Below are 113,800 nucleotides of genomic sequence, written 5' to 3' on the forward strand. Positions count from 1 at the left end.
GAGCTTCGGCATCAACTACGCGTTCTCCCAGCGCAGCCTCAGGCTCTGGATGGTCGACAGCGGTTACCACGTCACGCAGTTCTGCCTGTACGGATTGATCCTCGGCGCGCTCTGAACGGGTCGTCGCGGGCCGGCGGGCAGATGTCCCAGGCCGCCAGCGGCGCGCGCGCCCCGGATGTGGCGGTTGTCACATTCCTCGAAGGGCAATGCATCGGCTTGAGCCTTGTGGCGCATCCGGCCATCGGCGGCTCGCGTAACGTGGAGATGCACCCCATCCGCAAGCGTCGAACGTACGCAACCGTTTGGTAAGCAAGAACTTTTAAGGCTCAAGCATCGCGATGCTCCGCCGTTAATTGCGTTACATCTGCCGTTACAGGGGACGGCCCTTCATGCGCATTGGAATTGTTGTCGACTCGGCATGTGACCTGCCGGTCGACTATCTGCAACAACACAACGTCACGATCCTGCCGATCACGGTGCGGATCGGCGAAGCCGTGCTCGCCGACCAGCGAAACGAGGAAGCAACGCTCGAGTTTCTGAAGGCCCACGTCGCCGAACACGGCCACGAGGCCGAGACGATGCCGTTCACGGTGCAGCAGATCCAGGACCTGTTTCTGCAGCGCCTGGTCATCGACTACGACTACGTGTTCTGCATGACGATTGCGCGTACGCGCAGTCCGATCTACGACAACGCGACGCAGGCGAGCTTCGCGATCCTCAACGACTACAAGCCGGTGCGTACCGCGGCCGGCATCACGACGCCGTTCGCACTGCGCGTGATCGATACCCAGAGCCTGTTCTCGGGCCAGGCGATCACCGCGGTCGAGGCCGTGCGGATGCGGGCGGCCGGCGAAGGCCCGCCGAAGATCCGCGCACGGCTCGAGCAGGTCGCGCTGAACACGCGCGCCTACATGGTGCCGCGCGACCTGTACTACATCCGTGCGCGCGCCCGGAAGAAGGGCGACCGCAGCGTCAGCCTGTTCAGCGCCGCGCTCGGCAGTGCACTCGACATCAAGCCGGTGCTGCATTGCCACCGCGGTGAAACCGCGCCGGTCGCGAAGATCAAGGGCTTCGACCCGGCGGTGCAGAAGCTGCTTCGCTTCACCGCAAATCGCGTGCGTGCGGGCCAGCTCATGACCCCGGCCGTGGCGCTGAGCTACGGCGGCGAACTCAACGAAATGCGTGCGCTGCCCGGGTATGGCGATCTCGTCGATACCTGCCGCGCGAGCAACGTCGAGCTGTTCGAGACGGTGATGAGCCTGACCGGCATGGTCAACGTCGGCAAGGGCGCGCTCGCGGTCGGTTTCGCCTCCGAAGCCGGCGGTTTCGACGACTGATGGATCGCCGGCACGGCACGTGGCCGTGACCGGTTGACGCAATCGGGCGATCGATGCGCCCGATCACGCGGAACACGACGTTCGGCCTAGACGCGGGATGGATCGCTCGCGCTAGGCTGCGGGTCCGTTTGCCCGCGTGACCGAATCCGATGCCGACCCGCACCCTGCTCGCCCTTGCGCTCGCCAGCGCGCTCACCGTCCACCTTGGCGCCGCGTCCGCGCAGCAGCCGGCCCCGCAGCCCGCGCCCCAGCCGGTCCCGCAGGACAAGGCCGAGGCCGACCGCGATCCCGTCCAGCTCGAACAGGACGCGCTCGACCCGGTTGCGAACGATCCCGCCAAGGCGCCGCTGCAGACCGCGAAAGGCCAGCGCAAGCCCGGCGACGCCGAGGCCGAGGCGAAGTGGGACGTCAACGCCGCGCACGGCCCGACCAAGACCGTGCGTTTCGAAACCAGCGAAGGCACGTGGATGGATGTCGACGTCTCGCCCGACGGGCGCGAGGTCGCGTTCTCGTTGCTCGGTGACCTCTACCGCATGCCGATCGGCGGCGGCCGCGCGACGCGCGTGACGTCGGGCCCGGCCTGGGACGTGCAGCCGCGCTTCTCGCCGGACGGCAAGGAGCTCGCGTTCACCTCCGACCGCGGTGGCGGCAACAACCTCTGGCGCGTGCCAGTGCAGGGCCTCAACGCCGACGGCAGCAACGCCACCCAGGTCACCAAGGAAGACTTCCGCCTGCTCAACAACCCGGCGTGGACGCCGGACGGGCAGTTCCTGATCGGCCGCAAGCACTTCACCGGCGAGCGCTCGCTCGGCGCGGGCGAGCTGTGGTTGTACCACGTCGCCGGCGGCGCGGGCCTGCAGCTGACCAAGCAGAAGAACGACCAGCAGGACCTGGGCGAACCGGCGGTCTCGCCGGACGGCCGTTACGTGTATTTCTCTGAGGACGTCAGCGAAGGCCCGACGTTCCAGTACAACAAGAACCCGCACGGGCTGATCTACGCGATCAAGCGCCTCGACCGTCAGACCGGCAAGACCGAGACGATCATCGCCACGCCCGGTGGCGCGGTGCGCCCGCAGCCGTCGCCGGACGGCAAGTCGCTCGCGTTCGTGAAGCGCGTGCGCGACAAGTCGGTGCTGCACGTGATGGATCTGGCCAGCGGCAACGTGCGCCCGGTCTGGGACGGCCTCAGCCACGACCAGCAGGAGGCGTGGGCGATCTTCGGCCCGTACGCGAACTTCGACTGGACGCCGGATTCGAAGTCGGTCGTGGTCTGGGCGCAGGGCAAGCTCTGGCGCGTCGACATGGCCAAGGGCACGCCGAGCGAGATCCCGTTCACCGCATCGGTCGAGCAGACCGTGACCGCGCCGCTGCGCTTCGAGCAGAAGCTCGATGAAGGCACGTTCGCGCCGAAGATGATCCGCGACGTTGCCACCAGCAGCGACGGCAAGACGCTGGTCTTCCACGCGGTCGGCCAGCTGTGGCGCAAGGCGTTGCCGAATGGCACGCCGCAGCGCCTGACCGGCAACGACAACGTCTACGAATACCAGCCCAGCTTCAGTCCCGACGGGCGCAAGCTGCTGTACACGACCTGGTCCGATGCCGGCATGGGCGCGATCTACGTGCGCGATGCGTCGGGCGGCGGCACCGGCAAGCGCCTCACGCAGGAAAAGGGCTTCTATTACGGGCCGAAGTTTTCGCCCGACGGGCGCCGCATCGTCTACGCCAAGACCGGCGGTGGTGGCCTGACCGGATCGCTGTGGTCGAAGGACCGCGGCATCTACGTAATGGGCGCCGACGGCGGAACGCCGGTGCGCGTGGCCGACGAAGGCGAGTCGCCGCAGTTCAATGCCGACGGAACGCGCGTGTATTACCTCACCGGTGGCGGCCTGAAGAAGAAGCTGATGTCGGTCGGCCTGCATGGCGAACAGCCGCGCGAAGTGTTCGACCTCAAGTACGTCGACACTGTGACGCTGTCGCCGGACGGCAAGTGGGTCGCGTTCACCGAGCTGTTCAATGCCTACGTAGCGCCGCTGGTCGAAACCGGCAAGGCGGTCGAACTCGGCAAGGACAGCAAGGCGCTGCCGGTCAAGCAGGTCAGCGGCGATGTCGGCAGCTACCTGCACTGGGCGGCCGATTCGAAGTCGCTGCACTGGATGGTCGGCGACCGTTACCACTCGCGTGATCTGAACCAGAGCTTCGCGTTCCTGCCGGGTGCGCCGAGCGAGCTGCCCAAGCCCACGCACGAGGGCGGCATCTCGGTCGGCCTGACGATCGCAGTCGATGCGCCGAAGGAGCTTGTTGCCTTCACGAACGCACGTATCGTGACGATGCGCGATGCGGAAAACACGCAGGAAGTGATCGAGAGCGGCACGATCGTCGTGCGTGGCGACACGATCGAAGCGGTCGGCGCGAACGTACAGGTGCCGAACGGTGCACGCGTGATCGACGCGAAGGGCAAGACGATCCTGCCGGGCTACGTCGATGCGCATGCGCACGCGGCTCACTTCGGCCAGGGCGTGGTGCCGCAGCAGAACTGGGCGTACTACTCCAACCTCGCATTCGGCATCACCACGATGCACGACCCGTCGGCGTCGACCGAGTTCGTGTTCTCGGAAAGCGAGCTGCAGAAGGCCGGCAAGATGGTCGGCCCGCGCGTGCTGTCGACCGGCACGATCCTCTACGGCGCCGATGGCGACTTCAAGGCCGTGGTCAATTCGCTCGAAGATGCACGCAGCCACCTGCGCCGCATGAAGGCGCACGGCGCGTTCTCGGTCAAGAGCTACAACCAGCCGCGCCGCGACCAGCGCCAGCAGATCGACCAGGCCGCGCGTGAGCTAGGCATGCTCGTGGTGGAGGAGGGCGGTTCGACCTTCCACCACAACATGACGATGATCCTCGACGGCGCGACCGGCATCGAGCACAACATCCCGATCGCGCCGCTGTACGGCGACGTCATCAACCTGTGGTCGCAGACCGACGTGCGCAACACGCCGACGCTCGTGGTGAGCTACGGCGGGCTGTCGGGCGAGTACTGGTGGTATGCGCGCGACAACGTGTGGGAAGACAAGAAGCTCAACCGCTTCTTCCCGCGCGAGACGCTCGAAGCGCGTGCGATCCGCCGCGAGACCGCGCCGGAGTGGGATTACCACCACATCGAAGTCGCCAAGGCGGCCAAGAAGCTGCGCGATGCGGGCGTCAAGATCCAGGTCGGTGGCCACGGCCAGGTGCAGGGCCTCGCGCCGCACTGGGAGACCTGGATGCTCACGCAGGGTGGCTTCAGCAACTTCGAAGCGCTGCGTGCGGCGACGTTCGACGGCGCGGATTACCTGGGGCTATCCAAGCAGATCGGTTCGCTCGAGCCCGGCAAGCAGGCCGACCTCGTCGTGCTCAACGCCAACCCGCTCGATAACATCCAAGCCACGGTCGACACGCGCTACGTGATGGTCGACGGACGCTTGTTCGACGTCGAGGCGGACATGGCCGAAATCGGCCACCGCGGCGAGAAGGCGCCGAACTTCTACTGGCAGCGCCACCGCGACGGCCAGACGTTCGGTCTCGAATACGGCCCGACCGCGGTCTGCCACTGCCCGAAGGGGCACGGCGCGCACACGCATCTGGACTGATGCGGTATCCGGGCGCCGGCCAAGCCGGTGCCCGGGCTTCGGCGCGCGCTGCATGCATGTGCAGCGCGCATCCCGGCTGCCCAATGAACCCCCGCGCCGCCGACCCCGAACTATCCTGCGCCCCGCAGGGCACTGAAGCGTTCGTCGAGCCGATCGCCGGCTTCAGTACGACGGCTGTGGCTGCAAAGCGGGCAGTGATTCAGCCATCAGGCGCAGCAGCAGCCGCACGTCCGCCGGCTTGACGAGGTGATGGTCGAACCCGGCCGCCTGCGAGTGTTCGCGGTCGCTCGACTGCCCGTAACCGGTGAGTGCAACGATCAGCACCGGCCGCCCGGCTGCCGCCTCGCGCAGGCGCATCGCAAGCTCATAGCCGGTGATGTCGGGCAGGCCGATATCGAGCACGAACACGTCGATGTCGGGCGTGTCCGCGGCAAGCGCCAGCGCGTGGGTGCCGGTCGCCGCGACCGAAACACGATGGCCCTCGATGCGCAGTACCTCGGCCAGCACGGTCGCGGCGTCCGCATTGTCGTCCACCAGCAGCACCCGGCGTCCCGGACAGGCATCGGCGGCATCGCCCTTGTCCGGCGCGACCGGTTGCGTCCCGGCCGATGCCAGCGGCAGCACCACGGTGAACGTGCTGCCAAAGCCCGGGCCCTCACTCCAGGCGCGCACTTCGCCGCCGTGCAACCGCACGATGCGCTCGACCAGCGCCAGGCCGATGCCGAGCCCGCCCTGCGAGCGGTCAAGCGTGCGCTCGCCTTGGGTAAACAGGTCGAACACGCTCGGCAGCAGCGACGGCTCGATGCCGATGCCATTGTCGCTGACGGTGATGCGTACCCGGCCGTCGTCGGCCTCGGCGCGCAGGTCGATGCGGCCGCCGGCGGGCGTGTATTTGGCCGCGTTGTTGAGCAGGTTCGCGACCACCTGCACCAGTCGCGTGCGGTCGCCCGCAACCACCAGCGGCATCGGTACGGTCCAGGTGCCGAGTGCATGGCCGCGTGATTCGACCAGCGGCCGGACCTGTTCGACCGCGGCGGCGAGCACCGATTTGAGTTCGACCGGTTGCAGATCCAGCTCGACGATCCCGCGGCTGACGCGCGACACATCGAGCAGGTCGTCGACCAGCTCGGTCATGTGACCGACCTGTCGGGTGATGATTTCGCTCGCGGCCAGCGTGCGTTCGGGATTGCCGGCCGACATGCGCAGCAGTTGCGCGGCGGTACTGATCGGCGCCAGCGGATTACGCAGCTCGTGTGCCAGCATCGCGAGGAATTCATCCTTGCGGCGGTGTTCCAGACGCAGCACTTCCTCGGCCTGGCGCTGGGCGGTGACGTCCGTGTTCGTGCCGAACCACTGCAGCACCCGCCCTTCGGCGTCGCGGATCGGCGCGGCGCGGGAGAGGAACCACCGGTAGCTGCCGTCGCGTCCGCGGATCGGGAACGTGTCTTCCCAGACCTCGCCACGGGCGAAGCTTTGCAGGTAGCTCTCGCTGACGCGAGCGACATGGTCGGGGTGCACGACGCGCGAACCATCGGCCTGCATCTGCTCGAAGGTCGCGCCGGTGTAGTCGTACCAGCGATCGTTGAACCAGACCATCCGGCCGTCTGCATCGGCGATCCAGGCCAGCTGCGGGATGTGGTCGGCCACGGCGCGGAAGCGCTGCTCACTTTCGCGCAGTGCGTCCTGCGCCAGCATCTGTTCGTGGATGTCGGTGCAGGTGCCCATCCAGCGCATGATCCCGCCGTGCTCGTCGCGCACCGGCAGTGCGCGGCCGAGCACCCAACGGTATTCGCCGGAGTGATGCCGCAGGCGGTAGCGGAATTCGTAGGCTTCGCCACTGGCGAGGCAGTGCTGCCACGCCGTCCATGCGCGCTCCCGATCCTGCGGATGCAGCACCCCGTTCCAGGCATCGCCGTCGGTGGCACCCTCGGGGAGGCCGGTGAACGCGTACCACTGGTGGTTGTAATAGTCGTGGTGCCCGTCCGGCAGCGTCGACCACACCATCTGCGGCATCGCATCGGTGATCGTGCGAAAGCGCGCTTCGCTCTCGCGCAGCTGCGCCTGCGTCCGCACCTGGTCGGTGATGTCCATTTCCGCTACGACACCGCCGATCAGCGTGCCGTCTGACGCCAGCACAGGCCGGGACTGCAGCTGCGCCAGCCGGCGTTGGCCGGGCCGGTCGAACGGCTCGAATTCGATCATCGTGTCGGCGACCTGCTCGCCTTGCAGCAGGCGCGCCATCGGCCACTCGTGGGTCTGGATACGCTGCCCGTGGCGCTCGGAGCCGTCCGCCCACCAGGCCTTCCATTGGCCGTACTCGTCGACGCTGTCGGCGCTAGGCACGTCGCCCCAGTTGCGCCGGACCGCGGCATTGGTCAGCACCACCGCACCTTCCACATCGGCGAACAGGATGCCGACCGGCGCGGCATCGAGCACGGCGTCGAGCCGACGCGCATGCGTCTCGGCCATCGAGGCCAGCTCCACTGCGCGCTGCTCGGCGCGCCGGTGCTCGGTGACGTCCGAGCCTTGCACGAAGATTCCGCTGACCTTGCCGTCGGGCTCGATGATCGGCTGCAGCACGAAGTCGGCGCATCGCTCCTCGCGCGCGCCGTCGCCGCGCTGCAGGCGCACGGCCATACGCTGCCCGATGAACGCTTCGCCGCTTTCGTACACGCGATCGAGCAGTTCGAGATAGCCCTGGCTGGCCAGTTCGGGAATCGCCTGGGCCACCGGATGGCCCACGAGTTCGCGGGCGCCCAGCAGGTCGGCAAGCGCACGGTTGGCGAGCTCGAACACATGCAGCGGCCCGCGGGTCACGCCCATGAAGCCCGGCGCCTGCTCGAACAGGCGCTGCAGGCGCTGGGCTTCGTCGCGCCGGTGGCGCGCGGCGAGCACCTTGTCGGTGGTCTCGACCAGCGAGCAGCAGAACCCCTCAACCTCACGCTTAGCGTTGCGGATCGGCGTGTACGAAAAACTGAACCACGCCAGTTCCTCCGCGTCATGGCGCCGGATGGTGAACGGGTGGTCCTCGAAATACAGCGGCTGCCCGGCCATGACCTGTTTGACGAGCGGGTCGACGACCGACCACACCTCGGCCCAGACCTCGGCGAACGGCTCTCCCAGCGCGCTCGGATGCTTCCTGCCCAGCACCGGCAGGTAGGCATCGTTGTAGAGAAACCGCAGCTCCGGGCCCCAGCAGATGAACTTCGGCGTCGGGTCATCCAATGCCAGCTCCATCACCGTCCGCAGCGGCTGCGGCCAATCGGCTGGATCACCCAGTGGGCAATCCGACCAGTCGTGGCGGCAGATGAGCGCGCCCACCTGACTATCGGCAGTGAAGGGCAGGTCGCGGACCGGATCAGGCGTCATGGATGGCAATGCAAAAAGTAGGTGGCGCGCTTACGGGCACTGCCTTCCATGCAGCTGCAAACGGGCGTAGGCGTGGGGTGCTCCGGAGCCGGCGATGGCCGCGGTCGGTCCGTGCGAATCGACCTACGGTACAGCAACACTCGTCAACGTGATGAAGACCGTGTGCACGCCCGGCAGTGCAAGAGCTGCAGAGCCCCGCGTCGAGGATCCAGCGGAAATTGGCCGATGCAGGGACGTTAGCGGGCGCCGTCGAGTGCAGGAATCGATGTGCTTGCACGCGCGCGCAAGCGATGGCGGCCGCACGGCGCAGCGATAAGGGATTGGCGCGAAGCGCTGTCGGTCTTCTCGGGGGCGTCCGCTTGCACAACGCAAGCAGCCGGGCCCGAAGGCGCGGGCTTATCGTGCGCGGCCGGTGCCGTAGCAAGCGGCTGATGCTCGCCTCGGTTTTGCGACTCCGCAGCTGGAGAACATCCACCAACGATCGACACGCGCTACGTGGTCGGCGGGTGCGCTTTCGATGTCGACCGCACATGGCCGAGTTCGGTAACCGTGACGAGAAGGCACCGAACTTCTACTGACAGCGCCACCGTGACGGCCAGACGTTCGGCCTCGAATACGGCCCGACCGCGGTTTGCCACTGCCCGAAGGCGCACGGCGCGCACACGCGTCTGGACTGATGCGCGTTGACCGAGCCACGCACGGCGCCGGTTCGTGGCGGAGCGCGTGGCCGCATTCACGACGGCCCCATGAGCGCCTGCTTAGGCTGAACGGGAATCCTGGCTCCGAGGGACCCCATGGCCACCCGTTACTACATCACCCTGCCCGATGGCAGCCGCGCACGCGGCAGCGACCCTGCGTTCTCGTTTACGTCCGTCGGCGCCGATGGCTTTGCCGAACAACTGCAGGCGGCGCTGCGCGAGGATGCGCTGTTCGAGCGCTGGCGCGCGACGCAGGAGGACCCGGACGAGGTCGATCCGTCGCTCGGCGCAACCGATCCCGGTGCAACCGTGACCGGCGCACAGGACGATCTGCATATCGACCTCGTGGTGACGACGACGATCCCGGGCAACGTGCTCAAGCACCGTCTGCGCCTGCTCGCGGGCAGCGGCTGGTCGTTGCACGACGTCACCAGCGTCTGAGGCGCTTCACGCGTCCTCGAGGCCGCCGGGCTGCTGGCAACGCTTAGGGCAGCCGATGGCATCGGGGTGCATCGCCTGCCGCCGCGACATGCTGTGTGCGCAAGTCGCGGCGGTCGCGCTGCCGCCGATCGAATTGACGGTCCGCGGTGCCGCGACGCGACCTGCGACGCGGCGATCGCCGATAAGTGCACGGTCGCGTATGCGTCGGCGCACGTGCCGATAGAGCGCGCGATCCAAGCACGGGATTAAAGACGGCCAAACGTGTCGCCAAATCTGGCGGCTCCGACGGCGTGTGCCCTCAGCCCTGATCGATCGCCTGTCAGACCTAGGACGCGCCCGCCTCAGTCCTCGGCCGGCAGTTGCCGACACAGATCGCCGTACAGGCTCACGATGCGCCGCGCGAGATGATCCATGTCGGATGTGTTCATGCGCGCCAGAGCTTGCCGCACCGTATCGCCGCCATACCCGAGGTCGGCGATCAGCTCGTCGAGCCGCGCCGAGAGCGAAGCGGGCACGTCCGAGCGGTCGACCGCTGCGAGGTGCAGGTGCGCGTGCTCGAGCCGCGGCGCGAGCCCGGCATCACCGCATAGCGCGAACGCGGCGCTGCGGACGTGATCGACTGCATGGCTGTGGGTCATGGGGCCTCCTGCGCGTGGGCATTCTAGAGGCGTAACGGCGACCGCGCTTGCGGGGCAGTGTCCAAAGCCCCGCAATCGGCGGGCGGCAGTCGCGAGCGCACTGCAGGAGACGATTCAGCTCAACGCCTGCGCGTGGTGCGCGATGTGCTCGCCGATGAAGCTCGAGATGAAGTAGTAGCTGTGGTCGTAGCCCGGCTGCAGGCGCAGTGTCAGCGGATACCCGGCCGCGTCGCAGGCGTCGCGCAGGCGCTGCGGCTGCAGCTGCGGCTCGAGGAACTCGTCCGCGTCGCCCTGATCGACGAGCAGCGGCAGCCGCTCGGCCGCATTCGCGACCAGCTCGCATGCATCCCACGCACGCCACGCGTCGCGGTCCTCACCGAGGTAGGCGGTGAATGCCTTCTCACCCCACGGCACACGGGACGGCGCGACGATCGGCGAGAACGCCGACACGCTGCGGTAGCGACCGGGGTTGCGCAATGCGAGCACGAGCGCGCCATGTCCACCCATCGAATGGCCGCTAATCGAGCGCGCCTGCGTCGCCGGAAATTGCGCTTCAATGAGGCCCGTCAGCTCATGCACGACGTAATCGTGCATGCGGTAGTGCGAATCCCACGGCGCCTGTGTCGCGTTGACGTAGAAGCCGGCACCGATGCCGAGGTCATAGCCTTCAACGTCAGGCACACCAACGCCGCGCGGGCTGGTGTCCGGCGCAACCACGATCACCCCGTGCTCGGCGGCGTAGCGCTGTGCACCGGCCTTGGTGATGAAGTTCTGCTCGCTGCAGGTCAGGCCCGACAGCCAGTACAGCACCGGGCACGCGCCTTCGCGCACCTGCGGCGGCAGGTAGATGCCGAACTTTGTCGTGCAGCCGAGCGTGCCGGACTCGTGCTGCCAGACTTCCTGCATGCCGCCGAAGCAGGCGTGGGACTCGGTGCGCTGCATGATCGCCTCATCGCGTGTGGGCTCGGCGCGCCGTTGCACGCCGCGAACATGTGGGTCGCTCCGTGATCAGAAGCGGATCACGGTGCGGATCGACTTGCCCTCGTGCATCAGATCGAACGCTTCGTTGATCTGCTCCAGCGGCAGCTCGTGGGTGATGTACGGATCGAGGTCGATCTCGCCGCGCATTGCCTGCTCGACCATGCCCGGCAGCTGGCTGCGGCCCTTGACGCCGCCGAACGCGCTGCCGCGCCACACGCGCCCGGTGACGAGCTGGAACGGCCGCGTGCGGATTTCCTGGCCCGCGCCGGCGACGCCGATGATGATGCTCTCGCCCCAACCCTTGTGGCAGCACTCGAGCGCCGACCGCATGACCTCGACGTTGCCGATGCATTCGAAGCTGTAATCAACGCCGCCGTCGGTCATCTCGACGATGACCTCCTGGATTGGCCGCTCGTGATCCTTCGGATTGATGCAGTCGGTCGCGCCCATCGACTTTGCGAGTTCGAACTTCGCCGGATTGATGTCCACGCCGATGATCCGCGACGCACCGGCCTGCACGGCGCCCTGGATCACCGCCAGGCCGATGCCGCCGAGGCCGAACACCGCGACCGTATCGCCCTTCTGCACCTTCGCCGTGTTGTGGACCGCGCCGATGCCGGTGGTTACGCCGCAGCCGAGCAGGCAGACCTTCTCCGGCGGCGCGTCGGGGTTGATCTTCGCGAGCGAGATCTCCGGCAGCACGGTGTATTCGCTGAACGTGCTGGTGCCCATGTAGTGGTACAGCGGCTCGCCGTTGTACGAAAAACGCGAGGTGCCATCCGGCATTACGCCGCGGCCCTGTGTCGCGCGCACCGCCTGGCAGAGGTTGGTCTTGCCCGACGTGCAGAACTTGCACTTGCCGCATTCGGCCGTGTACAGCGGAATCACGTGGTCACCGGGCTGCAGCGTGGTCACGCCTTCGCCGACCTCGACCACGACGCCCGCGCCTTCATGGCCGAGCACGGCGGGGAACAGGCCTTCGGGGTCCTCGCCGCTGAGCGTGAATGCATCTGTGTGGCAGACGCCGGTCGCAATGATGCGCACCAGCACTTCGCCGGCTTTCGGCGGGGCGACATCGATCTCGACAACCTGCAGCGGTTGTCCGGGGGCGAAGGCGACGGCGGCGCGGGATTTCATGGCAGCTCCTGGAAACGGATGAGGCAGCGCCGCGGGCGCTGGCAGGGGATCACTTGAGGTAGGACCGCACGAGCGCGGTCATTTCCGAGATGCGCTCGTTGCGTTCGGCCGCAGTGCGCGCGGGCTGGCCGAACTGCTCGCGCAGGTGCGACTCCAGCACCTCCGACATCAGCCCGTTCGCGGCGCCGCGCAGTGCGGCGATCTGTTGCAGCACCGGTGCGCAATTGGCGCCGGCCTCGAGCGCCCGCTCAAGCGCTTCGACCTGGCCGCGCATGCGGCGCACGCGCGCCAGCACGCGCTTTTTCTCTTCGGGCGAGTGCGGCATGGCGGCCTGGGCGGAATCGATACTGGGGTATGGTATCGGCCGGCGACCCCAGTGCAACCGCGACGGTTGGCGACGCCGCAGCGTGCGGCCAGGCTCAACCGGTGTTCTGGATGCCCGCTGCGATGCCGTTCACCGTCGCCACGAGTGCATGCAGCCGCTCGTCTTCGGGCGACCCGTCCGCGCGCCAGCGCGCGAGCAGGTCGACCTGTAGCAGGCTGATCGGATCGATGTACGGGTTGCGCAGCCGGATCGACTGACGCAGGCGACGATCACCGTCCAGCAATTCACCCGCGCGCTTGATGCGAAGCACCGCATCGTGCGTGCGTTCGAACTCGGCCGAGATGCGCGGGTGGAATCGCGCATGCAGATCACCATCGGCCGAGCCCTGCGCGAGCTGCGAATAGCGCGCGAAGATGCCCGGGTCGGATTTTGCGAGCACCATCTCCACGTCGTCGACGAGCGTCCCGAAGAACGGCCAGTCGCGCGCCATCTCGACCAACGCCTCATCGCCGTGCCGATCAAGCGCTGCCTGCAACGCGCTGCCGACGCCGTACCACGCGGTCAGCCCGGAGCGGTTCTGGCTCCAGGCGAACACCCACGGGATTGCGCGCAGCGATTGCACGCCGGGCGCGCCGGCACCGCTCGGCCGCTTGCTCGGCCGCGAGCTGATGCGCAGGCGCTCGATCACGTCGATCGGCGTGGCAAGGCGGAAATACGCGGGGAATGCCGGGTCTTCGTGCACCAGCGCGCGGTAGTGCGCTCGCGATTGCACCGCGAGCTCGGCGGCGACCTCGCGCCAGGCGTCCTCGCGCGGCTCGGGCGGGCGCGGGCGCAGGCTCGCGCGCAGCACCGCACCGGTCGTCTGCTCGAGCGTACGCAGCGCGAGCGTGCGGATGCCGTACTTGCGGTGGATCACCTCGCCCTGTTCGGTCAGGCGCAGCTCGCCATCGACCGAGCCGCGCGGCGCGGCCAGCACCGCGCGCTCGGTCTTGCCGCCGCCGCGGCTGATCGAACCGCCGCGGCCGTGGAAGAACGTGATGCGCACGCCGTGCTCGTGCGCAAGCCGGGTCAGTTCGACCTGCGCGCGCTGCAGCGCCCAGCGCGAGGCGAGCAGGCCACCGTCCTTCGCGCTGTCGGAATAGCCGAGCATGACGATCTGGCGGTTGCCACGCGACGCGAGGTGGCTGCGGTAGGCAGGATCGTCGAGCAGTGCCTGCACCGTCGCCGGCGCGGCCGCGAGATCATCGATCGTCTCGAACAGCGGTGCCACGTCGAGCGGGACCTGGTCGTGCTCGAGGCAGCCGGCGACGCGCGCCAGTGCGAGCACGGCCAATGCATCGGCCGCGCTGCGGCTCATACTGACGATGTAGGGCCCGAACGCACGTGCGCCGTAGCGGCCGCGCGCCTCGTCGATCGTGCGGAACACCGCAAGCGTCGCCGCCGCCGGCTCCGCGGCCCCGGTGGGCGCGGCAATCGGGTCGGCAAGCAGGCGATGCAGCTGGCCTGCGCGTTCTTCGGCGCTGCGACGTGCCCAGTCGGCATCGTCCAGCAACACTGCCAGCGCCGCATCGTGCACCGCCGAATCCTGGCGGATGTCGAGCGTGGCGAGATGGAAGCCGAAGCAGCGCGCGCGGCGCAGCAGGCGTCGCACCGCGAACGCGCCGCCGTGTTCGCCGCCGTTCGTGCGCAGGCTGCGTTCGATCAAGTCGAGATCGGCAATGAAGTCATCCGCATCCGCGTAGCCGTGCGGTGCATCGTCGAGCGTGCCGTCGATGCGCTGCTGCACCAGCGTCAGCAGCGTGCGGTACGGCATGTCGGCGTCGCGCGCACGCACCGGCGCGTCGGGCAGCAGGCGGTGGTGCTGCGCGATGCGCTCGGACACCGCTGCATCGACCACGACACGGTCGGGCGACTGAGTGAGCATGCGCGCCAGTGATTCGACATCGCGGCGGTAGGCACGCAGCACGCGGGCGCGCTGCGCCGCGAGCGTCGCTTCGATCGTGTCCGCACCGACGTTCGGGTTGCCGTCCATATCGCCACCGACCCAGGTGCCGAAGCCGAGCACGTTGCAGACCGCGTCGCGGTCGCCATCCGGAACCGCAGCGGGCACGTGCTCGCGCAGCGCGCCTTCGAGCGCTTCGCAGAACACCGGCAGCACGCGGTACAGCACGTCGGTGAGGTAGAAGCTCACGTGTTCGAACTCGTCGCCCACGCTCGGTCGAGCAGGCGGCGTGTCGGCGGTCTGCCAGCTTGCGGTCAGCGCCTGCCGCATGCGTTCGCGGTCGGCCGCGCGCTCGGCCGGCGTGCGCATGCGGTCGATGTCCTCGACCAGACTGGCAACGAGCTGGCGTTCCTTTTCGAGCAGCGCGCGGCGCACCGCCTCGGTCGGGTGGGCGGTGAATACCGGCTCGATGCGCAGCCGCGGCAGCAGCGAGGCGACTTCGTCGGCGTTTACGCCCTCGGCTGCAAGCGAGCCGAGCACCGCGCGCAGGCCGCCCGGTTGCGCGCCGTCGCCCTGGCGTTCGTGTTCGCGCCGCCGCCGGATGCGGTGCACGCGCTCGGCAACGTTGACGGCCTGGAAATAGGTCGCGAACGCGCGCACGAGATCGCTCGCGTCGGCCGGATCGATCGTGGCGAGCACCGCGTCGAGCGCTTCGACCGGCCCATCGGCAGCGCGCCGATCGATCGCCGCGCGGCGCAGCCGTTCGACCGTGGCGAGAAATTCCGGGCCCCGCTGCTCGGCGAGGATCTCGCCCACCAGCGCGCCGAGCATCTTCACGTCTTCGCGCAAACGCGCGTCGGTAGCGGCAAAGCGGACTGCGCGCAGCGGTTCGTCGGACAGATCGTTCATTGCGCCCTCGCGGAAAAAGGAACGCGCAGGCTACCGCGCAGGCAGCGGTAAGCTCATGACGATCGGTATGCAGCTCAGTAGGCGAACTCGCGGAACACCGGGTCGATACGTCCGCCCCACGGGCCGTGGAACAGTTCGAGCTTGCGTTCGGCCGGGGTCTGGCCGGTCTGGATGATCTCCAGCAGAGGCTCGATGTGGACCGTCTCGTCCGCTCCGCGTGAATTGAGGTTGCCGCGCCGTTCCAGCCCGTGGGTGGAGATCTTCAGCGCCTCGCGCGCCAGGTCGCGCACGGTGCCGCTGCGGAAGCGCAGGTTCATCGCTTCGCGCGGCACGCCGTCGCGCAGTGCATGGCGCTCGTCGCGGCTGAAATCCTTGACCAGGTCCCACGCCGCATCGAGCGCGGTCTGGTCGTACAGCAGGCCCACCCAGAACGCGGGCAGCGCGCAGATGCGGTTCCAGGGGCCCGAGTCGGCGCCGCGCATCTCGAGGTACTTCTTGAGCCGCACCTCGGGGAACGCGGTGGTGCTGTGATCGGCCCAGTCCTGCAGCGTCGGGCGCTGGCCCGGGTATGCGGGCAGCCGGCCTTCGAGGTAATCGCGGAACGACTGGCCGCTCGCGTCGATGTACTGCCCGTCGCGGTAGACGAAGTACATCGGCACGTCGAGCAGGTAATCGGTGTAGCGCTCGTAGCCGAAGCCGTCCTCGAACACGAAGTCGAGCATGCCGGTGCGGCCGGCATCGGTGTCGGACCAGATGTGCGAGCGATACGAGAGAAAGCCGTTCGGCTTGCCCTCGGTGAACGGCGAGTCGGCGAACAGCGCGGTCGCGATCGGCTGCAGCGCGAGCGCGACGCGGAACTTCTTCACCATGTCCGCTTCGGACTCGACGTCGAGGTTGACCTGCACGGTGCAGGTGCGCGTCATCATATCCAGGCCGAGCGAGCCGACCTTCGGCATGTACTCGCGCATGATCTTGTAGCGGCCCTTCGGCATCCACGGCATCTCGTCGCGGCGCCACTTGGGCTGGAAGCCCATGCCGAGAAAGCCCAGCCCCATCGGCTCGGCAACCTCGCGCACTTCGCGCAGGTGGCTCGAGGCCTCCATGCAGGTCTCGTGCAGCGTCTGCAGCGGCGCGCCCGACAGCTCGAGCTGGCCGGCCGGTTCGAGCGAGACCGAGGCGCCGTCGCGCGTGAGCGCGATCGTGCGCCCGTGTTCGTCCACCGGCCCCCAGCCGAAGCGCGTCAGTCCGCGCAGCAATGCCTCGATGCCGCGTTCGCCATCGAACGTCGGCGGCTGCAGATCATCGAACCGGAAGCCGAACTTCTCGTGCTCGGTACCGATGCGCCAGTCGTCCTTCGGGCGCACGCCCGAGGCCAGGTATTCGACGAGCTGCGCCCGTCCTTCGATCGCAACATCCTTGACCTGGCTCGGACCGGACACAGGCATACCTCGTAGTGGGGAGAGCGTTGATGCGTGCGCAGCGCCTTCGGTGCAAGGTCGCCGCCGCGGAACGCGGCACGCAGTCTAGCCTGCGTCCTCCACGCCCGGCATTGCAGGGATGGGGGACTGCGTTGCGCCGGTGGTGGAGATGGCCCCTGACCTGCGCGCACCCGGGTTCGAAGCGCGCACGACCAACAACGCAAAACGTGCAGCGCGCCGGCCGGTCGGGCCCGAAGCATGGCGGACGCTCGCCTACAATTCCGCGATGCCCATGCCGTCCCGCGCGTTACGTCTCCCGGCCGTGATCGCCGGACTGCTGCTTGCCTGCATTCCCGCGCTGGCGACTGCCCGGGCGTCGCAGGCACAACTCGAGCGCGGCAACGGGCCGGAACCTTCGACGCTGGACGCGCACCGCTGCCAGGAAGTGGCCTGCGGCAACGTGCTGCGCGACCTCTACGAAGGGCTGGTGACCGAGGACGCGCGCGGCCGGCTGATCCCGGGCATCGCGCAGCACTGGTCGGCGTCGGCGGACGGACGCACATGGACGTTCGAGCTGCGCGACGAGCTGCGCTGGAGCAACGGCGATCCGCTCGATGCGCACGACGTGGTCGCCAGTTTCCGGCGCGCGTTTGCGCCCGCGACCGCCGCGCCGTTCGCCGAGCTGTTCGATGCGCTCGTCAATGCGCAGGCCGTGCAGGCCGGGCGTGTGGCGCCGGACGCGCTCGGCGTGCATGCGCCGGACGCGAACACCGTGGTGTTCCGGCTGACCCGCAGCGCGCCGCTGCCGGCGCTGCTCACCCTGCCGATCGCATTCCCGGTCTATCTGCCGGCCGTCGTGACGCACGGCGCGCAACACACCCGACCCGGGCGGCTGGTCTCGAACGGTGCATACCGGCTCGCGGCGTGGACGCCACAGGCGAACCTCGTGGTCGAGCGCAATCCGCGCTTCCATGCGGTAGGCGGCGTTTCGATCCCGCGCGTGCGCTTCCAGGTGACCGAAGACGCGGCTGCCGAACTGCAGCGCTTCGCCGCCGGCGACCTGCACCTGACCGAGACCGTGCCGCCGCAGCCACTTGCCGCGCTTCGCGAACGCTTCGGCGGTCAGCTGCGCATCAGCCCGTATCTCGGCGCGTTCTGGCTCGGCTTCAACCTCACGCGCGCGCCGTTCGGACCGGACTGCGATGCAGCGGCCGCGCCGGCTACGCACGTGGCGACCGCGGGCGCGGACCGCGAGTGCGACGCACGCGCTCATCTCATACGCCGCGCGTTGTCGCTCGCGATCGACCGCGAGCGGCTGACACGCTCGATCACGGGCTTCGGCGAGGGGCCCGCCTACGGCATCGTCCCGCCCGGCATTGCCGGCTACACGCCGGCGCGGACGGTCTGGGCCGACTGGTCGCAGGCGCAACGCGAAGCGCGGGCGCGCGAGCTGCTGCGCATGGCGGGGTACACGGCACACGAGCCGCTGCTGATCGAGCTGCGCTACAACACGTCCACGCCGCATCGGCGGCTCGCGCTCGCGGTCGCGGCGATGTGGCGGCAGCAGCTGCCCGGTGTGCGGGTGCGGTTGCGCAACGAGGAGTGGAAGGTGTTCGTCGGCAATCGCAAGCAGCGCGTGATCACGCAGGTGTTTCGCGGTGGCTGGATCGCCGATGTGCCCGATGCGCGCAACTTCCTCGATGCGTTCGGCAGCGATGGCGCGCTGAACTGGACCGGCTACGACGATGCCGGTTTCCGCAATCGCCTGGAACGCGCCGATGCCGCGAGATCCGAAGCTGCTCGCAATGCCTGGCTGCATGCGGCCGAGACGCGCCTGCTCGCGCACGATGCGGTGATCCCGCTGTACTTCTACGCGTCCAAGCACCTCGTCAGCCCGGCCGTGCGCGGCTTCGAGCCGAACCCGCTCGACCGCCACGCAAGCCGCTGGATGTCGCTCGTGGAGCCGGGCCGATGACGCGCACGATGGCGCGCGCGGGCGAGGCCGCACTGACGCTGTGGCTGCTCGCGACGCTGTGCTTTTTCCTGCTGCGCGCGGCGCCGGGCGGGCCGTTCGATGCGGAGAAAGCCGCGCCGCCCGAGGTGCAGGCCGCGCTTGCTGCGCAGTACCGGCTCGACCTGCCGCTGCCGGCGCAGTACGGCGCATGGCTCGCGGACGTCGCGCGCGGTGATCTCGGCCCCTCGTTCCAGTACCCGGACTACACGGTCAACCAGCTGATCGCGCAGGCGCTGCCGGTCTCGGCGCTCAACGGTGGGCTGGCGCTGCTGCTCGCGCTCGCGATCGGGGTTCCGCTCGGCGTGCTCGCGGCATTGCGCGGCGGGCAGGCGCTCGACCGAGGATTGATGTTCGGCGCCGGGCTCGGGCTTGCGGTGCCGAAGTTCGTCGCCGCGCCGCTGCTGATCCTGCTGTTCGCCGTGACGCTGCACTGGCTGCCTGCCGGCGGCTGGGGCGAGCCGGCGAACATCGTGCTGCCGGTGATCGCGCTTGCGCTGCCGAACATCGCGTACTGCGCGCGGCTGATGCGCGCGTCGATGCTCGAGACGCTATCGGCCGATTACCTGCGCGCGGCGCGGGCGCGCGGGTTCTCCGAAACGCGGCTGCTGTTTTCGCATGCGCTCAAGCCGGCGCTGCTGCCGGTCATCGCCTGGCTGTCGCCGGCGCTGATCAACATCGTCACCGGATCGGCCGTGGTCGAGCAGGTGTTCGGCATCCCCGGGATGGGGCGGTACTTCGTGCAGGGCGCGCTCAACCGCGATTACACGCTCGTGCTCGGTGTGGTGCTCGTGGTCGGCGCGTTGATCGTGGTGATCAACGCGCTCGTCGATGCGCTGCGTTCGAAGCTCGATCCGCGGCTGGAATGAGGCGCTGCGTCAGTAACGCGGCACCGATGGGTCGACCTGCTGCGACCACGCATCGATGCCGCCTTCGACGTTGTACAGCTCGGTGAAGCCCAGGCCGCGGAAATGCTCGGCCGCCTGCGCACTGCGACGCCCGTGGTGGCACAGGAACGCGAGTGGCGCATCCTTCGGCAGCGCTTCTAGCCCGGCCAGGCTTTCGTCATCGAGCGTCGCGAACGCGCTGGCGACCGACGCCACCATGCGCTCTTCGGCCGGGCGCACATCGATCAGCGTGACCGTGCCGGCCGCAACGCGCGCGGCGGCTTCATTCACCGACAGCGGCTTCACCTTCGGCGGCGCGTTCGGGTTGTCCACGACAAGGCCGCGACCGCGTTCGTCGTCGACCCAGTCGATGCGCAGGCCGTTCGCGCGCCGCGCGCTTGCAAGGTCGAACTGCACGCGCAGCCCATCGGTCTCGACCGCGATCGCGTTCGCATCGACCGGGCCGAGCTGCAGCTTGGCGTTGAAGCGCGGGTCGATGCCGATCAGCACCGCGTAGCCGTCGCCGGCGTTGTCGACCGCGTCGCGCAGCATCGATGCCGCGGCCGGTGTGACCGTGATCGACGGCGGCGTGCGATCCGGCGCCGGCTGGCCGAGCGCGCTGTACAGCTCGCCGGACTGCACCATCTGCTCGATGATGTCGCTGCCGCCGACGAGGTCGCCCTCGATGTAGAGCTGCGGGATCGTCGGCCACTGCCCGTAGGCCTTGATGCCTTCGCGGATCTCGGGGTCCGACAGCACGTCCACGTGCGCGTAGTCGACACCGACGTCATCGAGTGCACGCACCGCCTTGGCCGAGAAGCCGCATTGCGGCGCGGTCGGCTCGCCCTTCATGAACAGCACGACGCGGTTTTCGCCGAGCAGGGATTCGATGCGCGAGCGCAGGGCAGGGTCGAGCGACATGGCGTAGGTCCGGAAAAACAGGCGCGCCAGTGTACGCCGGGCGGCCGCGCGCACCCCGGCTAACGATGAACGGCAGCAGGCGCAGGCGTGCGTGGCATCATCCCGCGCATGTCGACCCCGTTCCTGCACCGGCCGCCGCGTTTCCCGCATGCCTGGCTGGGGTTTCTGGTTGGCTCGCAACTCGTCGTCGCCTGGTTCTGGTGGCGGCTGGGTGCGGGCTGGGGCGTGCCGCTGATGGTGGCCTCGCACCTGCCGTTCTGGTGGGGCACGCTGCGGCCCGGCTCGCAGTTGTTCAGCCCGGTGCTGACCCGGCTGCCCATCGACGAGCGCGTGGTCTGGCTCACGATCGACGACGGCCCCTCCGACGACACGCCTGCGCTGCTGGACTTGCTCGATGCGCACCGGGCGCGGGCGACGTTCTTCCTGGTTGGCGAGCGGGCGGTCGCGCGTCCCGAGCTCGTGCGCGAGATCGCGCAGCGCGGCCACGAGATCGCGAACCACAGCTACAGCCACCCGCAGGCGTGGTTCTGGGCGCTGGGGCCTGTGCGCATGCGGCGCGAGGTCGACCGTGCGCAACAGGTACTCACGCAGCTGGGCGGTACGGCGCCGCGCCGCTTCCGTGCCGTGGTCGGCATGGCGAACCCGTTCGTTTCCGCGCCGTTGAAGGCGCACGGGCTCACGCGTACGGGCTGGACCGCGCGCGGCTTCGATGCGGTCGCGGCCGATCCCGCCGCCGTGGTCGCCCGCATCGAGCGCGACCTGCGACCGGGCGCGATCGTGCTGCTGCATGAAGGCGCGCGCCATGAGCGCAACGTCGAAACCCTCGCGCTGCTGCTGCAGCGCCTGGATGCGCTCGGTTACCGCGCGATCGTGCCGGCTGTGGCGGAAGCGGATTCGGCTTCGGCATCGACTGCCGCCTGCATCGGGCCCGGGTGCGGCTGAGCCGCTTCGCGCACGCACCGCGTCCGGGCGTTGCGTCAGTGCTCATCGCCGGACCGGCATTACAAGCCGCACCAACGAGCTGATGCAGGCCAATGCACGGGCCACGAAGCTCCTCAGCTGCGGCCGCTTGCCTGTTCATCTTGCGCACGCTTGCGGCTGCGGCGCGTTCGAGTCTGCCCATAGCAGGCCGAAGCGTCCAGGTCGCTCTGTTCCAAGCCTGTAAGCCGTGGCGAATACCCCGCACCCGCATCGCGAGCTGCTTCAACGCATCGGGCTGGCAGGACCGGTCACGGAAGCGGCCGTAGCCCTGCTCCTGGTTAGCGTGTGTTGTGCATCGCAACTTGAGCGTGATCCCGATCACGGTTAGGGTCGGTCGTGGCCGCTGTATTTGCGCGCCGTCGCCGTCTTCATCCGCCGCACGAAGGGGAATACATGAACTTTCTTGGTCGAGCCATCACGCTGGCTCTGGGTACCGTTGGTTTCGTCGCATCCGCACAGGCAGCCACGTTCGTCGTGACTGCGAACGGCAGTTCCTTCGACACCAAGCTTGCGCGCAAGGTCGAGGCGGCCGGTGGCAAGGTGACCGCGCGTCTGCCGCAGATCGGCGTCGCGATCGTCGAGTCCGACGACACCGGCTTCGCCGCACGTGCAAGCCGCGTCGCAGGCGTGCATTCGGTCGCGAAGGACGTGGTGCTGCAGTTCGACGTGCCGCCGGACACCGAGTCGGTCGGCAGCGACTTCGCGAATCCGCCGAATTCCAGCGATAACGATCGCTTCTTCGACCTGCAGTGGGGCCATGCGGCCGTCGACGCGGCCGGTGCCTGGAACAAGGGTTACCGCGGCGCCGGCGCGAAGGTCGCCGTGCTCGACTCGGGCATTGCCTGCGCGCACCCCGACATCGCGTCGAACCTCATCCAGGCCGATTCGGCTTCGTTCGTGCCGGGCGAGGATTTCTGCCTCAAGCGCGTCAACGCGTTCAACCACGGCTCGCACGTTGCCGGCACGATCGCCTCGCCGGACAACGGCATCGGCACGATCGGCGTGGCACCGGAAGCGAAGCTGATCGCGGTCAAGGTGCTGTCCGAAGTCACCGGCAGCGGCAGCTTCAGCGGCATCATCCAGGGCCTCGTGCACGCAGCCGACCGCGGCGCCGACGTCATCAACATGAGTCTTGGTGTTCGTGGCGGTCTGCAGGTCAACGGCCCGGGTGCGAACGATGTGCGTGAGCTCGTGAACGCGACCGCCCGTGCGACGCGCTACGCCGCCAAGCAGAACGCCCTGATCGTGGTGTCGGCCGGTAATGACGGCCGTGACCTCGACAAGGACAGCAGCACCGAGGTGTGTGACGCCGACGGCTCGTGCTTCAACGCGAACCTGCGTGCATTCCCGGGCGAACTGCCGGCGGTGCTGACGATCGCGGCAACCGCTCCGATCGGCTGGGCCAAGGACACCAGCGGCAGCCTCGACTACCTCGCGAGCTATTCGAACTACGGCCAGTCGGCGATCGATTTCGCCGGACCGGGTGGTGATTCCTCATACCCGGGCGACGACACCTGCACCGTGGCTGGCCTGGCGCGTCCGTGCTGGGTGTTCGACCTGGTGTTCAGCGTCGGCGGTTACCGTCAGGCGGCGGACGGCTCGCTGATCGCGTCGTACAACTGGACGGCCGGTACCAGCATGGCCGCTCCGCACGTGTCCGGCGTCGCGGCGCTGATCATCGGCAAGAACGGTGGCGAGATGGCCCCGGCCGCGGTCGAGCGCGTGCTGCGCGCCTCGTCCGACGACCTCGGCAAGCCCGGCAACGACAGCCTCTACGGTGGTGGGCGCGTCAACGCCTCGCGCGCGGTAAGCCAGTAACGAAGACCACGGCTGCGCCGCTCCGGCGCAGCCCGTATCGCAATACAAAGGCCGCCCTTTCGGGGCGGCCTTTTTGTTGATCGGGTGGGCGCATTCCAGTCGGGCCAGGCTGATGCCAGGCTGCGAGCCCGTTACCCGCTCGCTCGCGACAGAGGCCAGTGACGCGGCCTCAACCCGCTCGCGTCGCCACCACGCGCCAGTTGTTGAACGGCGTGTTGCCGTACAACGGGATGAACTCCGACTGCAGCCCGGCCGCATCGAAACGCGAACGCAGCAGCTCGGCCGTCGGCAGCTGCAACGGCGTCGCATGCATCCAGCCGACCACGCGCGAGAACAGATCGACTGCACGCGTGATGCGCGCGCGGCGGCTGCCGTCGGCCAAGCCGGTGCGGATCACCAGCCGTGCGCCGGGCGCGAGCATCGCAATTGCGGCATCAACCGCGCGCACCTGCGCGGCCTCGGGGATGAACTGCAGCACGTCCAGGATCGCGACACTGCCGCGGTGCTCGGGAATCACGCGCGCAAGGTCCACGGTGTCGAACGCGACATCGCCAAGCTGCGCGCGCGCCGCGACGCGTCTGGCGCGGGCGATCTTCGCCGCGTCGCTGTCCACGCCGCGGTACGGCATCGACAGCCCGGCCGCGCGCAACGTGTGCGCGAGCAGTCCCAGGCCGCAGCCCATGTCCAGCAGCGGCGCATTGCAGCCGCGCAGCACATCGCACACGCCCGGATACAGCGGGTCGGTGCCGAGCTTGGTGCGCGTGTAGTAGTAGTCCCAGCGGTTACCGAGCGGATGCGCCGGCAGGAAGCTTGCGGCGATCGCGTGCGCATCGCCGCGCGCGAGGGGCTGGTAGCTGGTCGTCATCGTGACAGCAGCTCGCGTGCGACCGGTGCGATGCGGTCGGTCCACAGCGTGTACATCGCGCCGGACGGATGCAGCCCGTCCTCGACGAGCATCGCAGGCTCCACGCCGCGTTCGCGGCTGACCGGCGTGATGTCGACGAATGCGATGCCGTGCGCGGCGCTGATGTCGCGCGCGGCCACGTTGTAGGCATCAAGTTCGTTCGCGATGCGCGCCGGGTCCTTGCCGTTCGCGGTCGCAAACGGGGTCACGCCCCAATCCGGAATCGACACCACCAGCACGCGATCGGCGCGTCCACCGGCAAGGCGCTGCGCACGCTCGAGCACGGTGGTGAACTGCGAGCGGTAGTCGCCGACGCTGCGGCCGCGGTACTGGTTGTTGACGCCGATCAGCAGCGTCACGAAATCCCACTGCCCCAGCGGCTCGGCCGCGTCCATCGCCGCGAGCAGCTCGTCGGTGGTCCAGCCGGTGGTGGCGATGATGCGCGGGTCGCCCAGCGGCACGCCCTCGGCGCGCAGCGTACGCGCGAGCTGCACCGGCCAGCGGCCGTCTTCGGGCACGCCTTCGCCGATCGTGTAGCTGTCGCCGAGTGCGAGGTAATCCAGCGTCATGCGGTCGTCCTGTCCTTGGGAAGTCGCGCAGCCGGCCAGGCCCGCGAACGCGAGCAGCAGGCCCGCAAGCGGGTTACGCCACCGCGGCATGCGTGTTGCCGCCGGCCTGCGCGCGCCGGTCGAGCACGCGCTCGATGCGTGCGAACACCTCGCGCAGCTCGTCCGGCTGCGGCAGCAGCGTCACCCGGAACTGCGTGCGCTCGCGGCTGTTGAAACTGGCGCCCGGCACGACGAGCACGTTCTCGGTTTCCAGCAGTTCGAGTGCGAAACCGTGATCGTCGAAACTCCGCGCGGCGTCGCCGGTCACGGTCGGGAAGCCGTACAGCGCGCCGGCCGGCGTGGTCATCTGCAGGTGGCGGCTGACCGCGACGCTCTCGACCACCGCGCGGCGCGCTTCATACAGGCGCCCGCCCGGCGCGCACAGCGCGTTGATCGTCGCCTCGCCGCCGAGCGCGGCCTCGATTGCAAACTGGCCCGGCACGTTCGCGCACAGGCGCAGTGCACCGAGCAGATCCATCGCATGGTGGAAGTCGCCGATCGCGCGCACGTCGCCGCTCAGCAGCGCCCAGCCGATGCGCCAGCCGCAGGCGCGGTAGACCTTGCTGAGGCCGCCGAAGCTCAGGCACGGCACGTCGCCGGCCAGCGGCGCAAGCGGCTCGAACTTCGCGCCGTCGTAGACGACCTCGTCGTAGATCTCGTCGCTCATCAGCAACAGCTGGTGCCGCGCCGCGATCGCGACGATGCGCTCGAGCAGTTCGCGCGGGTAGACCGCGCCGGTCGGGTTGTTCGGGTTGATCAGCACGATCGCGCGCGTACGCGGCGTCACCAGCGATTCGATCTCGTCCGGATCGGGCAGGAAGCCGTTTTCAGCGCGGCAGTGGTAATGCACCGGGCAGCCATCGTTGAGGATCGTCGCGGCCGTCCACAGCGGGTAGTCCGGCGACGGCACCAGCACTTCGTCACCCGGATTCAGCAGCGCGCGCAGGCTCAGGTCGATCAGCTCGCTGACGCCGTTGCCGATAAAGATGCGCTCGGGCGAGGCGTTCGGCGCGCCGCGGCGGCGGTAATGCGCGGCGAGCGCTTCGCGCGCGACCGGCAGGCCCTGCTGGTGGGTGTACGGGTCGGTCTCGTCGATACGCCCGGCGATCGCGCGCTGCAGGTGCTCGGGGGCGCGGAAGCCGAACGCGCCCGGGTTGCCGATGTTGAGCTTGATCAGCCGGCGGCCCTGCGCCTCGAGTTCGCGTGCGCGGCGGGCGAGTTCGCCGCGGATCTCGTAGCGGACTTCGGTCAGGCGTTCACGGGTCTTCAGGGCGGGGAAGGACATGCGCAGCAGCCGAGGCCGGAAAGACGCGCAGCCTAGCAAAGCCGGGCAATGGCGTCGGACTGCCGATCCCGGGATTTGGGAGCCGCCGAGCAGAAATCGCCGCCCATCGCCGGCCGCCCTCGCGTGCAGTCGCGCATGCTCGGACTAGAATCGGGGCATGACCCCTGCCCGCCGCACACCATGACCTTCGACCTCGCCTCGCTGCAGGCGATCGGCTGGGCCGTCGACGACACAGGCCAGCCGATCGATGCAAGCTGGCGAGAAGCGCTGCAGGCGCATCCGCAGGCCCGCCCAGCGCGGGTCAGCGAGCAGCACCGCAGCGGCTACATCGTTGCCGACGCGCCCGATACTGCGTTTCCCGTCGAATCGCTGCCCGAGTGGCAACGCCCGCGTTTTCCCGCCGAGCAGCGCCCCGGTGTCGGCGACTGGGTGCTGATCGAGGATCTCGACACGGCGCCGCCGCGCATCGTCGCGCTCCTGCCGCGGCGCTCGGCGATCAAGCGCGGCGCCGCCGGCGACCATTACCGCCAGCAGCTGATCGCCGCGAACGTCGACACCGTGTTCGTCGTCTGCGGTCTGGATGCCGACTTCAACCCGCGCCGCATCGAGCGCTACCTGCTGCTGGTGCGCGGCGGTGCCGAGCCGGTCATCGTGCTGACCAAGGCCGATCAGGCCGGCGCCGATGATCCGTCCGCGGTGCCCGAAGCCGAAGCCACGCTGGCCGAGCTCGCCGAGCAGGGCATCGCGGTGCGCGCGGTCAACGCGAAGGACCCGGCCAGCGTCACCGCGCTCGCGCCGTGGCTCGGGCCCGGCCGCACGATCGTGCTGGTCGGCAGCTCCGGCGCCGGCAAGTCGACACTGACGAACACCCTGCTCGGCGAGCAGCGCATGAGGACCGGCGAGGTGCGCGAAAGCGACGCGCGCGGCCGCCACACGACCACACATCGCGCGCTGATTCCGCTGTCGTCCGGTGCATGCCTGATCGACACGCCCGGCATGCGCGAGCTCAAGCCGACCGGCGAGGAAGACGTCGCCGAGAACTTCGCCGACGTCGAAGCGGTCGCCGCGAACTGCCGTTTCCGCGATTGCGCGCATGCGAAGGAGCCCGGCTGCGCGGTGCGCGCGGCGATCGAGTCTGGCGAGCTCGACTCACGGCGCTTCGCGAATTACATGAAGCTCAGCGAGGAGGTTGCCGGCGCGGCCGACAAGCTCGCCGGGCGCCGCGCCGAGAACGCCGAATCGAAAGTGCTCGGCAAGGCGGTCAACAAGCGCCTGCAGGACAAATATGGCCGACGCTGACCACGACCGGCGCAGCGGCGTGATCGACCGCCGCCGGCTGGCTTCAGTCGAAGCGGGCGCGGCCGTTAGCTTCCCTGAGGCCCGTGACGCGGCGGCCATCCCGGCCGCGCCGGTCGACGGTGCCGGGGAGCACGCCGTGTCCGCCCGCCTGGCCCCACACCTGCCCGAACCCGAAGCACTCACCGCGCCCGAGATCGCCCACCACGCGGCGCTCGACGCGCGCATGGTGCAGGCCGCCCGCGGCATCAAGCTGCTGACGCTGGCCAGCTGGCCGGCCGGCGTCGAGGCGACGTTTCTTGGGGCCTACCGTCGTGGCGAGGCCACGCTGCCGCGCATCGATTACCCGCAGCAGGATTTCAGCCACGCGCGGCGTGAACTCGACGCGGTCGCCCGCGAGGCCGACCGCGACCACCCGCTCGGCGCCTACCTGATCGATTCGGCACGCAGCTGGGCCATCGCCGCCGAGCTGGCCGAATCGCTCGGCACCGAAGCCGTCACCGCGCATTCGATCCGCCTTTACGGCCGCCCCGACGAGGCGCTGCCCGGCAACGGGCCGAGCACGCGCGAGGCCGCCCGGCATTTCATCTCGATCGCCGACGAGCTCGACCACGCGCTGCTCGCGCCGTCCGAGCAGGTGCCGATCTCGGCGACCTCGCTGTGGCTGCAGCTGCAGCGCGCGCTCGATGATTTCTTCGACGGCCGCGTGATCGAGGTCGTGCTCGATCCGGACCTGATTTCCAAGGCCGCGGCCGGCGCCACGCGCATCCGCCTGCGCGCGGGCGCCGCGTTCAGCGATTACGACCGCGACCAGCTGCTGCAGCACGAAGCGTTCGTGCATTCGATCACCGCGCTCAACGGTCGCGAGCAGCCGGTGCTGCAGAGCCTGTCGCTGGCCTCGCCGCGCACGACCGCGACCCAGGAAGGCTTGGCGACGTTCGCCGAGCAGATCACCGGCAGCATCGACATCGGCCGCATGAAGCGCATCAGCCTGCGCATCGAGGCCGTCGCGATGGCGCTGGACGGGGCCGATTTCATCGAGGTGTTCCGCTACTTCCTCAATGCCGGGCAGACGCCGGCCGACAGCTTCGGCTCGGCCCAGCGCGTGTTCCGTGGCGTGCCAACCACCGGCGGCCATGCGTTCACGAAGGACACCGTGTACCTGCGTGGCCTCGTGGGCGTGCATACGTTCTTCCGCTGGGCACTGCAGCAGCAGAAGCTGCATCTGTGCCGCTGGCTGTTTGCCGGCAAGATGACGCTCGAGGACGTGATCCGCTTCGAGCCGCTGTTCGAATCCGGCGTGCTCGTGCAGCCGCGCTGGCTGCCGCCGTGGATCAAGCGTGCGAACGGCCTTGCCGGCATGCTCGCGTTCTCGTTGTTCGCCAACCGCATCCGCCTCGACGCGATCGCGCACAGCGACGACTTCGTCGACCTGTAAGTCAGGCGCCGCGCGTGTTGTAGCGCAGCCGGCGGCGCATTCCATGCGGCGCCGGACGGTCGCGTGCCGCGCCGCATCGTGCGTGCACGGCGCCCGTTGCCGCACGGCCTGCCCACGTCGCTGCCGTTAGAATCGGGCCCTCGTTCACGCCGCCCGGTCCGATGTCCAATTCCGACGATTTCAAGCAAGCCGCGCTCGATTACCACCGCCTGGCCCCGCCGGGAAAGATCAAGGTCACCGCGACCAAGCCGATGGTGACCCAGCGCGACCTCGCGCTCGCGTACTCGCCGGGCGTGGCCTATGCCTGCGAAGCGATCGTCGCCGATCCGAACCAGGCCAGCGCGCTGACGGCACGCGGCAACCTCGTCGCGGTGATCAGCAACGGCACCGCGGTGCTGGGCCTGGGCGACATCGGCCCGCTGGCCGGCAAGCCGGTGATGGAAGGCAAGGGCGTGCTGTTCCAGAAGTTCGCCGGCATCGACGTGTTCGACATCGAGATCGACGAGCGCGATCCGGACAAGCTGGTCGACATCATCGCCTCGCTGGAACCGACCTTCGGCGGCATCAACCTCGAGGACATCAAGGCGCCGGAGTGCTTCATCGTCGAGCGCAAGCTGCGCGAGCGCATGAACATCCCGGTGTTCCACGACGACCAGCACGGCACCGCGATCATCGTCGGCGCCGCGGTGCTCAACGCACTGGAAGTCACCGGCAAGAAGATCGAGGACGTGCGCCTCGCGACCGCGGGCGCGGGCGCCGCGGGCATCGCGTGCCTGGACATGCTGGTCGCGCTGGGCATGAACCCGCTGAACATCATGGCGGTCGACCGCGACGGCGTGCTGTACACCGGCCGCGGCAACATGGATCCGGACAAGCAGCGCTACGCGCGCGATACCGACAAGCGCACGCTCGACGACATCATCGAAGGCGCCGACATCTTCCTCGGCCTGTCCGCGGGTGGCGTGCTGAAACCGGAGATGGTCGCGAAGATGGCCGATCGGCCGATCATCCTCGCGCTCGCCAACCCGTACCCGGAAATCCTGCCCGAGGACGCACGCGCCGTTCGCCCGGACTGCATCATCGCGACCGGCCGCTCGGACTACCCGAACCAGGTCAACAACGCGCTGTGTTTCCCGTACATCTTCCGCGGCGCGCTCGACGTCGGCGCGCAGGAGATCGACGAGGCGATGAAGCTCGCCTGCGTGCGCGCGATCGCGAAGCTCGCGCGCATGGAGGCCACCGACCTCGGCGGCGCCTACGGCGGCGAAGTGCCGAAGTTCGGCCCGGATTACCTGATCCCGCGCCCGTTCGACCCGCGCCTGCTCGTGGTGCTCGCGCCCGCGGTTGCACAGGCGGCGATGGACTCGGGCATCGCCACGCGTCCGATCGCCGACATGGCCGCGTACGAGGAAAAGCTCGGCCAGTTCATCTACCGCACCGGCCTTCTGATGAAGCCCGTGTACGACCGCGCGCGCAGCGACCGCAAGCGCGTGGTCTATGCCGAAGGCGAAGAAGAAACCGTGCTGCGCGCGGTGCAGACCGTGATCGACGAGGAGCTCGCGTTCCCGATCCTGATCGGCCGGCCGGACGTGATCGGCAAGCGCGTCGAGCGCCTCGGCCTGCGCATGCGCCCGGGCGTGGATTTCGAACTGACGAACATCCACTCCGACCCGCGCTTCGACGAGTACTGGCAGACCTATCACCGTCTAACCGAACGCCGCGGCGTGACGCCGGCCGCCGCGAAGAACCTGCTGCGCTCCCGTCCGACGTTGATCGCCGCGCTGATGGTCGAGCGCGGCGAAGCCGACGCGATGATCTGCGGCATCGTCGGCCGCTTCCACAAGAAGCTCGGCTACCTGCGCAGCGTGTTCGATTTCGACCGCGGCGTGACCGGCACTGCGGCGCTGATGGGCGTGATCAACGACCAGGGCGCATGGTTCTTCCTCGACACCCACGTGCAGCTCGATCCGACCGCCGAGCAGATTGCCGAAGCGACGTTGCAGGCGAGCTACCGGCTCAAGCTGTTCGGCGTCGAGCCGAAGGTCGCGCTGCTGTCGCACAGCAATTTCGGCAGCCACGAGAACGCCTCGGCCGCGAAGATGCGCCGCGCCTACGAAATCATCCGCCAGCGCGCGCCGCGCTTGAACATCGACGGCGAAATGCAGGGCGACACCGCATGGGATTCGGAGCTGCGCACGCGCATCTTCCCGAACACCACGCTGACCGGCCGCGCGAACCTGTTCGTGATGCCGAACCTCGACGCGGCGAACATCACCTACAACCTGATCAAGGTGATGACCGACGGCGTCGCGCTCGGCCCGATCCTGATGGGCCTGGACAAGCCGGCGCACATCCTCACGCCGGCTTCGACGCCGCGGCGCGTGGTCAATATGACTGCAATCGCCGCGGTAGACGCGCAGATCCGCGCCGCGCGCGGGCGCGACGGCTGAGCCGGTGTTGGACGGCCCCACAGCGGATGCACGCCACCGCGCGAGCATCCTGCTGCTGAGCTGGCGCGATGCGGCCTTCATCGAGGAGGCCGTGCGCGGCGCGCTGGCGCAGACGGTGGCGTGCGAGATCGTGGTCTCCAACGACGCGTCGGGCGACGCGACGCACGAGCGCGCCTCGGCGCTGCTGGCCGGATACGAAGGCCCGCATTCGGTGAAGGTGCGCTGCAACGAGCGCAACCTCGGCGTCGCCGCGCATGTCAGCGCGACCGTGCCGCTGACGCGCGGCGAGATCATCGTGATGATGGCCGGTGACGACGTCTCCGTGCCGCATCGCGTCGAGCGCGTGCTGCAGGCGTTCGATGCGAATCCCGGCGTGATGGCGCTGGCCTCGCAGTTCGATGCGATCGATGCCGAGGGCCGGCCGGTCGAGCTGCACCTGCCGTTCCGGCGCGAGCGCTTCGGGCTGGACTACTTCGTCAGTTCGGGCCGGCTGATGGGTCTGCTGGGCGCGACGCTCGCGTTCCGGCGTGAGGTGTTCGACCGTTTCGGGCCGATCCGCGGGCCGATCGAGGACAACGCGCTGAGCCTGCGCGCGGCATTGCTCGGCGACTGCCTCAAGCTGCGCGAGCCGCTGGTGCGGTATCGCCAGCACAGTGGCAGCGTCAGCGCCGACGTGTTCGCCAAGAGCGGCTCGAAGGACGACGCCAAGCGCCGTCGCTACCAGCGCACGATCGACTTCTACCGCGGCACCGCGGACGACCTCGAGCATTGCCTCGCGCAGCTGCCGGACCTACCCGAAACGCGGCGCCGGCTCGCGCGCGACATACTGGCGATGTACCGCATCGAGGCCGATGCGCGCGCGGCGATGCTCGATGCACCGCGGATGGCGTGGATCGGCCCGATCCTGCGCGGCCTCGGCCAGCGCGGTCTGCGCCGCAAGAGCGCCGAGCGCGCGCTGAAGCTGCTGCTGCCGCGGCGCTTCGTCGGCGTGTAGCCGTCAGGCTGCAGTCTGTGCAGCCGAAAGAGACGTCTGGGCGTCGTGGACGCCGCTGAACAATGCTACGTGTCTGTCGAGTCCGCGCGCGCACCGAACCGCGCGCGTCTCAAGCGTTCGACGTAGTAGCCGGTCGTTGGGGATTTCTTCGGTAGGGGGCACGCCGTCGGGCCAGCGTGTCCGGTGCCATAGGTGCACGGCAAGGCCAGCGAACTTCAGCTGGCGCCGCTCGACGCCGACGTGGCGCAGCCGCGCGGCGAGGTCGTCGTCCTCACGGCCCCAGCCTTCAAAATCTTCGTCGAAGCCATTCACTCGATCGAGGTCGGCACGCCAAATGCCCATGTTGCAGCTCATGACGATTCCTCGTTCGCGGGCGAGCTTCCGTGCGGCAAGCCAGGGCCAGTGGATCGCGTGGCGGCGCTTGTACTTGCCAGGCATGAGGGGAGAGAAGCGCGGCGCGGCGCCTGCGAGTAGGCGTCGCGTCTCTCCGGGCGACGCATTCAGACGGCCGCCCTGCAAGTAGGTGCCGGCACGGGCTAGTCGCACGTGGTCGGCGATGAAGTCCGGATGCAACACCATGTCGCCGTCCACATAGATCACATATGTGCCGGTACAGCGTGCGGTGCCAAGGTTGCGCACGCGTGCTGCACGGAAGCCGGCGTCAGGTTGCCACACGTGGTGCAGCGGCACCGGGAACTCACGGGCCAAGCGCCGGACGAGCGCTCCCGTCTCCTCGCGTGAGCCGTCGTCCGCGACCACGACATCGACCGGCAGCACGCGCTGCTGCGCAATGCTCCCTAAGCACAGTGCAAGCGCCTCCTCCCAGTTGTACGTGGTCACGACGAGGCTGGCGGTAGTTGTCATGCAGAGCCGCGACGGTCCGGATGGGCTATACACTACCGGCCCGATCGCCTTATGGCATCCGGCCAGATGACCGATTCACCCGATCCACTCGACAAGGCGCATGAACGCGCTCGCAACTTCCGTGATGCGTTTGGCGGTGAGGCGGATCTCAGCACCTACCAAGGCATCCCCATCTTCGCCGCGCCCGGATTACACGAACTGGTCGCGCGGACGATGTTGGACGCGGTGCCGCCGGGCAATGATGTGCGTGTGCGTGTGCTCGAGCTCGGCGCTGGTGGCGGCGCATTGAGCCAGCGGCTCGTCGATCTGGGTTACGCGCTTACGGCGAGCGACTTGTTTGTCGAGCGCTTTGCTCCGCGCGAACACGTGCCGTTCCATCCGCTCGACCTCAACGGTGTGTTCTCGACGCAGCTGCCGGAGCGCTTCGATGCGCTGGTCGCGCTCGAGCTGATCGAGCACCTCGAAAACCCGCACCACTTTATGCGCGAGTGTTTCGCGATGCTGCGGCCGGGCGGCACGATGGTGGTGTCCACGCCGAACCTCGCCAATCCGGTGTCGCAGGCGATGTTCGTGCGTGAGGGGGTGTTCCAGTGGTATCGCGACGAGGACTACCGCGAGCAGGGCCACATCAGCCCGATCGCGCCGGTCGTGTTGCGCCGCTGCTGGACCGAGGCGGGCTTTGCGCTGCAGTGGGAAGGCAGCGTCAGCAATGCCTGGCGCCGGGTGCGCAAGCTGCGCACCGCCGGAACGTTCGCGCTGGCGAGCCTGATCGCGCTTGCGTCCGGCACGCCACGCGCGCTGCGCGGCGAGGTGTATCTGGCCCTACTGCGAAAGCCTGCGAGCTGATCGTCCGCAGGCTTCGCCTGATGCGGCCGCGCCGGGAGGGCATGCGCGGCCGGGGTGGCACTTCGAACGGTTGGTCATCGGATCAACCGAAACGGTAGCGCGGCGCGGTCCAACCCGAGGCGGCGCGGGCGGCAGTGGCGTAGCCCGTGCGCGCGGTCGCGTAACCGCTGCTGGAGCCATAACCGACGCCGTAGTCGCGTTCGCGGCGGGTCGGGCGGGCCACCATTGGCAGCACATTGGTGCGGTTGGCGGGGCGCGGCAGGGAGGTCGAGAAGAGCGAGGTCAGTGCGTTCATGGCGGGGTGTCCGGGTCGGTGTGGGTTGGTGTGTTGGTAAAGTACAACACCAGAACGACCCCGCCATGGGCCGGAAGTCACCCCACCGATGGGCTACCCCTGATCCGGCCGCTCCGGCCGTGGCCCGGCCCGCTTGAAGCACTCGGGTTGGGCGGGCGGTTCGCACGCTGGGGCCGCTTGCCCAGTGCCCGCGCGAACCGGTGCGGTGAAGCAACGCCGACAGCACGCCCGGGCGAGGCGGGAACCCCGGAATGCAACTTCAGTGCGGCGCCGAATACACCGGCGCGTCCTCCTTGCCGGCTTCCACCTTTGCGAGCACCTGCTGCAACTCCGACTTTTCGTCGGCATCGGCTGACGCCTTGATCAGGTCCCGCAGGATCGCCACGTGCGCGGTTCTGCGTGCATCGGCCGCCGGCACCGCGATGTCGGGTTTGACGCCGACATGCTCCCAGTTCGTCTTCGTCACCGGGTTGATCGCGCGTCCATCGGGAATGAACGCGGCGAAATCCGAGCCCAGCGCGTACATGTCGCCCGGATTCGATCCGCCACCGGTGCTCTCGCCGACGGTCACGCCGCGCTTTTGCGTCTGGAAGTTGTATGCGCACTCCTCGCCGCCGGAGAACGTGCGCGCCGAGGTCAGCACGTACACCGGCCTGGTGTAGCGCGGCTCCACCGCCGGGTGGGTCCAGTACTGGCGCGTGCTGTTGCTGGCCCGGCTGTAGAGGTCGTTGAGATGGCGCTGGTCGCCTTTCTCGAAGAAGTGACTCATCAGGTAGGCGACCGCGCCCGGATCGCCCCCGCCGTTGCGCCGCAGGTCCAGGATCAGCGCATCCGTGCCCGACAGCACCGTCATCGCCGCCGACAGTGCCTCGCCGACCAGTTCGGCCGGGCCGAAGCCGCGCAGTTCGAGATAGCCCACGTTGCCGGGCAGCCGCGCGATGCTGTCGATGCCATAGCCATCGCGCACGATTTCCCGGCGCATCGCCTCGTATTCGGCCGCACTCGGCTTCTGCCCGGCCGGGCGCGGCTTGAAGCCGGGCGCGTAGATGACGTCGAAGTGCCCGTCCTTGCCGAACGCGCGCATGTCCTTCGCAAGCGCCTTCGAAAATGCCTCCGCGTCGTTCGTGCCGGCATAGGCACCCGCCGCCTCGCGGGCCCGCAGCGTGGCCGCGAGCGTCTTCGCCGCGTCCGGAAACACGTACTTCGCCTGCAGCTGCTCCGCGAGCCGCGCGACCACCGCCTGTCGCTCGGCCGCGGTGATCGGCTTCGACCCCGCACCGGGCTGCGCACCGGCAAGCGGGGCAAGGCACAGCAGGACGGCGACGGCGAGGATGCGATGGTGCATGGGAACTCCATTTCATGAACGCGGCGCAGCCGCATGGCGTTTCTACTAACAGATTAGTACTTTGGCGCAAAAAAACTCATCGGGCAGGGCCCTTCAACTCGATGGTCTGCAGCGACCACTTCCGGCCATCGAGCTGCGCAATCACATGCACGTCCGCGCGTCCTTTCGGCCCGGTCAGTTCGAACGTGGCGTCCACGTCCGCGCCCGGTGACGCGCCGCCGTCGATATTGATGCTCCCCTCGACGTCGTTCGATGCCAGTGCGATCGGGCTGCCGAGCTTGGCGACCACGCCCGGATCGTTCGCCACCACGCGCAGCAGCGACCGGAACACGGCCGTGTCGGCAACTTCCGGCGGTGCAGGGGGTGCGGGCGGAGCCGGTGGCGCAGGAGGTGCAGGTGGCGCATCCGCAGCGAACGGTGCCGGTGGAGCAAGCGGCGCTGGCGGTGCGGGCGGGACGGGCGGCGCCGGCGGCACGCTCAGGCGGGAAACCTCCGCGATCCAGTTGCGCACGCCCGTATCGATCGGCCGCACCTGGCCGTCTTCCTTGTAGAACTCGGTCAACCGGCCCTGCGCATCGACGCTGCCGCGGTAGTAGCGCTGCCTGTCGAGGCCGTTCGCGGTGATCTCGCGCGTATCGCCGGGGCGCAGCACGCCGTCGGTGGTCGACATGATGTGGATGTTCGGGCGCGCGGTGCCACTGATGCCGACCTGCGACACCAGCAATGCGCCCGTTGCGATCAGTACGGCAAGGCCGGCGCGTGCGCCCCAGCGGCTGCGCGCGGGCGGTCCGGATACCAGACGGGTAATGCGTTTCATGAGTGAGCCTCCATGGGCTGGGAGAACTAAATCAGGGATTACCAGGTGCGGGGAGGGATGCCGCTGACGCTCGATCTGCACGAGCGCCTCGGCCAGCGCGATGGCGTCTCCGCACGCCGCCACCGCAAGATCGTCACAGGCGTGTTCGCGTTCCTGCCGGATGCGCCGGCCCAGCCACCACGCCGCGGGATGGAAGAACAGCAGCGACTCGATCACGCACTGCAGCCCGTTCCACAGCCAGTCCATGCGCGCGACATGTGCCAGCTCATGCGCAAGCAGCGCTTCGAGCTGTTCGCGCGGCAGCTGCGTGATGAGCGACAGCGGCAGCCACACCACCGGCCGCAGCAACCGCGCCGTGAACGGGCCGACCACGTCCGCCGACAACCGCACCGCGACCTCGCGCGTGATGCCCATCGCCGTGCGCAGCGCTTCAACGCGCCGTTGCCACTGCGCAGGCAGCGCCTGATACGGATGCCGCTCCAGCGCGCTCACCAGCCGCCAGCCACCGAAGTGCCGCAGCAGCATCAAGCCCACGCCTGCCAGCCAGATCAGTGCCAGCGCGATCGCGACGGGGCTGGACTGCTGCACGAACACGCCGGTCGTCGCCTCGATACGAGGCGCGGTGATCGCCTGCAGCACACCCGCATTGACGTCCACGGGTGCGACCTGCCAGAAGCGCAGGAACATCGAGGCCGGCACCAGCACCATCGCAAGCAGAAAGCCCATCGCGACCGTATGCCGCGCGGCCGCACTCGAACGCGCCATCGCCGCCAGTGTCAGCCATGCAGCAACACCCAGCAGCGCGTCCTGCCACAGCGCATGCAGCAGCGCCGTGGCAAGCGCCGGTGCGAAGCCGAACTGCAGGGCGGCCAGCGTGTCCATCAGCGCTTGCGCTTCGCTTTCGCCTGCGCGATGAGCTTGGACATCGCATCCAGCTCTTCCGGGCTGGCGATGTCGTCATCGATCGCGCGCTGCACCAGCGTCAGTGCCGATCCCGAAAACGCGCGGCGCATCAGGTCCTTCAGCAGCGAGGCCTGCACCACCGGCTCATCGTGCACCGGCACGTAGGTGTGGCTGCGCTCGGATTCGTCGCGCGTGACCAGGCCCTTCTCGGCCATGATCGTCATCATCTTCAGCACCGTCGTGTACGCGGTGTCCTTGTCGCGCGAGAGCACCTCGTGCATTTCGCGCACGGTCATCGCTGCCTTGCGCGACCACAGCACGCGCAGGATCGCCAGTTCGCCTTCGGTGGGGTTGGGGGTGGACATCGACAGCCTTTGGTGGGTCTACGGCGTCATTAGTACTAACAGCTTAGTAGTTCGTCAACCCCTTCGTTCGCGATGGCATCCGTAGGCGCCCGCCCGTCTGCAAACTCATCCGCCGCCATCGCGCACGAAGGCGCTCGGCAGCTTCGTCATCCATAGACCGCATCGCCCCCTGCAGCGAGTCATCGCATCGCCGCGCCCTTCAGCACCACCACACGCATGCGCACAGTCGCGCGTTGTCAGCGCACTGCTCCGCTCCCCACGCGCCACAGCCGGCAAACCCCGCGCGCTGCGCGCCCAACCGCGCATGACAGCATTCGTTTTCATCGAATCAATGCGGCCGGAATGCTTGAAACCCGCTGCTAGAATCGGGCCTTTCCCCGTCTGACGAGGCGCGGCCACGGGGCCGCGATACGCATGAGCCAAGACCAGCTGCCGCCGAGCGCGTTCAACGACCTGCTGCACGACGATCCCGATCCGATCGAAACCCGCGAGTGGGTCGAATCCGTCCAGGCCGTCATCCAGCGCGATGGCCCGCAACGCGCGCACCAGCTGCTTGAAGGCATGGTCGAGGTCACGCGCCGCGCCGGTGCGCACCTGCCGTTCAACCCGACCACCGAATACATCAACACCATCCCCGCGCACCTCGAGGCCAAGAGCCCCGGTGACTCGGCGATGGAGTGGCGCATCCGTTCGATCCTGCGCTGGAACGCGCTGGCAATGGTCGTGCGTGCCAACCGCAAGCCCGGCGAGCTCGGCGGCCATATCGCCTCGTTCGCATCCAGCGCCACGCTCTACGACGTCGGCTTCAACCACTTCTGGCGCGCGCCCAGCGAAGACCACCCGGGCGATCTGCTCTACATCCAGGGCCACAGCTCGCCCGGCATCTACGCGCGCAGCTTCCTCGAAGGCCGCCTGACCGAAGACCAGCTCGACCACTTCCGCATGGAAGTCGACGGCCGCGGCATCAGCAGCTACCCGCACCCGTGGCTGATGCCCGACTACTGGCAGACCGCCACCGTGTCCATGGGCCTGGGCCCGATCAGCGCGATCTACCAGGCGCGCTTCTGGAAGTACCTCGAAGGCCGCGGCCTGATGCCGAAGACCGACCGCAAGGTCTGGTGCTTCCTCGGTGACGGCGAGACGGACGAGCCCGAGAGCCTCGGCGCGATCTCGGTCGCCGGCCGCGAAGGCCTCGACAACCTCGTCTTCGTCGTCAACTGCAACCTGCAGCGCCTTGACGGTCCGGTGCGCGGCAACGGCAAGATCATCCAGGAACTCGAAGGCCAGTTCCGCGGCGCGGGCTGGAACGTCATCAAGCTCGTCTGGGGCAGCTACTGGGATCCGCTGCTTGCGCGCGACACCACCGGCAAGCTGCGCGAACTGATGATGGAGACCCTCGACGGCGAGTACCAGAACTGCAAGGCGTTCGGCGGCAAGTACACGCGCGAGAACTTCTTCGGCAAGTACCCCGAGACCGCCGCGCTGGTCGCCAACATGTCCGACGAGGACGTCTGGCGCCTCAACCGCGGCGGCCACGACCCGCACAAGGTCTATGCCGCCTACCACGAGGCCAGCAAGGCCAAGGGCATGCCGACCGTCATCCTCGCCAAGACGGTGAAGGGCTACGGCATGGGCGCGGCGGGCGAAGCGCTCAACCCCACGCACAACACCAAGAAGCTCGACAACGACGCCGTGCGCCTGTTCCGCGACCGCTTCAATATTCCGGTCAGCGACAAGCAGCTCGAAGACGGCGCGGTGCCGTTCTACCACCCGGGCAAGGACTCGCCGGAAGTCGAGTACATGCTCGAGCGCCGCCGCGCGCTCGGTGGCTTCCTGCCGCAGCGCCGGCCCAAGTCCACGCAGACGTTCGAAGCGCCCAAGCTCGAAGTCTTCGACCGCCTGCTCAAGACCACGGGCGATCGCGAGATCAGCACCACGATGGCGTTCGTGCAGGCGCTCAACATCGTGCTGCGCGACAAGCAGGTCGGCCCGCGCTGCGTGCCGATCGTCGCCGATGAAGCGCGCACGTTCGGCATGGAAGGCATGTTCCGCCAGCTCGGTATCTACGCCCCGCGTGGCCAGCAGTACAAGCCGGTCGATCGCGACCAGCTGATGTACTACCGCGAGGACGCGGCCGGCCAGGTGCTCGAAGAAGGCATCACCGAAGCCGGCGCGTTCTCGTCGTGGATCGCCGCGGCCACCAGCTACAGCGTCAGCGACCTGCCGATGCTGCCGTTCTACATCTACTACTCGATGTTCGGCTTCCAGCGCATCGGCGACTCGGCCTGGCAGGCCGCCGACATGCGCAGCCGCGGCTTCCTGCTCGGCGCTACCGCCGGCCGCACCACGCTCAACGGCGAAGGCCTGCAGCACGAAGACGGCCACAGCCACGTCATCAGCGCGACGATCCCGAACTGCCGTTCGTACGATCCTACGTTCGCGTACGAAGTCGCCGTGGTCCTGCAGTACGGCATGCAGCGCATGCTCGCCGAGCAGCGCGACGAGTACTTCTACATCACCCTGATGAACGAGAACTACGCCCACCCGGACATGCCCGAGGGCGCGGCCGACGGCATCATCAAGGGCATGTACCTGCTCAAGGACGCCGGCAAGCCGAAGAAGGGCGAGCTGCGCGTGCAGCTGCTCGGCTCCGGCACCATCCTGCGCGAGGCGATCGCCGCGGCGGAACTGCTCGACAAGGACTTCGGTGTCACCAGCGATATCTGGTCCTGCCCCAGCTTCACCGAGCTGGCCCGCGACGGCGCCGACGCCGAGCGTTACAACCGTCTGCACCCCGAGGGCGAACAGCGCAAGGCTTACGTCACCGGGCTGCTCGAAGGCCGCCAGGGCCCGGTGATCGCCGCCACCGACTACATCCGCATGTACGCCAACCAGATCCGCGAGTACGTGCCGATGCGCTACAGCGTCCTTGGCACGGATGGCTTCGGGCGGTCGGATACGCGCGATAACCTGCGGCGGCATTTCGAGGTGGATCGGTTCCACATCGCGCATGCGGCGATTGCGGCGCTGGCGGCGGAGGGGAAGATGACCTCTAAGGATGTCGCGAGGGCGATCAAGCAGTACAAGCTGGAGGTGGAGAAGCCGAATCCAGTGTCCGTGTAAACAAAAGGCGGCCCCGGCCGCCTTTTTTTGGGTGGTGTATGTCTGGCTCAATTTGCTACCGCTGTATCGATGACGCTGCACTTGCGAATATCGTTCGACAAGAGGGAGAGCGTTCGAAGTGCACCGTATGCGGGGGGCGGAGGCGGGCATTCGATACAGCAACGCTTGGTCGACGAGTTGCCGACGCAATCCGCGAGAACTTTCGACTTGGCACGGAACTCAGGATCTTCGCCGACGCGGACGACGATCGCGGTTATTTTGAGCAGCAGGGAGACGCGCTGACCGACGTGGTGCAAGAGGTCCTAGGCCAGTACTTGCCTAACCACGACGAGATCGTGGACGCGGTGGTCGACTCCGATGACTACTGGCCGCCCGACGGGGATGAACCCTTCTTTGATGAAGGGTTCTGCTACGAGCCAATCGGGCCGGACGTGTCTCACATGCATGTGGAGTGGCGACGGCTTCAGGCCGAGCTCAGGCACGAGCGTCGCTTCTTCAATGCGGCCATCAGAACGTTTTTTGATGGGTTGTTCGAAGGCCTGGAAGGACTAGGTGCGTCCACCAGTTTGCACACTGATACAGTCGAACGCCCGGTTCGACGACTGCCCGCCAATACCCTGCTGTTTCGCTTTCGTGCAACAAACGGATTCGATCTGACCCAGCAGATCTTCCGAGAACCAGCGCAGCACATGGGAGCCCCGCCCCCAGATAAAGCACGCGATGGCCGTATGAACGCTGAGGGCGTTCCTGTCTTTTATGCGGCAATGGAAAAGGAAACTGCGCTTGCAGAAATGCGGCCAGCTATCGGAGCGAGCTACGTTTACGCGCAGTTCGCCACAACCAAGGATCTTGTTGTGCTGGACTTCCGCTTGCTTGAGCGGGCGCGCAGTCACGAGGTTCTTAGCTATTTCCAAGAGGATTACAGTCAGGAGCTAAGTAGGCGTGCATTCTTAAGGCGCTTTCATGCGCAGATTGCGAGACCGATCGTCCCGGGGCGCGAGTCGGAATACTTGATCACGCAGGCTATGCTCGAATATCTGACGAGCGAGCGCACACCGCGAGTAGATGCCGTCCTGTTTAATTCAGTGCAGAAGGCCGGCGGGACAAACATAGTGCTTGTCCCACGAGCAACTGAATTTCCCGTCTGTTACGTCCAAGATAGCGTGGGGCTGTGTGACGTAACAGGTATTACCTATTCTCACGTTGACGTCGCAACATACGTGCATGCCGGTCGCCTCCATATCGGCGAGGATAGCGACGACTCTGACTGGTGGTAGTGCCGACGAAACAGGGGTCAGAGTGCTGTTTCGATCCAACTGCAAGCCGGTCTGCGACTTCATGTCGCCCCGTGCTGCACCTTGCGCGCGCACCACCAGCGACACCGCCTAATCCCTTTTGCTGGCTCGCTCCAGCCGCATGAGCGCTGCGTTCTACGTCGCGATCGCGCTGCCCTTTTCCGCCGCGCGCTCAAAGCCGGCGAGCGCCATGTCCGGGCATGGGTACAAGACGGCCCACTCGGCCGCCACGCATCAGCATTTCCAAAACAAGGCCAACGTGATTCTTCTCCCAGTGCGCTGAGAAACACAGTCTGATCTGTGATGTTGACGCTGGACCGCCTGCTGCTGCATGTCACGGGGATACCGACTCGCGGCAGTCGGACCATCGTAGCCGTCCGCAATCGGGACCCCGCTAAAGCCGTACCAGCGCCTCACCGCTGCCGGGAAATGCTGCACTGCACGTCTAAAAGCAAACTAACCCCTTTGACCCGAAGCCAAAGGCTTGACTGCTGATCCCACCCGTCCAACGAAGAAGGTGGCGATTCCTTGTGTTCGCGCATGCTGACTGCAGTGTCAACAACCAGGCAATTCCAACAGCCGGCCTGTCAATCACTTTCGCGGATACAATCGCCCCAATCAGTCGAGATGACGCTGTCGTCGAGGCGCTTTGCGGTCCAGTTGACGTAAGGACTTGTGCCTGTGGACTGCAACGTCGATGTCGCCCCGGGGCGGCCGCGCCTTGGCGTTAGCGATGGGGAATTGAATGCCGATCGAATGGTTTACAGCTGCTAGGTACGGATTTACTGCAGCTAAAGCTGGCTATGATTACCGACATGCTGTCCAGAGGTACTGGACCAAGGCAAAGGCATTTGCGGATAGAGGCGAAACGCAGATCGTTATAACAGGCTCGCCCGGTGCAGGGAAAACAGTCCTTATCGGACAAATGCACGGTAAGGCGCGAACTCTGTACTACGAAAATCCGGACGCCTCTCTTGGTGTGGAAACCGATGCAATTCAGTTCGGTCAGTGGGGCAAGCTCGTTCGCACCCTTCCTGGCCAAACGAACTTGCGAACTGCGGGTGAAATCGACGTCTACACCAACAATACCAGCCTTGAGGGCGTGATACATGTTGTTGACTGGGGCTATTCGGCGCCTCGCACTCCTGCCGTTCTAGCATCACTGGTGAACAAGGATGGCATAAGAACGATTGACCAGCTGCGAGAATACAATCTGCGTATCGAGTTGGACTCGCTTAAATTTGAGCTGGCGAATATACGCCGATTGTTTTACTCGAAGCGAAGGCCAAAGTGGCTTGTTATTGCGGTAAATAAGGTCGACTTGTTTTACAACGATGCAGATCGCTCCCTGGTGTACTACCACAAGGATGGTGAGGGGCTGTTTGCCTCTGCGCTAAAGTCACTCGAAACTGATCTGGGCGCTTCGCACCTAAGGATAGAGACAATTCAGGTGTGTGCTAGCGAGGAGAACTTTGAGTACAACGGACATAAAGTTGCGTCCTGTCTTGAGCGGGGGCAAAAGGACAAGATCTTGCGCGATTTCGTGAATTCTGTAGCAATAATTGCGGAATCTAACCAATGACGATTCATGACGAACTTAAGTCAGAACGTTTCGCTGAGCTCGAGGCCCTCTTTAGGTTGGCAGAGACGTCCACGGAAAACCTCGACAAACTGGAGGCTGAGTTAGATCGTCGAAGGGTGCTTGGAATAATTTCACTGCTGGTGGGCTACGTTCTGATTGCCGTTGCCTTTGCGGCGCTTTATCTCGTTCAGAAGAGTTCTACTGCCCAAGAGGGGCATTTATTTTATTATGTGGCTGCCGGGACCTCAATGGCTCTCGGAATTTACCTTTCTTATACTGCTTTTCAGTTCGTTCGTCGCAGGGCTGCTCTGGCCAAGGAAAAGAGGGTAGAGATCGATATCCAAAAGCGGCTATTCGTCTTGATAGACGAGCAGATGCATCGGGCGATAGCGTATGGCGCGATGTCTCCGGTTACTCGGGCAACGTACGAGATCCGTGCGCGACGAATGTGGCGAGCTGACGAGATTGGTTTTTCCGGATGGTTCGCGGAAACTCGTTCGTCTAGTTCCTAGCCAGTATCGGTGTCAGGTTCAATTACCCGAAGGCCGCTCGACCTCCAGTCGAGCTTTCGACTTCATATCCCCCTGAGCGGCACCGCGTTCGAGTAACACCAGTGCCGCTGTCCGGTCGCCTTCCAAAAACGGGGTCAGGTTCACTTCTTCAAGAACTCAACCTGACCCCGTTTCTTGACCCCGTTTCTTGTCGGCTGCGTCGGTACGCTCTAACCCGCGTGTGGGCCGTGCTCATGACCTCGTGGATAGCGAGTTTGGGCTTCCTCCCGATGGCGCTCGGAGTAGGCACGGGTAGGGAGGTTCAGCGTCCGATGGCGACCGTCGTGATTGGCGGAATCATCTCGTCAACCTTGCTCACGCCGCTCGTCCGGCCGCGCTCTACCGGCTCATCCAGCGCCGCGAGAGCATTGGGCTTGCGGGCGTTGACGCCCCCGTGCCGGCACGCGGCTGAACCTGTTCGCGCTTTTCACGCGTCACCTTCGCTCACGAGGACATCAAGCGATGCACCTGTCTCTTCGAACGATGGCGTCAGGACCTGGTGACCGGGAAGGCCGGCTCGCGATCCTGCTCACTCTAGCGATGCTGCTGCTGTCGCTTGCTGGCGACGCGTTTGCGCATGCGGTGGCCGAGGGCGACAAGGGCTACATCCAGGAGATTTCCGGCGCTCATCCGATCCCCTTTATGTACCTGGGCGCCAAACACATGGCCACCGGGTATGACCACATCCTGTTCCTGCTCGGAGTGATTTTTTTCCTCTATCGGTTGAAGGACATCGCGCTGTACGTGACGCTGTTCGCGATCGGTCACTCGACCACCATGCTGCTCGGCGTGTATTTCAACATCGGCATCAACAGCTACCTGATCGACGCGGTCATCGGCCTGTCGGTGGTCTACAAGGCGATGGACAACCTGGGCGCCTTCCAGCGCTGGTTCGGCTTCCAGCCGGACACGAAAGCGGCCACCTTGATCTTCGGGTTGTTCCACGGCTTCGGTCTGGCCAGCAAGATCATCGACTACGACATCTCTCCCGACGGGCTTGTGCCCAACCTGCTTGCGTTCAACGTCGGCGTCGAGATCGGGCAATTGATGGCGCTGGGAGCGATCCTCATTGCGATGGGCTTCTGGCGGCGAACGGTCAGCTTTTGGCGCCATGCCTATACCGCCAACGTGGCGATGATGTGCGCCGGTTTCATCCTGATCGGGTACCAACTCACCGGTTACTTCGTCACCTGACACGTAGGAGCTAGGCACCATGCACAACATTGACAAGCCGAACGATGCCGACCTGCCGTCGACGAGAAAGCTGCTCCGCTCAACCCTGCTGGCACTCGTGGTCGCTTCGGTAGTGCTGGTCGCCGTCGTGCTGCCGGCCGAGTACGCCATCGATCCCACAGGTATTGGACGCGCTCTGGGCCTTACCGAGATGGGGGAGATCAAAGCCCAGCTGGCGAAAGAGGCCGCGGCCGACGCGGCCGCCGATGCGACCGGCCTGGATGCGGCAACACGCACCGTTAACGCGCCCGTGGCACCCCCTGCGGATGGCGTCGCGCGAAGCGGAACCAGTGCGCCTTCAGTGGTTGCACCTGCCGCGCCAGGCGAAGACTGGCGGGACGAAATGCGAGTGGTCCTGCAGCCCGGTGAGGGCGCCGAGATCAAGCTGGTCATGAAGGCGGGCGAGCAGGCTGAGTTCAGCTGGGCTGTGCAGGATGGAACCGTGAATTTCGATGCGCACGCCGACGGTGGCGGCCAGTCCATCAGCTATGAGAAGGGTCGAAGCGCACGATCCGACGCAGGGGTGCTCAAGGCTGCCTTTGACGGGAACCACGGCTGGTTCTGGCGCAACCGTGGCGATGCTCCGGTTACTGTCGTTCTGCGGGTTCGCGGTCAGTACTCCGACATCAAACGCCTCGTCTGAAAAACGCGGGTTTCAAACCCATACCCCACGATGGCTGTCCCAACGCGGGGATTGACCATGCGGCCGAGCTGCCGCGCTGCCCTGGAGCTACCCAATGAAGATGTCTGCTTTCCTAGTCGGTCTCTCGATGTCCCTGCTTTCAATGTCGGCGTTCGCGCACCCAGGCGGCCACGACTCCGACATGAAGCCGCTCGCGACCACCTGCACGGAATTGGCGTATCCGCAGCGCTACGAAACCGATCCTGCGTACCCGGAGATCAAGGCGCTGGTCGAGGAGTGCGAGGCCGCTAAAAAGGCACCTGCCGAGAAGGCCAAGGCGAAGCCTGCGAAGAAAACCTGATATCGATGGGCGCTGCTAGTCCATGACGGCGCCTGTTTGTCAGGCTCGGTAGTCGCACCGTCTCGCTCCACCGCTGTGCTGCGGGTCCGACGACAACGACTAACGGGGTCAGGTTTACTTCTGCCAGAACCCAGCCTGATTGTGTTACCTGCTAGAAACGGGTCGGAAACGGAATCAGCTTCACTTGACCAATGGGTTAAAAGTGAGCGTGGCGCCGTTATTCGCCGCATTTGAATCGCCGGCCACTGTGCTGCGCGACGCGCGCATCCACCCGTCACAGCTGTGTCGGCGACGTGCGCGTCTAATCGGGGAAACCACCCGGGAGCAGGGCCTTGTCCGAGATGCATCACATCCGCCGCGGGCGTGGGCGGCCGCTGCTGCTCGTGCATGGGCTGGGCGGCGACGTGCACAGCTTCGACACCGTAATCGACGCGCTGGCGGCCGAACGCGAAGTGATCGCGGTCGACCTGCCGGGCTTCGGGCAGACGCCGCCGCTGGCCGGCGAGGTGTCGATGGCCACGCTCGGCGACGCGCTTACCGCGTTCCTGCAGCGGCACGGGCTGATCGGCGTCGATGCGGTGGGCACGTCGATGGGGGCGCGGCTGGTGCTCGAACTCGTGCGGCGTGGCGGCGTGCTCGGTGCGGTGGTGTCGCTCGACCCGGGTGGCTTCTGGCGCGGATGGGAGCGGCACGCGTTCTATGGCTCGGTCCGCGCCTCGATCGCGCTGCTGCGCGCACTGCGACCGTGGCTGCGGCGGCTGGCAGCGCACCCGGTGTCGCGCACCTCCTTGCTGCTGCAGTTCTCGGCGAAACCCTGGTTGCTGCCGGCTGCGCCCGTCGCGAACGAATTGTGCAGCTACGTTGCCGCGCCGTCGTTCAATGCGCTGCTTCACAGCCTGGCCTACGGCCCGACGCAGGCAGGCGCCACCGCCGGTTCGATCACGCCGCCGCTGGTGATCGGCTGGGGACGCCACGACCGCGTCTGTTTCACCGCGCAGGCCGCGCGGGCCCAGGCCCTGTTCCCCGACGCGCGCCTGCACTGGTTCGAGCACTCCGGCCATTTTCCGCACTGGGACGAGCCGGCCGCCACCGCGCGACTGATCCTGGAAGCGACGGCGAGACCCGGGGCAGAGCGGATTTATCCGGGTGCGCAGGGCTGACTGATTGCCGATGAGCCGCTACTCGGCAGTCTCGCGTTCTCGATCAGCCAGCAGGCACGGCGATCGACCGGCCCGCACCCGACCCCCATCGGGCCCAGCGAAAATTAAATAACGGGGTCACGTTCACTTCTTCAAGAACTCAACCTGACCCCGTTTCTTGAAGCGGCCTTCCTACAGCGTGCCGGTCCGCCGGCAGCGCGCGTTGAAGCCGCTCATGTAGCGGCGGCCAGTGGCCTGCATCATCCGCGATACGCCGCCCGGCTCGGACCGTGTCACCAGCAGGTGCACGTGATTCGTCATCAGTACGTAGGCATGCACGGCGTGTGCGCGCTTGAGCGCGGCGTCACCAAGTTCCTGCCGGTACCTGAGATAGTCGTCGTCGCGGGCGAAGCCGCGTTGCACCACGTGCTGCGGCACGTCAGGAAGGTCGAGTCGTGGGAGCCGCCTCGTGGTGCGCATCCGATTGCGGATGCGCACCACGGCCTTGCGTCGAACCAATTCGCTGCCAGGCGACGCCGCGCAGTCCGTCGGAAATGAACCTGGCGCCTTTGGATGCGGGGTGTCGCACAAACCCTATAGGGCTTGCCGTGCCCGCCGCTTAAAAACCCATGCTCGCGGAGACGAACACCGTTATTCCGCTGACATCGGTCTTCCTTGTTGCGTCTGCCACCGCTAGTCCAGCTGGTAATGCCTGGCCGATCTGGACGTCGTCGGCAAGTACAAGCTGGTTTTTATGGGTGAAATAGCCGATGCCAAGATTGAGGGCCGTCCTGCTATCCCCTTCCTTGTCGCCTCTCCAGACCCCAGCAACTACTCCGGCTGTCAAGCCATTAATTCCATCGCTTACATCGAAAACGCCGAGATAGGGAGACGCTTTCCAGCCCCAAGTGCTGATGACGTTGGTCGCGGTGCATTCGCCATCACAAACGTTCCACCCTTTACCTAGGTTGGCGTGCACCTCAAGCCCGAGGCTGCTCGAAGTTCTGGTCTGGTTTGCTTCAAGTGTGCCGTTGGTTCGAACTCTGACATCTCTTGCATCTTCAATTACGTGGTTTTTGTAGCGAAGAAAATAGAAAGCAGGGCCAAATCCGACGCCCTTAATTCCGTCTAGCTTGTCAGTGCGATCCGGGCCCGGGCCCGGACCCGGATCCGGCGTCTGCGCATTTGCGTCCGGCGCGCATGCAAAGCCAACGGCGACCGCGAGTAACAAGCTGAGAGCAAGACCCCCGTGTGACCCGGGCCGTGCTTCAATCGACGAGTTCGAGCTGCGTTTAATTTCCATGTGTCCTCTCCTTGTCCATCAGTTAGTGGCCACTGCTGTTGTGCTCCCCATCGTCCGGCGGCTAGTGCCGCTGGGAGCCCTCCGAGTTTCGCAGATTTCGGTAAAGGGGGGCGGGAAAGAATCAAAAGGGACGAAGGCAGTTACGTCGAGCTAACCGCCTGCTTCCCCTTGCGTCCCACCAGCGCGATATAGGCGGCCTGCGGCTCGCGCTCCGTGGCCCCACGCGAAAAGGGTCAGGTTCATTTACTTGGATGCGCTGACGCCGTCCACTTGGCCGGTCGCCCTCGCGGCCTGACCTCGACCGCCCGTCCGGTCAACGCCTCGATTTGACGCCGGAACCGCTCGGGTCCCCAGGGCTTCTGCTGTTGCGTGTGCAAGGCGATGTCGTGCGCTTGCTCAGTATCGATGCCTTTCGCGACGAGAGCAGCGTAGGCGGCGTGCCGGTCGCGATCTACGGCGCTTAGGCGTCGATAGGCGTCATGCGGCGTGATCCGCACATCGTGCATGCCGAGCGCATTGCGGGCGTAGCTGCTCCAGACGTACTCGCTGGGCTGCAGCACCATCGCGGCCCGCACTGGGTTGAGTTCGATGTAGCGGTAGCAGGCGAGCACATACTCGTCGCTGTCGACCAGTGCGGACTTGAAGCGGCCTTCCCACAGCGTGCCGGTCCGCCGGTAGCGCGCGTTGAAGCCGGTCACGTAGCGGCGGCCAATGGCCTGCATCATCCGCGATACGCCGCCCGGCTCGGACGGTGTCACCAGCAGGTGGACGTGATTCGTCATCAGCACGTAGGCATGCACGGCGCATGCGTGCTTGAGCGCAGCCTCAGCAAGCTCCTGCCGGTACCTGAGGTAGTCGTCGTCGCGAGCGAAGCACGGCTGGCGGTCGACGCCGCGTTGCACCACGTGCTGAGGCACGCCGGGAAGGTCGAGTCGTGGGAGCCGTGCCATGGTGGGCATCCAATTGGGGATGCCCACCATGGCCTTGCGTCGAACCAATTCACTGTCAGGGAACGCCGCGCAGTGCGTCGGAAATGAACCTGACCCCTTTGAGTGCGACGCGCCCGGTTTACCCGATCCACCGGTTTCCGCCGGGGGGCCGCATGCCGGCGCCGCGCACGGCCATACTGGGGATCACCGGAACGCCGCTGCTGCTGGAGCCCTTGCATGAAGACGACCGTTGTCCTGTTCGCCGCCGCACTGATCGGCTCGCAGATAACCGCGGCGCATGCCGATGAGGCCTTCACCGTCATCCGCGGCGGTTCGAACGTCGGGCACCTGAAGGTCGACGAGGAGGCCGGCCGGGTCCGCATCGATTACGACTACAAGAGCAACGGTCGAGGCCCGACGATGGTCGAGGAGCTCCGGCTCGGGCCGGATGGGCTGCCGCGCTCGTGGACGATCTCGGGCGCGACCACGTTCGGCAGCAAGGTCAGCGAGCGTTTCGAGCAGGCGGGCAGCAAGGCCACGTGGACCGATTCGGTCGGCAGCGGCAGCGCCACGGTCAGCGAGCCGAGCCTGTATGTGGGCCAGAGCGCCAGTCCATGGGCGCTGGGCATGTACGCGCGCGCGCTGCTCGCCGATGCCGACAACACCATGCCGACGCTGCCGGGCGGCAGCATCCGTGTCGAGCCCGGCGAAACGATGAGCGTCAGCGGCAAGGGCGGCACGGTCCAGGTGCGCGCCCATGCGATCAGTGGCATCGACCTCCACCCGTCCTATGTCCTGCTCGATCAGGACAACGAGCTGTTCGCCTACATCGCGCCGGCCTTCATCGTCGTCCGCGAAGGCTTTGAGTCCGAGGAACAGCGCCTGCGCGATGTCGCGGCGCAGTTGGGGACGAAGCGCTTCGAGTCGATCCAGAAGCAGACCGCCCACCGCTTTGAGGCCCCGCTGCGCATCCGCAATGTGCGTGTGTTCGACCCGAAGACACTCGCGCTCACCGCACCGGTGTCGGTGCGCGTCGAGGGCGAGCGCATCACCGGCGTCGATCCGCTCGAGGTCGCATCCGCCCCGGGCGAAGTGGTGATCGATGGCGCCGGCGGCACGCTCGTGCCCGGCCTGATGGACATGCACGGGCACGTCTCGCAGGACGCCGCACTGCTGAACATCGCCGCGGGCGTCACCACCATGCGCGACATGGGCAACGACAACGCGGTGCTCGACAAGCTCATCGAGCGCATCGAAGCCGGCACGATCGCCGGTCCGCGCATCGTGCGCAGCGGCATGATCGAGGGCAAGAGCCCGTTCAACACCAGCAACGGCATCCTGGTCGAGAATCTCGAGCAGGCGCTCGACGCCGTGCGCTGGTATGCCGACCGCGGTTACTGGCAGGTCAAGCTCTACAACAGCATGAAGCCCGAGTACGCCAAGCCCGTCGTGGCCGAGGCGCACCGGCTGGGGCTGCGCGTGGCCGGACACGTGCCGGCCTTCGCGAATGCCGATGCGATGGTCGAGGCCGGGTTCGACGAGCTCACCCACATCAACCAGATCCTGCTTGGCTGGGTGCTCGAGCCGAATGAAGACACCCGCACGCTGTTGCGGCTGACAGCGCTGCGCCGCCTGCCGCCGCTGGACCTGCAGTCCGAACGTGTGCAGCGCACGATCGGCCTGATCGCCGAGAACAACGTGGCGGTGGAGCCGACGATCGGAATCCACGAGTTCCTGCTGCTGAACCGCGATGGCCAGACGCCTGCGGGCATGGCCGATTACATCGACCACCTGCCGATGGGTGCGCAACGCGACGCGAAGCGGGCGTGGTCGGACATGTCAGCGCCTGGCGACGCGGAGGCCTACCAGGGCGCGTACGCGAAATTGCTCGACACGCTGCGGATGATGCGCGAGCGCGGCATCCAGCTGATCCCCGGCACCGACACCGGCGGCGCGCTAACGTTCCACCGCGAGCTGGAGCTGTTCCAGCAGATCGGGTTCAGCGCGCCCGAAGCGCTCAAGCTGGCGACACTGGACATGGCCCGTTACCTCGGCCGCGGCGACTCGCTCGGCTCGATCGAAGCGGGCAAGCTCGCCGACTTCTTCCTCGTGCCGGGCGATCCCACGCGAGACCTCAAGGCGATCAAGAAGATCAGCATGGTGGTGAGCGACGGCGTCACGTACTTCCCGTCCGAAATCTACCCGCATTTCGGCGTGACCCCGTTCGCAAACGCGCCGGAAGTGACGCTCCCGAAGCGGACCCAATCGGGCGGAGTCGATTAAGCGGCCAAACTGCCTCCGCTGCTGCGCGATCAGTCGACTGCCGCGGAATGTTGAACACCACCAAAGGGACGGAGGCAGTTAAGTCGAGCTAACTGCCTCGGCCCCTTCCGGACCTAAACCTCCATCAATTCTGGATGTTCAGCTCCGTGCGGCGGTTCCTGCTTCGCGCTTCCGGGTTGTCGGATCCGTCCGGATTCTCGTTGGGAACCAGCGGGCGGGTTTCGCCAAAGCCGATCGGGCCGATGAGTCGCGCCGCGTCCACGCCATTCTCGACCAGGTAGTCGTAGACCGCTTGGGCGCGGCGCTGCGACAGCTTCTGGTTGTATGCGGCATCGCCGCGCGAGTCGGTGTGCCCGGCTACTTCAACCTTGAGTGACTCGTGGCGCTTGAGGATTTCGACGGCTTCGTCCAGCACGGCCGTTGCGGAGGCATCGAGCACCGCCTTGTCGTACGCGAAGGTCACGCCCTGGAGGTCGATCGAGATGGCTGCCGGGCAGCCGTCCAGGCCAATCGCCTGACCGGCTTCGGAAGCCGGGCACTGGTCGAGGCAGTTGATGACGCGGTCGCCGTCGGCATCACCCCTGTCGCCTTCAGGCGTCGGGCAGTTCTGTACCAGCGGGATCGCAGGCACCCCGGTCGCGACGCGCACGCCCCGGCCTTGCAACCAGGCATCGAACTCATCGGCGGTGCGGTTGACGCCGTTCTCCTGCATGTTGAAGCGCGACGATTCGATGTCGGTCGGCGCCGGCACTGCTGCAGCGGGGATGGGCTGCCCCACCGGCTGCGGACCGATCGGTGCAGGCGTACCGACTGGAGGCGTGCTGGAGGGAGTGGGTACCGCTTGCGTCGCCCGGCTGCCATCGTCCGACTGCTGGTTGCCGGTCGGCGCGGGCACTGGCGCAGCGGGCATAGGCTGCCCCGTCGGCTGCGGACCGGTCTGTGCGGCCGGACCGTAGGGAGAAGTGCTGGAGGAAGCGGGCTCGGCTTGCGCCGCCCGGTTCTCATCAACCGACTGCGGAGAAGCCGCAGCAGGCTCCAGGGTGGTTGGCGGCTGGCTCTGCGTCGATCCAGTCGCCGCGCACGCAGTGCATGCAAGCAGCAGCGCACTGCAGACAAAGAGCTTCTTTCGAAGGAGAACCATGATCCAGAACCCCGATGCAAAGCTCTACTTAAGTACACCTGGGGTGAAAAAAGGGTCTCGAACGGGGTTGAAGACAGGGGTCAGGGCGGACTGCCCCGCACTCCACGGACAGGGAGTCAGGAACCGCTTGGTGGAAGGCAGCGCGTTGCGAACGGCCATCAATGACTGGAAGAGCGTGTGGGAGACTGGCAGTGCCGATTCTGGTCTTCGCGTCCCGCTAGCACGGGTGCGGGACTTATGCGCGAAACGAGTACCACAAGCTTTCGGCTGAGCCAGAAACAACCGCATGGGTTGAACAGCGATTGGCAAGACGCCTGCGTGGCATTCAATAAGAAGCAACAACGGGTTCAGAGAGGCACGAAAACAATGAGCACCACAGACAACGATATCCCGAAGCCCCGCAAGTCCACGCCCGTTCAATGGCCGCCAGTTCTGGAGAAGGGCGACCCGAACGTGTGGAGCAGGGCGCACACGACGATCCTGCTGAAGGCTGTCGAGCGCGACGACGTCGAGCTTGTCACGCAGATTCTGGCGAGCGACCTTTGGTCGTCAAAGGAAGGCGGGTTCGCCTACCTGCCTGCCATCATGCCTATCGCCCATTCGGGAGAGATGGTGCGCTTGCTGGTGCGGCATGGCGCCGATATCAACGCGACCAACCGCAGTGGTGAGACGTGCTTTGACGTCATGACCGCGAAGGGCGGGCGCGCCAAGGACCGGGTAGGGACCGTGCGGGCCTTGCTTGAATCAGGGTTGAAGGTCAGGACCGACGAGAGCACTGAACAATGGCAGGGTTGGTCGCTGATCCGCGCATTGCGGAGCGACCTGCCTGGCTGGCAGGAACTGGGCGACATGTTCCTTGCCGCGGGCGAAGACATCAACGCAACCATTGGTGAGCCGAAGCGCTTTTCAACGGCCCTGCACCAAGCCGTCAGGAATTGCGATAAACGATTAGTTGCGTGGCTCCTGAAGAACGGAGCGGATACGCAGAAGAAAGACAGCGAGGGGCGCACGCCCGCCAACATCATTCTCGAGCGCCGTCGTAGTGGCCTGCCGACAAATGGTGCGGGATCGTTCCAGCAGGACACCGCAGACATCGAAGCGATGTTGAACAAGCACGACTACGATAGAAAACATGTGCGCAAGGCCGATGAGGCAAGCGCGCCTGCTCCGCAGAGCAAGATCATCTAAAGAGTCAAAGGCAAACATACGGGTCGGAGTGCACTTTCGAGACGTATCGCAGCACATGGCACCGGCCAAACGAAAGGCCCCGCATGGCGGTGCCTTTCGCATTACCGGGTTGAGGCTCGGGCGCTACGCCGCGTCGGGCAGGGCCTGCGCCTTACGCCGCCCAAGCTTTTCAAAGCGCCTGCCCCGGTCGCGGCGCAGGCTGTCCAGGCCTTCGGCGGGGCATGGGTCGCGGCCGATGTGCGGGAACCCGATGCTTGGTCGCAGGGCGGACCCCGGCCGTCGGGAACCACCTCATGCGCCTGTCGGAAGAGCCGCGACTTGCCTGCATCCGTCCCCTTCAGGCCGGATCGGCCGGAAGCTCAGGTGCCTGCGATGCGGGCAGGTCTTCACTGCTGGACACGTAGTGTCCAACCTGCTCGAACAGGCGGCGATAGAACTCCCGGTTCTGCACGGTGCTGCTGCCAACCCGCACGAGGTTGGCGCTGCTGCTGCCGATCGGCAGCGACACGGAGCCGATCATGCTCACACCGATGCTGGCGGACTTGACCGTGGTGTTGAGCTCGTAGCGGTCCTGCAGCGCGTTGACGAACACGATCGCGCCGCCGCGCGGCTGCGACAGGCAGGTCGTGCGCACGTTGAGCTGGGTGTGCACGTCCGACTTGGGCTGGAAGCTCTTCGTCGCCTCGAACGTGTCGGTTGATTTCTTGCCAATCAGATACCCCTGCCCGAGCAGCGCACGTTGCGCAGCCTCGCAGGCCGCGGCAGGCGCAACCGGGTACGTACGCGAGTACGTGTCGCCAGCGCTGAACGTCTCGCCCGAGGGCGGGCGCTCCTTGCGGCTCAAGCAGGCGGTCAGCATCACGGCGAGCACCGCGAGCGTCGCGGTGCGGCAGAGTGGACGAATCGAACCCATTGGCATGCAGGTGGACAGGGCGGGGGCGAAAGTCTAGCGACCGCCGGGTACCACGGCGCTGAACGTCGCAGGCGAGTGCGTATTCGCCGCTGTCGACCGGTACGGACTTGAAGCGGGCTTCCCAGGAAAAAAGCGGTCAGGTTGATTGCCTGGGAAGGCGCCGTTACCCGTCACCGATCCGCGCCAGCGCCAGGCCTGCGGCTTCGCGCCATTGCGGGGTATGCCGCGAACCGGTGGCGGCCGCGAGCAGCGCCGAGCGCACGGACGCCTTGCGGGTGGAGTGCCGGTAGCCGGTGACCACGGCGTCGACCGCGCGCTCGCGATCGCCGAGCTCCGCGTAGGTCTGCCCGAGGTTGAGCCAGGTCGCTGAGCGGTTCGGGGCGAGGTCGAGCGCGCGCATGAAGTGGCGGCTCGCGGCGTCGTACTCGCCCACCAGCATGTACGCATAGCCGAGGTTGCCGAGGATCTCCGCATCGCGCGGCTGCAGCTGGGCTGCGCGCTCGAGCGGCGCGATCGCCTGCTCGGGCCGGCCCGCGTTGATGAGCTCGATGCCTTCGCGGTTGAGGCGCCGCGCCTGCCCCGCATCCGGCGGAGCGTCGACCGTGCGCGCGATGTCCTCGCGCGGGGCCGCAGCCGGCGCGGCGGGCTTGCGTCGCTCGGGTTCGGCCGCTGCGGCCGCCGCGGCCGGTGCGACCTGCTTACGTCGCTCGGGTTCTCCCTGCGGTGCGGCAGGCGGGTCGGGCGGCGCCATCACCACGGCCGTGTCGCGCCGGGGCTCGGGCTGCGGCAGCGCGTCCGTATCAGGCGGCAGCGCCTCGGCCACCACGGCCTCGGTGGGTGCGTCGTCGCTGCCCGGCGCCTCGTCGAGCGCGCTGGGCGGGCGTACAAACACGCGGTCGAGCACGGCTGGCGGGCGGACTGCGTCGGATGCGACGGTCGGCGGCTGCGGTTGCTCGGGCGCCTGCTCTTGCTCGAAGGCGTCGAACGCGATCGTGGCCGCGACCGCGGCGGCCAGCGCGGCCGCGACCGCAAGGCCGAGCCGCTTTTTCGACGGGTTGATGGACAGGCGCATGCGCCGAACGTAGGCGCGGCGGTGTTTAGCGCCTGTCGAAACCGCAGTCAACAAACGGGGCAGGTTCATTTTCCGTTCGTAGCTGAGCCTGCAGCTTTACCCGGCCGCCCGTTCAGCCCGACCTCGACCGTGCGCCCGGTCAGCGCTTCGATCTCACGCCGGAAGCACTCGGATCCCCAGGGCTTGTGCTGGTGCGTGTGCTTGGCGAGATCGTGTGCCTGCTCGATGCCGATGCATGCACGGCGCAGCCGTGCCTGAGCGCGGTCTCGTCGAGCTACTGCCGGTATCAGGTGGTCGTCATTGCAGGCGAAGCACCGCCCGCGTTCGGCACCGCGTTGCAGGACGTGCTGCGGTACGCCGTAAATGAACCCGCCCCTACGAGGGTGTGGCCCATCGCAAGGCCGCGCTTGATACGTGGCTCGGTCAGCTGGCAAGTAGGGCGTCCCCATCCCGCCGCCGAAAGCAATGGAATCGGTATTGCCCGAGTTCTGGCGTTACTTATCGCTCACGCTGCCGGTCGCGCTGGTGGTGTGGGCGCTGGTCGAGTGGTGGCAGCGGCGCAAGCGCGTCCCGAAGAGCCGGATCGAACCCACACTGGACGAGCCCAAGCACGAGCGCGAAGCCGAATGCCCGCACCCGCGCTTCAAGCGGGTCTACGTCCTGCGTAACGGCACGAGTGCCCCGACCGATGAGATGCAGTGCGTGAAGTGCAGGCAGCGGATGAAGGGCTGAGCGAAAAACGCATGACAGAGGTCAGAGCAACGTTTTTAGCGTAATCGGCGCACGTCGACACTGACCCTTCTTTCGGGTGTGGTCGCCTCGGCATGAGGCGCTGTGGACCCGGGAAAACCACCTGACGGGCGCGGCTGACCTTGTCCGATGGTGCGCTGGACGCGCTTGATCAGACCCGCAGCCGTTCTGAAGGTCTGCTCCGAACCGACTAGATCCAAACCAGCCGCTTGCGTCGCTGTGCATCAAAACTGCGACCGGGTGCCCGGCCGCGCACCGACTGCGGGACCAAGATGCACAAGGGGTCTTGGCCACGTTCGGCCGAGAAGGGGTTTTTATGTCCGCAGCCGCACGAGATCACTCGCTGGGCAAGGCCGGGTGCCGGGCGAAGGCCGCGCGGGCGATGAGGCGCAGCTTGCCTTCAGGGGCACTGCTGGCGGCGCTGCTTGCCGCGTCGCCGGCCGGGGCCGCCGAGCCGCAATTCGATTTTCTGCTGTTCCCGGCGGTGAGCTGGCACGAAACAGACCCGGGGAGCGGCCCTCGAGGCTCGACCAGCGGCTTTGCCGCGACGCTCGACCTGTTTGCGACCGTCGAGTCCGAACGTGTCCGCTTCCTCGGCGAGTGGTTCCTGACGCAGAAAGCGAAAGAGATCCAACGCCTGCAGCTGGGCTGGCGCTTTTCGGGCGACGACACGCTGTGGGCAGGCCGGTTCCACACGCCGATCGGTTACTGGAACACGGCCTACCATCACGGCACGTATCTGCAGACCAGCATCTCGCGGCCCGGGATTGAAGAGTTCGAGGGCGGCCATGGTCCGTTGCCGACGCACTTCACCGGCCTGCTGTGGGAAGGCAGCGCCGAGCTTGCCACCGGCGCCATGCACTACTCGCTTGCAGCAGGCCTGGGGCCGCGGCTCAAGGAACGCCTCGATGCGCTCGACGTGGCTCATCCCGACTCCGGCCATGGCGGCGGCGCGATCGTGAACGTGAATTGGCGCCCGGCCCTTTTCGTTTCCGACCAGGTGGGCCTGTTTTTCGGCAGTACCCGCCTGCGGGGGCAGGCCGACGGCCATGCGCATGATGATGCGCCCGTGGGCGAGCACACCTTCGAGCAGCACATCGCCGGCGCATACACCAACTGGACCCGCGGCCCGCTGCGCATCACGTCCACGCTGACCCATGTGCGCGGCTCGTTCGATCACGCCGGCCCGAGCGAATCCTTCAGTAGTGCCTACGTGCAGGCGGAATGGTCCGCATCGCAGCGGCTGACGCCTTACGCGCGCATCGAGGACAGTCAGGGCGTCGAACCCGACGCAGAGTTCCTCGGTCGGTTCCGCGGCTTCATCACCGAGCGCCGCCTGATCGGCCTGCGCTTCGAACTGACGCCGCGCCAGGCCTTGACCGCCGAACTGTCGAGCTTCGACACGCTCGGCGGCCGCGGTGATCGCCTCGCGCTGCAATGGAGCGCGTACTTCCCATGAAGCGCGCGGTCACCCTGCTGGTGTGGGCCTTGGCGGTCGCTTCGCCGGCGGCCAGCGCCGCCGAGGACGTGCGCACGCTGGTGGCGGTGGCCAGCGACCGCTCGCAGCTTGCCGGGCTGAAGCCCGCCGACCTGCGGCTCGCGTTTCTCGCGCTACCGGTCGGCAAGGGCGACGCGCGCCCGCGGCCGGTGATCAACCAGAGCAATCCTCTTCTCTACGAAGTGTTCCTGCAGAAGGTCGTGTTTCTTTCATCGCAGCACTACCAGCGGCAGATGGTGTCGCACGTCTTCCAGCGCGGCGGCACGCGTCCGGCCGTGGTCGACGACGAGCGGCGCGTGGTCCAGTTGCTGCACGAGGATCCGCAGCGAATCAGTTTCATGTGGGCTAAAGACGCCCAGCGTTACGAAGGTCTCAAAGTGGTACGGGTGCTGTGGCAGGGACCGGTTCGCTGACGCTGCACCCGCGCACGCTGCGCGGGCAGACCCTGCTGGCCGTGTTCGGCGTGCATGCGCTGATCATTCCGCTGTTTTTCGGCGGGCTGGTGTTCTTCGTAAACCAGGCGTTCACCGCGCAGTTCGTCAATCAGATCCGCTCCGAGACGCGGTTGTTCGCCTCCCTGATTCCGAGCGACTTCGATCACGGTGCGGCGCGCGAGATCTTCTACGCCAGTGCGGCAGGCAGCACGCTGATGTCGGTCGAGATCCTGTCCAAGGACGGTGATGTCCATTGGACCTTCGAATCGCCGATGGTCAGCGACGCCCCGCCCGCGTTCCGGGAGGATTTCCTGTTCGGCGAGCACGGCGACGACGTGTACTTCATCGCGACGCCGCTGTTCGATGCCGACGGCGAGCCGGCCGCGCAGTTGCGGCTTGCGTTCGATGAAACACCGACGCTCGAGCAGATCGCGATCGTCAACCGCCGTGCCGCACTGCTGACGCTCGGCTATCTGGTGCTGACACTGCTGCTTGCGGCCTACTGGATCCATCGCCTCAACCGGCCGATGCGGGCGCTCGGCCTGGCGTCCCGGCGGGTGGCTTCGGGCGAATTCCGTGAAGCGATCGAGGTGCGCACCAGCCTGCCGGAAATCCTGTCGCTGGCCAGCGACATCAACCACATGCGCGCGGAGCTGCTGAAGAACACCGATGAGATGCAGCACATGGCGATGCACGACGGCCTGACCGGGCTGCCGAATCGAGCACTGCTGGCCGATCGGGTGCTGCAGGCCATGGCGCAGGCCCAGCGGGCCGATCAGTCGTTCACATTGCTGTTCATGGACCTCGACCACTTCAAGGAAATCAACGACACCCTGGGGCATGGAGTCGGCGATCACGTGCTGCGACAGATACCTGGCCGCATCCAGCCGCTGCTGCGCGCCGGGGACACGATGGCCCGGCTGGGAGGCGACGAGTTCGCCTTCGTGCTGCAGGACGCCGATGCGGACACCGCCGTCGCGATCGTCGAGCGGCTGGTTGATGCCATGAAATCGCCGTTCGAGGTGCACGGGCAGCAACTGCATGTTGGGCAGAGCATCGGCATCGCGATCTTTCCCGAGCACGCGCGGCAATTCGACGAGTTGCTGCGCGAGGCCGATGTCGCGATGTACGCGGCCAAAGTCGCGCGCCGGCCGTACGCGGTGTTTTCACCGGACATCGACCCGCACAGCCGTGAGCGACTTGAGCTGGTCAATGAGCTCCGACGCGACATCGAGCGCGGGCGGCTGCGGGTGCACTACCAGCCGCAGGTCGAGATCGGCAGCGGCAGGCTGGTCGGGATCGAAGCGCTGGTGCGCTGGCACCCGGATCAACGCGAGCCGAGCGCGCCCGACGAGTTCATCCCGATAGCCGAACGTCTCGGCCTGATGGATGCGCTGACCCGCCTGGTCGTGCGCCAGTCGTTTGCAGACTTTGCCAGCGCGTCGCAACTGCGAGGCACGACGCTCAGCATCAACCTCAGCACCAGCAACCTGCGCGACCCCACGCTGCCCGGATATTTCGCCGACATGCTGCGCGAGTTCGGGCTGGATGCGTCGCAGGTGGTGCTCGAGGTGACCGAACACGAGAGCATCGTCGAGGCCACCAATGCGCTCGAGCAACTTGCGGCGCTGCGCGCAATCGGTTTCGGTCTCGCCATCGATGATTTCGGCAAAGGCCACGCATCATTCAACTATCTCAAGCACCTGCCTGCCACGGAACTCAAAATCGATCGCTCATTCGTCGCCGACATGGCGCATGACCGACACGACCATTCGCTGGTGGCGGCGATCGTCGCGCTGGCCCGCGACCTCGGGCTGTGTGTCGTGGCCGAGGGTGTTCCCGATGGCACCGTGCTGGAGATGCTGCGCAAGCTCGGCTGCGACCGGGCGCAGGGCTTCTACATCGCAAGGCCAATGCCGATGGATGACCTGCTCGCGATGCTGGCGGCAGGGCGTGCCCAGGACGGTGGCCCGCTGTTGCCCGCCGGAATAAAGGATCAGGTTCACTTGCCGGTTGAGCGCGCTGATGTGTGCGGCCCGCTCATCGGAGAAGAACGTCCCGCTTAAAGGAGCTGCGTTGCATGTGCCACCCGGCAGCGGCTCTGCCCCTTGTGCAGATGTCAGTCGTCGCCGCCGTGCGTGTCCGTGCCTCCAAGGTAAGGCGCAGTGTTTCCGGCAATCCGCTCGAGCTCGGTCTCGGTAAACGGAAGCTGCTTGCAGAACACCTGCCAGAACGCCTGTGGGTCGGGATGGCCGTCGAACGCGCCTTCGGAGCGCGTCGCGCGCAAATGCACAGGCACGACGGGGCCCGTTCATGGCGGTTGCCCGGCGGAGATTCGGGCGAGCGTAGCGCGTCGACCGATGGGGTCGAGGGCGTCGATGATCAGGAGCGATCAGCGAAACCGAACCAGGGTCAGCGCGATCCTTCGTAGCCCGAACGGCGAAAATCGACACTGAACCCTCTTTGCCGAAGCCATCGCGGCTGCGGGGGGGGCGCGGTTCTTCCAAGTGAGCGCGAACCGCGACAACGCTTTCGTCGGGCCGAACTTTGCGCGGCAGGCTTCGCGCGTTCGCGCGTCGCTCGCTCAAGTGCTTGTCCGGCCAGATGCGGAGGTAGACACTTTCCCCTCTAGCGCTGCCGGGGAGGGCGTGCGTCCCATGAGCCGACCACAACCGCGCCTGCCGGTGGACCTGACGCTGCTCGAAGGTCCGCGCCTGGCGTCCGCCGTAGCGCGCGTCGCGCCATGGACCGCGCCATGGCGCGTTGCCGTGATCGCGCTCGCAGCGATGGTGGCGCTGGCGCTCAATGTGCGGTGGCTCGCACAGGGCGGGTACGACTGGAGTCTGCTGTCGCTCGTCTTCTGGGTGCTGGTCAGCATCGCGGTGCGCGAACTGGCGCGCGCTGCGGTGGCAACGCGCATGGGGCACACCGTCGTCGCGATGCGCGTGGCCCTGCGGCCGCGTTCACTCCCTGCCTTCCACGCGGTGCTGCAGCCGGGCTGGTTGTTTGCAACGGCGCAGCAGCGGTGGCGCATTACTGTGGCCGGCTGCGGTCTGCAGCTCGGCGTCGCCGGTGCGCTGGCCGCGCTGTCGCCGTTATGGGGCGGCACCGAGTCGGTATTCACCGCATGTGTGATCGTGTCGTTGGTCGCATGGACCGCGCTCACCGGCGAGCGTGCCTTCGTGCAGCGGCCACCTGCACAGCGCGGCGCCAGCGTTGAGCGCATCGAAACGTTTCCCACGCCGCCGAAGCCCCAGCGGCGGCGCACGCGCGCGGGTGACGTCGGACTCGCATGGTTCCTGCTGCTTGCGTTCGGCGTTCCCGGCGCGCTCACCTCCGGCTACGGCGCGTGGCAGACCGTCGTGCAGGAGCAGCGCTTGCGCACGGCCCGGCCGGTCGATGCGGTCGTCGTCGCCACGGCGCTGGTCGATCGCACGCGGCAGCGGTATGGCACGACGTACCGGCCGGTCGTGCGGCACCGCTTCGAGATCGACGGACGCACGCACGAGTCGGAGCGGGCGCATCCGCTACCCAAGGGGCTGGCCACGGACGCGGCGCAACGGTTCATTGCCGCATATCCCGTCGGTAAGCGCGTGCTGACGCATGTGCCAGAGGGAGAGCCGACCGGTGCCTATCTGGTGCCGGTGCGGCAGCGGGTGTTTCCCGCGCTGGCGCTATTCGGCCTGCTGTTTCTGGTGCCGGCTGTCGCCCTGTGGTGGATGCTGCTGCGTGCGGCCAGGCAGCCGGAGGCGACAGGGGCCGGATAACGGGGAGGTTCACTTAACCGTGGTTCCCGCTTCCACGTGCTCCACGAAAAGGCCCCGCAAACACGGCCTTTTGCGCTACGCACTCAACAAGCATGCGCTACGCCGGCTCACGCACTGATTGCTTGATTGCGCCTTGCGCCGCGCGCCCTTCCTGAAGCGCGGCGAGGCCGCGGCGCGGGCTGTCCAGGTCTTCGATCTGGCCGTTGAGCTTGAACTCGCCGTAGCGCCTGCAGCGCGGTAGCCATCGCATCGCTGCCGAGCGATGTCGGTGTCGAACAGCTTTGCATCAGCTGCGCCAACCGCGTGTGCCGCAGCGCATGCGCGCCGTGCGTGGCGAGGTCGAGCTTCATCTCATCCACAACAAGGCGGTTGCAAGCCGAACAGCGCCGCGTACTTTCCGCTTACGCCGCCTTCGGCACCTTCGCGTTGATCACCAGGAACGTGCAGCCGGTGCTGCTGCGCGCGTCGTGATCGGTGCCGGGCGGATAGTGCAGATACGAGCCCGGTCCGAACTGTTGGCCGCGATCTTCGTAAACCCCTTCAATCACGAACACCTCTTCGGCAACTTCGTGATGGTGGACGGGGTAGCCATGGCCGGGTGCCAAACGCAGCAGTACGCGGTTGGCGCCGGGTTCGCCGCGCAGTACCAGCATCTCGATGCCTTCGCTGAACCTCTGCCATGGCGTGGTGGTGGAATCGATGTGGGAGAACTCGTTCATTGCAACCTGCTCGATGATGGGACCGCTTGCAGTCCCGGCGGCGCCCACGAGGCGCAGGCGGGACCGTCACTATGCGCTCGCGCGCGCGGTCGCAACGGCATTCGCGTGTTGTCGCATGCGTGCCGCCAGATGCGGTCATCCTTGCGGGGGGCAGGTTGGACTGCCTCGCATTCCGCAGAGAGGTAGTCGAAATACAGACCTGACCGACTGATATTCCCGCTCTACTTGCACCGGGGAGCGATACCCGGACGCCGGGCGCACTGCTGACGACGCCATCGATGACTTCGGACCCGGAGCGTATTCATGCACGACCGCAGCCGCCGGTCGGTCCTTGGCTCGACCTTCCGCCCGCTGACATGCACTTGCCGCGCGCGGCGCTTCACAAATTTCTAGGACGGCCTCGATTACTAATGGACGCTCATGGCCCACTTGTAACCAGCCGGAAGCCGGGAGTAGCAACGATCGCCGCTAGTCGGAGTCCGGACCGAAAGGTTTCCATTGCCCATCGCTGCCCGCCCTCCGCTGACGACCCGCATCGCGCTTACCGCGTTGGGCGTTCTCGCGTCGGTGGTGGTGCCGTTTTTTCTGCAGCAGCAGTTCAATGATGCGGCGCTCGACGCGTCGCGTAGGGTGACGCGCAGCCTGCAGGTCGAATCAAGGGCACAGGCTGTCATTGCCGATGCGCGCAACTTCGAGGCGGCGGCGCTCGGGCTGGCTCTGGGCGTGGACACGCCGGTCGCCCGTGCACGGCTGGCTGATGCGTTCGAAAACACCCCCATACATCTGAATCAGCTTCAGGACCTGGCCGAGTCGGACGCGGAGAAGCTGCTTCGCGTCGCGCGACTGCGCGACCGGGTGGAAACGCGCTTGCAGTGGGCCAAGGCGGCTGCCAGCGCGACCGATCCTGAGCAGCGCAGGCAGTACGCGGTCCGCTTGGCCGCCCAGTCGCCGATCCGCGACCTCGCTGTGCAGATCATCACCGCCGAACAGGAGCACATCGCGCTTCGGCAACGAAGCGCGCAAAAGGCCCTGGCGCGGGCGCAACTCGTGTCCTACGCGGCCATGGCCCTGCAGATCGCCGTGCTGCTGGGGTTGCTGGCGTTCTGGCATCGCGAGAACGAACGCCGGCTGGTGATCGAGCGACGCCAGCGCCAGGTGGCCGAACAGGCCACCGTGATGCTTGATGCCATGCGCGACCCGGTGGCGCTGCTGGATCCGCAACTGCGAGTGCTGCAGGCGAACTCATCGTTCGCATCAGCGTATGCCGGTGATGCGAATGCTCCTCCTATCGCGCAACCTCTTGCAGAGGTTGGAAACGGTGCCTGGAAGGATCCGGTGCTCCTTCAACGGCTCGGTGAGGTCGTAACCCGCGGGCGCGAGCTGTGGGATTACGAATTCACACGGACAGGGGCCGCTGGCCAGAAGACGTACATGCTGGTCAATGCGATCCGCGTTGCGGACGAGGCGACCGGCAAGCCTCAGGTGCTTTTGATCGGGACCGACTTCACGGCGCGGCGCATCTCCGAAGATCAGGTCCTGCAGCTCAACCGTCAGCTCGAAGGAAAAGTCGAGCAGGTGTCGGAGGTCAATCGCGAGCTGGAGGCCTTCAGCTATTCGGTCTCGCACGACCTGCGCGCCCCGCTGCGCCATATCGCGGGTTTTGCCGACAAGCTCGGGCGTCATCTGGGCGACGACGCAGACGCCAAGGCCCAGCATTACCTCACTGTGATCAGCACGTCCGCCCAACGGATGGGCACGCTGATCGACGACCTGCTTGTCTACAGCCGCCTCGGCCGCCACGCCATGCGCCTGCAGCCGGTCGATACGCAGTCACTCGTGCAGGAGATCCGCTCGATGCTCGACGAGGCGCGATCGGCCGAGCCGGATGCTGAGCGCGTGCAGTGGCACATCGCCCCACTCCCTGTCGTGATCGCGGACGGCAACATGCTGAGGCAGGTCTGGCAGAACCTGCTCGGAAATGCCGTGAAATACAGCGGTCATCGACGGCCGCCGGTGGTGTCCGTCCGGCATGAGCGCAACGCGGAAGGCGACCACGTGTTCACGGTCGAGGACAACGGCGCCGGCTTCGACATGGCCCATGCCACCAAACTGTTCGGCGTGTTCCAGCGGCTGCACAAAGCCAGCGAGTTCCCCGGCACCGGCGTTGGATTGGCGAGCGTGCGGCGTGTGGTCAGCCGCCATGGAGGTCAGGTCTGGGCCGAGGCCGAGCCTGACAAAGGCGCCCGATTCCATTTCACGCTTCCCCATACCCCTGATGCGCCTGGCCGCGCGATGCCCAAGGACTCCGCATGAATCCGATTCGTCCCATCCTTCTGGCCGAAGACAGCCCGTTCGATGCCGAAATGGCGCTGGACGCGTTGAACGAGGCCAACCTGGCCAACCCGATCGTCCACGTCGAAGACGGGGTCGAGGTGTTGGATTTCCTCTACCGCCGTGGTGCGTTCGCGAACCGTCCCGACGAGTTGCCCGCGGTGCTCCTGCTCGATATCAAGATGCCACGAATGGACGGGCTTGAGGTGTTGCAGCGGCTCCGCGAGGACCCGCAGTTCCGTGCGCTTCCTGTCGTGATCCTGTCCTCCTCGCGCGAGGAGAACGATCTGGCGCGCAGCTGGAACCTGGGCGTGAATGCCTACGTGGTCAAGCCCGTGGACGTGGAGCAGTTCTTCACGGCTGTTCGCATGCTGGGGCAGTTCTGGGCCGTGATCAACGAGAGCCCGGCCGGGACGTAATGACGCAGCCGGTCGCGCCCGTTCGCATCGTCTGGATCGAGGACTCGCCCGAAGACGTCGAGCTGTTCAGTTCGATGCTCATCGATGACGGACTCGACGTCACGATCGATCAGGTCGACGACGAAGCCGGCCTGCAGCGCGCATTGTCGCTGGCGCCGGAGCTGGTGATTTCCGACGTCTCACTGCCAGGCTTTTCCGGCGAGCTCGCCTTCGAGATCGTAAAAGCGCAGGCCCCGCGCACTCCGTTTGTCTATCTCTCCGGTGCAATGGGTGAGGACGCCGCAGTGCTGGCGCTGCATCGGGGCGCCACCGACTATGTGCTCAAGCAGAATCCCTTGCGCCTGCCTGCGGCCGTTCGTCGCGCCCTCACGGAAGGCAGGGCCGCGCAGGAACGCGACAACGTGATGGCCGAACTGCTGCGCGTGCAGCGCAACGATGCGATCGCGCTTGTCGTCGCCGGCCTCAGTCATGACCTTCGCAACGTGCTGCAGCCGCTTGTCGTTCTGCCTCACATCCTGCGCAAGAGCCAGGAGCCTGCAGCGGCGTTACGCGCGGCTGCCGTGATCGAAGAGTCCGTACGCCGGGGCCAGGACCTTGTGCATGCCGTGATCTGCTATGCGCGCGGCGACGCGGCCGTCGATGCGTGCTGCACCGCGGCCGAGGTGCTCGACGGCGTACGGTTGCTTCTGACGGGGACGGTGCCTGGACACCTGCAGGTCCAGTTCGATGAGGAACTCGGTGATACATCGCTGCGTGGGGCCTCCACCCAACTGCAGCAATGCGTCCTCAATCTTTGTCTGAACAGCGTGCAGGCCATGCAGGACGGGCAGGGCAGCCAGCTGCGGGTCTGCGCATCACGCTGTGCCGAGCCTGATATGGCACGGATCACGGTCGCTGACGACGGCGGAGGCATGCCGGAAGGCATCCAGGCCAGGCTCTTCACTCCGTTCTTCACCACCAAGCAATCGGGCACCGGCCTGGGGCTGCTGTCGTGCCGACAGATCATGGAGCAGCTCGGGGGGCGCATGGAGATCGACAGCGGCGATCATGGAACACGCGTTCACCTGTACGTTCCGTTCTGCCCCGAGTAACGAGGTCGGATTCGCTTATTGCTGAGAGCGGCGAACAACGTGGGTCAGCCGCTCCGGATAGTGCGTCGCCTGCTTCATGCGCTTGCTCAGTCTCGATGCCGTTGACCACGGGTCGCGAAACACGGCTGGCGGTCGATGCCGCGTTGCACGCCGTGCTATGGCAGATCAGGAAGGTCGGGTCACGGTGGTCGGGCCATGGACAGCCATCCGAAGCGGGCTGCCCCAATGACCTTGCGTCAGACAGGTCCGTTGCAAGGCGCCACGCAATGCGTCGGAAATGACCCTGCCCGCATCTAACCCATCAGTTGTCGTGCCCGGCCAGCGGCTCGTCCATGTCCAGATATACGCGCCGCACGACCACGATGATCACCACGGCAAGCGGTACCGCGAACAGGGCACCGATCAGGCCGAACAGGCTGCCGAAGACGACCAGCGCGAGCAGCACCAGCGCCGGTGGTACTTCCACGGCCCAGCGCTGGACCAGCGGCTGGATCAGGGCGCCTTCGCCCTGTTGCACCGCGACGTAGACGAGCAGCGCATAAAACGCCGTCTCCGGCCCGACCGCTAGCGCGAACAGCAGTCCCGGCACGGCCGAGACGAACGGTCCGAGCACCGGGACGAATTCGAGCAGACCGGCGATGAGCCCAAGCACGCCGGCATTGGGCACGCCGACCAGTTTCAGGCCCAGCCACGTGGCGACGCCGACGATCACCATCGCTGTTATCTGGCCAATCATCCACCAGCCGAGCGCATCACCCGAGTCGGTGAGCACGGCGGCGGTGCGTGTGCGGTGTCGGACCGGTATCAGCTCGAGAAAGCCGCTCACGTATTCGCGCGGGCTGATCGCCAGGTACGCAGCGAGCAGGAACACGATCAGCAGCTTGGAGCCCAGCTCGAGCAGCGTCTGCGCCCAGACCATGGCGGTCTTCGCCATCGCGTCACTGTTCATCATCTCCGGCGTGATGCCTGCGAGCCAGTCGCCGACGACAGTCGATCCCAGGCTGCGCTGGGCACGCGCAAGGGCTTCGGGCAGCCCCGTGCGCAAGGTGTGGAACTGATTCGTGATCTGGTCGCCGACCAGCCACGCAACGCCACCAGTCCCGACCAGTAGCAGCAGGACGACGAGGATGCTCGCCCAGTGCATCGGAATCGGCGAATGCCTGCTGATCCAACCGGCGATCGTGCGGATGACGACTGCGAAGACAATGCCGCCGAACCCGACCAGCAACAGGTCCGAGACCTGCCAGCAGATGTAGATGACCAGCGCGATGAGCAGGCCCATCGCGACCCGCCACATGTATTCGCCGCGGCTCAGCATGACGACACCCCGCGGCGGGTCATCGGGGCCGGTCGACACTGCAGCAGCATTGCGATTCGCATGCCCATGGACGAGCGCCCGGAGCGCAGCCCGCGTCGACCGTCAGCGGGACCGGGCCGTACACCTCGCGGCGCCGACCATTGCCTTCTGCTCCTCTGCGGCTCGACGGCGCAAATGCACGGGGCATGGGGTCTGGCGCGGCGGCTGACGGGGGTCATGGGGTCCATTGTTCGTACGCAAGGTGGGCGATACCGGTGCGCAGCTGCGACGTGGACGCTCTGCCCGCGTACCAGCCCGCCCGGCGCAAACAACCTAGACACGCCTGCGTGACGGATCGGTCGTCCCGACTTGAGGTGTTGGGTGTCGATCGCGCTGAAGTTTTGGCCGGGTCGAGCGACGTACGGTAGAAAACACGCGTAGGTTCACTGCCACGCAAAGCCCGACATGCCGCGTTGCCAGCGAGCACGTCGAACACGGCCCTGCTCCGTTTCGATACTTGTTGACCAATCGCGCGGCGTCGCGTCACGGCACCCGTTCAAGCCAGCTTTTGTGCGCCATGAGTGCGCGGCTCCGCCGAGTCTCTGCCGGTAGCGCAGATGGTTGTTGTTGTGGCGAAGCACGGCTCGCGGTCGATGCCGCGCCGGACGATGCACCGCGGCACGGCAGCAAGATCGAGGAAGACCGGCTAAAGACACGCGCGGCGAAGACAACAGCGCGCCGTGCGATCGGGGCTCAGTTGTCAGGCAACGCGGAGCGGCAGATCGGAATGGGGCCCGACCCTTTCGAAGCTGTCGTCAAGCTGCGCGCGTCGAATGACCTCGCGGCCAGATCAGGCACCCAGACTGCGGTTACCCGCGTCGATTACGGACTCGTCGCTCACGCTCGACCGCAGACTGCGTCCAAGCGCGTCGCCAAGCCTGGCGCCGACCACAGCGCCTGCGAAGGCACCGATTACGCCGCCAAGCGGGCCCGCCACGAAACCCGCAGCGCCCAAGCCGAGCGCCCCTACCAGCGCGCCGAATCCGGCCGCAGCCTGCATTGCCTTTTCCACGAACTGCCCCCTGGTTCGGCCCGTCAGGCCTTGCCACCGACTCTGGATTCGCAGTCGTGGAGCAATCGTGAAAGTTGTTAGTATTTCGTTGGATTTGTGACGTGAGCACGGTGCCGGAGCGCGGAATGGCTTCGCCGGGCTGGGTCATGCCGGCAAGCGCCAAACCAATTCGACAGGTGCAGCAGTACGAGGCTGGTTCCCCGCAAGCCGGGCAGGCTCACTTGCCCCGTAGCCGCTCGGCCTCGAGCCGGGCTTTCGACTTCGCATCACTTAAAGCGGCGCCGCGCTCCAGCAGCGCCAGCGCCGCCGCCCGGTCGCCTTCGGCGCTCCGCTCAAGCCGCATGAGCGCCGCGTTGTACGCGCCAATCGCGCTGCCCTTTGCAGCGGCGCGCTCGAAGCCTGCGAGTGCCTTTTCGGGGCACAGGAAAAACACATCCCAGCCCGCCGCGGCGCGCATCAGCAACTCTGCGTCGTCCTCGGAAATCCGGTCCTCCACGAACGCCGGCCAGCCGGCCGCTAACGGCGCAAGCACCTCGCTGCCCTTCGGGATGAGATAGGCGCCACCACCCTCGAACATCGTGAGCGCCTGATGTGTCGTGCGGCGCGTGCCGTCCTGGGCGAGCCACAGAAAGCCGTCCTCGCCCCGGACCGGGAAGCCATCGAGCGCGTTTGATACGCGATCGGCCAGCGACGGCACGCCGGGCGCCGGCGAGATGCCCGTCCAGGAGCCGATGAGCTCAACGGCCTCCCATTTCTTCTCGCGTAGCTTCGGGCGGATCGCGTCCGCAAGATCCTCGGCGGTGAGGATGCGCATCTCGCCGTCGTACATGCGCCACGGGCTCGAGTGCAGGCCGACCGAGAACAGCGCATCGGTATCCGGGATCGCGTCGAGGTACTCATGCAGTGCCCGCCCCGAGTAGACGCAGTCCGGCGAGTCCGGCACGTGGCAGGTCTCCACGGTGACCACGCCCGACAACGGAAGGTGCGACGTGTCGCACGCAAGCGCGGTCGGGCTGAGCAGGCAGAGCGCGAGCAGGGACCGCTTCACGGCGAGCCCCGCTTCAGTTCGAACACCGCGGACACGCGCTCGCTGTATTCCACGGTCGGCTGCACGTAGCGGCTTCGCTGGATGCGGCTGCCGGTGACCTCGACGCGGTCGAGCGTCGCGGCGCCGTAGCCGTCGGCAGACACGGAGTTGAGGCTGTTGCTGCTGTAGACCTGACCGAGTGCGGCCCCGAACGCCTGCGCGAGTCCGCCGGCCTTCTCGCGCGCCTGTGCCACGGCCTTGTCGCGTGCTTCGGCGCGCAGCGCATCGGCGCGGCTGGACTCGAACGCCACGTTGTCGATCTCGTTCATGCCGGCCGCAAGCGCGGCATCGAGGAATTCGCCAAGCCGATCCAGCTCGTGCAGCTCGACGGTCACCTCGCGCGTGGCGATGAAGCCGTTCGACATCTTGCGGTCCCGCTCGTCGTAGTCGACATCCTCCGATACCGACAGATCGGCCGCCGTGACTTGGGACGGCTTCAGCCCGAACCGCGGCGCGAGGTCGAGAAAGGCTTCGATACTGCGATCCACCGACTGCTTCGCCGCGGCCGGAGCCGCGTTGCGGTACCGGGCGGTGAGGGTGATGCGCGCAAGGTCAGGCGCCACGCTCGTCTTGCCTTCGCCGGAGGCCATGACATGCGGCGCATCGGGCAGCGGCGTGCCTGCGAAGGCGGGCGTGGCGATCAGAAGTGCGGCGAGGAGAAGGTGGCGCATCGGACGGGCATCCATGTCGGTTGATTGGAGAACGGGGTGATGCTGTCGCGGGACGATGGCAGCAGGGTTACTTCAGCTAGTTGCATTGCCGCGTTGCCGGCGCGAGCGTGCCCTCAAGGGCCACGATCAGTCGACGCCCGAAACATTGAAGATTTCGTGCCGTAACGCACGACCCACGCGCCCGACCGCGGCCTGCACGTCGGCGCGTGCGACCAGCTTGGCGCGGTTCGCGTCCATCTGCGGAAATGCAGGCAGCGGCAGCGGGGCGCGGAACTGCTGCACGGATTCAAGCGCCTGCGCCCGGCTTCGCGGATCGTCAAGCGATCGGATCAGTTCGGCCGCTGCCCGGTCGACATCGCCGGCGCGCAGCAGTTCGTCGACGACGATCCCGCGCGCGTCGGCACGGTGGTCGTACAGGTAGGCAAGCGCCTTCGCAGCGCCCGCCGTGTCCCGTAGCTGCAGCGCGGCGCAATGACGCACTGCGGTCTGGACCATGCGGCCATAGCCGCTCATGTGGCCGACGGGCTCGATCACCCGGAGCGCATCGGTCGGGCGGCCGATACGGCACAGGAACGTGCCCAGGTTGAGCCGCTGGCTCACGTTGTCTCCGCCGTTCTCGTCGAGCTCGCCCGCGAGTTCAAACTGCGTTGCCGCTTCGTCGAAACGCCCGGCCCGGCGCAGCGCGATCGCCTTGTTGTTCATCACCCAGATGCGGTCTTCGAACGACTCGAACGAGCCGGCCTCCCCGGCGGCTTCGATTGCCGCGAGCGCAGCTTCGGATACGGCCAGCGATTCGGTGTCGCGGCCTGCGACGAGCAGCGCCGTGCCGAGGTCCGCCGCGAGGTCCACCCGCTTCGGGAATTTTGCGTGCAGCGCACGCAGGCGTTCGACCTCGCCCGTGGCCGCCGCTTCCACTGACGGCAGCCGAGCGAGGGCGTCATGCAGCGGATCGAAGCGCAGGTCACTGCGCATGCTCGCAAGGGCCATCGGACTCTTGATCGTCGCAACGACTGCCTCCGCGCGCTCGCGGCCGCCGCGGCCGAGGTGCAGCAGGGCGAGCTCGGGCCAGACCTCGTCGACGCCGCGGTCGTTGTCGGTCCAGTGGGCGTCGAACAGTGCGTCCATCAGCGCAATGAGGTCCTCATCGCGCGGCTCACCCTGGAAGAGGAGGTCGCTGAGCACGAGCCGGTCCAGATTGTTGACCAGTTCCGGCCAGCGACGGACGAACGCCGCCATCTGCCGCGTCGCGCGGCTGCGCTGCCCGAGCTGGAGCTCGAGGATCGCGAGCCTGTACCAATCGTCGGGATCATTTCCGTAGGCGACCGTGGCCGCTCGCATCAGTTCCGCTGCGCGGGCCGTGTCTTCGCCCTTCCATGCGAGCACGGCGTTGGTCGAGAGCAGCTCGCGCTGCTGCTGCGCGCTGAGGGTCGGGAACAGGGGATCTGCGACGATCGCATCCAGCTCGCGACGCGCGGCGGCTGCGTCGCCGCGGTCCGCGCTCGCGACGGCGCGCTCGATCCGGCTGTAGAGCTCAGCAAGCGGTCCGCGTGCCTGTGCCTGCGGCAGGCCCAGCGGCGGCGAGACCGGCACAGCGGGCCGGGAGGCCGCAAACGCACACGAAAAGACGAGACTGCCGACGACGACCGCAATCGTCCGGGCACAGCGATCCAGCATGGCGATTTCCCCAGTGCGCGGCACGGTGCGCGCGGCGGAATGGTGCAACAGGGCGGCGCGTTACGCGAGCCGGTCGCCGGCCGCGAGCCGCTTGCACCATCTTTGAGCGAGATACTTGCAACACCAAAACCGATCCATGGCGCTTCCGATGCCCCGTTCCCTCGCCATCCGAGAATTCACCGACGAGCTCGCAGCCCAGTTCCGCGACATCAATGCGGAATGGATCGACGCGATGTTCCGGCTCGAAGACACGGACCGCGACGTGCTCGACAACCCGCGGGCGCGGATCATCGATGCGGGCGGCGACATCCTGTTCGTGGAAGCCGAAGGGCTGGGCATCGTGGGTGCGTGCGCGCTGCAGAAGACCGGCCCCACCAGCTACGAGCTCACCAAGATGGGCGTCCGCGCGCCCGCGCGTGGCATGAAGGCGGGCGAGTTCCTGCTTGCAGCGGTGATCAAGCGGGCCGAGTCCCTGGGCGCCGACCCGCTGTACCTGCTGACGAACCGCAAATGCGCGCCCGCCATCCATCTCTACGAGAAGCTGGGGTTCCGGCACGACGCGGACATCATGGCGCGGTACGGGGCACGCTACGAACGGTGTGACGTCGCGATGCGCTACGTTCGACGTTCTGCAGACGCCTTTCAAGGCGCTCGGCCCCTTTAACGCAGCCCGGCCACCCCCATCCCGCGGGTTCCCACCCAAGGTTCCACCCATGCCCGCATCGCCGTCCGATTCCCTGGCGTCCATCCTCGAGGGCGACTGCTTCTGCATCGATGTAGACCGCAAAGCGCTGCATGCGCAGGTCGAGCAGGTGCTGCGGGCGCACGATCTGCCGGCGTCGCTGGCCGATTCGCACCCGCACCTGTTCGCGTCGCTGCCGGTGTTTGTCGCGCCGGCGCAATTGCAGCAGGTGTCGCGGGTGGTGGCATCGGTGGAGCGTGCGGTCGCGACGCCCGCCTATCGCGAAGCGGTGCTCGCCGGCGCCCCACCCTCGGTCGCGTTCGACCCCGGGTCGCCCGGCGGCCTGCTGGGGCTGGACTTCCACCTCGCCGCCGATGGTCCGAAGCTCATCGAGATCAACACCAACCCGGGCGGCGTGTTGCTCAACGCGGTGCTGGCCGGCGCCCACGACTGCTGCCTGCCGCAAACCGCGGTCTCGCCGCCGCGCACGGAGGTATTGGAGGCGGCGGTGCTGGACGTGCTGCGCAGCGAGTGGCGCGCGCAACGCGGTGATGCGCCGCTGCGACGCGTGGCGATCGTGGACGAGAATCCGTCGGGGCAGTACCTGTACCCCGAGTTCCTGATGTTCCGCCAGCTTCTGCAGCGCCATGGGCATGAAGCGGTCGTCTGCGATCCCACCGAGCTCGAGCATCGCGATGGCGCGCTATGGCTGGCCGACCGTCCGGTCGACTTCGTCTACAACCGCCTGACCGATTTCGCGCTTTCAGACCCGGCGCATTCGGCGCTGCACGATGCGCTGCTGGCAGGTGATATCGCACTCAGCCCGCATCCGCGCGCGCATGCGCTGTACGCCGACAAGCGCAACCTCGTGCTTCTGGGTGACGCCACGTTCCTGCGTAATGCGGGCCTGGATGAGGCGGACGTGGCGGCGCTCGTGAACAGCATCCCCGAAACACAGCGGGTGACGGCCGATAACCGCGACGCGCTATGGGCCGACCGACGCATGTGGTTCTTCAAGCCCGCCGCCGGCTACGGCAGCCGCGCAAGCTACCGCGGCGACAAGCTCACGCGGCGCGTCTGGGACGAGATCGGTGCAGGCAACTACGTCGCGCAGCGCGTGGTGCCGCCGAGCGAGCGCCGCACCCTGGACGAGGCGGGGCCGCTGAAGGTCGACATCCGCTGCTATGCGTACCAGGGACGTGTCCTGCTGTACGCAGCGCGCATGTACCGCGGGCAGACGACGAACTTCCGAACGCCCGGTGGCGGTTTCGCGCCGGTGCTGGCGCTGCCGGATAACGAAGGCGGATGCTGTTGAGCGAACGGCGGCAAAACCGTGTCGGGAGCCAGGGCCAGGTCTGCTCAGCCTGTCGCCGCTGAAAACGGGGGGTTGGCGTTGCGCCGGTGTCAGGCGGCTGTAACGCCTGCTGTCTCGCCGCAACACACGATCAGTGATCGCGCCGGCCGTCGCTGCGCAGATACTTGATCAGCGCAGCGATCGCCAGCACGAGCGCGATCACGACCAGCAGGCCAACCGCCATGCAGGCCACCATCATCCATCCGCCCATCATCGGGCCGTCGCCCATCATGGCGCTGCCACCCATCATGCCGGGCGAGCCTGCCGGGCCGCTGTGGCGGGCAACGGGCTGATGCCGCGGCCGTTGCGACCGTTGTCAGCTTGGTTAGCTTGCACTGCCGGCCGCCATACGTTCGCAGCTTTCAGCGCAGCGCTCGCAGGCCTGGGCGCACTCATCCATGTCTCCAAGTGCACGGCAGCTTTCGGCGCAGGCTCGGCAGATCTGCGCGCACACGCCACACAGCTGCTGGTGGAACGGGGACTGGTTGATCATCAATGCAGCCGATGCGCGACAGATTTCGGCGCAATCAAGCATCAGGCGCAGATGGTCGGGTTCGACATGCTTGCCGCCGACTTCGGGACAGTGCACGGCCGCCATCTGCTGGCAGCTGCGGTAGCAATCCAGGCAAGCCTGGATGCAGGTATTGAGTTCGTTGGACATGTGCTGATGAGGCATGAAAGCGCTCCTTCGGTTCCGGATGGGAAATCGACGTTGCTTCAGGGTCGACTGGGCTGACTGCTGCAGCCCGTCGCCACGTACTTCCGACTGCCATGCCGAGCATGATCGTGAACCGGTTAAGCGTGGGTCCTCAGTCGCGAGCGCAGCCGGTGCGCGTGGCTGTACCAGTTGAAGGGGCCGAATGATCGGCGCTTGGTTTGCACGCATTGCGGAGGCGTCCACGCAGCAAAAAAAGGACAGCAGGACCGTGCGACGCGTCCGCTTCGACCGGCTCGGCCAAGCACAGCGGCGGTGACGGCCGCAGGGCTGCACGCGGCTTAACACGCCAGTGGCTACGCTCTGAATACGCCGCCAGGAGACGATGCGATGACCCGCGAGCAGCAGCCCGACACGACCTCCAGCTCACCCGACCGCGACCGCAAGCGCGAGCTTGCGCCGGAGCAAACGCCGACCGACGGCAACCCCAATGAGCGGCTCGAGCAGTGGGAGGACCGCTACTTCGAGAAATCCGCTGATGAGGGGCGTGGAGACCCCGGCCCTAATCACTGACGAACGCGGTTCGACAGCGCGCAAGGTTGCGAAAAACCGATGCGGGAGGCCACGGCAGCCCCCGCCGGCGCCAAGAACTGCCGCGAAGCGTTTACCGCCCGGCTGGCTCCCAGCCGGGCAACCTGCACGTCCACGTGCGGCCGGGTGATACCACCACGCACGTTTGTTTGCCACGGGCCGGTTCGCGCGGAACGCTCTGCGCGCACGTCCGAGCGCGGGGCCGCTAGCCGCCCAGGGCCCGATGAATACGTTTGCAGTTCCCATGCTGCACCGCGATCCGCCTCCAGCATCGGGTACGCGCCCACCGAGGCGCTTCTGCACTGGACGGCAAGTGCCTGACGCGGGCCGACGCCGGCGCCGTTGCACTTCCCCCACTGGAGACCTGCCCATGCCCGTTCGTCGATCCTTGCTCCGCGGTGCGCTTGCGACCGCACTTGTCACCTGCGCCGTGCCTGCCGTGCAGGCGGATGTCGTACTCCACGCGTTCAACTGGCGCTACGACACCGTGCAGGCGCGTGCGTCACAGATCCAGGCCGCAGGCTACAAGGCGGTGCTGGTCGCGCCGGCGTACCGCAGCGAGGGCAGTGCATGGTGGGCGCGCTACCAGCCGCAGGACTATCGCGTCATCCACCATCCGCTGGGTGACACCACCGCGTTCCGCAACATGGTCAACGCGCTCAGGTCGCGCGGGATCCGCGTCTATGCGGACGTGATCCTCAACCACATGGCGAACGAGTCCGCGCAGCGCTCGGACCTGAACTACCCCGGCTCGCGCGTGCTCGGCATCTATGCGGCCAACAGCAGCTACTACAACGGGCTGCGGCTGTTCGGATCGCTCAACAGCAACTTCCTGTCGGCATCGGATTTCGGCCCCAACCGCTGCATCGTCGACTACAGCAGCGTTTTCGAAGTGCAGAACTACCGGCTATGCGGAGGCAATGGCGATGTGGGCCTGCCGGACCTGGTGGCGAACGACTGGATGGTGCAGCAGCAGCGCGCCTACCTGCAGACGCTCAAGAGCTGGGGCGTCACGGGCTTTCGCATCGATGCGGCCAAGCACATGCCGGCCACGCACATGAATCGCGTGCTGACCTCCGACCTCAAGTCCGGTGTGCACGTGTTCGGCGAAATCATCACGTCCGGCGGCGCCGGCAATCTGGAATACGACCGGTTCCTTGCGCCCTATCTGCGCGATACCGACCACGGCGCCTACGACTTCCCGTTGTTCTCGGCGATCCGCAGCGCGTTCTCGCTCAACGGCACCATGAGCACGCTGGTGAATCCCGGCGCGGTGGGGCTCGCGTTACCGAACGCGCGCGCGATCACGTTCACCGTCACGCATGACATTCCGAACAACGCAGGCTTCCGCTACCAGATCCTCAACGCGACCGACGAGAAGCTGGCCTATGCCTACGTGATGGGCCGCGACGGTGGTACGCCGCTGTTGTATTCGGACAACAACGAAAGCGGCGACAACCGCTGGGTCAATGCCTGGAATCGCGACGACCTCAAGCGCATGGTCGGCTTCCATAACCTGATGTCGGGCCGCGACATGCAGGTGCTGAGCCACAGCAACTGCCACATCATCTTCCGCCGCGGCGATGCGGGCATCGTCGGCATCAACAAGTGCGGCAATGCAGTGATTGCCTCGATCAACACGAGCGGCAGCGTGCTGCGCTGGCATACCGACTACATCGATGCACTCGGCTCGGGCAGCACGGTGCGAATCACGAGCGGCAGCTACACGTTCGATATCCCCGCGCGAACCGCGCGCATGTGGAGGCGCTAGGCGGTTTTATTCGCCCCAGCGCTTGAGCTCCTGCCCATCCACGGGCTTGCGCACCCACTTGGCGATCTGGATTGCCTCGGCGTCCAGATTGCTGCGCAGTTGCGCGCAGACGGTGATCATGGTGTCGGTCTGGAAGCGCACGCTGTCGGTGAAGCCCGCCACCTTCTTCCCGTCCTGGTAGAGCGCGCCTTCGAACTGCAACTGCGTGTCATGGCCCAGGAACCCGTTTCCCGTAAGGGAGAAGCCGACCAGTCGCACCTGCAACGAGCGTCCCGCGCTCGTGGGCACCTTGCCGGGCGCGAACATGCCGTTTTCCTTGTGAAGCGCGAGCTTCAGCATCTCGCCGAAGGTTTCCCGGAAGGGGCAGTCGGACAGGCCCTCGTTGATCTGCACGCCCGGGGCAACCTCGAGCTTGGGCGCGACATGCAGCGGTTCCTTCGCCGAAACGAGGGATGGCAGCGCGGCGGCGAGCACCATTACGAGCGCTCGAGGCAGGAGTCTGTTCAAGGTCGCGTTCCAGCGGTTGAGGTGGCGAGAGTCTAGCGACGCATCAGCTCACCGTGTGCACTGCTTGCGGCAGCCGTGCGGTTCCATTTTTCCTCCATGCGGGCGCGCCGTTCCGCAAACAGACAGCCTCCATGTTCAATCCTCCCGACATCACCACCCAGGCAGGAGGTCGTATGTCCACCGACAACAAGACGCCGTTGGAGCACGTGAAAGACACGCTGACGCAGCTCAAGGAGATGCGTCATTACTCGAAGAGCAACGTCGAGCGACTGTCCACGCAGTGGCTGCTGTTCGACGGCGAGCTGAAGAAGCTCGAGCAGACCGAGCGCATCGAGGATCTGATGGTCCGTGCAGCCGAGCTGCATGAGGCGATCGAGGCGGAGATCAATGAGCTCGAAGAGGTGGCGCTGAAGCTGCAACCGGCCCCGGAGGACGGCGCTGGTACGGATAGCACCAAGCACTGATCGGCACAGTTCGATGCATCATGCAAAAGGCCCCGAAGACGGGGCCTTTTGTTTTGCGGCAACTGCGCAGGTGCGGTTCTGCTACGCCGGCGGCGCGCGTGAGCCGCCAGTGTCCATCGCTCAGTGCTGTGCGTACGGTGCGGTCGAACCGTCCCGGTTGATGCGCTCGACCACGTAGGGATGCTTGGTTCCGTCGGGCATTTCCATGCCCGGTGACCCCAGCGGCATGCCGGGCACGGTCAGGCCGACCGCATCGCCGCGGTTGGCCAGAAGTCGTTTGACGTCTTCCGCAGGCACATGCCCTTCGATCACCAGGCCGCCCACCTTGGACGTGTGGCAGCTGGCCTTGTTCAGCGGCACGCCCAGTTGCTGCTTGATCGCGGCCATGTCCGGATGGTTATGCGCCTCGACCACGAACCCGTGGTGACGCATGTGCTCGATCCAGTTGCCGCAGCAGCCGCAGGACGCGTCTTTGTAGGTCACGACCTTGGGAAGGGCGGCGGATGCGGCAGGCTTCTGCTTCGCGGACACGCCGCTGCGCGGTGCTTTCGCGGGGTCGGCATGTGCCGGGGACGAGGCGAGGGCAAGGGCGACGCAAAGGGCGGCAAGGATGCGCATTGTCGGGCTCCGATCGGATCAGGTCACTTTGGGGGCGGCGACCGATTGCGGCAAGTGGGCAAGGGCGCGAATCAGGCGCCGGGCGCAGCGCCGGCGCGGCGGGTGCTTGCGACCCGGCCGGCTCGATGCGCTTGCGCCCGGCGTCCGCAACAATTTTCACGGCGTGGATTGGAACCCGCCACCGCGCATGGGCCAGAAGGCATGGTGCCCTCAGTCGCTTGGGGGCGGATGGGCTTTGGGAGATCCTCACCAAGCCAAGGGGGCATATTCGACAAGGGAAACCCATGCTTACGATCCGCGAGCTCAGCAAGACCTATGCGAACGGCGTGCACGCACTCAACCGCGTGACGCTCGACATTCCGCGCGGGATGTTCGGCCTGCTGGGGCCGAACGGTGCCGGCAAGTCGTCGCTGATGCGCACGCTCGCGACCTTGCAGGAACCCGACTCGGGCGAGGCTTTCCTTGAAGGCCCGTCCGGCGAACGCATCGATGTGCTGCGCGACAAGGATGCGGTTCGCCGCCAGCTTGGCTACCTGCCGCAGGATTTCGGCGTCTATCCCAAAGTCAGCGCCGAAGATCTGCTCGAACATTTCGCGGTGCTCAAGGGGCTCACCGATCGCAGGCAGCGCCGCGAGACGGTCGAAGGGCTGCTCCAACAGGTCAACCTCTGGGACGCCCGCAAGCGCAAGCTCGGCACGTACTCGGGCGGCATGCGTCAGCGTTTCGGCATCGCTCAGGCGCTGCTCGGCGATCCGCGCCTGGTCATCGTCGACGAGCCCACCGCGGGTCTCGATCCGGAAGAGCGCAACCGCTTCCTCAACCTGCTCGCCGAGATCGGCGAGAACGTCGCGGTGATCCTGTCCACGCACATCGTCGAGGACGTCACCGACCTGTGCCCGACGATGGCGATCATGAATCGCGGGCAGGTGCTGCTGACCGGCAAACCGGCCGATGCCATCGGCGCGCTGCAGGCCCAGGTCTGGCGCAAGCAGGTCACCAAGGCGACGTTGCCCGATTACGAGGCGCGGCACACCGTGTTGTCGACGCGCCTGGTCGGCGGCCATCCGGTGATCCACGTGTTCAGTGCCCAGCGCCCTGAAGAAGGGTTCGAAGCGGTGGCCCCGGATCTGGAGGACGTGTACTTCCAGCGCCTCCGCCTGCAGGCCAAGGCCGCCTGAGGAGCACCGACATGATCCGTGAGTTCTTCCTCTTCGAGCTGCGCGAGCAGCTTCGATCGCCGCTGATGTGGCTGATGGCCGGGCTGCTTGCGCTGCTCGCGTTCGGCGCCGCCGCCAGCGACTCGATCCAGATCGGCGGCAGCATCGGCAACGTGCACCGCAACGCGCCGACGGTCATCGCCACCTGGCTGGTGATGTTCACGTTCATCGGCATGCTGGTCATCACCGCACTGATCAGCAATGCCCTGCTGCGTGATTTCGAACAGGGCACCGCGGAGCTGATCTTCGCCAGCCCCGTGCGCAAGCGCGATTACCTCGCCGGCCGCATCGCCGCGGCGCTCGTCGCCAGCCTGATGGTCTACGTGCTCGTCGCCGTCGGCCTGTTCGTCGCCCAGTTCATGCCCTGGGTCGATCCCGACCGGCTCGGGCCGGTCTCGCTCGCACCATACGCGTGGGCGTTCGGTGTGTTCGTCGTTCCGAACCTGCTGTTCACCGGCGCGCTGCTCGCCCTGCTTGCGGTGACCACACGCAGCATCCTGTGGGTATACATCGGGGTGATCGCGTTCTTCGTGCTGTACGGCGTCAGCGCCGCGCTGATGAAGGACGTCGACAACCTGTGGCTTGCGAGCCTCAGCGAGCCGCTGGGCATCCGCGCGATGGCAAGGACCGTGCGCTACTGGTCTGCGGAGGAGCGCAACACCCGCCTGCCGGAACTCACCGGCTACCTGCTGGCCAACCGTGCGCTTTGGCTGTCTATCGCGCTGGGCCTGCTCGCGGCGACCTTCGCGCTGTTCAAGACGCAACGCAGCGGCACCACGCGCCGCCGCTGGGGGCGCAAGGCCAAGGTGGGCGTGTCCGTAACTCCGGCCCCGACCGCGCGGCCGCGTGCGATCACAGTTGCCCGGGTCAGCCCGCGGTTTGACGCAACCACGACCTGGCAGCAGTTCGTGCGGCAGGTGCGGTTCGACACGGTTGGCGTATTCCGCAGCGTGCCATTCCTGGTGATGCTGGCATTCGGAATGATGAACTTCATCCCGAACGCGCTGCTGCAGGAGAGCATGTTCGGCACCGGGATCTACCCGACCACGTCGCAGATGCTGCAGGCGCTGCAAGGCTCCTACAGCTTCCTGCTGGTGATCATCGTGCTGTTCTACGCGGGCGAGCTTGTATGGAAAGAGCGCAGCGCACGCATCCACGAGGTGACCGATGCAACGCCGGTGCCGAACTGGGTGCCGCTGGTGGCGAAGTTCGCGGCGCTGGTGGCGGTCGTGGCCTCGTTCCAGGCCCTGGGCGCCGTTACCGCCATGGCGATCCAGCTTGCCAAGGGCTACACGCAGCTCGAGCCGCTGGTTTACCTGAAGACGCTTTCGGTGGACTCGATCGTCTACGTGCTCATGGGCGGGCTGGCGCTGGCGCTGCAGGTGTTCACGAACAACAAGTTCATCGGCTACGCATCGCTGATCGTGGTGCTGATCGGCCAATCGGTGCTGGGTTACCTCGACTACACCCACAACCTCTACAACTTCGGCACCTGGCCGATCGCGCAGTATTCCGACATGAACGGCTACGGCCACTTCCTGCAGGGCCAGCTGTGGTTCCAGGCGTACTGGGCGCTGTTCCTGCTGACGCTGATGCTGCTGGCCAATGCGCTGTGGGTGCGGGGGGTGTCCGCAGGCTGGCGCCACCGCGTCGGGATCGCCAGGCAGCGTCTGCAGGGCGGGCCAGGCATGGCGCTCGCGGCCAGCCTTGCGTCGTTCGCGGCGATGGGCGGCTTCCTGTACTGGAACACGAACATCCGCAACGAGTTCATCTCACCCGATGGGCAGCTCGACCGGCAGGCGCGCTACGAGCGCGAATACGGCCGCTACCGCAACCTCGGCCAGCCCAAGATCGTGGCGTCGTCCATCGACGTCGACCTGCGCCCGGAGGCCCAGTCGCTCGCGGTCAACGGCCGCTACCGCGTTCGCAACCCGCACGCACAGCCGATCCGCGACGTGCACGTGGGCATGATGGAAGACGAGGCACTGGTTGGCCTGGAGCTTGGCGGTGCGAAGCTGGTCCGCCATGACAAGCCGCTGGGGTACCGCATCTACCGCCTCGATGCGCCGCTGCAGCCGGGCGCCGAACGCGACATCACCTTCAAGGTGGATTACCAGCCCGAGGGCATCACCGGCCAGGAAGGGGAAACGCGAATCGTCGAGAACGGCTCGTTCATCAACAACCAGCTGTTCCCGATGTTCGGCTACCAGGACAGCTACGAGATCACCGATCGCAACGAGCGCCGCAAGCGCAACCTCGGTGAGGCACGGCGCATGCCGAAGCTCGAAGACCAGGCGGCGCGCGCCAGCACGTACCTGACCGACGACGCCGACTGGATCGACTTCAGCACCACGATCTGCACGGCGCCGGACCAGGTAGCGCTTGCACCGGGTTATCTGGAGCGCGAGTTCAGGCGTGATGGGCGCCGGTGCTTCAGCTACAAGATGGATCGCCCGATGCTGAACTTCTACGCCTACCTGTCGGCGCGCTGGGAGGTGAAGAAGGCCGAGTACAACGGCATCCCGATCGAGGTCTATTTCGATCCGCGCCATCCCTACAACGTCGACCGCATGATCGACGCGGTGAAGAAGTCACTCGCGTACTACGAGGCGAACTTCACGCCCTACCAGCACCGCCAGGTCCGCATCATCGAGTTCCCGGGTTACAAGTCGTTCGCGCAGAGCTTCGCGAACACGATCCCGTACTCGGAGTCGATCGGCTTCATCGCCGACCTTCGCGACAAGGAGGACGTGGACTACGTGTTCTACGTCACCGCGCATGAAATCGCGCATCAGTGGTGGGCACACCAGGTGATCGGTGCGAACGTGCAGGGCGCGACGATGCTGTCGGAGTCGCTGTCGCAGTACTCGGCGCTGATGGTGATGGAGCAGGAGTACGGCCGGTCGCAGATGCGCCAGTTCCTCAAGCGCGAGCTCGACGGCTACCTGACCGGGCGCGCGGGTGAATTGCTGGACGAGCAGCCGCTGTACCGCGTCGAGAACCAGCAGTACATCCATTACGACAAGGGCTCGCTGGTGTTCTACCGGCTGCGCGAGGAGATCGGCGAGGCCGCGCTCAATCGTGCACTGAAGAAATACCTCACCGCCAAGGCGTTCCAGCAGGCGCCGTATACGACGTCGGCCGAGCTTCTGGACTTCATCCGCGCCGAAGCGAAACCTGACCAGCAGCGGCTGATCACCGACCTGTTCGAGAAGATCAGCTTCTACGACAACCGCGTGGAGGCGGCGACTGCCTCAAGACGCGCCGACGGCAAGTACCAGGTCACGCTGAACCTGCACGCGAGCAAGCGCTATGCCGACGGGCAGGGCAAGGAGACGGCGGGCGAGCTCGACGATTGGGTTGATGTCGGAGTGTTCGCGCGCGGCCCGACCGGCAAGGAGCGCGACGAGAAGGTGCTGTATCTCAAGCGGCATCGCATCACGTCCGCGAGCCCGACCGTGACTGTCGTGGTCGATGAAGCGCCGTATGAGGCCGGATTCGACCCCTACAACAAGCTCATCGACCGCGTGTCCGACGACAACCGCAAGCGCGTCACCCTCTGAGTCTGGTGAAACCACCGGCCGGCCTGTTGGATAGGCCGGCCGGACTGCTGTGCGCGACACGCCATACCCCATCCGTCGCACGCGACACCTCGGTTGCTGGGCGACGCGGCGGCGGTCCGGCCCGTGCTGTGAACCTGATCACGCGCGGGTCAGGCCGGCACCGGCCTATCATTGGCCTGTTCCCGCGTCCGGCCGCATTTGCCGGTTCACCAATCAACAGGCCTGTAGATGCGCCTCGTCCTTGGCTTTCTCCTGCTCGCTGCCCCATCCGCCGCGCTGTGCGCCGAGTGGGACCAGACGCACTGCCTCGCATCACTTGATCGCGCCTACAGCCTCTTCACCATTCGATCGGATGCCGCGATTCGCGGCGACTTCAACGGGGACGGCCGGGACGACTGGGCCAGTCTCATGGATCGCAAGGCACCGCCCGCCAAGGCGGCGATCGGCGTGTGCCTGTCGGGCGAGGCCAGGCCGTTGCTCATCCCAAGTCAGCACGGACTGGTCTCGATCACGATGAGGGCAAAGGGCTCCCGGCACAGCGACCTCGCCACCGATCTGAGCGGCGTATTCGAACGCGACGCCATATCGGCCAACGATGAGAGCGGAGCGCAGTCGAGTTACATCCTGCGTGCGGGCACCTTTGCCCGGATCGCCAGTCGCGACTGACCGCAATCGCCCACCTGCTGCGTCGACGCCAAGTTCATGGGCATTGGGGTGGCGCCCGGGGGCATGCTCGTGAGGGTGTTCGCAGCGGTCGTCGTTAGCGCCCCGGTTGGTACCAAGCCATGCGTACCCGAGGCCGATCGGCGAGCGCAGGTGCTGCGACCCCCGCGCGGGTCGCCCGGCGCACAGGCTGAGCCGTGCGGTCAACGCTACCCGGCGCAGTTGACCTCGTATCGGATGCAGCTCCATCGCTTCGTGATATGCGGTAGCTAGATCCAGCGCATGCCCGTGTCTGCGCGCGCAGCGCGAACCTCGGACAGGCAGGTACGAGGGATGTCTGCTACCGATCCAGAACGAGCGTCGCGATCAGCCGCTGCCGAGCGGACTTAGCACTTCGTTCGCGTTGCAGTCCCGTGGGCAGGAGTAGATCTGCCCGGTGCCGAGGCGTCGTCGCCCCACCAGTTGCTGAACCATCCAGATGTCGGTCCGGACTCGAAGGGGCCAGTCGCGGAAAGGGCCCGCGCGCACTACCTTCCGTGCCGGCTGCGCGGAACGGCTGTCGTCAGCCGCGCCGGCCGCCCGCGTTGGACGATTCAATGCCCGGGCCGGCGCAGTCACCAGTAGTGGAACAGCCCGGCTTTTTGAAACGTGACAGCCGCGGTTCGCGCGGCCTTTTCGGGCCTTCGTCGGATAGAGACGTCGTTCGTCACATTGGCTGTCCCTTGCGGCGCGCCCTACACCAGTATGCACGGGCTCCATACGCAGCCGGGCCCAGGCAAGTGTCCATATGCGGCCATCGCGGCGGCTGTGACCACGTTGCCCGCATACAAAGGGCCGAGTCGCGTGGGCACGCTCGTCTCGTGGGGCGCTCCCGTCGGTGCTTTGGATGCCAATCAGGCACCGCGCAGCGCGTGCCGACTTGCGCCGCCTGCGTGAAAACCCGTCTTCCCAACAAGAGCTCGGCATGAAACGCATACTCAAGCGGTCCGCAATACTTCTATTCGTGCTGTCGATCTCCGGAGCGGCCGTCGCCGCGCACACGTGGTATGCGCGTCCACTGAGCCTGGACTGGTTCTATACCCGCGTATTCGTGCAGTTCACGCTCGAAAACCCTGAGATGCTGTCGCAGCTGCGGCTGTTCGAGCAAGCCGGTATCAAGGGGCACAACGCGAGGCTGACCGACAGGTCGCTCGAACAGTTGGAGGCGGAGACCAAACGCTGGGAAGGGCAGTACGCCATTTTTAAATCCTATGACCGCGATGCCTTGAGTGCTGAGAAGCGCGTTTCCTACGACGTGTTCGATACATACCTCGCCGATGACCTCGTGCACGGAAAGCGGTTCCAATTCCACAACTTTCCCGTGAACCAGATGAGCGGCGCGCAGAGCGAATTGCCGAACTTCATGGTTAACACGCACGTCATCGAGACCGAGCGCGATGCACGCGATTACCTGGCACGCATCGACCAGTTCGACACCTATTTCGACCAGATCATCGAGCAGCTGAAGCACCGCGAGTCGCTCGGCATCCTGCCGCCACGCTTCACGGTCGAGAAAGTGCTGGAGCAGATGCGCGAATTCATTGCAGTGCCGGTGGCCCAGCACATGCTGCGTACGAGCTTCGACAAAAAGCTCGCCGCCATCCCGCCGGAGGATCTGGACGGGGCGACGCGCGTCGCACTGCAGCGGGAGCTGACGCGGCGAATCGAGACGGTCGTGTACCCGGCCTATCGCCGCCTCATCGCGTATCACGATGCGCTGCTGCCGAAGGCGACGAGCAACGACGGCGTTTGGCGGCTGCCGGATGGCGACGCGTTCTATGCCTGGCGCATACGCAGCCACACGACGACCGACATGAGCGCGGACGAGATCCACGGCATCGGATTGGCCGAGGTAGACCGCATCGCTGCGGAAATGGATGCGATCCTCATCGGCGAACGCCTTGTCGGCGGTACGATCGGCGAGCGCGTGCAACAGCTCGCCCGGCGACCTGACCAGCTTTATCCCGACACAGACGCCGGCCGTGCGCAGATCCTCGCGGACTACCAGAAGATCATCGACGAGGTCAGCGCGGGCGTGCGCGACCGCTTCGCTTTGCAGCCCAAGGCCCCTGTGCAAGTACGTCGTGTTCCGGCGTTCTCCGAAAAAACGGCGCCCCGTGCGTATTACGAGCCGCCTTCGACGGATGGAGCGCGCCCCGGCGTGTTCTACGCCAACCTGCGCAATGTGGCGGAGACTCCCCGCTTCGGTATGCGCACGCTCGCTTATCACGAGGGCGTGCCTGGGCATCATTTCCAGATTGCGCGGGCGCAGGAGCTGGAAGGTCTCCCGCTCTTCCGCCGGTTCGTCGGCTTCACCGCCTATTCGGAAGGGTGGGCACTGTATGCCGAGCAGGTCGCCTGGGAGGCCGGCTTCCAGAAGGCGCCGCTCGACAACCTCGGCCGATTGCGAGCGGAGATGTATCGCGCAGTCAGGCTGGTAGTCGACACCGGCATGCACGAGAAGCGCTGGAGCCGCGAGCGTGCTATCGATTACATGCGCGCCCACACCGGGATGGAGGAGGAAGAAGCCACGGCCGAGATTGAGCGCTACCTCGTCAATCCGGCGCAGGCGCTCGCATACAAGGTCGGCATGCTGAAGATCCTCGAGCTCCGCGAGCGTGCGCAGCGCGAGCTTGGAGCGCGCTTTGATCTGCGCGAGTTCCATGAGGTGGTGCTCGGCTCAGGTGCAGTGCCGATCTTCGTGCTGGAGAAGCTGGTGCATGACTGGATCCAAAAGCGGAGGGTGTAAGCACTGGCGTGCAAGCCGGGCTCGTTGCGGCGCCGGTGGGCATATGGTTCCAGCGGCAACTCCCATGTCCGCTTCCACGCCCGGTTTCACGCCATCGGCGCGACAGACAGCTAGCTGCTCGCTCCGCGATCCCGCCTGGCGGGGTTGACTGTTGAGCCGCTCTTCCTACCGACGTGTAAACCGGACGCGTAGCGGTGTCTTCGGTTTCAGCGCGATATCGACAACGGGCTCAGGCAGGACGGCGCCGTCTTCCATCGACAGATCGAAATTCTGGACGATGTGCGCAGCGATCAACGCCATTTCGATGGTGGCAAAGTGCTGCCCCAGGCAGAAGTGCGGCCCCGCGCCGAAAGCGAGATAAGCGCTGCGAGGGATGGCCGGAGCACCGGGCATGAAGCGCTCGGGACGGAAGGCCCCAGGCTCGTCGAATGATCGTGGGTCGCGGTGCAAATGCCAGATGGGGATCACGACGAGCGTGCCCTTTTTGACAGGCGTGTCACCGATGACGACGTCCCGAAGCGCGACGCGGGTGAACAGTGCTGTGGACGGGGGGTAAAGCCGCATGGCCTCTTTTATCGTCGCATTCAGATAGGGCAGGCGCGCCACGCTTTCTATGGGTGATGCGCCGGCGCTGGCAGCACCTATTTCGTCGCGCAACCTCGCAACCACCTCAGGGTGCGTCGCCATCAGCCCGATCCACCAGGTAAGCGCGGAAGAGGCGGTGTCGAAGCCGGCGCTGAAGAGCAGGACGCAGTTGTCGTGGATTTCCTTGGACGTGAGGGTTGCGCTGGCTGACGTCGGCTGGTCGTCGCGTGCCGCCAACAGCATCTCGAGCACATCCTGGCTGCTGCCGGAAGAGGTCACGCCGCTCTTCCGTGCGTCGACCTGGGTAGCGATCAGCGTGTTGATGACCCGCAGATGCTTTCTCTTTTCCGCACGACCTGGATAGGGCATCCATTCGGGTGGGATGAAAGCCCAGAACACCTCACGCATGCTTTGTCTTGTCAGCGCGCGGATAGCGGTTGAAACGCGGTTTGCCTCGGTTCGCGTCGTCGGCTGGGAGAACAGCGTGCGAAGGATGACGTCCATCGTGATGCATGTTGTCAGCGCATCGACATCGACAATTGCGCTGCCTCCCCGTACCGCAGGGAGCTCTTCGCGGACACTGTCGTGTATAGCGGCACGCATCAGGTTTATGTAGCCCGAGATGCGCTTGGGCGAGAAGCCGGGGGCCAGGATTCGCCGCTGTCGCTCCCAGTCGGCGCCTTCCGTGGTCAGGACGTTCTTGCCCTGAAAGGATTCGAATATTTTCAGCAGGCGGGCTTCGCGCGTGAAATCCGCCTGGTGGTCGACGAGGATCTGGCGGGCGGCCTCGGGGCTGAAGAAGTAGTAGATGCGGCGAAACAGGATGTTCAATCGCGCGACGTCACCAAGCCGGCGCTGGAAATGACTGGCCGCGCCAAGCGGGTCTTGTTGGATATAGGTGAGTAGCGGCAGGCCCAGTGGCGCTTTTACAGCGGGTGGGGCGTCCATGCTCGGATTGATGGCCACTATTTGGTTCCTTTGGCACACGATCTGGATGAAGTTGTGTTTGGCCGGGCGGCGATGCCCTGCATCGTCAGATCGAACGCGTCCAGAAATCGCTTCGTCAGGTCGGTGCTGGGGTCGGTGAGCCAGGCAGCAATGGCAGCAAAGAGCAGGTACTCGAAGCTCCACGCGATCTGCGCGGCGGGCTGGCGGGTGTCGATCTCGCCAGACTGCTGGGCAGCGTCGAACATCAGGGTCAGGATCTGCCTGCTGTCACTGCTCGATGTGCATTCGCCGGCGGGCTCGTCGCCATAACAGGCTTGGCTGGTAAGGAACCGCAAGTAGTGAGGCAAGTAGGGCTTCCGCGCAGCATGCCAGGCAGCCGATTCGCTCAGCAGATAGCGCATGCGTGCTTCAAAGGACTGGTATGCGTCGAGCACGGCCTCGCGCTCGGCCATGCCGGCCCTGATGTCCTCACGAAAGCGGTGTGCGAGGAGGGCTTCCTTGACCGGGAAGTAGTTGTAAAGCGTGGCTTTCGCGACATCGGCCTCGTCGGCGATCTGTTCCATCGAAACGGCCGCGTAGCCGTAGAACTCAAACAGTCTGAAAGCGGTGGCGCTCAGGTGCGAGGCCGTCTGCTCACGCTTGCGGCTGCGACGGTCGGCTGGAGTGTTTGGCATGGGTGAAGAATACCATACGACGTACAAAACAATACGACGTATGGATTGGTGCGAGCCTTTCCTGGCGCTGGTTGGCCTACGTCGAAGCGGCGAGCTTGCTTAGGCGGCTGGGAAGACGAGCGCCGACTATCGCCGCAACTCTGCGCTGGGCGATTGAAGACGCTAGTGCTCAGGGGCATTGGCCGGCGTGCGACCCGCTGGGTTCGACGTCGGCGTTCGGCCGTTAGTGGATGTCGGGCTGGTGGCTAAGGAAGGTGCTCGCTACCGACCCAAAGCGCGCGCCAGGAACGCCAGGTCTGGTTCACCGGCCACGACCGCGCGCCGGCTCGAACCGCTTGTCCCGCCAGGCCACCGGCCGACTGGAGGCTGTGACCGGAAATCACATTCCCTGCCCGCCTGCATGAGCGAAGGCCAAGAATGGAGTTCGGCAACTTCGGTGACGGATGATGGAAAACACGAGAGCTGGCGAACCGCTTGAATCTGCTCTCCTTGGCGCGAGCCCAGGCCGGCGCGGGAGCTCGACCTCGCTCGAGAGCAAGTACGACCGACGCATCACTTCGTTTCTCGGGCTGACCTTCGGGTTTACGTGGCTGGTGGTCGGCGCTGGGTACCTGCTCGGAGTGACCAGCATTCGATCCCCGGGCTACATCGCGCTCGCCGCGCTGTGCATGCTTTGCCCGGCGCTAGCCGCAGTCATCCAGCAGCTTGTGCTCGACAGAGAGAGCTGGAGCGGCCTCGGCATCTCATTGAAAGCGACACGCTGGAGCATCGTCTTCTGGACAGCTGCAGTCGGCACGGCAATCGTCCCGCTCTATCTGCTCGTGACCCACCTGCTCGCCGCGGCCCTCGGGTTCGAGGGTTTCGGGCAGGTGAGCGTGACATCCGAACAGGTGTCTTCCGCGTTGGCCAGTGGCGGCGAGAGGGCGGCAGTTCTGCGTGCGCTTCTCGAAAACATTCCTGGATGGGCCGTGCTGGTCGGTGCGCTGCTCGTAGCCCTGGTTGCGGCGGTGACCGTGAACCTGCCTTTCATGCTCGGCGAGGAGCTCGGCTGGCGCGGTTACCTGTGGCAGCGCACGGCCCACTGGAACGGATACTCGCGGGTGCTCTTCACCGGCACGGCCTGGGGGCTGTGGCATGCGCCGCTGGTGGCCATGGGCCACAACTACCCTGGATATCCGGCGGCCGGCATCGGCATGATGGTCATTCTCTGCATTTTGCTGGCCTTCCTCTTCGACTGGACCCGCAGCCGCAGCAGAAGCATCTGGTCGTCCTGCGTGCTTCACGGGCTGATAAACGGCACTGTGGGCCTCGCAGTCGTCTTTGCCCCAGGCAGCCATGCGCTTTTCGGCGTCACCGGCGCAGGCGGATTCGCTGCGCTTGGCCTGATGGTGGTCGCCATCGTTGCGTTCGACCGGCCTTATCGCGCGCAACTGACCGGGAAGGCCAGGTCAGCCTTCCCGACCAGCATCCCGGCACAACTTGTTTCCTGACGATAATCATCGGCGTCGACAGGACCCAGCAGGAACGGCGGGCGCACATCCATGATCCATCCGACGTCGTTACGCGCGGCCTGGGGCCACCTGCTGCTGCACGCGAGTCCTGCGTACTGGACAATTCAGGCCGCCATTGCGCTCGGGACGCTGGTCCCACCGCTGCTGGTCACATCGTTCGGTAACCTGCCGCAGCCGTTCAAGCTCATGCTGACGGTGCCCGCGATCGGCAGCGCGGTGATGTTCTTCCTCGCCACCCATGCATTCCTCCGTCCTGCCCTCCAGCTGTGGTTCGTCAGCCGAGCGCGGCGTACACGCGAATGGCTGTTCCTGCTCGCCGCCATAGCGGCCCTCGCGCTCCTGATGGTGGCGCTTGAATTACCGTTCGCCGGGCCGGCTTCCCACGGCGCGTCCGAATCGCTCGACTCGATCGTGATCAACACGTCGAGTCGGCGGATCGAGATCGATCTGACCGAACGCTACTCCCGGCTGATGGCCGTGCTGGACCGATTCGGCGAGCTTTTCATCTGGGCGCTGCTCTACATTGCCGCGAAAGCGCTGCAGAGTCGGCGGCAGCTGGAGCGGCAGGTGCGCGAAGCCCGTATGCGACAGCTGACCTACCAGCTCAGCCCGCATTTCCTGTTCAATGCATTCAATAGCATTCGTGGAATGATCTTCGAGGATCGCGACCGCGCTGCCGAACTGATTACCCAGCTGTCCGAGCTGTTCCGGTTTCACCTCAGCCACGAGTCGCGCACCGAACAGACGTTGGCCGAAGAGTGGCAGCTGGCCAGGCGCTATCTAGACCTCGAAGCGATCCGCCTGGAATCGCGCCTGCGACTGCATGTCGACCTGGCAGAGGACTGCATGCACAGGCGCCTGCCCAGCCTGACGCTGCTGACCCTCGTGGAGAATGCGATCAAGCACGGGGTCGCGCCGAACGTCGATGGCGGGCGGCTGACCATCCGTGCGCGAACGGGCGGCCCGGGCTGGTGGCTCGAAGTCACCAATACGGTCGGGGCCGGCCGGGCCACGCACAGCACCGGCACGGGCCTTGCCAATCTCAGGGAACGCCTTGCTCTGGGCCATGGTGCGATCGCAGCCGTTATCCCTTGCTCGGAAGCTGAGGAGTTCTGCGTACGTGTGGAGATGGCCGCATGATCCGGGCGCTGATCGTTGACGACGAGCGCATGGCGCGCGCCGAGCTGCGCCGTCTCCTGCAGGCGCATGCCGACGTCGAGATCGTCGGTGAGGCCGCAAACGCCGAGGAAGGGCTGAAGTGCTTCGCGCAGACCGAGCCCGATCTGGTCTTTATCGACATTCAGATGCCGGGCATGTCCGGGCTGGCGCTTGCCGCGCAGCTGGAGGGCCGCGTGCAGATCATCTTCTGCACCGCGTACGACAGCTACGCCATCGATGCGTTTGGGCTCAACGCGGTGGATTACCTCGTCAAACCGGTAGTCGCCGAGCGTCTGGCCCGCAGTCTCGAACGCGTTGCGCCGAAGCGTGCGGGCGATACGCCGCGGTTGCCGTACGACCATGGCCTACTGCTGAAGTTCGGTGAGGTGTCGCGGATCGTACGGCTGCACGAGGTGGATCGATTCGAAAGTGTCGGCAACCATGCGGCGGTGTACACCCCGCATGGGAAGGCCTACATCCTCAGCTCGCTGACGCGGATCGAACAACGTCTCGAACCCGCGTATTTCTTCCGGGCAAACCGCAGCGTCATCCTGCGGCTGGATGCAGTTCGATCCATCGAGCCTGACGTAGGAACAGGCTTTATAGCGACGCTGGTCGACGGATCCAAAGTGGAGGTCAGTCGCCGCCAGGCGCAACTGCTTCGCTCACGGATGGGTTGTCTCGACTAGTGCCGGTCACCGGATCAGGCAAGGCGCCTTGCGGTGGATGCCGGGCGCACCGCGTGTCCCGCCGCTGACTCGGGCCCCGGCCACGGCCAGCACCGGGCCTTCTCACGCGCGCCCGGCCCGGTGTTGAAGTCACCGGCTGAGGGTAGAGGTCCACTGCTAGCGAAAAACGAACGTTGGCCACGCAGCAAGGCGCACGCCCGCTACCAGGCCAAAGCAGATAGCCGAATCTGCCCGCGAGGCTATCGATGGGGTCGACCTGGCCGATCGTGCGGCTGGGCTTGAGCTCGCAGGCATGACGCCGTTTGAACGTGTTGCCGATCACGATCTACGTGGTGTCACGTGGTCGCCGGTTTTACTGTCGTTGCAGGCAAGCATGGAAAGGAGGGTCTGTTTATGTTCAAGCGACCTCCAGTTTGAGCTGGGGCGTTTAACGCTCGGGCTGTACGCCGCGTCGACGAGCGGTGGAATGCGCCCACGGGCTTCGATGAACACCCCTTAATTTCTCCAAGCGCACCGCTGTCCGTCTGAGCTACATGGCGGCGTTAGCCCGGGCAGACAGCAGAACGTAGCAGTGCCGCGCGGCCGGCTGCGCGACAACGGATTCAATTGAATGCAGATCATCAAGCACGTCCATGACCCCGGGCGCTCGGCCGGCGCCGGGTGCCACCGCCGCGATTGCCGGCACAACGCCTATGCAGACCAACCTCAGCGGAGTCTCCGCGGCCAGGTGTGGTCCCGCACAACGGTCGGGGCCACGAGCCCGACGGTGGCGTCGTTGGCCCGCCTAAGAAACGCGGGCTCACGGATCACGAGCGGTCGGCGACCTGCCGCAGGATTTCCCACATGAGTAGCGGACCTGTGCCCCACAGCAGGGCGCTTGCCTCCGAGGCGCACGCGGCACCGGAGGGTCAGGCGGAATCGATGATTGCTCTGATGACGCTGCTGGAGCTGCCGACTGACCGGCCACGTGCTGCAGTGCGCAGCCATGCGGGCGGCAGCGTGCCGTTCGTGCTATCGCCGGAACTGGCCAATGGGCTGCGCGGGTTGTCGCAGCGCCATGGCACCACGTTGTTCACGACGGTGCTGGCGGGCTGGTCGGTGTTGATGTCGCGGCTGGGCGGCCAGGACGAGGTCGCGATCGGCACGCGGGTGGCGAACCACCAGCGCGTGGAGAGCGAATCGCTGATCGGGGCCCTCTCCGATACGCCCACGTTGCGGATAAGCCCGCAGGGCGCGTCGAGCGTGGCCGAGCTGCTGGCGCAGGTCAGGACGACAACGCTGCACCAGGACGCGCCGTCCAAGCAGGCAGCGAAAGCGCTGCAGTCGGCGCGCAGCCGGGACCACAGCCCGGTGTTCCGGGCCATGCTGTTGCTCGACGACACGCCTGGCGGCGACGCGGCAGAACTGCCGGGGCTGGCGCTGTCGGCAGTGGAAACGACGCACATGACTTCGCATCCCGACCTGACGCTGTCGCTGAGCGCGGCGGGCGACGAGTTGGCGGGCCGGCTGCATTACGCGAGCGACCTGTTCGATGCACAGACGATCGAGCGCTGGAGCCGGCACCTGGTGACGCTGCTCGAGGCAATGGTGGCCGACGACCACCAACGGGTCAGCGCGTTGCCCCTGCTCGATGCGGAGCAGCGGCGCCAGCTGCTGGTGGCGTTCAACGACGCCGTGGCCGCGTACCCGCGTGAGCAGCTGGTCCACCAGCTGTTCGAGCAGCAGGTACAGGCCGATCCCGCTGCGATCGCGGTTGTGTATCAAGACCGGACGCTGACTTACGGCGAGCTCAATTGCCGGGCGAACCGGCTGGCACATCGGTTGATCGAGCTGGGCGTCCGGCCCGACGACCGGGTGGCGGTCTGCATGGAACGCAGCCTTGAAATGGTCATCGGCCTTCTGGGCATCCTCAAGGCCGGCGGTGCGTACGTGCCGCTGGACCCGGCCGTGCCGATGGATCGGCTGGTGTACATGCTGGAAGACAGCGCACCTGCGGCGTTGGTGAGCCACGTGGACCAGCGTGAGCTGGTGCGAAGCGCGCTTGCGACGATTGCCGGGCTGCCGACGATCGAGCTGGGTGGCGCCGAAGCCGAGCAGCCGGCGACGGCGCCGGACCACAATCCTGTCGCCAGTGCTCTTGGCCTGACGACAACACATCTGGCCTATGTCCTTTACACGTCGGGTTCGACCGGCGTGCCAAAGGGTGTCGAGATGCCTCATCGGGCACTGGTGAATCTGCTCGGCTGGCAGGCTCGCCACTCGGGCATCAGCACCCGGCACGTGCTGCAGTTCTCGGCGCTCGGGTTCGACGTCGCGTTCCAGGAGATCTTCAGCACGCTTACATCGGGTGGGACGCTTCGCCTGCTGGATGAGTCGATACGCCGCGATCCGGTCAGGCTGGCGGAGTTCATCCGCGACTCGAAGGTCGAGACGATCTTCCTGCCGTTCGTCGCACTGCAGGGCCTGGTGGCGGCGGCGCAACAGGTCGAAGGCGCGCTCGACCATCTGACCGACGTCGTGACCGCCGGCGAGCAGCTTCTGGCCAGTCCGGCAATCCGTGCAGCCTTCGTCGCCTCGACAGGTCGCCGGCTGCACAACCACTACGGTCCGACCGAGACCCATGTCGCCAGCACGCTGCTGCTGCCGCCTGATTCGGAGTGCTGGGAAGATCGCCCGTCGATCGGCCGACCGATAGGCAACACCTGCATCTACGTGCTGGACGCAGCCGGGCAGCTCGCGCCGCTGGGCGTGGTGGGCGAGATCTGCATTGGTGGCGCGGGTGTGGCGCGCGGGTACCGGAACCGCCCGGACCTCACCGCGGAGCGCTTCGTGCGTGACCCGTTCGCGCCCGATCCGGATGCACGGATGTACCGCACGGGCGACCTGGGTCGCTGGCGCGCGGACGGGACGCTGGAGTACGTGGGTCGCAACGATTTCCAGGTGAAGATCCGCGGGTTTCGCGTGGAGCTTGGCGAAATCGAGGCAACGCTTGCTCGCCATCCGGCGGTGGGCAATGCGGTGGTCGTCGCACGCGAAGACGTCCCCGGTGAGCGGAAGCTCGTGGCGTATGTGGTGCCGAACGGCCCGCTGCCTTCTGCGAGTGACCTGCGCGAGCATCTATCCGCGACGTTGCCGGACTACATGGTGCCCGCGAATTTCGTCCGCATGGACGCGATGCCCGTGACCCCCAACGGCAAGCTTGACCGGACTGCATTGCCGGCGCCAGGACGCGATCGTCCGACGCTGTCTTCGCAGCACGAGGCCGGACGCGACGCGCTGGAGCAGGGCCTGTGCGAGTTGTTCGGTGAGGTGTTGCGGATCGACGGCGTCGGTCGCTTGGATAGCTTCTTCGAACTGGGCGGCGATTCTGTGCAGGCGATCTGGATGGTCGAGCGCATCCGTCGCATGGACGCCGCACGGATCAACACGACCGGTGCGAGCCGCGTTGCAGTCACCACCGTCCTCGCCCATCCCACGCCCGCCGCGCTGGCTGCGGCGCTGCGCAAGGAGGAGGGCGAAGCAACGCAGCGCCCGAATCAAGCAGGGCAGGCTGACGCCGGCGCCACCAAGCGCGTGGGGGTTGCGACGTACGACCTTCGGCAACCGCCACGACCCGACGCGCGCCTGGGTCGGGACGCGCAGGGAAATCCGGCGTGGTTCATTCCGAATCCCGATGCCCCCGGCAAATTCATGAAGCTAAGCCCGTGAGCAACGCACCCGGCGACGGATCGACGGCCGAGGTCGAACACGATCCGTTTGCCGAGGGCGTGCTCGAGCATGTCGTCCCGATCAGCGATCCGTAATGCGCTCGCGCTCGCAGCTGCTTGGCGCTCGAGCGCGCGTATAGCCGCAAACTCCCGGCGCACGTCCGTCAAAGCGAGAGCGTAATCACGGCGTCCATTGCCGGGCCGTGGATGGCTACCGCGCGGTCAAGCCGCCAATGTGGTCGCCGGCAACGCACGAGCCATGGTCACCTCGCCCGAGGCCAGGCGCTGCCTTACCAGCGTTGCAATAGTGTCGACCGGCATTCCGCTGATCGCGTACACGAACAGAGCGCGTTGCTCGTCGACTGGAATGAGGAACAGCCAGTACACAACCGAGCGGTACCCGTGGCCGATGGTCACGAGATGCGTTTCGGGTGGGCGGCTTCGCAACACTTCGTTGTCGCCGTCCTTGGGACCGCCGACGTAGTGAACTGCCGTGGGCATCGTTGCTTCTTGAGTAAGCCGGGGCGGCATCTGAGCGCTCGCTCCGTATGGATGCTGTGAAGATCCTCAAGGTCGCGGCTGATCGGCACGCGGAGCCACATCCGTCATCGGCGACGCCATTCGTAACCCATGAGCCCGAACACCTGGAGCTGCTGGCCGAGGTCAACGTCTGTGCTGCCCTCTGGACGCGGTCGTTCGGATTACGAAATCTCACGGTTGCTTTCACTCGGGTCGACGCATCGCGCTTCTAGCATCCAAACTCTTTACGGAGAGTGTGCTGATGACGCCCATTACCGACGGCCTTTTGAGTGAACTTCAAGGCCAACCGCTCGACCGGATCTCCCGCCAACTCGGCTTAAGCCCTGCGCAGACCCAGCAGGCCGTTACGGCGGCGCTTCCGCTGCTGGTGGGCTCGCTTGGACGCAATGCCCAGCAGCCCGCGAACGCGCACGCTCTGGCTGGCGCGCTGGAGCGTGACCACACCGGCAACGATATTTCTTCGGTGCTGGGCGCTGCGCTGGGCGGCGGCGGCCAGGGGCAGAAGATCCTGGGCCATATCTTCGGCGAGCGCCGCGACAACGCTGCCACCGGGCTCGGATCGGCGACCGGCCTGCCGCCCGACAAAGCTCAGATGTTGCTGAAGATCCTCGCCCCTGTCGTGATGGCCTACCTTGCGAAGCGTGTCTACGACAAACGCAAGGCGGGCAACGAAGCGAGCGCGGAGCCTGCCCCGCAGGTGCTGGGGCGCGAGTTGCAGCGTGAGGAAGAGCAGATCACCCGTCGCGGCGGCTTGGGCGGCGGCCTGCTCGGTGCGGTACTCGACCGTAACCGCGACGGACAGGTCGACTTCAGAGATCTGGTCGGGGGGCTGCCGTCAGCGACGCAGGGCAAAGGCGCGCAACAGGGCAGGCCTCCTGCTGGTCTGTTCTAAAGCCGGCCAGCGCGAAAACAGCCCCGCCTGCCAGTCACCCTGAAAGAGCCATCCACCCCGTGCAGGTCACCGCATGGAGTGGATGGCTCTTGGCTGGTTGATCGGCAGTACAGGAGGTATGCGTCAAGGCTCTGGCTGGGGCCATCGAGCAGTTGCCCGCGACCTCTGGCCCCGATCCACCGCATGACGTGTATGCCCGACTGCAGCAGAGCAGCGTTTGCCGTTCAGGCTTACTGCTCCGCCGGAATCCTCAGCACCTGGCCCGGGTAGATCTTGTCCGGGTCTTTCAGCATCGGCTTGTTCGCTTCGAAAATCTGCGGGTACTTGCCCGCATCGCCATACATCTCCTTGGCGATTTTCGACAGCGTGTCGCCGGACTTCACCGTGTAGGTGCGTGAGCTCCACTTCTCACCGGCATCAGCTGCCGTAGCCGTGCCACCGGCTGCACTTCCGGCCGCTGGCGCAGCAGGCGCGGCCGCAGGAGCGGGCGATGGTGCGGCTGCAGGCGCAGGCGGTTGAGCCGCCCGCTGGGTGGGGGACGCTACGGATCGCACCACGCGGATCCGGTCGTCGACGCTGCCGATGCCATCGATGTTGCCCGCGATCAGGACGGCTTTTTCACGGGTTGCCATGTCCTTCGCGGTGCCGGTCAGCGTTGCCTTGTCACTATCCACTTCGACGGCGATACCGGTAATGCCATAACCGGCCAGATGTTTTTCTATGGCGGTTTCGCGCCGCGATTCGCCCGGCTTGAAGATCTTTTCGCCGGCGCCCTTTACGAAGTCGATGATGCCCATGGGAGTCCTTGATCGGTTGGGCGCTCAACCTCGCAAACAGCCCGTTACCGCTGAATCAAGGACACCGATGACGGCAGCCGCAGCAATGGGGAGCCCGTGCATCGCGGCCCCGGCCAGCTGCTTGTTCGGAGTCGCGCGATAGCTGCGCTTCGGGTGTGCAGCCTGCGTCTACGCGTGGCCGACAGCAGGCATGGTCAGGTGCAACGAAGCAATCAGCGGCGATCGCCACTCGTGATCAACCTGAACTCTACGCCCAGATTATCCAACCGCTTCCAGTCGCCGTCTCACGTAGTTGAAGACAGTCCGCACCAGATCAGCCATAAGCACGGCCTCTGGACCTTCCGGCGTTGTTTGATTGGCATCGACGGTCGTAGCGTCGCCTCTAACCGTGCTGAGGGCAGTCACGGCTGCGGCTAATGACGCCAGTACATGGACGACCTGGGGGCTTGGCTGAGTCTGCGCAGCAAAGGCCGGATGGCCGTTGATCAGCGACCAGTAGAGCTCGGCGACGGTTGCATCGCGGGCAACTGTCAGGTTCGCTTGGGAAGCGACGTCGAACAAATAGCCATGAAGCGCATCGTGGGATGGGTGGATGCAATTCACGGGTTCACTTGAGTCAAGCACGTGATGCGCGTCCATCAGCGCGTGCTCTACGGCCGTGCTCGCAGGCGCCGATTCAACGGGAGCAGTGGCATGACGTTGGTCCAACCCCAGCCCCAGCTCCTGAGCCGCACCGGGTGCATTGGAATCCAGCCAGGCCTTTATCTCGGAGCGGTTAGCCAGGTCGCGAAGATCAGCGGGCCTTTCGGCTTCAAGATGCCTCACGAACTGCGCGACACAGTAGCCGTAGTCGTCATCGCCGAACCGCAGTGATTGCTGCAGCCGTAACTCGGGGTCGGCCAGTTGCGGCATCTCGAGTTCCGCGCCCAGTCTTGCCCAGGCAGAAGCATCGAATGCGTGCTCCATCGCCTCCGTCAGGGCCAGGAGGGTCCGGCTGGAGAGAGGATTGGTGAGCGAAAGCGGCGGGGAATTCATCCCCTCAAGGTAAGGCCTCCGAAGTCACACGGCCAAGCCCCGCTGGTGCGCTCGGCGGTCGCGTTATTCCGGCTCTCGCTAAGGTTGAGCAGCCTGCTGGCGGTAGTTGATTGGTGTCCGTTAGCGACCAGAACGGACACTGCGCCCCGCATCGGCTATCGGCGTCTCGAGAGACGTACTTGCGGTTCTGCCTTTGACGGCGAGTGGGTCTCGCGTCCGCTAAGGTGTAAATCCTCGGTATTAGCTGGACGTAAGATGGACTGGCCTGTAGACGGCGGAAGGATGGGTGCACGTATTCGGCAGTTTGACTGGGGCTCAACGCCTCTAGGACCGATTGAGCGTTGGCCCCAGAGCGTAAAAACCGCGGTCGACCTCATGCTCGCCAATCCCCACTCGATGTGGCTGTACTGGGGCTCGGACCTACTCCTCCTATTCAATGATGCCAGCCTCCCCATCCTGGGCGAGAAGCAGGAGTGGGCGCTCGGCCAGCCGTTCGGACGGGTGTGGAGCGAGATCTGGGAAGACTTCCGACCTCTGATGGAAGAGGTCATGGCCGGGAAGTCGCTTTACTTCGAAGATCAGGCCATTCCGATTGCTGGGCGACCAACGCGCCCGATCGGCTGGTTCACGTACTCCTACACCCCTCTGCGTGACGAGTCGGGACGCGTCCAGGGTGTTTTCTGCGTCGGCACGGAAACCACGGAAAAGGTGATTGCCGACAAGTCGCTGGTCGAGTCCATGGACGAGGGCTTTGCTGTATTCGAGACCCTCTATGACGAAGGACGCGCTTACGACTTTCGTTTCCTGGCGATCAACTGAGCGTTCGAGGCTCAGAGCGGGCAAACAGGCGTACTCGGCCGCACTATCAGGGAGGTTCTGCCGGACATCGAACGCAGCTGGATCGAAACATTCGGCCAGGTCATGAGCACGGGCCACAGCGCCCGATTTACACAGGAGGTGGCTTCGCAAGGCAAGTGGTATGACTGCTTCGCCTTCCGCTACGGCGCCGAGGACAGCACGCGCCTGGGGGTGCTGTTTCGCGACGTCACGCAGGCGCGGCTCGTCGATCAGGAGCTTGCCAGCGTAAGTCGGCGAAAAGATGAGTTTCTGGCCATGTTGGCACATGAGCTGCGCAACCCGCTGGCACCCATCGCGGCAGGCGCCAGCCTGTTGGAGATGGTCAGCGGCGACGCCGAGCGCGTGAAGAAAACTGGCGCGGTCATTGCGCGTCAGGTGCGCCACATGACGGGTCTGGTGGACGATTTGCTCGACGTATCGAGGGTGACGCGAGGAGAGGTCAACCTCAACCTGTCGGAGGTCGACCTTCATCAGGTATTGCTCGAATCCATCGAGCAGGTGCGTCCCCTTCTTAAGGCGCGAGGGCATGAGTTCACTCTGGACGCGCCGCCGCTGGCGGCTTTGGTCGATGGCGATCCGAAACGACTGGTGCAGACGTTTAGCAACCTGCTCACCAATGCAGCCAAGTACACGCCCGAGGGCGGCAGCATCACGGTGTCAATGCGCGTGGAGCAGGAAACGGTCGAGGTCTCGGTGTCAGATACGGGGCCGGGCATGTCGCCTGAGCTGCTCAAGCAATGCTTCGACCTCTTTGTGCAAGGTGAGCGAACGTCAGAGCGCGCCGGCGGTGGACTGGGGATAGGTCTCTCCCTTGTGCGCAGCATCGTTGGGCTGCACGGAGGAACCGTTCGTGCTGAGAGCCCCGGCATCGGCAAGGGCAGCCGCTTCAGCGTATCGCTGCCTCGGGCCGCGGGCGGGAGGGACGCGAAAACGCTGCTGTCACTTGCGGCCGAGCAGTAGGGTGGTGCGGGTGAGCGCCTGAAGGTGCTGATCGTTGACGACAACGACGACGCCGCCGAGATGCTTGGCATGCTGGTCGAGGCAATGGGGTACGAAGCCGTCATCGAGGGCCGTCCGGCCGACGCACTGAAGCGCATCGACGTGGAGAGGCCCGATATCTGCCTGCTTGATGTGGGCATGCCCGAGTTGGACGGGTATGAACTTGCCCGAGCGATCCGCATGCATCCCATCTGGCGGCGGCTGACTCTGGTCGCGGTGACCGGGTACGGACAACCTGAGGATCGCGATCGGGCAATCCAGGCGGGGTTTGACGATCATTTTGCCAAGCCGCTGGACCAAGTAGCTTTGGCTCAGTTACTTGCTGAGCATGCGCGCTGGAAAAGGACGTCGGAATAGTCCCTGACCATCGGTGCGTGCTCGGTTGAACGGTGATCCAAACCCTCGAGCATGCGCTCGGGCTTCTGCGTCGGGGTCTGGCTTGGTGATGACCGCCTGCTGGCAGTGACCAGCCGACATCTGCTTCGGGCCGATAGCGGACGCGCTTGAACGGCATGGAGCGTAATGCTCGTAGTTCGCGGCCGCGCCGCAAACGCGTCAGGCACAGTCTCGAAATTCGGCTCTCGGGCGGGAGACGCGGGTGGGGTGGGCATGCAGATACACCGCTTCGCCCAGCCTCGGCAGCCCGACGGACTCCAGCATCTCTTCGCAGCGGTCCACGGCGTACAGGAACGCGTCGCGCTCGCTGTAGCCCACGTCGAGCTCCGAGGCCATGGCGAGGATCGCATTCGCCGCCGAGCGCCACACGGCCATCAATCTGCTGTCATCGGCGTACTCGGTGCGCAGCGACGGCATCTCGAAGTGCAGCTCGTCGCAGGCGTAAATGACAGCGGCGTATCCAGGGGAAAATCCATGAGGCATATCGGCTCCTTCCATGAGAGCGGCGCAGCGGGCTGCAATGCTAGCGCTACCAGCGGGCGGCGACCTGAACGTGGCGTGCGCCAGGGCTGGTAGGGCGCCGTCTGTCGTCCTGCCTGCCCTGCCAGCTTGAGTCGCGGCGAACTGGCGGCATGTCAGCCGCCGTGCGTCAGCACTCGCAGCTCATGCCACCTGCGCTGAGCTGGCAAAGCTCAACCGAAGATTCCATCGAGCACCAAGGACCGGGATCTTCCAGCCTGAGCTGCCGCCAAGCAGACCATCACGGCCGGGAAGCGGGCCGCGGGTGAGCATGGCCCCGGAAGGCGTAGCACTGCCCCAAGGCTGTGCGGTCCGCGCCCCCGAGTTGCGAGAAGCAGTTGGCACGCCATGACGATTGATGCACCGGTAGTGGTTTTTGATTTCGACCTAACGCTCACCAAGGTGGACAATGCCCGGCGCTTCTACCGTTGGCTCGTCTTGCGTCAGCCTTGGAGACTCGGGCTGGTCGTAGTGGCAGCGCCTGGGCTGGCTGTACTGGCGCTGGCAACGCTGAGCCGCAAGTGGTTCGGCTTGTTCTGGATCTGGGCTGGCACGCTCGGGGTACGGGCGTCAGCGGTCCCGCAGCTGGTGCAGGAACACATCGCATCGCTTTCAGACGACCCTGCGTCGATCTTTCTTGATGCCGCAGTGGACCGGCTGCGCGAGCATTTGCACCAGGGGCATCGCGTCGTGATCGCCACCGGGAGTCCAAAGCCGCTCGCGCGCGCGTTTCTCAGGCACGCCGGCTTGGACAACGTTCCGCTTATCGGCACGTGCCTGCGCTCGCATGCCGGCGGCCTGGCCCGTGATCCGTACTGCCATGGTGACGACAAGCTCTTGATGCTCCAGGAGCGCGGTTTTTTCCCGCCATGGGCGTCGGTGTACACCGATCACCGAAGCGATCTGCCCATCCTGCGCCACAGCAGCGCGAGCTATCTCGTCAGCCCCAAGCGCGAGTGTCTGGCCAGCATCGAGCGGGAGCTGGAGTCCAAGCCCACCGTCCTCCTGTGGCGTTAGCAGCCAGCGTGACCAGCGCAGTGGATCTTCTGAACCGCGATTCGGGCCGGCTCTACTAGGTCCGTAAGCCCTCAATTAGCAGGGTCCGCTTCCCGCCAAAGGAAGACGTCCACCGCCAAACATCGGGGCTGCGCCGTGCCGCTGCGGCCGTATTGCTACTGACGTATGGCCTCATGAGTGGTCGAGGGCAGATGGTTGCTTGTGACAGGAGCAAGGGCATCGAGCGGGCACAGGGCGCTCGCGAGCGTGGACGCCTGGAGCGATGAGGCGACGATGACGCGCCGCGCTCTATTGTCGTGTTCATTCCCGACGGAGCCCTCCTATGTCCACCGCGGCTGTGACCGTGAACCTCGAGTCTGTCCTCGCGCGCCTAGCCGTCAAAGCCGAGCGCTTCCTGGCGCTGCTGCCTCTGTTCGTTGTCGCAGCGCTCGTGGTCTGGATCGCCTGGATGGTCGGAGGTTGGGTATCGCGTCGGGCGTTCTTCGCCCGCGCGGGGCGTCACCACCCGTTTCTGCAGGACCTCGTGCGCTCGAGCGTCCGCTGGGCGGTCACCGCCATTGGCATCCTTGTTGCGCTTGAGATTCTTGGAGCGACGAAGCTGGTGGGCGCCGCGCTCGGAACTGCGGGCGTACTCGGCGTGGCGCTCGGATTCGCATTCAAGGACATTCTTGAGAACTACCTCGCCGGTATCCTGTTGAGCCTCCGGCAGCCTTTCGGGCCACGCGACCTGGTCGAGATCGACGGCAACGAGGGCGTCGTGGTCGCGCTGACTTCTCGAGCCACGATCCTCATGACGCTCGACGGAAATCATCTGCGCATCCCCAATGCGAAGGTCTTCAGCAACGTCATCCTCAACTACACGCGAAACCCGCTGCGCCGCCTGCAGTTTGATATCGGCATTGGCATGCAGGAAGACTTGGGGCACGTTCGCGAGATCGGAATCAAAGCCCTTGCATCGGTCCCCGGCGTGGTGGACACACCGCCGCCGCGCGTGCGGATGATTGCACTCGGTGACTGGGCGGTGCAGGCCCGGTTTCTCGCCTGGGTGGATCAACGCACTCACGAGTTTCTCCTCGTCCAGAGCGAAGCCATCAGGATCGTCAAAGAAGCCATGGATGACGCGGGCGTCGACATGCCGTACCCGACCTATCAGATCCGCCCAGGGGTGGAAGCGGCGCAGACGTCGGCCGCCGTTCGCGCCGACCCAGCCGACGAGCCGTCCAAGCCAAGGCGCGCGGAGGCAATGTCGATGGACACGCGCAAAACGACCGACATCCTTGATCAGGTCGACGCGGACCATGAGGAGCGCGGCGGACAGGACCTGCTCAACCCCAACGCGCCCACCGAATAGACAAGCGCGGCTGTTGCCGGGCGTTGCCGCTAGGCCGCGACGACGCCGACTGGGTGGTTCGCCGCAGCGCGGCTGCCAACTGGATCGCGAGGACGCTGGCGTTAGCGGCCATTGGGCGTTCGGCTGCCGGGATCGTGCTACGGCGGCCTGATCTGATCGCGTACATGCTGCACGACCACAGCGTCACGACGGATGAGTTGTTCGCAGCGGGGCGACGTTCACCCCGCTGGACTGGGGCTTCGCTTACGCCTATGTGGAAGTTTGGCCAACGCGCCTTGGATACCGCCCTGCTGCCCTACCTCGATGAACAGCTCGTGCAGTCGCACCGACCGCCATGCCGAAACATCAGGCGCCGGACCAAATAGGGAGTACGGTGGTCCCATCGCGTTGTTTCGTGCACCGCGTCCACCTCCGGAGGAGGCGTAGCGTCAGGCGGCTCGTCCCCTGAGGCTCCTTGTACGTAGCTTCCCGCCGCACTGGCAATGCCCGCGACCTACGCCACCAACTGAATCCTCAGGTGGCCGCATCATGAAATTTCTTATCTTCCGTCGCGCCGACAGCGCGCTTCTCGTCGTGCCCCAGCACTTCCTGGCCGCATCCGGCCGTGGTGATGGCGAGCCGAATGCATCGATCGATGCGTGCGAGATCGATCCCGACCAACTCGGCGACGTGATCGCTTCGCAGATCCGCTTGCACGGCTTTGCGTGCGTCACGCACGAGAGCTGGGCCGCTCTTGAAGTCGCCCTCCAGCTCGTCGCAACCAGCAGATCCGCCCAGGCCCACCCGGACCCGTCACCGCAGCAGGCGTTCGACCTCAACCTCGAAGAGCCATGCCATGGGCCGGCTGCGACGAGACTGGAGGCGAAAATCTACGAGAGCCTGGGCCGCGACGGAAGACTATGGATCGTTGCGGATGATTCGCGCAGCGCATGGCCGCCGCCGAGGCACCCGATCTGCTATTTCGTCGGCGACGCTCGCTTCGACGTCGCGTGTCTCAGTGACGATTCGCTGTTTGCGATTGCCAGGGATGGGTATGTCGCCGTGCCCGAGCACGATCGCATTGCCGTGCTCGAACGCGTCACATGCTGGGCCGAGCCCCACAGCTCGATGCTGAATCACGAGCTGCATTTCCGCCCGCAACCGGCCGAACCGCAACCGGCGCTGAAAGCGCCAGGCGAACGGCATCGCGACGATCAGGACGTGAGCGCAACGGGCGGCGCCGCACCGGGCGCGCCTGCGCTGGAGCATGCGTCAGGCAACCTGAGCATGACGGGGCTCATGGACCTTCTGCGCCTGCGCACCGAGCGCCGCTCGCTGTTCCGTCCTGCGCGTAACGCGGACATCTTCCTCACGGATCAGCAGGCATTGCAGTCGCGCACCGCTCCCGATGCAGCGAACGATTGCGACCCGGCGCCGGCGGAACGCATCCGCGAAGCGGACGCGTGCATGAGTCGCGCCCCGGACTTCGCCGCCTTGTTCAGGGCGTCGCCTTATCCGTACCTGCTGATGGCGACGGACTACACCATCCTTCACGCGAACCCGGCGTACCTGGCGGCAACGGGGCGCGCCGCGCAGGATATTGTCGGGCAGCATCTGTTCACGGCGTTTCCGGCCAATCCCGACGACCCCGCATCCACCAACACGCGGGAAGTTGCCCGGTCGATCGACATCGCCGTTTCGTCGCGCAAGGCACACACCAGCCCGCTGCTGCGATACGCGGTCCCGCGCGATACGGCGGACGGCGAGGTCTTCGACGAGCGCTACTGGAGCGCGGTCCACACCCCGGTGCTGGACGATGGCGGCAACGTGCTGTTCGTGGCGCAGAACGCCATCGATGTCACCGACCTGTACCGCTTCGATCCCGCGAGTCGTCTGTACTTTCTGCGCCAGCAGATCGATGCCGTCCCGGATCCGACTGAACTCAGCCAACCGCAATTGCACGAGGCGATGACGCGCATCCTCAGCGTCGAGCGAAACCAGTTGCAGACGCTGTTCAACCAGGCACCGGGCTTCATCGCGGTGCTGATGGGTAACGAGTGCGTATTCGATACGGTCAACGAAGCGTATTACCAGCTCGTCGGCCACCGTGACATCCTGGGTCAGCCGGTCATGCAGGCGCTGCCGGAATTGGAAGGCCAGGGGTTCGAGGAGCTCTTTGCGGAGGTGCTGGAGACCGGGCGGCCGATCGTCCTGTCAGAAAGGCGGGTCGCGATCCAGCGCGACCGTACCGGGCCGCTCGAGGAGCGCTTCGTAGATCTTCTCTATCAGCCCATTTTTGGTCCCGACGGGTGCGTCATCGGGATCTTCTGCCAGGGGCACGATGTCACGGCGGGCCTTCTCGCCCGGCGTGCGCTGGCCGAGAAGCTGGACGAACTTGCGCAGGCGCGACGCTGGAGCGCTTTGCAGCTGCAGCTTGCTGACCGCCTGCGCCCTCTCCACGACGCGGCCGAAATATTCCTGCGCTCGGCTGCGCTGATCGGAGAACACTTCCAGGCGAGACGCGTCGCGTATGGCGAATACCACCGTCACCAGAAGAAGTTCAGCTTCCACTCCGACTACGTGGATGGCGTAGCCGTGGACCTGTCTGCTGACCCGGTTGCGGTGGGTTTCCACGCAGGCGATGTCGAAGTCATCGAGCAAGGCGGGATCTGGGTCAGCGACGATCTTTCGTGCGATCCGCGAACGGGCGGCCCGGAAACGTGGTCGAGCTTTGAAGCGCTCAAGGTGCATGCGGCAGTCGTGGTGCCGTTGACGCGGCAAGGCCCGTCCGTGGCGTGCATGTTCGTCGGTACCTCGACACCGAAGACCTGGTCGCCTGCCGAGATCGATCTGCTGAAAGAGGCGGCCGACCGTGTATGGACGGCGGTCGAACGCGTGCGTGCCGAGGCCGCGCTGCGGGCGGCGGACGAGCGCAAAGACCAGTTCCTTGCCATGCTTGCACACGAACTGCGCAACCCGCTGGCACCGATCCGTGCAGCAGCGGATATCCAGTCCATGGCGCCATCGGACGTGACCCGTGTAATCACAACGAATGCGATCATCTCGCGGCAGGTCAACCACCTGACCAGTCTCGTGAACGATCTGCTTGACGTCTCCCGGGTCACACAGGGCCTGGTGAGCCTGGACATGCAGGAGGTCGACATAAGAGACGTGCTTGCGGACGCAATTGAACAGGCGCGTCCAATGGTCGAAGCGCGCGCGCATGAGCTCTCCCTGCAGCTCAGGACCGAGGGGCTCCACGTGTCGGGCGACGAGAAACGCCTGGTTCAGGTGTTTGCGAACGTCCTGAACAATGCGGCGAAGTACACGCCCGATGGCGGACGCATCTCAGTGACGGCCGAGGTTTCGGGAACGCAGGTACTCGTCAGCGTGGCGGATAACGGGATCGGCATGCTGCCCGACGTTGCCGATCGCGCATTCGATCTGTTCGCTCAGGCCGAACGTACCCCCGACCGCGCACAGGGCGGACTCGGCATCGGGCTTGCGCTGGTCAAGCGACTGGTTGAACTGCATGGCGGCTCGGTTTCCGTGCGCAGCGGTGGGGTGGGCGCCGGAAGTGAGTTCACTGTCCGCTTGCCGTACATCGACATAGCAAAACCTGCCCCGGCTTTGACCGGCAGCGGGTCCATCACCGTCGGGCAGCCGCTGCACGTGCTGATCGTCGATGACAACCGGGATGCGGCAATGATGATGGCGGTGCTCGTCGAGGCGTCGGGTCATACGGCGGTCGTGGCGCACGACGCGGTCGAAGGGCTGAAGCGGGCGATTGACGAGCCACCGGATGCTTGCCTGCTGGACATCGGATTGCCGGGTATGGATGGTCACGACATGGCGCGTGAGTTGCGCTGCAACCCGGCCACTGGCGATGCAATCCTGATCGCAGTGACCGGCTATGGGCATGAGGACGACCGCAGGCGTACGGCGAGCGCAGGCTTCGACCATCACCTCGTCAAGCCGGTCGATGCGAGCACGCTTGTTGGCCTCTTGGCAGCTTTACCCGCGCGCAGTGCACGAGTGCCGCCTGCGATCGATAACGAAGGTGTCGCCCTGCCGTCGTGAGCGGGCGCGAGGCGTGGGCTTTCGGGCGGGGCCCACGTCTGGCCGACAGTGGGCGGCGGGCAGGAGGGCAGGGTCACGTCATTGAATAGCAGTCCTATCAACGACGATTCCCGCGGCTTGATCGGGAACGCAGTGACCTCGAAGGTCTGCTTCAGTACATCCGAGTGCTGTTCGAACTGGGCGGCGACTCCCGTGCGAACGACTTCTCCGAAGCGCTCGAGCCAGAGATTCTCGAGGTCCGGAAACAGCTCACTCATCAGGCGGCCGGTGGGGTCGGTACGTCCTGTGTGGGCCTCGAATCGCGCGTTAATCCTCACGTAACGCCAGTCCACGGGCCGGCCGGTGTCGTCGAACAACACGTGCAGCAGAGCGTACCCGGATGCAATGTTGTCGAGGACGGCCGCCAGATGATCGGAACAGCTGATGTCGAGGGAGGTCATAGCGCTACCGTGCAGAGGAGCGCACCCACTGTACGAACGCGGGCGTCCACAGGCGGTGCACCGACCGCACGATCTCCCGGGCTTCAGCCGCGGGCAATGCGATTCGAGGAGAGCCTGGATCCGAGCCTGTCGGGAGCCCTTCGGAGATAGCCGCCGGCACCGCGCCCCACCTCGAGCGGCTGCGCTTTTCTGGCGAGCGTGCCGTCGAGCACGCCGACGAAGACGCTAACCGCGCGTGGCGACGGAGCCGCAGCCCCGCTGCAAGCTCATCCTGCGATGACCGCTAATGGCCGATAGCGAGCGCGCTTGAACTGCATGGAGCGTAACGCTCGTGATTCGCGGCCGGGCCGCAAATGCATCAGGCACAGTCTTGAAATTCGGCTCTCGGGCGGGAGACGCGGGTGGGGTGGGCATGCAGATACACCGCTTCGCCCAGCCTCGGCAGCCCGACGGACTCCAGCATTTCTTCGCAGCGGTCCACCGCGTACAGGAACGCGTCGCGCTCGCTGTAGCCGACGTCGAGCTCCGAGGCCATGGCGAGGATCGCATTCGCCGCCGAGCGCCACACGGCCATCAATCTGCTGTCATCGGCGTACTCGGTGCGCAGCGACGGCATCTCGAAGTGCAGCTCGTCGCAGGCGTAAATGACAGCGGCGTATCCAGGGGAAAATCCATGAGGCATATCGGCTCCTTCCATGAGAGCGGCGCGGCGGGCTCCAATGCTAGCGCTACCAGCGGGCGGCGACATGAACGTGGAGTGCGCCAAGGCGGGTAGGGCGGGCCGTCTGCCGACTCGCCTGCCCTGCCGGGCGTGGGTCGTGGCGAACCAGCGACATGTCAGCCGCCGTGACCTAGCTATGCATACCCTTTGCCGAGAAGAACGCGGCGTAGCGCTGCCTTCGTAGTGACGGCTCTTCTGCAGCAGCCAAGGGCAGCTTCCAACCCAGAGCCGACATTGCGATTAGCTGGGCCGCCGCTCGCCAGTAGTAGCGGCAGCCCCTTCCGTCGCGCATCCGCGCTCCCCACGCAGTACCGGTCACCTCGCCGGTGCTACGTTGCGCAGCCAGGCGGTGGGCACGGCATTCCGGGAATGTTCGCCACCGCGAACGATCCGCTCGAGTCCGAAGCTCATCCGTATGCCGCGTCCAGTCAACTTCGCCGCGCATTTCCAAACCGCGCCATACCCGTTCCTGCTGATCGGAACCGACCTGGTGCTGCTCGACGCGAATCGGGCCTATCTGCAGGCCACGGGGCGCCGCGCGGACGAGATCATCGGCAAACACATCTTCGATGCGTTCCCGTCGAACCCTTCCGATCCGGATTCGACGAACCTGCGCGAGGTCAAGCGCGCGATCGAACTCGCCATTTCGGCGCGCGAGCCGGTTACCAGCCCGTTGTTTCGGTACTCGGTTCCGCGCGAAACGGCGGATGGCACCGTGTTCGACGAGCGTTACTGGAGCGTGGTGCATACGCCGGTCCTCGACGACGAGGGCAATGTGGCCTTCGTGTCGCAAAGCCCGATGGACGTGACCGACCTGTACCGGGTCGATCCCGAGTCTCGGCGGTTCTTCCTCAAGCCGGGGGCGAATGCGGTGCCCGACATCAGCGAGGCGAACCGCCCGCAGATGCATGCGGCCATGGCGCGCATCCTCAAGATGGAGCGAAACGAGCTGCAGCTCCTGTTCGACCAGGCGCCCGGCTTCATCGCGGTGCTGACCGGCCCCGAACACGTCTTTGAAATGGTCAACCGGTCCTATTACCAGCTGGTTGGCCATCGCGACATCATTGGCAAGCCAGTGCTCGACGCACTGCCGGAGATGCGCGATCAGGGTTTCAAGGAACTCCTGGACCAGGTGTTCGAGACGGGCGAGCCGGTCGTATTGAAAGCCCGCCAGGCGCTCGTCCAGCGCGAGAGCGAGGGGCCGCCGATCGAACTCTTCATCGATCTGGTCTACCAACCGATCTTCGGCACGGACGGGCAGGTCACCGGCATCTTTGTGCAGGGTGTCGACATAACGTCGGGCCACCTCGCGACCCGGGCGCTTGAGCAGCGCGTCCAGGAGCTCGCCGCGGTGCGTGCCAGCCAAGCGTTCCAGCTCGAACTGTCCGACCGCATCCGCGCCTTGACCTCGCCCGACGCGATCATCGACGCGGCGAGCGAGTTGCTCGGCAAACGCCTGAAGGCATCGCGCGTGCTGTATGCCTTGGTAGACCCGGACGGTGCCACGGTCTTCGTGCAACGCAGCTGGACCGCACCCGGTGTCGAAGACATCGCTGGCAGGACGTTCGTGCTCGACGATTTCGGCACCGAGCTCGCGCGCGAGCTTCGGGAAGGCCGCCTCGTCGCGAACGGCGACGTCAGGCTCGACCCCCGAACCGCAGCCAGCGCGCAGGCGTACGCGCACGAGGGTGGCCGCGCGCAACTGCTGGTGCCGGTGCGTAGCGGAGGTACTTTGAGCGCATTGCTCGTCGCCCACAGCGACGCACCCCGCGACTGGGCGGCCGACGAAATCGAGGCGATGGAAGAAGTAGCCCGGCGCACTTGGCTCGCGGTGGAAGCTGCTCGCGCTCAGGATGAGCTGCGCGCCCAGCGCGACCTCAGCCAGTCCATATTCGACAACATGGCCGAGGGCTTCCAGCTGCTCCGCCGCGACTGGACAATCGAGTACGTCAACGAGGTTGGCCTGGAGCTCGCGCAGCGGACCGCGGAAGAGATGATCGGGCGCAACCAATGGGAGGCCGTTCCCGAGGCGGCCAATTCGGCCGTGGAGGCCATGTATCGGCAGGCCTTTGCCAGCGGAGAGCCGGGCACGCTCGAATACTTCTATCAGGCGGCCTCGGGGGTCGAACGTTGGGTCGAACTGCGCGTCTATCCGATCCCGGGCGACCGCTTAGCGATCTTTTTCCGCGACATCAGCGCGCGCAAGCATGCCGAGCAGGAGGCCCGCGATGCGGACCGCCGCAAGGACGAGTTCCTGGCGATGCTCGCGCACGAGCTGCGCAACCCGCTCGCGCCGATCCGCGCCGCAGCAGACCTGTTGTCGTTGCCCGGCGCCGACCCGGCGCGGGTGAGGTCTACCAGCGCCATCATCTCGCGGCAGGTCGGGCATCTAACGAGTTTGGTCGACGACCTGCTCGACGTCTCGCGGGTGACGCGCGGCCTCGTGCTGCTCGAGATGGAGTTCGTAGATATGAAGCGCGTGGTCAGCGAGGCCGTGGAGCAGGTACGGCCGCTGATAGAGGCGCGCCGCCATTCGCTCACCGTCCATCTGCCGCCGGAGGCAGCCAACGTGCGGGGCGATCGCAAGCGGCTCGTGCAGGTGCTGAGCAACCTGCTGAATAACGCGGCGAAATACACGCC

Annotated in this window: 94 protein-coding genes and 2 pseudogenes (2 of these 96 cut by a window edge); 55 read left to right on the forward strand and 41 right to left on the reverse strand. The window is 66.1% G+C overall.

Annotation, left to right across the window (positions count from 1 at the left end; translation table 11 throughout):
• The 3 genes from ACFFGH_RS16805 to ACFFGH_RS16815 all read left to right on the forward strand — a co-directional run.
• Positions 1-115 carry the 3' end of a DUF1761 domain-containing protein gene (locus ACFFGH_RS16805; protein WP_386671256.1) on the forward strand. The gene continues 281 nt to the left of window position 1, outside the view, so 115 of the gene's 396 nt are visible here — the last part of the coding sequence; the start codon falls outside the window, past its left edge; its stop codon occupies positions 113-115.
• A 274-nt stretch (positions 116-389) separates the two neighbouring features.
• A complete protein-coding gene (locus ACFFGH_RS16810) occupies positions 390-1,337 on the forward strand; it encodes a DegV family protein (RefSeq protein ID WP_386670369.1) in 948 nt (315 codons plus the stop codon).
• A 149-nt stretch (positions 1,338-1,486) separates the two neighbouring features.
• The gene (locus ACFFGH_RS16815; RefSeq protein WP_386670371.1) at positions 1,487-4,960 is read left to right on the forward strand and encodes an amidohydrolase family protein; all 3,474 of its coding nucleotides are present in this window, start codon (positions 1,487-1,489) and stop codon (positions 4,958-4,960) included.
• A 162-nt stretch (positions 4,961-5,122) separates the two neighbouring features.
• On the opposite strand, the gene ACFFGH_RS16820 is transcribed toward ACFFGH_RS16815, so the two are convergent.
• Positions 5,123-8,329, reverse strand: a complete 3,207-nt coding sequence (locus ACFFGH_RS16820; RefSeq protein WP_386670372.1) for a hybrid sensor histidine kinase/response regulator — start codon at positions 8,327-8,329, stop codon at positions 5,123-5,125.
• Positions 8,330-9,123: 794 nt separating this feature from the next.
• Between ACFFGH_RS16820 and ACFFGH_RS16825 the strand changes: the two genes are divergently transcribed.
• The gene (locus tag ACFFGH_RS16825) at positions 9,124-9,468 is read left to right on the forward strand and encodes a hypothetical protein (protein ID WP_386670374.1); all 345 of its coding nucleotides are present in this window, start codon (positions 9,124-9,126) and stop codon (positions 9,466-9,468) included.
• Positions 9,469-9,474: 6 nt separating this feature from the next.
• Here the strand turns inward: ACFFGH_RS16825 and ACFFGH_RS16830 are convergent, their stop codons facing one another.
• From ACFFGH_RS16830 to ACFFGH_RS16860, 7 genes are all read right to left on the reverse strand, one after another.
• A complete protein-coding gene (locus ACFFGH_RS16830) occupies positions 9,475-9,705 on the reverse strand; it encodes a hypothetical protein (RefSeq protein ID WP_386670375.1) in 231 nt (76 codons plus the stop codon).
• Between the two features lie 104 nt (positions 9,706-9,809).
• Positions 9,810-10,106, reverse strand: a complete 297-nt coding sequence (locus ACFFGH_RS16835) for a hypothetical protein (RefSeq protein WP_386670377.1) — start codon at positions 10,104-10,106, stop codon at positions 9,810-9,812.
• A 114-nt stretch (positions 10,107-10,220) separates the two neighbouring features.
• Positions 10,221-11,048, reverse strand: a complete 828-nt coding sequence (gene fghA / locus ACFFGH_RS16840; RefSeq protein WP_386670379.1) for an S-formylglutathione hydrolase — start codon at positions 11,046-11,048, stop codon at positions 10,221-10,223.
• 66 nt (positions 11,049-11,114) lie between these two features.
• A complete protein-coding gene (locus ACFFGH_RS16845) occupies positions 11,115-12,224 on the reverse strand; it encodes an S-(hydroxymethyl)glutathione dehydrogenase/class III alcohol dehydrogenase (protein ID WP_386670381.1) in 1,110 nt (369 codons plus the stop codon).
• A 49-nt stretch (positions 12,225-12,273) separates the two neighbouring features.
• Entirely contained in the window at positions 12,274-12,549 is a 276-nt protein-coding gene (gene frmR, locus ACFFGH_RS16850) for a formaldehyde-responsive transcriptional repressor FrmR (RefSeq protein WP_386670383.1), read from the reverse strand.
• Between the two features lie 94 nt (positions 12,550-12,643).
• Positions 12,644-15,400, reverse strand: a complete 2,757-nt coding sequence (gene ppc, locus ACFFGH_RS16855) for a phosphoenolpyruvate carboxylase (RefSeq protein WP_386670385.1) — start codon at positions 15,398-15,400, stop codon at positions 12,644-12,646.
• Positions 15,401-15,474: 74 nt separating this feature from the next.
• Positions 15,475-16,839: a glutamate--cysteine ligase gene (locus tag ACFFGH_RS16860; RefSeq protein ID WP_386671258.1), complete on the reverse strand. Its 1,365-nt coding sequence runs from the start codon at positions 16,837-16,839 to the stop codon at positions 15,475-15,477.
• Positions 16,840-17,104: 265 nt separating this feature from the next.
• Here ACFFGH_RS16860 and ACFFGH_RS16865 point away from each other — a divergent pair, with 265 nt between their 5' ends.
• Both ACFFGH_RS16865 and ACFFGH_RS16870 read left to right on the forward strand, forming a co-directional pair.
• Entirely contained in the window at positions 17,105-18,793 is a 1,689-nt protein-coding gene (locus ACFFGH_RS16865; protein WP_386670387.1) for a peptide ABC transporter substrate-binding protein, read from the forward strand.
• Positions 18,790-19,698 carry an ABC transporter permease subunit gene (locus tag ACFFGH_RS16870; protein WP_386670388.1) on the forward strand — a complete coding sequence of 303 codons (909 nt, stop codon included), beginning with the start codon at positions 18,790-18,792 and terminating at the stop codon, positions 19,696-19,698. The genes ACFFGH_RS16865 and ACFFGH_RS16870 overlap by 4 nt, the downstream gene beginning before the upstream one ends.
• A gap of 9 nt (positions 19,699-19,707) precedes the next feature.
• On the opposite strand, the gene grxD is transcribed toward ACFFGH_RS16870, so the two are convergent.
• Positions 19,708-20,637 (reverse strand): Grx4 family monothiol glutaredoxin, encoded by a 930-nt coding sequence (grxD, locus tag ACFFGH_RS16875; protein ID WP_386670390.1) that lies wholly within the window; start codon positions 20,635-20,637, stop codon positions 19,708-19,710.
• Between the two features lie 108 nt (positions 20,638-20,745).
• Here grxD and ACFFGH_RS16880 point away from each other — a divergent pair, with 108 nt between their 5' ends.
• Complete coding sequence (locus tag ACFFGH_RS16880) at positions 20,746-21,579, forward strand: polysaccharide deacetylase family protein (RefSeq protein WP_386670391.1); 834 nt, start codon at positions 20,746-20,748, stop codon at positions 21,577-21,579.
• A gap of 432 nt (positions 21,580-22,011) precedes the next feature.
• Positions 22,012-23,436 carry a S8 family serine peptidase gene (locus ACFFGH_RS16885; protein WP_386670393.1) on the forward strand — a complete coding sequence of 475 codons (1,425 nt, stop codon included), beginning with the start codon at positions 22,012-22,014 and terminating at the stop codon, positions 23,434-23,436.
• A 169-nt stretch (positions 23,437-23,605) separates the two neighbouring features.
• Here the strand turns inward: ACFFGH_RS16885 and ACFFGH_RS16890 are convergent, their stop codons facing one another.
• The 3 genes from ACFFGH_RS16890 to ACFFGH_RS16900 all read right to left on the reverse strand — a co-directional run bounded on the left by ACFFGH_RS16890 (position 23,606) and on the right by ACFFGH_RS16900 (position 26,233).
• Positions 23,606-24,301, reverse strand: coding sequence for a methyltransferase domain-containing protein (locus ACFFGH_RS16890; protein ID WP_386670395.1), 696 nt, complete (start codon positions 24,299-24,301; stop codon positions 23,606-23,608).
• Positions 24,298-24,909: an SGNH/GDSL hydrolase family protein gene (locus ACFFGH_RS16895; RefSeq protein WP_386671259.1), complete on the reverse strand. Its 612-nt coding sequence runs from the start codon at positions 24,907-24,909 to the stop codon at positions 24,298-24,300. The genes ACFFGH_RS16890 and ACFFGH_RS16895 overlap by 4 nt, the downstream gene beginning before the upstream one ends.
• A gap of 73 nt (positions 24,910-24,982) precedes the next feature.
• Positions 24,983-26,233 (reverse strand): aminotransferase class I/II-fold pyridoxal phosphate-dependent enzyme, encoded by a 1,251-nt coding sequence (locus ACFFGH_RS16900; RefSeq protein ID WP_386670397.1) that lies wholly within the window; start codon positions 26,231-26,233, stop codon positions 24,983-24,985.
• Positions 26,234-26,413: 180 nt separating this feature from the next.
• On the opposite strand from ACFFGH_RS16900, the gene rsgA reads away from it, so the two are divergent.
• The 4 genes from rsgA to ACFFGH_RS16920 all read left to right on the forward strand — a co-directional run bounded on the left by rsgA (position 26,414) and on the right by ACFFGH_RS16920 (position 32,411).
• The gene (gene rsgA, locus ACFFGH_RS16905) at positions 26,414-27,532 is read left to right on the forward strand and encodes a ribosome small subunit-dependent GTPase A (protein WP_386670399.1); all 1,119 of its coding nucleotides are present in this window, start codon (positions 26,414-26,416) and stop codon (positions 27,530-27,532) included.
• Between the two features lie 223 nt (positions 27,533-27,755).
• Positions 27,756-28,967 (forward strand): flavohemoglobin expression-modulating QEGLA motif protein, encoded by a 1,212-nt coding sequence (locus ACFFGH_RS16910; protein ID WP_386671261.1) that lies wholly within the window; start codon positions 27,756-27,758, stop codon positions 28,965-28,967.
• Positions 28,968-29,128: 161 nt separating this feature from the next.
• Positions 29,129-31,417, forward strand: a complete 2,289-nt coding sequence (locus ACFFGH_RS16915) for an NADP-dependent malic enzyme (RefSeq protein WP_386670401.1) — start codon at positions 29,129-29,131, stop codon at positions 31,415-31,417.
• A gap of 7 nt (positions 31,418-31,424) precedes the next feature.
• A complete protein-coding gene (locus ACFFGH_RS16920; protein WP_386670403.1) occupies positions 31,425-32,411 on the forward strand; it encodes a glycosyltransferase in 987 nt (328 codons plus the stop codon).
• A 3-nt stretch (positions 32,412-32,414) separates the two neighbouring features.
• Here ACFFGH_RS16920 and ACFFGH_RS16925 read toward each other — a convergent pair whose 3' ends face one another.
• Positions 32,415-33,251, reverse strand: a complete 837-nt coding sequence (locus tag ACFFGH_RS16925; RefSeq protein WP_386670404.1) for a glycosyltransferase family 2 protein — start codon at positions 33,249-33,251, stop codon at positions 32,415-32,417.
• A 90-nt stretch (positions 33,252-33,341) separates the two neighbouring features.
• Here ACFFGH_RS16925 and ACFFGH_RS16930 point away from each other — a divergent pair, with 90 nt between their 5' ends.
• Positions 33,342-34,121, forward strand: a complete 780-nt coding sequence (locus tag ACFFGH_RS16930; RefSeq protein ID WP_386670406.1) for a class I SAM-dependent methyltransferase — start codon at positions 33,342-33,344, stop codon at positions 34,119-34,121.
• A gap of 82 nt (positions 34,122-34,203) precedes the next feature.
• Here ACFFGH_RS16930 and ACFFGH_RS16935 read toward each other — a convergent pair whose 3' ends face one another.
• From ACFFGH_RS16935 to ACFFGH_RS16950, 4 genes are all read right to left on the reverse strand, one after another.
• Positions 34,204-34,416, reverse strand: a complete 213-nt coding sequence (locus ACFFGH_RS16935) for a hypothetical protein (protein WP_386670408.1) — start codon at positions 34,414-34,416, stop codon at positions 34,204-34,206.
• A 259-nt stretch (positions 34,417-34,675) separates the two neighbouring features.
• Complete coding sequence (locus tag ACFFGH_RS16940; RefSeq protein WP_386670410.1) at positions 34,676-35,761, reverse strand: S41 family peptidase; 1,086 nt, start codon at positions 35,759-35,761, stop codon at positions 34,676-34,678.
• Positions 35,762-35,837: 76 nt separating this feature from the next.
• Positions 35,838-37,460, reverse strand: coding sequence for a M56 family metallopeptidase (locus ACFFGH_RS16945; protein WP_386670411.1), 1,623 nt, complete (start codon positions 37,458-37,460; stop codon positions 35,838-35,840).
• Positions 37,460-37,846, reverse strand: coding sequence for a BlaI/MecI/CopY family transcriptional regulator (locus ACFFGH_RS16950; protein ID WP_386670413.1), 387 nt, complete (start codon positions 37,844-37,846; stop codon positions 37,460-37,462). The genes ACFFGH_RS16945 and ACFFGH_RS16950 overlap by 1 nt, the downstream gene beginning before the upstream one ends.
• A gap of 414 nt (positions 37,847-38,260) precedes the next feature.
• Here ACFFGH_RS16950 and aceE point away from each other — a divergent pair, with 414 nt between their 5' ends.
• The 10 genes and pseudogenes from aceE (at position 38,261) to ACFFGH_RS17000 (ending at position 47,773) form a co-directional block, all read left to right on the forward strand.
• On the forward strand, positions 38,261-40,969 hold the full coding sequence (gene aceE, locus ACFFGH_RS16955) for a pyruvate dehydrogenase (acetyl-transferring), homodimeric type (RefSeq protein ID WP_386670414.1): 2,709 nt from the start codon (positions 38,261-38,263) through the stop codon (positions 40,967-40,969).
• A 38-nt stretch (positions 40,970-41,007) separates the two neighbouring features.
• Entirely contained in the window at positions 41,008-42,246 is a 1,239-nt protein-coding gene (locus ACFFGH_RS16960; protein ID WP_386670415.1) for an RES family NAD+ phosphorylase, read from the forward strand.
• Positions 42,247-42,385: 139 nt separating this feature from the next.
• Complete coding sequence (locus tag ACFFGH_RS16965) at positions 42,386-42,547, forward strand: hypothetical protein (RefSeq protein ID WP_386670417.1); 162 nt, start codon at positions 42,386-42,388, stop codon at positions 42,545-42,547.
• Between the two features lie 462 nt (positions 42,548-43,009).
• Positions 43,010-43,846 carry a hypothetical protein gene (locus tag ACFFGH_RS16970; protein ID WP_386670418.1) on the forward strand — a complete coding sequence of 279 codons (837 nt, stop codon included), beginning with the start codon at positions 43,010-43,012 and terminating at the stop codon, positions 43,844-43,846.
• A complete protein-coding gene (locus ACFFGH_RS16975) occupies positions 43,843-44,358 on the forward strand; it encodes a hypothetical protein (protein ID WP_386670420.1) in 516 nt (171 codons plus the stop codon). Before ACFFGH_RS16970 ends, ACFFGH_RS16975 begins: the two co-directional genes overlap by 4 nt.
• A 179-nt stretch (positions 44,359-44,537) precedes the next feature.
• Positions 44,538-44,809 (forward strand): annotated as a pseudogene (locus ACFFGH_RS16980) (efflux RND transporter permease subunit); the annotation flags it as partial.
• 128 nt (positions 44,810-44,937) lie between these two features.
• A complete protein-coding gene (locus ACFFGH_RS16985; protein ID WP_386671263.1) occupies positions 44,938-45,591 on the forward strand; it encodes a HupE/UreJ family protein in 654 nt (217 codons plus the stop codon).
• A 19-nt stretch (positions 45,592-45,610) separates the two neighbouring features.
• The gene (locus ACFFGH_RS16990; protein ID WP_386670421.1) at positions 45,611-46,273 is read left to right on the forward strand and encodes a transmembrane anchor protein; all 663 of its coding nucleotides are present in this window, start codon (positions 45,611-45,613) and stop codon (positions 46,271-46,273) included.
• Positions 46,274-46,373: 100 nt separating this feature from the next.
• The gene (locus ACFFGH_RS16995; protein ID WP_386670423.1) at positions 46,374-46,613 is read left to right on the forward strand and encodes a hypothetical protein; all 240 of its coding nucleotides are present in this window, start codon (positions 46,374-46,376) and stop codon (positions 46,611-46,613) included.
• A 341-nt stretch (positions 46,614-46,954) separates the two neighbouring features.
• A complete protein-coding gene (locus ACFFGH_RS17000; RefSeq protein WP_386671265.1) occupies positions 46,955-47,773 on the forward strand; it encodes an alpha/beta fold hydrolase in 819 nt (272 codons plus the stop codon).
• A gap of 171 nt (positions 47,774-47,944) precedes the next feature.
• Here ACFFGH_RS17000 and ACFFGH_RS17005 read toward each other — a convergent pair whose 3' ends face one another.
• The 3 genes from ACFFGH_RS17005 to ACFFGH_RS17015 form a co-directional block, all read right to left on the reverse strand.
• Positions 47,945-48,232, reverse strand: coding sequence for a transposase (locus ACFFGH_RS17005; RefSeq protein WP_386670425.1), 288 nt, complete (start codon positions 48,230-48,232; stop codon positions 47,945-47,947).
• A 139-nt stretch (positions 48,233-48,371) separates the two neighbouring features.
• Positions 48,372-49,055 carry a hypothetical protein gene (locus ACFFGH_RS17010; RefSeq protein ID WP_386670427.1) on the reverse strand — a complete coding sequence of 228 codons (684 nt, stop codon included), beginning with the start codon at positions 49,053-49,055 and terminating at the stop codon, positions 48,372-48,374.
• Between the two features lie 239 nt (positions 49,056-49,294).
• Positions 49,295-50,005 (reverse strand): transposase, encoded by a 711-nt coding sequence (locus tag ACFFGH_RS17015; protein WP_386670429.1) that lies wholly within the window; start codon positions 50,003-50,005, stop codon positions 49,295-49,297.
• 216 nt (positions 50,006-50,221) lie between these two features.
• Here ACFFGH_RS17015 and ACFFGH_RS17020 point away from each other — a divergent pair, with 216 nt between their 5' ends.
• Positions 50,222-52,267 (forward strand): amidohydrolase family protein, encoded by a 2,046-nt coding sequence (locus tag ACFFGH_RS17020; protein ID WP_386670431.1) that lies wholly within the window; start codon positions 50,222-50,224, stop codon positions 52,265-52,267.
• 124 nt (positions 52,268-52,391) lie between these two features.
• Here the strand turns inward: ACFFGH_RS17020 and ACFFGH_RS17025 are convergent.
• Positions 52,392-52,844, reverse strand: a pseudogene (locus ACFFGH_RS17025) (OmpA family protein); the annotation flags it as partial.
• A 930-nt stretch (positions 52,845-53,774) separates the two neighbouring features.
• Here ACFFGH_RS17025 and ACFFGH_RS17030 point away from each other — a divergent pair.
• The gene (locus ACFFGH_RS17030) at positions 53,775-54,596 is read left to right on the forward strand and encodes an ankyrin repeat domain-containing protein (protein ID WP_386670433.1); all 822 of its coding nucleotides are present in this window, start codon (positions 53,775-53,777) and stop codon (positions 54,594-54,596) included.
• 337 nt (positions 54,597-54,933) lie between these two features.
• On the opposite strand, the gene ACFFGH_RS17035 is transcribed toward ACFFGH_RS17030, so the two are convergent.
• Together ACFFGH_RS17035 and ACFFGH_RS17040 are read right to left on the reverse strand one after the other, a co-directional pair.
• Complete coding sequence (locus ACFFGH_RS17035) at positions 54,934-55,509, reverse strand: DUF2242 domain-containing protein (RefSeq protein ID WP_386670435.1); 576 nt, start codon at positions 55,507-55,509, stop codon at positions 54,934-54,936.
• Between the two features lie 163 nt (positions 55,510-55,672).
• The gene (locus ACFFGH_RS17040; RefSeq protein WP_386670437.1) at positions 55,673-56,581 is read right to left on the reverse strand and encodes a tetratricopeptide repeat protein; all 909 of its coding nucleotides are present in this window, start codon (positions 56,579-56,581) and stop codon (positions 55,673-55,675) included.
• 477 nt (positions 56,582-57,058) lie between these two features.
• Between ACFFGH_RS17040 and ACFFGH_RS17045 the strand changes: the two genes are divergently transcribed.
• From ACFFGH_RS17045 to ACFFGH_RS17060, 4 genes are all read left to right on the forward strand, one after another.
• Positions 57,059-57,313: a hypothetical protein gene (locus ACFFGH_RS17045; RefSeq protein ID WP_386670439.1), complete on the forward strand. Its 255-nt coding sequence runs from the start codon at positions 57,059-57,061 to the stop codon at positions 57,311-57,313.
• 334 nt (positions 57,314-57,647) lie between these two features.
• Positions 57,648-58,790, forward strand: coding sequence for a hypothetical protein (locus tag ACFFGH_RS17050; protein ID WP_386670441.1), 1,143 nt, complete (start codon positions 57,648-57,650; stop codon positions 58,788-58,790).
• Complete coding sequence (locus tag ACFFGH_RS17055; protein ID WP_386670443.1) at positions 58,787-59,242, forward strand: hypothetical protein; 456 nt, start codon at positions 58,787-58,789, stop codon at positions 59,240-59,242. The genes ACFFGH_RS17050 and ACFFGH_RS17055 overlap by 4 nt, the downstream gene beginning before the upstream one ends.
• The gene (locus ACFFGH_RS17060; RefSeq protein ID WP_386670445.1) at positions 59,221-61,329 is read left to right on the forward strand and encodes a putative bifunctional diguanylate cyclase/phosphodiesterase; all 2,109 of its coding nucleotides are present in this window, start codon (positions 59,221-59,223) and stop codon (positions 61,327-61,329) included. The genes ACFFGH_RS17055 and ACFFGH_RS17060 overlap by 22 nt, the downstream gene beginning before the upstream one ends.
• Positions 61,330-61,382: 53 nt before the next feature.
• Here the strand turns inward: ACFFGH_RS17060 and ACFFGH_RS17065 are convergent, their stop codons facing one another.
• Positions 61,383-61,562, reverse strand: a complete 180-nt coding sequence (locus tag ACFFGH_RS17065; RefSeq protein ID WP_386670447.1) for a hypothetical protein — start codon at positions 61,560-61,562, stop codon at positions 61,383-61,385.
• Positions 61,563-61,920: 358 nt separating this feature from the next.
• Here ACFFGH_RS17065 and ACFFGH_RS17070 point away from each other — a divergent pair, with 358 nt between their 5' ends.
• Entirely contained in the window at positions 61,921-63,030 is a 1,110-nt protein-coding gene (locus tag ACFFGH_RS17070) for a hypothetical protein (RefSeq protein WP_386670448.1), read from the forward strand.
• Between the two features lie 401 nt (positions 63,031-63,431).
• Here ACFFGH_RS17070 and ACFFGH_RS17075 read toward each other — a convergent pair whose 3' ends face one another.
• The gene (locus ACFFGH_RS17075) at positions 63,432-63,749 is read right to left on the reverse strand and encodes a cupin domain-containing protein (RefSeq protein WP_386670450.1); all 318 of its coding nucleotides are present in this window, start codon (positions 63,747-63,749) and stop codon (positions 63,432-63,434) included.
• A gap of 498 nt (positions 63,750-64,247) precedes the next feature.
• On the opposite strand from ACFFGH_RS17075, the gene ACFFGH_RS17080 reads away from it, so the two are divergent.
• From ACFFGH_RS17080 to ACFFGH_RS17090, 3 genes are read left to right on the forward strand one after another with little or no spacing between them, the layout of a single operon-like run.
• Positions 64,248-66,062 carry a sensor histidine kinase gene (locus ACFFGH_RS17080; protein ID WP_386670452.1) on the forward strand — a complete coding sequence of 605 codons (1,815 nt, stop codon included), beginning with the start codon at positions 64,248-64,250 and terminating at the stop codon, positions 66,060-66,062.
• A complete protein-coding gene (locus ACFFGH_RS17085; RefSeq protein WP_386670453.1) occupies positions 66,059-66,499 on the forward strand; it encodes a response regulator in 441 nt (146 codons plus the stop codon). The genes ACFFGH_RS17080 and ACFFGH_RS17085 overlap by 4 nt, the downstream gene beginning before the upstream one ends.
• The gene (locus tag ACFFGH_RS17090; protein ID WP_386670455.1) at positions 66,499-67,590 is read left to right on the forward strand and encodes a sensor histidine kinase; all 1,092 of its coding nucleotides are present in this window, start codon (positions 66,499-66,501) and stop codon (positions 67,588-67,590) included. Before ACFFGH_RS17085 ends, ACFFGH_RS17090 begins: the two co-directional genes overlap by 1 nt.
• 301 nt (positions 67,591-67,891) lie before the next feature.
• Here ACFFGH_RS17090 and ACFFGH_RS17095 read toward each other — a convergent pair whose 3' ends face one another.
• On the reverse strand, positions 67,892-68,947 hold the full coding sequence (locus ACFFGH_RS17095; protein WP_386670457.1) for an AI-2E family transporter: 1,056 nt from the start codon (positions 68,945-68,947) through the stop codon (positions 67,892-67,894).
• 457 nt (positions 68,948-69,404) lie between these two features.
• Here ACFFGH_RS17095 and ACFFGH_RS17100 point away from each other — a divergent pair, with 457 nt between their 5' ends.
• Positions 69,405-70,040: a hypothetical protein gene (locus tag ACFFGH_RS17100; protein WP_386670459.1), complete on the forward strand. Its 636-nt coding sequence runs from the start codon at positions 69,405-69,407 to the stop codon at positions 70,038-70,040.
• A gap of 136 nt (positions 70,041-70,176) precedes the next feature.
• Here ACFFGH_RS17100 and ACFFGH_RS17105 read toward each other — a convergent pair whose 3' ends face one another.
• From ACFFGH_RS17105 to ACFFGH_RS17115, 3 genes are all read right to left on the reverse strand, one after another.
• Positions 70,177-71,007, reverse strand: coding sequence for a DUF8616 domain-containing protein (locus tag ACFFGH_RS17105; protein ID WP_386670461.1), 831 nt, complete (start codon positions 71,005-71,007; stop codon positions 70,177-70,179).
• Positions 71,004-71,732, reverse strand: coding sequence for an SIMPL domain-containing protein (locus tag ACFFGH_RS17110; protein WP_386670463.1), 729 nt, complete (start codon positions 71,730-71,732; stop codon positions 71,004-71,006). Before ACFFGH_RS17110 ends, ACFFGH_RS17105 begins: the two co-directional genes overlap by 4 nt.
• Positions 71,733-71,843: 111 nt before the next feature.
• Entirely contained in the window at positions 71,844-73,391 is a 1,548-nt protein-coding gene (locus ACFFGH_RS17115; protein WP_386670465.1) for a tetratricopeptide repeat protein, read from the reverse strand.
• Positions 73,392-73,539: 148 nt separating this feature from the next.
• Here ACFFGH_RS17115 and ACFFGH_RS17120 point away from each other — a divergent pair, with 148 nt between their 5' ends.
• Both ACFFGH_RS17120 and ACFFGH_RS17125 read left to right on the forward strand, forming a co-directional pair.
• Complete coding sequence (locus ACFFGH_RS17120) at positions 73,540-74,055, forward strand: GNAT family N-acetyltransferase (RefSeq protein WP_386670467.1); 516 nt, start codon at positions 73,540-73,542, stop codon at positions 74,053-74,055.
• Positions 74,056-74,104: 49 nt separating this feature from the next.
• Positions 74,105-75,388, forward strand: coding sequence for an ATP-grasp domain-containing protein (locus ACFFGH_RS17125; protein ID WP_386670468.1), 1,284 nt, complete (start codon positions 74,105-74,107; stop codon positions 75,386-75,388).
• Positions 75,389-75,518: 130 nt separating this feature from the next.
• Here the strand turns inward: ACFFGH_RS17125 and ACFFGH_RS17130 are convergent, their stop codons facing one another.
• A complete protein-coding gene (locus tag ACFFGH_RS17130; protein WP_386670469.1) occupies positions 75,519-75,674 on the reverse strand; it encodes a hypothetical protein in 156 nt (51 codons plus the stop codon).
• A gap of 78 nt (positions 75,675-75,752) precedes the next feature.
• Positions 75,753-76,103 (reverse strand): four-helix bundle copper-binding protein, encoded by a 351-nt coding sequence (locus tag ACFFGH_RS17135; RefSeq protein WP_386670471.1) that lies wholly within the window; start codon positions 76,101-76,103, stop codon positions 75,753-75,755.
• A gap of 369 nt (positions 76,104-76,472) precedes the next feature.
• Here ACFFGH_RS17135 and ACFFGH_RS17140 point away from each other — a divergent pair, with 369 nt between their 5' ends.
• Positions 76,473-76,655 carry a hypothetical protein gene (locus tag ACFFGH_RS17140; protein ID WP_386670473.1) on the forward strand — a complete coding sequence of 61 codons (183 nt, stop codon included), beginning with the start codon at positions 76,473-76,475 and terminating at the stop codon, positions 76,653-76,655.
• Positions 76,656-77,043: 388 nt separating this feature from the next.
• A complete protein-coding gene (locus ACFFGH_RS17145) occupies positions 77,044-78,444 on the forward strand; it encodes an alpha-amylase family protein (RefSeq protein ID WP_386670475.1) in 1,401 nt (466 codons plus the stop codon).
• A gap of 6 nt (positions 78,445-78,450) precedes the next feature.
• Here the strand turns inward: ACFFGH_RS17145 and ACFFGH_RS17150 are convergent, their stop codons facing one another.
• The gene (locus ACFFGH_RS17150; RefSeq protein WP_386670477.1) at positions 78,451-78,921 is read right to left on the reverse strand and encodes a hypothetical protein; all 471 of its coding nucleotides are present in this window, start codon (positions 78,919-78,921) and stop codon (positions 78,451-78,453) included.
• Positions 78,922-79,082: 161 nt separating this feature from the next.
• Between ACFFGH_RS17150 and ACFFGH_RS17155 the strand changes: the two genes are divergently transcribed.
• On the forward strand, positions 79,083-79,415 hold the full coding sequence (locus tag ACFFGH_RS17155) for a hypothetical protein (RefSeq protein ID WP_386670479.1): 333 nt from the start codon (positions 79,083-79,085) through the stop codon (positions 79,413-79,415).
• Between the two features lie 120 nt (positions 79,416-79,535).
• On the opposite strand, the gene ACFFGH_RS17160 is transcribed toward ACFFGH_RS17155, so the two are convergent.
• Entirely contained in the window at positions 79,536-80,033 is a 498-nt protein-coding gene (locus tag ACFFGH_RS17160) for a DUF411 domain-containing protein (RefSeq protein WP_386670480.1), read from the reverse strand.
• Between the two features lie 284 nt (positions 80,034-80,317).
• Between ACFFGH_RS17160 and ACFFGH_RS17165 the strand changes: the two genes are divergently transcribed.
• The 4 genes from ACFFGH_RS17165 (at position 80,318) to ACFFGH_RS17180 (ending at position 88,264) form a co-directional block, all read left to right on the forward strand.
• Entirely contained in the window at positions 80,318-81,211 is an 894-nt protein-coding gene (locus ACFFGH_RS17165; RefSeq protein ID WP_386671267.1) for an ABC transporter ATP-binding protein, read from the forward strand.
• 11 nt (positions 81,212-81,222) lie between these two features.
• Positions 81,223-84,813, forward strand: coding sequence for an ABC transporter permease/M1 family aminopeptidase (locus ACFFGH_RS17170; RefSeq protein ID WP_386670482.1), 3,591 nt, complete (start codon positions 81,223-81,225; stop codon positions 84,811-84,813).
• A 228-nt stretch (positions 84,814-85,041) separates the two neighbouring features.
• A complete protein-coding gene (locus ACFFGH_RS17175; RefSeq protein ID WP_386670484.1) occupies positions 85,042-85,479 on the forward strand; it encodes a hypothetical protein in 438 nt (145 codons plus the stop codon).
• A 1,000-nt stretch (positions 85,480-86,479) separates the two neighbouring features.
• Positions 86,480-88,264, forward strand: coding sequence for a DUF885 domain-containing protein (locus ACFFGH_RS17180; protein WP_386670486.1), 1,785 nt, complete (start codon positions 86,480-86,482; stop codon positions 88,262-88,264).
• 165 nt (positions 88,265-88,429) lie between these two features.
• On the opposite strand, the gene ACFFGH_RS17185 is transcribed toward ACFFGH_RS17180, so the two are convergent.
• Positions 88,430-89,815 carry a cytochrome P450 gene (locus tag ACFFGH_RS17185; RefSeq protein WP_386670488.1) on the reverse strand — a complete coding sequence of 462 codons (1,386 nt, stop codon included), beginning with the start codon at positions 89,813-89,815 and terminating at the stop codon, positions 88,430-88,432.
• Positions 89,815-90,471 carry a TetR/AcrR family transcriptional regulator gene (locus ACFFGH_RS17190; protein ID WP_386670489.1) on the reverse strand — a complete coding sequence of 219 codons (657 nt, stop codon included), beginning with the start codon at positions 90,469-90,471 and terminating at the stop codon, positions 89,815-89,817. Before ACFFGH_RS17190 ends, ACFFGH_RS17185 begins: the two co-directional genes overlap by 1 nt.
• Positions 90,472-90,917: 446 nt before the next feature.
• Between ACFFGH_RS17190 and ACFFGH_RS17195 the strand changes: the two genes are divergently transcribed.
• The 4 genes from ACFFGH_RS17195 to ACFFGH_RS17210 all read left to right on the forward strand — a co-directional run bounded on the left by ACFFGH_RS17195 (position 90,918) and on the right by ACFFGH_RS17210 (position 97,537).
• Positions 90,918-91,961, forward strand: a complete 1,044-nt coding sequence (locus ACFFGH_RS17195) for a CPBP family glutamic-type intramembrane protease (protein WP_386670491.1) — start codon at positions 90,918-90,920, stop codon at positions 91,959-91,961.
• Positions 91,962-92,012: 51 nt separating this feature from the next.
• Positions 92,013-93,122: a sensor histidine kinase gene (locus tag ACFFGH_RS17200; RefSeq protein ID WP_386670493.1), complete on the forward strand. Its 1,110-nt coding sequence runs from the start codon at positions 92,013-92,015 to the stop codon at positions 93,120-93,122.
• The gene (locus tag ACFFGH_RS17205; RefSeq protein WP_386670495.1) at positions 93,119-93,829 is read left to right on the forward strand and encodes a LytR/AlgR family response regulator transcription factor; all 711 of its coding nucleotides are present in this window, start codon (positions 93,119-93,121) and stop codon (positions 93,827-93,829) included. The genes ACFFGH_RS17200 and ACFFGH_RS17205 overlap by 4 nt, the downstream gene beginning before the upstream one ends.
• An 843-nt stretch (positions 93,830-94,672) precedes the next feature.
• Positions 94,673-97,537 carry a non-ribosomal peptide synthetase gene (locus ACFFGH_RS17210; protein WP_386670497.1) on the forward strand — a complete coding sequence of 955 codons (2,865 nt, stop codon included), beginning with the start codon at positions 94,673-94,675 and terminating at the stop codon, positions 97,535-97,537.
• A gap of 221 nt (positions 97,538-97,758) precedes the next feature.
• Here the strand turns inward: ACFFGH_RS17210 and ACFFGH_RS17215 are convergent, their stop codons facing one another.
• A complete protein-coding gene (locus ACFFGH_RS17215) occupies positions 97,759-98,037 on the reverse strand; it encodes a hypothetical protein (RefSeq protein ID WP_386670499.1) in 279 nt (92 codons plus the stop codon).
• A 280-nt stretch (positions 98,038-98,317) separates the two neighbouring features.
• Here ACFFGH_RS17215 and ACFFGH_RS17220 point away from each other — a divergent pair, with 280 nt between their 5' ends.
• Positions 98,318-98,968 carry a DUF937 domain-containing protein gene (locus ACFFGH_RS17220; protein WP_386670500.1) on the forward strand — a complete coding sequence of 217 codons (651 nt, stop codon included), beginning with the start codon at positions 98,318-98,320 and terminating at the stop codon, positions 98,966-98,968.
• A 230-nt stretch (positions 98,969-99,198) separates the two neighbouring features.
• Here ACFFGH_RS17220 and ACFFGH_RS17225 read toward each other — a convergent pair whose 3' ends face one another.
• Together ACFFGH_RS17225 and ACFFGH_RS17230 are read right to left on the reverse strand one after the other, a co-directional pair.
• Complete coding sequence (locus tag ACFFGH_RS17225; protein WP_386670502.1) at positions 99,199-99,765, reverse strand: LysM and BON domain-containing protein; 567 nt, start codon at positions 99,763-99,765, stop codon at positions 99,199-99,201.
• A gap of 258 nt (positions 99,766-100,023) precedes the next feature.
• Positions 100,024-100,800 (reverse strand): abortive infection family protein, encoded by a 777-nt coding sequence (locus ACFFGH_RS17230; RefSeq protein ID WP_386670504.1) that lies wholly within the window; start codon positions 100,798-100,800, stop codon positions 100,024-100,026.
• A gap of 375 nt (positions 100,801-101,175) precedes the next feature.
• Here ACFFGH_RS17230 and ACFFGH_RS17235 point away from each other — a divergent pair, with 375 nt between their 5' ends.
• From ACFFGH_RS17235 to ACFFGH_RS17245, 3 genes are all read left to right on the forward strand, one after another.
• Positions 101,176-101,619 carry a PAS domain-containing protein gene (locus tag ACFFGH_RS17235; RefSeq protein ID WP_386670505.1) on the forward strand — a complete coding sequence of 148 codons (444 nt, stop codon included), beginning with the start codon at positions 101,176-101,178 and terminating at the stop codon, positions 101,617-101,619.
• Positions 101,620-101,721: 102 nt separating this feature from the next.
• Complete coding sequence (locus ACFFGH_RS17240; protein ID WP_386670506.1) at positions 101,722-102,618, forward strand: sensor histidine kinase; 897 nt, start codon at positions 101,722-101,724, stop codon at positions 102,616-102,618.
• A 24-nt stretch (positions 102,619-102,642) separates the two neighbouring features.
• Positions 102,643-103,014, forward strand: a complete 372-nt coding sequence (locus ACFFGH_RS17245; RefSeq protein ID WP_386670508.1) for a response regulator — start codon at positions 102,643-102,645, stop codon at positions 103,012-103,014.
• 198 nt (positions 103,015-103,212) lie between these two features.
• Here ACFFGH_RS17245 and ACFFGH_RS17250 read toward each other — a convergent pair whose 3' ends face one another.
• Positions 103,213-103,536, reverse strand: a complete 324-nt coding sequence (locus tag ACFFGH_RS17250) for an outer membrane protein assembly factor BamD (RefSeq protein WP_386670510.1) — start codon at positions 103,534-103,536, stop codon at positions 103,213-103,215.
• 384 nt (positions 103,537-103,920) lie between these two features.
• On the opposite strand from ACFFGH_RS17250, the gene ACFFGH_RS17255 reads away from it, so the two are divergent.
• From ACFFGH_RS17255 to ACFFGH_RS17265, 3 genes are all read left to right on the forward strand, one after another.
• Complete coding sequence (locus ACFFGH_RS17255) at positions 103,921-104,589, forward strand: HAD family hydrolase (RefSeq protein WP_386670512.1); 669 nt, start codon at positions 103,921-103,923, stop codon at positions 104,587-104,589.
• Between the two features lie 322 nt (positions 104,590-104,911).
• Positions 104,912-105,940, forward strand: a complete 1,029-nt coding sequence (locus ACFFGH_RS17260; protein WP_386670514.1) for a mechanosensitive ion channel family protein — start codon at positions 104,912-104,914, stop codon at positions 105,938-105,940.
• Positions 105,941-106,468: 528 nt separating this feature from the next.
• The gene (locus tag ACFFGH_RS17265) at positions 106,469-109,999 is read left to right on the forward strand and encodes a hybrid sensor histidine kinase/response regulator (protein WP_386670516.1); all 3,531 of its coding nucleotides are present in this window, start codon (positions 106,469-106,471) and stop codon (positions 109,997-109,999) included.
• Here ACFFGH_RS17265 and ACFFGH_RS17270 read toward each other — a convergent pair.
• Positions 109,882-110,439 carry a hypothetical protein gene (locus ACFFGH_RS17270; RefSeq protein ID WP_386670518.1) on the reverse strand — a complete coding sequence of 186 codons (558 nt, stop codon included), beginning with the start codon at positions 110,437-110,439 and terminating at the stop codon, positions 109,882-109,884. The genes ACFFGH_RS17265 and ACFFGH_RS17270 overlap by 118 nt on opposite strands.
• A gap of 358 nt (positions 110,440-110,797) precedes the next feature.
• Positions 110,798-111,121, reverse strand: a complete 324-nt coding sequence (locus ACFFGH_RS17275) for an outer membrane protein assembly factor BamD (protein WP_386670520.1) — start codon at positions 111,119-111,121, stop codon at positions 110,798-110,800.
• Between the two features lie 454 nt (positions 111,122-111,575).
• Between ACFFGH_RS17275 and ACFFGH_RS17280 the strand changes: the two genes are divergently transcribed.
• A protein-coding gene (locus ACFFGH_RS17280; RefSeq protein ID WP_386670522.1) for a hybrid sensor histidine kinase/response regulator crosses the window boundary here: on the forward strand, positions 111,576-113,800 show its 5' portion. It continues 703 nt past the right edge of the window; 2,225 of the gene's 2,928 nt are visible here — the first part of the coding sequence; it begins with the start codon at positions 111,576-111,578; its stop codon lies beyond the right edge, outside the window.

Source organism: Lysobacter korlensis, assembly GCF_042434515.1.

What these genes read in the sequence shown, in the direction of transcription:
- ACFFGH_RS17240 (WP_386670506.1), top strand. Translation starts at nt 101,722, where the DNA reads ATGAGCACGGGCCACAGCGCCCGATTTACACAGGAGGTGGCTTCGCAA.
- ACFFGH_RS17145 (WP_386670475.1), top strand. Translation starts at nt 77,044, where the DNA reads ATGCCCGTTCGTCGATCCTTGCTCCGCGGTGCGCTTGCGACCGCACTT.
- ACFFGH_RS17265 (WP_386670516.1), top strand. Translation starts at nt 106,469, where the DNA reads ATGAAATTTCTTATCTTCCGTCGCGCCGACAGCGCGCTTCTCGTCGTG.
- ppc (WP_386670385.1), bottom strand. Translation starts at nt 15,400, where the DNA reads ATGAACGATCTGTCCGACGAACCGCTGCGCGCAGTCCGCTTTGCCGCT.
- aceE (WP_386670414.1), top strand. Translation starts at nt 38,261, where the DNA reads ATGAGCCAAGACCAGCTGCCGCCGAGCGCGTTCAACGACCTGCTGCAC.
- ACFFGH_RS17115 (WP_386670465.1), bottom strand. Translation starts at nt 73,391, where the DNA reads ATGCTGGATCGCTGTGCCCGGACGATTGCGGTCGTCGTCGGCAGTCTC.
- ACFFGH_RS17130 (WP_386670469.1), bottom strand. Translation starts at nt 75,674, where the DNA reads ATGGGTGGCAGCGCCATGATGGGCGACGGCCCGATGATGGGCGGATGG.
- ACFFGH_RS16835 (WP_386670377.1), bottom strand. Translation starts at nt 10,106, where the DNA reads ATGACCCACAGCCATGCAGTCGATCACGTCCGCAGCGCCGCGTTCGCG.
- ACFFGH_RS17040 (WP_386670437.1), bottom strand. Translation starts at nt 56,581, where the DNA reads ATGCGCCTGTCCATCAACCCGTCGAAAAAGCGGCTCGGCCTTGCGGTC.
- ACFFGH_RS17015 (WP_386670429.1), bottom strand. Translation starts at nt 50,005, where the DNA reads ATGGCACGGCTCCCACGACTCGACCTTCCCGGCGTGCCTCAGCACGTG.
- ACFFGH_RS16870 (WP_386670388.1), top strand. Translation starts at nt 18,790, where the DNA reads ATGACGCGCACGATGGCGCGCGCGGGCGAGGCCGCACTGACGCTGTGG.
- frmR (WP_386670383.1), bottom strand. Translation starts at nt 12,549, where the DNA reads ATGCCGCACTCGCCCGAAGAGAAAAAGCGCGTGCTGGCGCGCGTGCGC.
- ACFFGH_RS17220 (WP_386670500.1), top strand. Translation starts at nt 98,318, where the DNA reads ATGACGCCCATTACCGACGGCCTTTTGAGTGAACTTCAAGGCCAACCG.
- ACFFGH_RS17175 (WP_386670484.1), top strand. Translation starts at nt 85,042, where the DNA reads ATGCGCCTCGTCCTTGGCTTTCTCCTGCTCGCTGCCCCATCCGCCGCG.
- ACFFGH_RS17235 (WP_386670505.1), top strand. Translation starts at nt 101,176, where the DNA reads ATGCTCGCCAATCCCCACTCGATGTGGCTGTACTGGGGCTCGGACCTA.
- ACFFGH_RS16915 (WP_386670401.1), top strand. Translation starts at nt 29,129, where the DNA reads ATGTCCAATTCCGACGATTTCAAGCAAGCCGCGCTCGATTACCACCGC.
- ACFFGH_RS16950 (WP_386670413.1), bottom strand. Translation starts at nt 37,846, where the DNA reads ATGTCCACCCCCAACCCCACCGAAGGCGAACTGGCGATCCTGCGCGTG.
- ACFFGH_RS16895 (WP_386671259.1), bottom strand. Translation starts at nt 24,909, where the DNA reads ATGACGCTGGATTACCTCGCACTCGGCGACAGCTACACGATCGGCGAA.
- ACFFGH_RS16995 (WP_386670423.1), top strand. Translation starts at nt 46,374, where the DNA reads ATGTCTGCTTTCCTAGTCGGTCTCTCGATGTCCCTGCTTTCAATGTCG.
- ACFFGH_RS17155 (WP_386670479.1), top strand. Translation starts at nt 79,083, where the DNA reads ATGTTCAATCCTCCCGACATCACCACCCAGGCAGGAGGTCGTATGTCC.
- ACFFGH_RS17020 (WP_386670431.1), top strand. Translation starts at nt 50,222, where the DNA reads ATGAAGACGACCGTTGTCCTGTTCGCCGCCGCACTGATCGGCTCGCAG.
- ACFFGH_RS16845 (WP_386670381.1), bottom strand. Translation starts at nt 12,224, where the DNA reads ATGAAATCCCGCGCCGCCGTCGCCTTCGCCCCCGGACAACCGCTGCAG.
- ACFFGH_RS17225 (WP_386670502.1), bottom strand. Translation starts at nt 99,765, where the DNA reads ATGGGCATCATCGACTTCGTAAAGGGCGCCGGCGAAAAGATCTTCAAG.
- ACFFGH_RS17030 (WP_386670433.1), top strand. Translation starts at nt 53,775, where the DNA reads ATGAGCACCACAGACAACGATATCCCGAAGCCCCGCAAGTCCACGCCC.
- ACFFGH_RS17110 (WP_386670463.1), bottom strand. Translation starts at nt 71,732, where the DNA reads ATGGATGCCCGTCCGATGCGCCACCTTCTCCTCGCCGCACTTCTGATC.
- ACFFGH_RS17085 (WP_386670453.1), top strand. Translation starts at nt 66,059, where the DNA reads ATGAATCCGATTCGTCCCATCCTTCTGGCCGAAGACAGCCCGTTCGAT.
- ACFFGH_RS16985 (WP_386671263.1), top strand. Translation starts at nt 44,938, where the DNA reads ATGCTGCTGCTGTCGCTTGCTGGCGACGCGTTTGCGCATGCGGTGGCC.
- ACFFGH_RS16890 (WP_386670395.1), bottom strand. Translation starts at nt 24,301, where the DNA reads ATGACGACCAGCTACCAGCCCCTCGCGCGCGGCGATGCGCACGCGATC.
- ACFFGH_RS16880 (WP_386670391.1), top strand. Translation starts at nt 20,746, where the DNA reads ATGTCGACCCCGTTCCTGCACCGGCCGCCGCGTTTCCCGCATGCCTGG.
- ACFFGH_RS17215 (WP_386670499.1), bottom strand. Translation starts at nt 98,037, where the DNA reads ATGCCCACGGCAGTTCACTACGTCGGCGGTCCCAAGGACGGCGACAAC.
- ACFFGH_RS16970 (WP_386670418.1), top strand. Translation starts at nt 43,010, where the DNA reads ATGCCGATCGAATGGTTTACAGCTGCTAGGTACGGATTTACTGCAGCT.
- ACFFGH_RS17010 (WP_386670427.1), bottom strand. Translation starts at nt 49,055, where the DNA reads ATGGAAATTAAACGCAGCTCGAACTCGTCGATTGAAGCACGGCCCGGG.
- ACFFGH_RS17090 (WP_386670455.1), top strand. Translation starts at nt 66,499, where the DNA reads ATGACGCAGCCGGTCGCGCCCGTTCGCATCGTCTGGATCGAGGACTCG.
- rsgA (WP_386670399.1), top strand. Translation starts at nt 26,414, where the DNA reads ATGACCTTCGACCTCGCCTCGCTGCAGGCGATCGGCTGGGCCGTCGAC.
- ACFFGH_RS17200 (WP_386670493.1), top strand. Translation starts at nt 92,013, where the DNA reads ATGATCCATCCGACGTCGTTACGCGCGGCCTGGGGCCACCTGCTGCTG.
- ACFFGH_RS17190 (WP_386670489.1), bottom strand. Translation starts at nt 90,471, where the DNA reads ATGCCAAACACTCCAGCCGACCGTCGCAGCCGCAAGCGTGAGCAGACG.
- ACFFGH_RS17275 (WP_386670520.1), bottom strand. Translation starts at nt 111,121, where the DNA reads ATGCCTCATGGATTTTCCCCTGGATACGCCGCTGTCATTTACGCCTGC.
- ACFFGH_RS16810 (WP_386670369.1), top strand. Translation starts at nt 390, where the DNA reads ATGCGCATTGGAATTGTTGTCGACTCGGCATGTGACCTGCCGGTCGAC.
- ACFFGH_RS17170 (WP_386670482.1), top strand. Translation starts at nt 81,223, where the DNA reads ATGATCCGTGAGTTCTTCCTCTTCGAGCTGCGCGAGCAGCTTCGATCG.
- ACFFGH_RS16910 (WP_386671261.1), top strand. Translation starts at nt 27,756, where the DNA reads ATGGTGCAGGCCGCCCGCGGCATCAAGCTGCTGACGCTGGCCAGCTGG.
- ACFFGH_RS17250 (WP_386670510.1), bottom strand. Translation starts at nt 103,536, where the DNA reads ATGCCTCATGGATTTTCCCCTGGATACGCCGCTGTCATTTACGCCTGC.
- ACFFGH_RS16965 (WP_386670417.1), top strand. Translation starts at nt 42,386, where the DNA reads ATGAGCGCTGCGTTCTACGTCGCGATCGCGCTGCCCTTTTCCGCCGCG.
- ACFFGH_RS16940 (WP_386670410.1), bottom strand. Translation starts at nt 35,761, where the DNA reads ATGCACCATCGCATCCTCGCCGTCGCCGTCCTGCTGTGCCTTGCCCCG.
- ACFFGH_RS17260 (WP_386670514.1), top strand. Translation starts at nt 104,912, where the DNA reads ATGTCCACCGCGGCTGTGACCGTGAACCTCGAGTCTGTCCTCGCGCGC.
- ACFFGH_RS16900 (WP_386670397.1), bottom strand. Translation starts at nt 26,233, where the DNA reads ATGTCCTTCCCCGCCCTGAAGACCCGTGAACGCCTGACCGAAGTCCGC.
- ACFFGH_RS16975 (WP_386670420.1), top strand. Translation starts at nt 43,843, where the DNA reads ATGACGATTCATGACGAACTTAAGTCAGAACGTTTCGCTGAGCTCGAG.
- ACFFGH_RS17035 (WP_386670435.1), bottom strand. Translation starts at nt 55,509, where the DNA reads ATGGGTTCGATTCGTCCACTCTGCCGCACCGCGACGCTCGCGGTGCTC.
- ACFFGH_RS16990 (WP_386670421.1), top strand. Translation starts at nt 45,611, where the DNA reads ATGCACAACATTGACAAGCCGAACGATGCCGACCTGCCGTCGACGAGA.
- ACFFGH_RS17135 (WP_386670471.1), bottom strand. Translation starts at nt 76,103, where the DNA reads ATGCCTCATCAGCACATGTCCAACGAACTCAATACCTGCATCCAGGCT.
- ACFFGH_RS17055 (WP_386670443.1), top strand. Translation starts at nt 58,787, where the DNA reads ATGAAGCGCGCGGTCACCCTGCTGGTGTGGGCCTTGGCGGTCGCTTCG.
- ACFFGH_RS17120 (WP_386670467.1), top strand. Translation starts at nt 73,540, where the DNA reads ATGCCCCGTTCCCTCGCCATCCGAGAATTCACCGACGAGCTCGCAGCC.
- ACFFGH_RS17150 (WP_386670477.1), bottom strand. Translation starts at nt 78,921, where the DNA reads ATGGTGCTCGCCGCCGCGCTGCCATCCCTCGTTTCGGCGAAGGAACCG.
- ACFFGH_RS16820 (WP_386670372.1), bottom strand. Translation starts at nt 8,329, where the DNA reads ATGACGCCTGATCCGGTCCGCGACCTGCCCTTCACTGCCGATAGTCAG.
- ACFFGH_RS16945 (WP_386670411.1), bottom strand. Translation starts at nt 37,460, where the DNA reads ATGGACACGCTGGCCGCCCTGCAGTTCGGCTTCGCACCGGCGCTTGCC.
- grxD (WP_386670390.1), bottom strand. Translation starts at nt 20,637, where the DNA reads ATGTCGCTCGACCCTGCCCTGCGCTCGCGCATCGAATCCCTGCTCGGC.
- ACFFGH_RS16885 (WP_386670393.1), top strand. Translation starts at nt 22,012, where the DNA reads ATGAACTTTCTTGGTCGAGCCATCACGCTGGCTCTGGGTACCGTTGGT.
- ACFFGH_RS17075 (WP_386670450.1), bottom strand. Translation starts at nt 63,749, where the DNA reads ATGAACGAGTTCTCCCACATCGATTCCACCACCACGCCATGGCAGAGG.
- ACFFGH_RS17230 (WP_386670504.1), bottom strand. Translation starts at nt 100,800, where the DNA reads ATGAATTCCCCGCCGCTTTCGCTCACCAATCCTCTCTCCAGCCGGACC.
- ACFFGH_RS16865 (WP_386670387.1), top strand. Translation starts at nt 17,105, where the DNA reads ATGCCCATGCCGTCCCGCGCGTTACGTCTCCCGGCCGTGATCGCCGGA.
- ACFFGH_RS17050 (WP_386670441.1), top strand. Translation starts at nt 57,648, where the DNA reads ATGTCCGCAGCCGCACGAGATCACTCGCTGGGCAAGGCCGGGTGCCGG.
- ACFFGH_RS17005 (WP_386670425.1), bottom strand. Translation starts at nt 48,232, where the DNA reads ATGCGCACCACGAGGCGGCTCCCACGACTCGACCTTCCTGACGTGCCG.
- ACFFGH_RS17070 (WP_386670448.1), top strand. Translation starts at nt 61,921, where the DNA reads ATGAGCCGACCACAACCGCGCCTGCCGGTGGACCTGACGCTGCTCGAA.
- ACFFGH_RS17210 (WP_386670497.1), top strand. Translation starts at nt 94,673, where the DNA reads ATGAGTAGCGGACCTGTGCCCCACAGCAGGGCGCTTGCCTCCGAGGCG.
- ACFFGH_RS17140 (WP_386670473.1), top strand. Translation starts at nt 76,473, where the DNA reads ATGACCCGCGAGCAGCAGCCCGACACGACCTCCAGCTCACCCGACCGC.
- fghA (WP_386670379.1), bottom strand. Translation starts at nt 11,048, where the DNA reads ATGCAGCGCACCGAGTCCCACGCCTGCTTCGGCGGCATGCAGGAAGTC.
- ACFFGH_RS17270 (WP_386670518.1), bottom strand. Translation starts at nt 110,439, where the DNA reads ATGACCTCCCTCGACATCAGCTGTTCCGATCATCTGGCGGCCGTCCTC.
- ACFFGH_RS17000 (WP_386671265.1), top strand. Translation starts at nt 46,955, where the DNA reads ATGCATCACATCCGCCGCGGGCGTGGGCGGCCGCTGCTGCTCGTGCAT.
- ACFFGH_RS16815 (WP_386670371.1), top strand. Translation starts at nt 1,487, where the DNA reads ATGCCGACCCGCACCCTGCTCGCCCTTGCGCTCGCCAGCGCGCTCACC.
- ACFFGH_RS16825 (WP_386670374.1), top strand. Translation starts at nt 9,124, where the DNA reads ATGGCCACCCGTTACTACATCACCCTGCCCGATGGCAGCCGCGCACGC.
- ACFFGH_RS16930 (WP_386670406.1), top strand. Translation starts at nt 33,342, where the DNA reads ATGACCGATTCACCCGATCCACTCGACAAGGCGCATGAACGCGCTCGC.
- ACFFGH_RS16935 (WP_386670408.1), bottom strand. Translation starts at nt 34,416, where the DNA reads ATGAACGCACTGACCTCGCTCTTCTCGACCTCCCTGCCGCGCCCCGCC.
- ACFFGH_RS17255 (WP_386670512.1), top strand. Translation starts at nt 103,921, where the DNA reads ATGACGATTGATGCACCGGTAGTGGTTTTTGATTTCGACCTAACGCTC.
- ACFFGH_RS17125 (WP_386670468.1), top strand. Translation starts at nt 74,105, where the DNA reads ATGCCCGCATCGCCGTCCGATTCCCTGGCGTCCATCCTCGAGGGCGAC.
- ACFFGH_RS17160 (WP_386670480.1), bottom strand. Translation starts at nt 80,033, where the DNA reads ATGCGCATCCTTGCCGCCCTTTGCGTCGCCCTTGCCCTCGCCTCGTCC.
- ACFFGH_RS17195 (WP_386670491.1), top strand. Translation starts at nt 90,918, where the DNA reads ATGGAAAACACGAGAGCTGGCGAACCGCTTGAATCTGCTCTCCTTGGC.
- ACFFGH_RS17205 (WP_386670495.1), top strand. Translation starts at nt 93,119, where the DNA reads ATGATCCGGGCGCTGATCGTTGACGACGAGCGCATGGCGCGCGCCGAG.
- ACFFGH_RS16960 (WP_386670415.1), top strand. Translation starts at nt 41,008, where the DNA reads ATGTCTGGCTCAATTTGCTACCGCTGTATCGATGACGCTGCACTTGCG.
- ACFFGH_RS17165 (WP_386671267.1), top strand. Translation starts at nt 80,318, where the DNA reads ATGCTTACGATCCGCGAGCTCAGCAAGACCTATGCGAACGGCGTGCAC.